At 59.1% G+C, this 115,343-nt stretch carries 96 protein-coding genes and 11 pseudogenes (1 of these 107 cut by a window edge); 67 read left to right on the top strand and 40 right to left on the bottom strand.

Going from position 1 to position 115,343, the window contains the following annotated elements; translation table 11 throughout:
• From ACSQ8V_RS36420 to ACSQ8V_RS36405, 4 genes are all read left to right on the top strand, one after another.
• Window positions 1-620, top strand: partial view of an ABC transporter permease gene (locus ACSQ8V_RS36420; protein ID WP_436209063.1) — the 3' portion only. Its footprint begins 475 nt before the window's first position; the window shows 620 of its 1,095 coding nt (coding positions 476-1,095); its start codon lies beyond the left edge, outside the window; it ends in the stop codon at window positions 618-620.
• Window positions 621-658: 38 nt separating this feature from the next.
• Complete coding sequence (locus ACSQ8V_RS36415) at window positions 659-1,765, top strand: ABC transporter substrate-binding protein (protein WP_436209062.1); 1,107 nt, start codon at window positions 659-661, stop codon at window positions 1,763-1,765.
• 136 nt (window positions 1,766-1,901) lie between these two features.
• Window positions 1,902-3,161, top strand: a complete 1,260-nt coding sequence (locus ACSQ8V_RS36410; protein ID WP_436209061.1) for an LVIVD repeat-containing protein — start codon at window positions 1,902-1,904, stop codon at window positions 3,159-3,161.
• 12 nt (window positions 3,162-3,173) lie between these two features.
• Window positions 3,174-3,389: a cupin domain-containing protein gene (locus ACSQ8V_RS36405; RefSeq protein ID WP_436209060.1), complete on the top strand. Its 216-nt coding sequence runs from the start codon at window positions 3,174-3,176 to the stop codon at window positions 3,387-3,389.
• 62 nt (window positions 3,390-3,451) lie between these two features.
• Here the strand turns inward: ACSQ8V_RS36405 and ACSQ8V_RS36400 are convergent, their stop codons facing one another.
• Complete coding sequence (locus ACSQ8V_RS36400; RefSeq protein WP_436209059.1) at window positions 3,452-4,243, bottom strand: phytanoyl-CoA dioxygenase family protein; 792 nt, start codon at window positions 4,241-4,243, stop codon at window positions 3,452-3,454.
• Between the two features lie 103 nt (window positions 4,244-4,346).
• Between ACSQ8V_RS36400 and ACSQ8V_RS36395 the strand changes: the two genes are divergently transcribed.
• Entirely contained in the window at window positions 4,347-5,234 is an 888-nt protein-coding gene (locus ACSQ8V_RS36395; protein WP_436209058.1) for a LysR substrate-binding domain-containing protein, read from the top strand.
• A 359-nt stretch (window positions 5,235-5,593) separates the two neighbouring features.
• A pseudogene (locus tag ACSQ8V_RS36390) lies at window positions 5,594-5,866 on the top strand (DDE-type integrase/transposase/recombinase); the annotation flags it as partial.
• A 146-nt stretch (window positions 5,867-6,012) separates the two neighbouring features.
• Here the strand turns inward: ACSQ8V_RS36390 and ACSQ8V_RS36385 are convergent.
• Window positions 6,013-6,240, bottom strand: a pseudogene (locus tag ACSQ8V_RS36385) (GntR family transcriptional regulator); the annotation flags it as partial.
• A 258-nt stretch (window positions 6,241-6,498) separates the two neighbouring features.
• Here ACSQ8V_RS36385 and ACSQ8V_RS36380 point away from each other — a divergent pair.
• The 8 genes and pseudogenes from ACSQ8V_RS36380 to ACSQ8V_RS36345 all read left to right on the top strand — a co-directional run bounded on the left by ACSQ8V_RS36380 (window position 6,499) and on the right by ACSQ8V_RS36345 (window position 19,412).
• Window positions 6,499-8,271: an IS5 family transposase gene (locus tag ACSQ8V_RS36380; protein WP_436209057.1), complete on the top strand. Its 1,773-nt coding sequence runs from the start codon at window positions 6,499-6,501 to the stop codon at window positions 8,269-8,271.
• A gap of 244 nt (window positions 8,272-8,515) precedes the next feature.
• Window positions 8,516-8,968: pseudogene (locus tag ACSQ8V_RS36375) on the top strand (ESPR-type extended signal peptide-containing protein); the annotation flags it as partial.
• A 33-nt stretch (window positions 8,969-9,001) separates the two neighbouring features.
• Window positions 9,002-15,796, top strand: a pseudogene (locus tag ACSQ8V_RS36370) (hypothetical protein); the annotation flags it as partial.
• A 67-nt stretch (window positions 15,797-15,863) separates the two neighbouring features.
• Complete coding sequence (locus ACSQ8V_RS36365; RefSeq protein ID WP_436209056.1) at window positions 15,864-16,598, top strand: OmpA family protein; 735 nt, start codon at window positions 15,864-15,866, stop codon at window positions 16,596-16,598.
• 89 nt (window positions 16,599-16,687) lie between these two features.
• A complete protein-coding gene (gene aqpZ, locus ACSQ8V_RS36360; protein WP_436209055.1) occupies window positions 16,688-17,470 on the top strand; it encodes an aquaporin Z in 783 nt (260 codons plus the stop codon).
• Window positions 17,471-17,568: 98 nt separating this feature from the next.
• Window positions 17,569-17,880: an H-NS histone family protein gene (locus tag ACSQ8V_RS36355; RefSeq protein WP_436209054.1), complete on the top strand. Its 312-nt coding sequence runs from the start codon at window positions 17,569-17,571 to the stop codon at window positions 17,878-17,880.
• 285 nt (window positions 17,881-18,165) lie between these two features.
• Entirely contained in the window at window positions 18,166-18,645 is a 480-nt protein-coding gene (locus ACSQ8V_RS36350; protein WP_436209053.1) for a DUF4019 domain-containing protein, read from the top strand.
• Window positions 18,646-18,767: 122 nt separating this feature from the next.
• Window positions 18,768-19,412 carry an IS6 family transposase gene (locus ACSQ8V_RS36345; protein WP_436209263.1) on the top strand — a complete coding sequence of 215 codons (645 nt, stop codon included), beginning with the start codon at window positions 18,768-18,770 and terminating at the stop codon, window positions 19,410-19,412.
• Window positions 19,413-19,503: 91 nt separating this feature from the next.
• Here ACSQ8V_RS36345 and ACSQ8V_RS36340 read toward each other — a convergent pair whose 3' ends face one another.
• The 6 genes from ACSQ8V_RS36340 to ACSQ8V_RS36315 all read right to left on the bottom strand — a co-directional run bounded on the left by ACSQ8V_RS36340 (window position 19,504) and on the right by ACSQ8V_RS36315 (window position 25,302).
• Complete coding sequence (locus ACSQ8V_RS36340; protein ID WP_436209052.1) at window positions 19,504-20,232, bottom strand: SDR family NAD(P)-dependent oxidoreductase; 729 nt, start codon at window positions 20,230-20,232, stop codon at window positions 19,504-19,506.
• A gap of 5 nt (window positions 20,233-20,237) precedes the next feature.
• Window positions 20,238-21,551, bottom strand: a complete 1,314-nt coding sequence (locus tag ACSQ8V_RS36335) for an MFS transporter (RefSeq protein WP_436209051.1) — start codon at window positions 21,549-21,551, stop codon at window positions 20,238-20,240.
• Between the two features lie 66 nt (window positions 21,552-21,617).
• Window positions 21,618-22,145: a 2,4'-dihydroxyacetophenone dioxygenase family protein gene (locus ACSQ8V_RS36330; protein ID WP_299711222.1), complete on the bottom strand. Its 528-nt coding sequence runs from the start codon at window positions 22,143-22,145 to the stop codon at window positions 21,618-21,620.
• 167 nt (window positions 22,146-22,312) lie between these two features.
• Window positions 22,313-23,254: a TauD/TfdA dioxygenase family protein gene (locus ACSQ8V_RS36325; RefSeq protein WP_436209050.1), complete on the bottom strand. Its 942-nt coding sequence runs from the start codon at window positions 23,252-23,254 to the stop codon at window positions 22,313-22,315.
• Between the two features lie 157 nt (window positions 23,255-23,411).
• On the bottom strand, window positions 23,412-24,122 hold the full coding sequence (locus ACSQ8V_RS36320; protein ID WP_436209049.1) for a GntR family transcriptional regulator: 711 nt from the start codon (window positions 24,120-24,122) through the stop codon (window positions 23,412-23,414).
• A gap of 250 nt (window positions 24,123-24,372) precedes the next feature.
• Window positions 24,373-25,302, bottom strand: a complete 930-nt coding sequence (locus ACSQ8V_RS36315; protein ID WP_436209048.1) for a LysR family transcriptional regulator — start codon at window positions 25,300-25,302, stop codon at window positions 24,373-24,375.
• A gap of 152 nt (window positions 25,303-25,454) precedes the next feature.
• On the opposite strand from ACSQ8V_RS36315, the gene ACSQ8V_RS36310 reads away from it, so the two are divergent.
• Window positions 25,455-26,594: an iron-containing alcohol dehydrogenase gene (locus ACSQ8V_RS36310; RefSeq protein WP_436209047.1), complete on the top strand. Its 1,140-nt coding sequence runs from the start codon at window positions 25,455-25,457 to the stop codon at window positions 26,592-26,594.
• 163 nt (window positions 26,595-26,757) lie between these two features.
• Here ACSQ8V_RS36310 and ACSQ8V_RS36305 read toward each other — a convergent pair whose 3' ends face one another.
• Entirely contained in the window at window positions 26,758-28,203 is a 1,446-nt protein-coding gene (locus ACSQ8V_RS36305; protein ID WP_436209046.1) for a PLP-dependent aminotransferase family protein, read from the bottom strand.
• A gap of 390 nt (window positions 28,204-28,593) precedes the next feature.
• Window positions 28,594-28,890, bottom strand: coding sequence for an EAL domain-containing protein (locus ACSQ8V_RS36300; protein ID WP_436209262.1), 297 nt, complete (start codon window positions 28,888-28,890; stop codon window positions 28,594-28,596).
• A 589-nt stretch (window positions 28,891-29,479) separates the two neighbouring features.
• Here ACSQ8V_RS36300 and ACSQ8V_RS36295 point away from each other — a divergent pair.
• Window positions 29,480-30,931, top strand: coding sequence for a PLP-dependent aminotransferase family protein (locus tag ACSQ8V_RS36295; protein ID WP_436209045.1), 1,452 nt, complete (start codon window positions 29,480-29,482; stop codon window positions 30,929-30,931).
• On the opposite strand, the gene ACSQ8V_RS36290 is transcribed toward ACSQ8V_RS36295, so the two are convergent.
• Window positions 30,928-31,194 (bottom strand): diguanylate cyclase domain-containing protein, encoded by a 267-nt coding sequence (locus tag ACSQ8V_RS36290; RefSeq protein WP_436209044.1) that lies wholly within the window; start codon window positions 31,192-31,194, stop codon window positions 30,928-30,930. The two genes, ACSQ8V_RS36295 and ACSQ8V_RS36290, sit on opposite strands and share 4 nt — an antisense overlap.
• A 742-nt stretch (window positions 31,195-31,936) precedes the next feature.
• Here ACSQ8V_RS36290 and ACSQ8V_RS36285 point away from each other — a divergent pair.
• The 10 genes and pseudogenes from ACSQ8V_RS36285 to ACSQ8V_RS36240 form a co-directional block, all read left to right on the top strand.
• Window positions 31,937-32,158 (top strand): annotated as a pseudogene (locus tag ACSQ8V_RS36285) (IS5/IS1182 family transposase); the annotation flags it as partial.
• Window positions 32,112-32,366 (top strand): TniB family NTP-binding protein, encoded by a 255-nt coding sequence (locus ACSQ8V_RS36280; RefSeq protein ID WP_436209043.1) that lies wholly within the window; start codon window positions 32,112-32,114, stop codon window positions 32,364-32,366. The pseudogene ACSQ8V_RS36285 and the gene ACSQ8V_RS36280, both read left to right, overlap by 47 nt.
• Before the next feature lie 387 nt (window positions 32,367-32,753).
• Window positions 32,754-33,071: a DUF4148 domain-containing protein gene (locus tag ACSQ8V_RS36275; RefSeq protein WP_436209042.1), complete on the top strand. Its 318-nt coding sequence runs from the start codon at window positions 32,754-32,756 to the stop codon at window positions 33,069-33,071.
• Between the two features lie 110 nt (window positions 33,072-33,181).
• Window positions 33,182-33,268: pseudogene (locus ACSQ8V_RS36270) on the top strand (NAD(P)-binding domain-containing protein); the annotation flags it as partial.
• A gap of 31 nt (window positions 33,269-33,299) precedes the next feature.
• Window positions 33,300-33,665, top strand: a complete 366-nt coding sequence (locus ACSQ8V_RS36265; RefSeq protein ID WP_436209272.1) for a hypothetical protein — start codon at window positions 33,300-33,302, stop codon at window positions 33,663-33,665.
• Window positions 33,666-33,788: 123 nt separating this feature from the next.
• Window positions 33,789-34,460 (top strand): alpha/beta hydrolase, encoded by a 672-nt coding sequence (locus ACSQ8V_RS36260; RefSeq protein WP_436209041.1) that lies wholly within the window; start codon window positions 33,789-33,791, stop codon window positions 34,458-34,460.
• An 18-nt stretch (window positions 34,461-34,478) separates the two neighbouring features.
• Window positions 34,479-34,883: a DoxX family protein gene (locus ACSQ8V_RS36255; protein ID WP_436209040.1), complete on the top strand. Its 405-nt coding sequence runs from the start codon at window positions 34,479-34,481 to the stop codon at window positions 34,881-34,883.
• 37 nt (window positions 34,884-34,920) lie between these two features.
• Window positions 34,921-35,070, top strand: a complete 150-nt coding sequence (locus ACSQ8V_RS36250; protein ID WP_436209271.1) for a hypothetical protein — start codon at window positions 34,921-34,923, stop codon at window positions 35,068-35,070.
• Complete coding sequence (locus ACSQ8V_RS36245; protein WP_436209261.1) at window positions 35,027-35,377, top strand: LLM class flavin-dependent oxidoreductase; 351 nt, start codon at window positions 35,027-35,029, stop codon at window positions 35,375-35,377. The genes ACSQ8V_RS36250 and ACSQ8V_RS36245 overlap by 44 nt, the downstream gene beginning before the upstream one ends.
• A gap of 1,022 nt (window positions 35,378-36,399) precedes the next feature.
• Window positions 36,400-37,017: an NIPSNAP family protein gene (locus ACSQ8V_RS36240; RefSeq protein ID WP_436209039.1), complete on the top strand. Its 618-nt coding sequence runs from the start codon at window positions 36,400-36,402 to the stop codon at window positions 37,015-37,017.
• 37 nt (window positions 37,018-37,054) lie between these two features.
• On the opposite strand, the gene ACSQ8V_RS36235 is transcribed toward ACSQ8V_RS36240, so the two are convergent.
• A complete protein-coding gene (locus ACSQ8V_RS36235; RefSeq protein WP_436209038.1) occupies window positions 37,055-37,855 on the bottom strand; it encodes an IclR family transcriptional regulator in 801 nt (266 codons plus the stop codon).
• Window positions 37,856-37,973: 118 nt separating this feature from the next.
• Here ACSQ8V_RS36235 and ACSQ8V_RS36230 point away from each other — a divergent pair, with 118 nt between their 5' ends.
• The 7 genes and pseudogenes from ACSQ8V_RS36230 (at window position 37,974) to ACSQ8V_RS36200 (ending at window position 43,766) form a co-directional block, all read left to right on the top strand.
• Entirely contained in the window at window positions 37,974-38,873 is a 900-nt protein-coding gene (locus ACSQ8V_RS36230) for an isocitrate lyase/PEP mutase family protein (protein ID WP_436209037.1), read from the top strand.
• Complete coding sequence (locus ACSQ8V_RS36225; protein ID WP_436209036.1) at window positions 38,874-40,124, top strand: aconitase family protein; 1,251 nt, start codon at window positions 38,874-38,876, stop codon at window positions 40,122-40,124.
• On the top strand, window positions 40,117-40,644 hold the full coding sequence (locus ACSQ8V_RS36220) for a hypothetical protein (protein WP_436209035.1): 528 nt from the start codon (window positions 40,117-40,119) through the stop codon (window positions 40,642-40,644). Before ACSQ8V_RS36225 ends, ACSQ8V_RS36220 begins: the two co-directional genes overlap by 8 nt.
• 30 nt (window positions 40,645-40,674) lie before the next feature.
• Window positions 40,675-40,887: pseudogene (locus ACSQ8V_RS36215) on the top strand (cyclase family protein); the annotation flags it as partial.
• 38 nt (window positions 40,888-40,925) lie between these two features.
• The gene (locus ACSQ8V_RS36210) at window positions 40,926-41,501 is read left to right on the top strand and encodes a nuclear transport factor 2 family protein (protein ID WP_436209034.1); all 576 of its coding nucleotides are present in this window, start codon (window positions 40,926-40,928) and stop codon (window positions 41,499-41,501) included.
• Window positions 41,502-41,770: 269 nt separating this feature from the next.
• Window positions 41,771-43,042: an MFS transporter gene (locus tag ACSQ8V_RS36205; protein ID WP_436209033.1), complete on the top strand. Its 1,272-nt coding sequence runs from the start codon at window positions 41,771-41,773 to the stop codon at window positions 43,040-43,042.
• Window positions 43,023-43,766: pseudogene (locus tag ACSQ8V_RS36200) on the top strand (SDR family oxidoreductase). Before ACSQ8V_RS36205 ends, ACSQ8V_RS36200 begins: the two are co-directional and overlap by 20 nt.
• On the opposite strand, the gene ACSQ8V_RS36195 reads toward ACSQ8V_RS36200, so the two are convergent.
• The gene (locus ACSQ8V_RS36195) at window positions 43,671-44,174 is read right to left on the bottom strand and encodes a dioxygenase family protein (RefSeq protein ID WP_436209032.1); all 504 of its coding nucleotides are present in this window, start codon (window positions 44,172-44,174) and stop codon (window positions 43,671-43,673) included. The pseudogene ACSQ8V_RS36200 and the gene ACSQ8V_RS36195 overlap by 96 nt on opposite strands.
• A 127-nt stretch (window positions 44,175-44,301) precedes the next feature.
• Window positions 44,302-44,937: an NADPH-dependent F420 reductase gene (locus tag ACSQ8V_RS36190; protein WP_436209031.1), complete on the bottom strand. Its 636-nt coding sequence runs from the start codon at window positions 44,935-44,937 to the stop codon at window positions 44,302-44,304.
• 115 nt (window positions 44,938-45,052) lie between these two features.
• On the opposite strand from ACSQ8V_RS36190, the gene ACSQ8V_RS36185 reads away from it, so the two are divergent.
• A complete protein-coding gene (locus ACSQ8V_RS36185; RefSeq protein WP_436209030.1) occupies window positions 45,053-45,952 on the top strand; it encodes a LysR substrate-binding domain-containing protein in 900 nt (299 codons plus the stop codon).
• 604 nt (window positions 45,953-46,556) lie between these two features.
• Here the strand turns inward: ACSQ8V_RS36185 and ACSQ8V_RS36180 are convergent.
• Window positions 46,557-47,747: an MFS transporter gene (locus ACSQ8V_RS36180; RefSeq protein ID WP_436209260.1), complete on the bottom strand. Its 1,191-nt coding sequence runs from the start codon at window positions 47,745-47,747 to the stop codon at window positions 46,557-46,559.
• Here ACSQ8V_RS36180 and ACSQ8V_RS36175 point away from each other — a divergent pair.
• The 3 genes from ACSQ8V_RS36175 to ACSQ8V_RS36165 all read left to right on the top strand — a co-directional run bounded on the left by ACSQ8V_RS36175 (window position 47,736) and on the right by ACSQ8V_RS36165 (window position 49,721).
• Window positions 47,736-48,725 (top strand): LysR family transcriptional regulator, encoded by a 990-nt coding sequence (locus ACSQ8V_RS36175; protein ID WP_436209259.1) that lies wholly within the window; start codon window positions 47,736-47,738, stop codon window positions 48,723-48,725. The two genes, ACSQ8V_RS36180 and ACSQ8V_RS36175, sit on opposite strands and share 12 nt — an antisense overlap.
• 142 nt (window positions 48,726-48,867) lie before the next feature.
• A complete protein-coding gene (locus ACSQ8V_RS36170; RefSeq protein ID WP_436209029.1) occupies window positions 48,868-49,455 on the top strand; it encodes an MFS transporter in 588 nt (195 codons plus the stop codon).
• Window positions 49,383-49,721: an NAD(P)-dependent oxidoreductase gene (locus tag ACSQ8V_RS36165; protein WP_436209028.1), complete on the top strand. Its 339-nt coding sequence runs from the start codon at window positions 49,383-49,385 to the stop codon at window positions 49,719-49,721. Before ACSQ8V_RS36170 ends, ACSQ8V_RS36165 begins: the two co-directional genes overlap by 73 nt.
• A gap of 129 nt (window positions 49,722-49,850) precedes the next feature.
• Here the strand turns inward: ACSQ8V_RS36165 and ACSQ8V_RS36160 are convergent, their stop codons facing one another.
• Window positions 49,851-50,255, bottom strand: a complete 405-nt coding sequence (locus ACSQ8V_RS36160) for a heme-binding protein (RefSeq protein WP_436209027.1) — start codon at window positions 50,253-50,255, stop codon at window positions 49,851-49,853.
• A 75-nt stretch (window positions 50,256-50,330) separates the two neighbouring features.
• On the bottom strand, window positions 50,331-51,269 hold the full coding sequence (locus ACSQ8V_RS36155; RefSeq protein WP_436209026.1) for an SMP-30/gluconolactonase/LRE family protein: 939 nt from the start codon (window positions 51,267-51,269) through the stop codon (window positions 50,331-50,333).
• 253 nt (window positions 51,270-51,522) lie between these two features.
• Between ACSQ8V_RS36155 and ACSQ8V_RS36150 the strand changes: the two genes are divergently transcribed.
• The 4 genes from ACSQ8V_RS36150 (at window position 51,523) to ACSQ8V_RS36135 (ending at window position 58,222) form a co-directional block, all read left to right on the top strand.
• A complete protein-coding gene (locus ACSQ8V_RS36150) occupies window positions 51,523-53,070 on the top strand; it encodes a UxaA family hydrolase (protein ID WP_436209025.1) in 1,548 nt (515 codons plus the stop codon).
• A 98-nt stretch (window positions 53,071-53,168) separates the two neighbouring features.
• On the top strand, window positions 53,169-54,476 hold the full coding sequence (locus tag ACSQ8V_RS36145; protein WP_436209024.1) for an MFS transporter: 1,308 nt from the start codon (window positions 53,169-53,171) through the stop codon (window positions 54,474-54,476).
• Window positions 54,477-54,550: 74 nt separating this feature from the next.
• Complete coding sequence (locus ACSQ8V_RS36140; protein ID WP_436209023.1) at window positions 54,551-55,843, top strand: MFS transporter; 1,293 nt, start codon at window positions 54,551-54,553, stop codon at window positions 55,841-55,843.
• Between the two features lie 1,212 nt (window positions 55,844-57,055).
• Window positions 57,056-58,222, top strand: a complete 1,167-nt coding sequence (locus ACSQ8V_RS36135; protein WP_436209022.1) for a mandelate racemase/muconate lactonizing enzyme family protein — start codon at window positions 57,056-57,058, stop codon at window positions 58,220-58,222.
• An 86-nt stretch (window positions 58,223-58,308) separates the two neighbouring features.
• On the opposite strand, the gene ACSQ8V_RS36130 is transcribed toward ACSQ8V_RS36135, so the two are convergent.
• Together ACSQ8V_RS36130 and ACSQ8V_RS36125 are read right to left on the bottom strand one after the other, a co-directional pair.
• A complete protein-coding gene (locus ACSQ8V_RS36130; RefSeq protein ID WP_436209021.1) occupies window positions 58,309-59,238 on the bottom strand; it encodes a dihydrodipicolinate synthase family protein in 930 nt (309 codons plus the stop codon).
• Between the two features lie 41 nt (window positions 59,239-59,279).
• Window positions 59,280-60,281: a 2-hydroxyacid dehydrogenase gene (locus ACSQ8V_RS36125; RefSeq protein WP_436209020.1), complete on the bottom strand. Its 1,002-nt coding sequence runs from the start codon at window positions 60,279-60,281 to the stop codon at window positions 59,280-59,282.
• Between the two features lie 159 nt (window positions 60,282-60,440).
• Between ACSQ8V_RS36125 and ACSQ8V_RS36120 the strand changes: the two genes are divergently transcribed.
• The 5 genes and pseudogenes from ACSQ8V_RS36120 to ACSQ8V_RS36100 form a co-directional block, all read left to right on the top strand.
• Window positions 60,441-62,180 (top strand): IlvD/Edd family dehydratase, encoded by a 1,740-nt coding sequence (locus ACSQ8V_RS36120; RefSeq protein WP_436209019.1) that lies wholly within the window; start codon window positions 60,441-60,443, stop codon window positions 62,178-62,180.
• A gap of 52 nt (window positions 62,181-62,232) precedes the next feature.
• Window positions 62,233-62,976, top strand: a complete 744-nt coding sequence (locus ACSQ8V_RS36115) for a GntR family transcriptional regulator (protein WP_436209018.1) — start codon at window positions 62,233-62,235, stop codon at window positions 62,974-62,976.
• A gap of 69 nt (window positions 62,977-63,045) precedes the next feature.
• Window positions 63,046-63,852 (top strand): NAD-dependent epimerase/dehydratase family protein, encoded by an 807-nt coding sequence (locus ACSQ8V_RS36110; protein WP_436209017.1) that lies wholly within the window; start codon window positions 63,046-63,048, stop codon window positions 63,850-63,852.
• 95 nt (window positions 63,853-63,947) lie between these two features.
• On the top strand, window positions 63,948-65,000 hold the full coding sequence (locus ACSQ8V_RS36105; protein WP_436209016.1) for a LacI family DNA-binding transcriptional regulator: 1,053 nt from the start codon (window positions 63,948-63,950) through the stop codon (window positions 64,998-65,000).
• A 52-nt stretch (window positions 65,001-65,052) separates the two neighbouring features.
• Window positions 65,053-65,296: pseudogene (locus ACSQ8V_RS36100) on the top strand (NADH-dependent alcohol dehydrogenase); the annotation flags it as partial.
• 275 nt (window positions 65,297-65,571) lie between these two features.
• Here the strand turns inward: ACSQ8V_RS36100 and ACSQ8V_RS36095 are convergent.
• Window positions 65,572-65,769, bottom strand: a complete 198-nt coding sequence (locus ACSQ8V_RS36095) for a hypothetical protein (RefSeq protein WP_213763577.1) — start codon at window positions 65,767-65,769, stop codon at window positions 65,572-65,574.
• A gap of 353 nt (window positions 65,770-66,122) precedes the next feature.
• On the bottom strand, window positions 66,123-66,443 hold the full coding sequence (locus tag ACSQ8V_RS36090; protein ID WP_213763576.1) for a hypothetical protein: 321 nt from the start codon (window positions 66,441-66,443) through the stop codon (window positions 66,123-66,125).
• 251 nt (window positions 66,444-66,694) lie between these two features.
• Here ACSQ8V_RS36090 and ACSQ8V_RS36085 point away from each other — a divergent pair, with 251 nt between their 5' ends.
• The 3 genes from ACSQ8V_RS36085 to ACSQ8V_RS36075 all read left to right on the top strand — a co-directional run bounded on the left by ACSQ8V_RS36085 (window position 66,695) and on the right by ACSQ8V_RS36075 (window position 69,579).
• On the top strand, window positions 66,695-67,117 hold the full coding sequence (locus ACSQ8V_RS36085) for a MarR family winged helix-turn-helix transcriptional regulator (protein WP_436209015.1): 423 nt from the start codon (window positions 66,695-66,697) through the stop codon (window positions 67,115-67,117).
• Between the two features lie 106 nt (window positions 67,118-67,223).
• Complete coding sequence (locus ACSQ8V_RS36080) at window positions 67,224-68,573, top strand: chloride channel protein (RefSeq protein ID WP_436209014.1); 1,350 nt, start codon at window positions 67,224-67,226, stop codon at window positions 68,571-68,573.
• Between the two features lie 73 nt (window positions 68,574-68,646).
• Window positions 68,647-69,579 carry a LysR substrate-binding domain-containing protein gene (locus tag ACSQ8V_RS36075; RefSeq protein WP_436209013.1) on the top strand — a complete coding sequence of 311 codons (933 nt, stop codon included), beginning with the start codon at window positions 68,647-68,649 and terminating at the stop codon, window positions 69,577-69,579.
• Window positions 69,580-69,627: 48 nt separating this feature from the next.
• On the opposite strand, the gene ACSQ8V_RS36070 is transcribed toward ACSQ8V_RS36075, so the two are convergent.
• Entirely contained in the window at window positions 69,628-70,299 is a 672-nt protein-coding gene (locus tag ACSQ8V_RS36070) for a peroxiredoxin-like family protein (RefSeq protein ID WP_213763572.1), read from the bottom strand.
• 398 nt (window positions 70,300-70,697) lie between these two features.
• Here ACSQ8V_RS36070 and ACSQ8V_RS36065 point away from each other — a divergent pair, with 398 nt between their 5' ends.
• The 3 genes from ACSQ8V_RS36065 to ACSQ8V_RS36055 all read left to right on the top strand — a co-directional run bounded on the left by ACSQ8V_RS36065 (window position 70,698) and on the right by ACSQ8V_RS36055 (window position 72,454).
• Window positions 70,698-71,465 (top strand): SDR family NAD(P)-dependent oxidoreductase, encoded by a 768-nt coding sequence (locus ACSQ8V_RS36065; protein WP_213763571.1) that lies wholly within the window; start codon window positions 70,698-70,700, stop codon window positions 71,463-71,465.
• 220 nt (window positions 71,466-71,685) lie between these two features.
• Window positions 71,686-71,973, top strand: coding sequence for a DUF1330 domain-containing protein (locus ACSQ8V_RS36060; RefSeq protein ID WP_436186406.1), 288 nt, complete (start codon window positions 71,686-71,688; stop codon window positions 71,971-71,973).
• Window positions 71,974-72,139: 166 nt separating this feature from the next.
• Window positions 72,140-72,454: an ArsR/SmtB family transcription factor gene (locus tag ACSQ8V_RS36055; RefSeq protein WP_436209012.1), complete on the top strand. Its 315-nt coding sequence runs from the start codon at window positions 72,140-72,142 to the stop codon at window positions 72,452-72,454.
• A 364-nt stretch (window positions 72,455-72,818) separates the two neighbouring features.
• Here the strand turns inward: ACSQ8V_RS36055 and ACSQ8V_RS36050 are convergent, their stop codons facing one another.
• Together ACSQ8V_RS36050 and ACSQ8V_RS36045 are read right to left on the bottom strand one after the other, a co-directional pair.
• Entirely contained in the window at window positions 72,819-74,222 is a 1,404-nt protein-coding gene (locus tag ACSQ8V_RS36050) for an ISNCY family transposase (RefSeq protein ID WP_436205574.1), read from the bottom strand.
• Window positions 74,223-74,754: 532 nt separating this feature from the next.
• Entirely contained in the window at window positions 74,755-75,369 is a 615-nt protein-coding gene (locus tag ACSQ8V_RS36045) for a TetR/AcrR family transcriptional regulator (RefSeq protein WP_213767814.1), read from the bottom strand.
• Between the two features lie 317 nt (window positions 75,370-75,686).
• Here ACSQ8V_RS36045 and ACSQ8V_RS36040 point away from each other — a divergent pair, with 317 nt between their 5' ends.
• The 6 genes from ACSQ8V_RS36040 (at window position 75,687) to ACSQ8V_RS36015 (ending at window position 84,905) form a co-directional block, all read left to right on the top strand.
• Window positions 75,687-76,550, top strand: coding sequence for an MBL fold metallo-hydrolase (locus ACSQ8V_RS36040; protein WP_436209011.1), 864 nt, complete (start codon window positions 75,687-75,689; stop codon window positions 76,548-76,550).
• Window positions 76,551-76,600: 50 nt separating this feature from the next.
• Window positions 76,601-77,128, top strand: a complete 528-nt coding sequence (locus ACSQ8V_RS36035; protein WP_436209010.1) for a hypothetical protein — start codon at window positions 76,601-76,603, stop codon at window positions 77,126-77,128.
• A 598-nt stretch (window positions 77,129-77,726) separates the two neighbouring features.
• Window positions 77,727-78,914 carry an efflux RND transporter periplasmic adaptor subunit gene (locus ACSQ8V_RS36030; protein WP_436209009.1) on the top strand — a complete coding sequence of 396 codons (1,188 nt, stop codon included), beginning with the start codon at window positions 77,727-77,729 and terminating at the stop codon, window positions 78,912-78,914.
• A 36-nt stretch (window positions 78,915-78,950) separates the two neighbouring features.
• On the top strand, window positions 78,951-82,145 hold the full coding sequence (locus ACSQ8V_RS36025; RefSeq protein WP_436209008.1) for an efflux RND transporter permease subunit: 3,195 nt from the start codon (window positions 78,951-78,953) through the stop codon (window positions 82,143-82,145).
• Window positions 82,146-82,153: 8 nt separating this feature from the next.
• Window positions 82,154-83,689 (top strand): efflux transporter outer membrane subunit, encoded by a 1,536-nt coding sequence (locus ACSQ8V_RS36020; RefSeq protein WP_436209007.1) that lies wholly within the window; start codon window positions 82,154-82,156, stop codon window positions 83,687-83,689.
• 301 nt (window positions 83,690-83,990) lie between these two features.
• The gene (locus ACSQ8V_RS36015; RefSeq protein WP_436209006.1) at window positions 83,991-84,905 is read left to right on the top strand and encodes a LysR family transcriptional regulator; all 915 of its coding nucleotides are present in this window, start codon (window positions 83,991-83,993) and stop codon (window positions 84,903-84,905) included.
• A 20-nt stretch (window positions 84,906-84,925) separates the two neighbouring features.
• On the opposite strand, the gene ACSQ8V_RS36010 is transcribed toward ACSQ8V_RS36015, so the two are convergent.
• Complete coding sequence (locus tag ACSQ8V_RS36010; protein ID WP_436209005.1) at window positions 84,926-85,855, bottom strand: haloalkane dehalogenase; 930 nt, start codon at window positions 85,853-85,855, stop codon at window positions 84,926-84,928.
• 658 nt (window positions 85,856-86,513) lie between these two features.
• The gene (locus ACSQ8V_RS36005; protein WP_436209004.1) at window positions 86,514-87,164 is read right to left on the bottom strand and encodes a peroxiredoxin-like family protein; all 651 of its coding nucleotides are present in this window, start codon (window positions 87,162-87,164) and stop codon (window positions 86,514-86,516) included.
• Window positions 87,165-87,272: 108 nt separating this feature from the next.
• Between ACSQ8V_RS36005 and ACSQ8V_RS36000 the strand changes: the two genes are divergently transcribed.
• Together ACSQ8V_RS36000 and ACSQ8V_RS35995 are read left to right on the top strand one after the other, a co-directional pair.
• Complete coding sequence (locus ACSQ8V_RS36000; RefSeq protein ID WP_436209003.1) at window positions 87,273-88,157, top strand: LysR family transcriptional regulator; 885 nt, start codon at window positions 87,273-87,275, stop codon at window positions 88,155-88,157.
• A 119-nt stretch (window positions 88,158-88,276) separates the two neighbouring features.
• Window positions 88,277-89,088, top strand: a protein-coding gene (locus tag ACSQ8V_RS35995; protein WP_436180705.1) for an IS5 family transposase whose coding sequence is annotated in 2 segments (ribosomal slippage) — window positions 88,277-88,625 and window positions 88,625-89,088 — 813 coding nt in all. Because the reading frame shifts where the segments join, the coding sequence is not laid out codon by codon here.
• Window positions 89,089-89,211: 123 nt separating this feature from the next.
• Here ACSQ8V_RS35995 and ACSQ8V_RS35990 read toward each other — a convergent pair.
• The 6 genes from ACSQ8V_RS35990 to ACSQ8V_RS35965 form a co-directional block, all read right to left on the bottom strand.
• Entirely contained in the window at window positions 89,212-90,420 is a 1,209-nt protein-coding gene (locus ACSQ8V_RS35990) for an MFS transporter (RefSeq protein WP_436209002.1), read from the bottom strand.
• A gap of 53 nt (window positions 90,421-90,473) precedes the next feature.
• Entirely contained in the window at window positions 90,474-91,694 is a 1,221-nt protein-coding gene (locus tag ACSQ8V_RS35985; RefSeq protein ID WP_436209001.1) for an MFS transporter, read from the bottom strand.
• A 237-nt stretch (window positions 91,695-91,931) separates the two neighbouring features.
• Window positions 91,932-92,921 (bottom strand): zinc-dependent alcohol dehydrogenase family protein, encoded by a 990-nt coding sequence (locus ACSQ8V_RS35980; RefSeq protein WP_213767803.1) that lies wholly within the window; start codon window positions 92,919-92,921, stop codon window positions 91,932-91,934.
• Window positions 92,922-92,962: 41 nt separating this feature from the next.
• Window positions 92,963-94,066 carry an alkene reductase gene (locus ACSQ8V_RS35975; RefSeq protein ID WP_436209000.1) on the bottom strand — a complete coding sequence of 368 codons (1,104 nt, stop codon included), beginning with the start codon at window positions 94,064-94,066 and terminating at the stop codon, window positions 92,963-92,965.
• Between the two features lie 439 nt (window positions 94,067-94,505).
• Window positions 94,506-94,919, bottom strand: coding sequence for a metal-sulfur cluster assembly factor (locus ACSQ8V_RS35970; RefSeq protein WP_436208999.1), 414 nt, complete (start codon window positions 94,917-94,919; stop codon window positions 94,506-94,508).
• On the bottom strand, window positions 94,916-95,998 hold the full coding sequence (locus tag ACSQ8V_RS35965) for an amidohydrolase family protein (protein WP_436208998.1): 1,083 nt from the start codon (window positions 95,996-95,998) through the stop codon (window positions 94,916-94,918). Before ACSQ8V_RS35965 ends, ACSQ8V_RS35970 begins: the two co-directional genes overlap by 4 nt.
• A 677-nt stretch (window positions 95,999-96,675) precedes the next feature.
• Between ACSQ8V_RS35965 and ACSQ8V_RS35960 the strand changes: the two genes are divergently transcribed.
• The 5 genes from ACSQ8V_RS35960 to ACSQ8V_RS35940 all read left to right on the top strand — a co-directional run bounded on the left by ACSQ8V_RS35960 (window position 96,676) and on the right by ACSQ8V_RS35940 (window position 104,353).
• Complete coding sequence (locus tag ACSQ8V_RS35960; RefSeq protein WP_436208997.1) at window positions 96,676-97,434, top strand: SDR family NAD(P)-dependent oxidoreductase; 759 nt, start codon at window positions 96,676-96,678, stop codon at window positions 97,432-97,434.
• A 663-nt stretch (window positions 97,435-98,097) separates the two neighbouring features.
• Window positions 98,098-99,105 carry a LysR family transcriptional regulator gene (locus ACSQ8V_RS35955; protein WP_436208996.1) on the top strand — a complete coding sequence of 336 codons (1,008 nt, stop codon included), beginning with the start codon at window positions 98,098-98,100 and terminating at the stop codon, window positions 99,103-99,105.
• Window positions 99,106-99,182: 77 nt separating this feature from the next.
• Window positions 99,183-100,004: an alpha/beta fold hydrolase gene (locus ACSQ8V_RS35950; protein WP_436208995.1), complete on the top strand. Its 822-nt coding sequence runs from the start codon at window positions 99,183-99,185 to the stop codon at window positions 100,002-100,004.
• 521 nt (window positions 100,005-100,525) lie between these two features.
• Window positions 100,526-103,309 (top strand): ATP-binding protein, encoded by a 2,784-nt coding sequence (locus ACSQ8V_RS35945; RefSeq protein ID WP_436208994.1) that lies wholly within the window; start codon window positions 100,526-100,528, stop codon window positions 103,307-103,309.
• Between the two features lie 231 nt (window positions 103,310-103,540).
• Window positions 103,541-104,353: a helix-turn-helix transcriptional regulator gene (locus ACSQ8V_RS35940; RefSeq protein ID WP_436208993.1), complete on the top strand. Its 813-nt coding sequence runs from the start codon at window positions 103,541-103,543 to the stop codon at window positions 104,351-104,353.
• On the opposite strand, the gene ACSQ8V_RS35935 is transcribed toward ACSQ8V_RS35940, so the two are convergent.
• The 5 genes from ACSQ8V_RS35935 to ACSQ8V_RS35915 all read right to left on the bottom strand — a co-directional run bounded on the left by ACSQ8V_RS35935 (window position 104,350) and on the right by ACSQ8V_RS35915 (window position 110,484).
• Window positions 104,350-105,480: a porin gene (locus tag ACSQ8V_RS35935; protein ID WP_436208992.1), complete on the bottom strand. Its 1,131-nt coding sequence runs from the start codon at window positions 105,478-105,480 to the stop codon at window positions 104,350-104,352. The genes ACSQ8V_RS35940 and ACSQ8V_RS35935 overlap by 4 nt on opposite strands.
• Window positions 105,481-105,564: 84 nt before the next feature.
• Window positions 105,565-106,050: a RidA family protein gene (locus ACSQ8V_RS35930; protein WP_436208991.1), complete on the bottom strand. Its 486-nt coding sequence runs from the start codon at window positions 106,048-106,050 to the stop codon at window positions 105,565-105,567.
• 5 nt (window positions 106,051-106,055) lie between these two features.
• Entirely contained in the window at window positions 106,056-107,135 is a 1,080-nt protein-coding gene (locus ACSQ8V_RS35925) for an aminotransferase class V-fold PLP-dependent enzyme (RefSeq protein WP_436208990.1), read from the bottom strand.
• Complete coding sequence (locus ACSQ8V_RS35920) at window positions 107,132-108,451, bottom strand: APC family permease (protein ID WP_436208989.1); 1,320 nt, start codon at window positions 108,449-108,451, stop codon at window positions 107,132-107,134. The genes ACSQ8V_RS35925 and ACSQ8V_RS35920 overlap by 4 nt, the downstream gene beginning before the upstream one ends.
• A gap of 1,043 nt (window positions 108,452-109,494) precedes the next feature.
• Entirely contained in the window at window positions 109,495-110,484 is a 990-nt protein-coding gene (locus ACSQ8V_RS35915; protein ID WP_436208988.1) for a zinc-dependent alcohol dehydrogenase family protein, read from the bottom strand.
• Window positions 110,485-111,470: 986 nt separating this feature from the next.
• Here ACSQ8V_RS35915 and ACSQ8V_RS35910 point away from each other — a divergent pair.
• Window positions 111,471-112,466 carry a zinc-dependent alcohol dehydrogenase family protein gene (locus ACSQ8V_RS35910; RefSeq protein ID WP_436209258.1) on the top strand — a complete coding sequence of 332 codons (996 nt, stop codon included), beginning with the start codon at window positions 111,471-111,473 and terminating at the stop codon, window positions 112,464-112,466.
• A gap of 67 nt (window positions 112,467-112,533) precedes the next feature.
• Here the strand turns inward: ACSQ8V_RS35910 and ACSQ8V_RS35905 are convergent.
• Together ACSQ8V_RS35905 and ACSQ8V_RS35900 are read right to left on the bottom strand one after the other, a co-directional pair.
• Window positions 112,534-112,809 (bottom strand): annotated as a pseudogene (locus ACSQ8V_RS35905) (peroxidase family protein); the annotation flags it as partial.
• 482 nt (window positions 112,810-113,291) lie between these two features.
• On the bottom strand, window positions 113,292-113,666 hold the full coding sequence (locus ACSQ8V_RS35900) for a winged helix-turn-helix transcriptional regulator (RefSeq protein ID WP_436208987.1): 375 nt from the start codon (window positions 113,664-113,666) through the stop codon (window positions 113,292-113,294).
• Window positions 113,667-113,777: 111 nt separating this feature from the next.
• Between ACSQ8V_RS35900 and ACSQ8V_RS35895 the strand changes: the two genes are divergently transcribed.
• Complete coding sequence (locus tag ACSQ8V_RS35895) at window positions 113,778-114,512, top strand: SDR family NAD(P)-dependent oxidoreductase (protein WP_436208986.1); 735 nt, start codon at window positions 113,778-113,780, stop codon at window positions 114,510-114,512.
• 120 nt (window positions 114,513-114,632) lie between these two features.
• On the opposite strand, the pseudogene ACSQ8V_RS35890 reads toward ACSQ8V_RS35895, so the two are convergent.
• Window positions 114,633-114,938 (bottom strand): annotated as a pseudogene (locus ACSQ8V_RS35890) (homocitrate synthase/isopropylmalate synthase family protein); the annotation flags it as partial.
• Window positions 114,939-115,343: the final 405 nt, after the last annotated feature.

The following is a 115,343-nucleotide window of genomic DNA, read 5'->3' as shown; positions in this document are numbered from 1 at the left end:
CCGGCGGACGTCAGGTCATTGGCACCCTGCCCGACGCCTTCACGTCCATTTTTACCACGTCATTGTTCGGACTGCCAATCGCTGCAACGTATGTGGTGGTGATCGCGATCGTGTTATGGATCGCGTCGGACTATCTGCCGATCGGCCGCTACCTCTACGCAATCGGCGCGAACCCGCGTGCTGCCGCACTCAACGGTATTCCGGCCCGTCGCTACGTGATTCTTGCTTTTGTCAGCTCGGGCGTGCTGACGGCCTTCGCGGGGATCGTGCTCGCGGCCAAGCTGCGCATTGGCCAGGCGAGCGTCGGGCTTGACTACTTGCTGCCCGCGCTGGTTGGCGCGTTCCTCGGCTCGACCACGATCAAGCCCGGGCGGGTCAATGTATGGGGCACGGTAGTCGGTGTGTCCATCCTGGCGGTCGGCATAGCGGGGATCCAGCAGCTTGGCGGCGACTTCTACATCGAACCGCTTTTTAACGGCGCGACGTTGCTGGTTGCAATCGGCATTGCCGGGTACACCCAGCGACGGCGCCGCAGCCCGCGCAAGTCCATTCAGACCCCTGTACCGGGCGAAACCGATGGATCGGCGCACACGCTGCCGGGTACTGGGCGCAGCGATTAACCGCACGTACCGCACTGATACAACTAACAGGAGACACCATGAAGCAGCGTCTTATGATGACCCTTTGTGCCGCGCTGGCCGCATCGTCTGCATTGAACGCACGCGCGGACGACACGTTCCTGGCCGAAGCGAAGGCCTACACGGCGCAGGCGACGAAGTCGGGTCAGGCGTGGAGCGGTCCGACGACCGGACCCACCGCACAGCATGGAAAGACAATCGTGTTCGTATCGGCGGATCAACGCGACAGCGGGCCACGCGGCGTAGCGGAAGGGGTCAAGGAAGCGGCAGGCGCGATCGGCTGGAACTTCCGCCTGATCGATGGCCAGGGTTCGATCTCGGGACGTTCGGCCGCGATGAACCAGGCCATTGCACTCAAGCCCGATGGCATCGTGCTCGGCAGCGTTGACGCGAGGGAGCAGGCTTCGCTGATCCACCAGGCCGTTGCGCGCGGTATCAAGGTGGTGGGCTGGCATTCACTGCCGAAGCCCGGGCCGGCTCCGCAAGATGGGTTCGTCACTAACCTCGCGACGGATCCGCTCGACGTGGCGAAGGCCTCAGTCATGTACGTGATCGCGCAGTCGAACGGCAAAGCGGGCGTGGTTATCTTCACGGACTCCACCTACGAGATCGCGACGGCCAAATCCAACGCAATGGCGGAACTGGTCAAGAAGTGCACCCGTTGCCAGTTGCTGAAGATAGAGGACACGCCGCTATCCGACACCGCGACGCGCATTCCTCAACTCACCTCCACCATGTTGCAGCGCTACGGCGCAAAGTGGACATGGGCGCTAGCCATCAACGACCTGCCGTTCGATTTCATGTCGCCCGCGCTGCAGCAAGCTGGCTACAAGGGTGCCGGGCCGCTGCTTGGGGTCTCGGCAGGCAACGGCAGCGAGTCGGCATTCCAGCGTATCCGCACCGGCGAATATCAGGCGGCGACCGTTGCCGAGCCGGTGTCGCTGCATGGCTGGCAGGCGGTGGACGAACTGAACCGCGCGTTTGCCGGTACGCCGGTGAGCGGCTACACGGCGCCGGTGCATTTGGTTACGGCAAGCGATATTGCCTATGACGGCGGGAAGATGAACCGCTATGACCCGGACAATCATTATCGCGATGTGTATCGACGCATTTGGGGTGTTAAATAACTGACGCCGTTATCTTGTTTTCGATGACTCCAATTACGTAATTTGGACTCCATATTACATAGAGTTTCCCGCTATCCGGTTCATGCACCGGCGCGGGGACCGAACACGGCGGAATTCCCGGACCCAGGTTCTGATCATGACTGACATTCAATTACACACTCCTGATTTTTCGCGAAATATGCGCTTGATTGGCCACAGCGACCAGGGAGGCCGTGCCGACGGTGTGCAACTGATGGTGCATCGCGGTTACGCCTACATTGGCCATATGTTCTCGAAGGGTTTTAGTGTCGTGGATGTGCGTGATCCGCGCCGTCCCGCCACGGTCGCTTACGTGCCGGCGCCACCGAACACATGGAACATTCACTTGCAGACCCATGACGATCTGCTGCTCGTCATCAACGCCAAGGACATGTTTGCGGCCGCGGAGTTTCAGGATGAACGTGCCTACTACGAGGGTGCACTCGGCAAGAAGGTCGGCACCGCGCAACGCTCGACCCGTGACCGAAACTGGCGTGCGGGCCTGGCTGTGTACGACATTTCGAAGGGGGATACGCCGCGTGAGATTGGCTTTATGCCGGTCGAAGGCGGGGGCATCCACCGCGTCTGGTACACGGGCGGACGCTGGGCGTACGCATCGGCGCTGCTTGACGGTTTTTCAGATTACATCTTCATCACGATCGATATGTCCGACCCGTGCCATCCGCGCGAAGCGGGGCGTTTCTGGCTACCCGGCATGCATGTTGTCGCCAATGAAACGCCATCATGGCCGGCGACGCGGCGTTACGGCTTGCATCATCCGATCGTTCACGGCGACACCGCTTACTGCGCATGGCGCGATGCCGGACTGGTCATGCTCGACGTCGCCGATCGCAGCGCGCCGAAGCTGATCACACACCGCAACTGGTCGCCGCCCTTCGGTGGCGGAACCCATAACTGCCTGCCCTTGCCCGACCGCGATCTGCTGGTCGTGCTCGACGAGGCGGTACTCGATCATCAGGAGGACGGCGAGAAATTCATCTGGCTTTTCGATGTCCGCGAGCCGTCCAATCCGGTCAGCATCTCGACCTTTCCATCGCCCAGCGAGATTGGGTACCGGCAGAAACAGGGGCACTTTGGCCCGCATAATTTGCATGAGAACCGGCCGGGAAGTTTTGTCAGTTCGCGGCTGATCTTTGCGACTTATCAGAACGCGGGAGTGCGGGTATTCGACATGAGCGATCCGTACCGGCCAGTCGAAGTCGGGGCGTTTGTACCGCCGCAGCCGGCACAATTGATGGATCACCGTCCAAATCGGCCTAACGTGATTCAGTCTTCCGATGTATTCGTCGATGCCGAAGCGCTGGTGTATTCGACCGACTACAACGGGGGGCTCTACATTCTTGAGTTTCAGGGTTAAGCCGATGAACATGTGCTCAACGCGGGCGATTCATTCGCCTTCCCGTCCAATCTGCCGCATGCCTATTACAACCCGGGGGACGTTGTCGCGAGGGTCATCTGGTTCAACCCCCCCCAACGTTTTGACGACCGTCGTCTTTTCCCGCGGACTGCGTCCCAACTTCGTGGCCGGACGGCTTTGTTCGGGAGGTTTGCAATTTGGCGAGCGCCATACCAGCCCGAACGGTAGATCACCGTTTACCTCACCGCTTTGACGTCGAACCCGCTTTCATGGTGGTGCACCGTGTGCGGCTAGTTCAGAATGTCGTCGCTACCCAATTGCAACGGCACGAAGTTAGTCGAACGCACGTAATCCGGACGCGGCTTCTCCACATCGGCGGGACGATTCGCGACAGGGTTGTACACGATATACGCCTGCCAGCGGTCGTCACCGGAAAGATTATGGCCCGACGAATGCACGATGTTGGCATCGAAGAACACGACCGTTCCCGGCGAGCCCATGATCGGCACCGCTTTTGGATGCGTCGATAGAACTTCGAGCATCTTCGGCTTCGGCACGACGTAAAAGCGGTATCCGGTCGCGTCATCGAATGCGGGTTGCAGCGAGCCGAGCTTGTGGCTTCCAGGAATGAAGTACAGGCAGCCGCCCATTTCCGTCGGTTCATCGAGCATGACGAGCGCGGTAGTCATCGTCGGATTCGGCACGCCGTCGAGGTGCCACGTTCCGAAGTCCTGATGCCATTGCCATACTGAACCATCGATGGCGGTTTTCAGGTTGCACTTGGTGTGATGAATGTAGAGCGCCGGATCGTTCAATAGCTGCTGCGCCGGCTCGAGCAGTCGCGGCGCGCGCGATAGCGCGTGAAACACCGGCGATGCCGTCGGACTCTGCGTTTCGTGCACCTTGTAGATCGTCTTCGCAATGCCACCGTTTTTTTCGCGCACCAGATGATCGGTATCGATTTGCTGGATGCGCTTCAGCTCGCGCTTCATTTCCTGCACTTCCTCGCTGGACAGCAAGGACGGCAGCGCGACGAAGCCATCGCGCGCATAAGCGGTCAGTTGGGCATCACTGAGTTTCACGATGCATATCTCCTTGTTGATTGTTTGAAGATCGATCGTAGTGCCATCCGGAAGCGATGTAAAAGATATAATAAGTTCGCTTTCAGTACCTTAAAGGTATGACATGGAGCTTCGTCATCTGCGTTATTTTCTGGCTGTCGCGCAAACCCTGAACTTCACCAAAGCGGCCGAGCGTCTGCACATGGCGCAGCCGCCGCTGAGCCGCCAGATTCGCGAACTCGAAGAAGAATTGGGTGTGGAGCTGTTCGACCGGCGCGGCAAGCGCGTGGGATTGTCGTCGGCGGGAATGGTGTTTGCGGATCGCGCCCAGCGCATTCTGGCATCGGCGGATGCTGCCGTGATCGACTCACAGCGCGCGGCGCGCGGCGAGATTGGGCGCCTGGCGGTCGGCTTCTTCGAACACATCGCGTACACGCTGTTGCCCGCGCTCATTCGCGAGTTCCAGCAGCGTTTCCCCGATGTATCCATCGAGTTGCGCTGGTTCACGGCCGCCGAGCAGGTCAACGCACTCGCGCGCGGCGAAGTCGATGTCGCGTTCGTGCGCGCCGTGCCGCCCGAGACGAACCTGGCATCCACAATGATCCTCCGCGAGCCGTTCGTCATTGCTATTGCAAAGGACAATCCGCTTGCAGCGAGACGCACCATTTCGATCGTCGATTGCGCGACCATGCGCGTCATCAACTATCGCAAGGATGTCGCGCCCGACTATCACGCCATTATCAATCAGCTGTGCGCGCTGGGCGGCTTCACGCCATCGCCGTTATTCGAAATGGGGCAGATCTACGCATCGCTCGGACTCGTGAGCTCGGGATTCGGCATTGCGCTGGTGCCCGCCTCGGTCCAGCGTGTGCACATGGATAACGTGGTGTATCGGCCGCTTCGCGAACGCCATGCAGTGAGCGAATTGCTGCTCGCGTGGACGAATCCATCGCCGCCTGCGGTGTTGAGCGCGTTCGTGGAACTCGCGCGCGAGATTGCCGGCCGTCCCTGAAATGCGACCGCCCTCAACCTGTCGCCATCAGATTTGAACAATGTGACGCCTCTTGAAGCCATGGAATATTTTATCCGTGGACGGCAATCACTTACTCTACGACCTCGTTGTTCGGTGCCTCCGCTACCGAATCACGGGTGCGCTCATCTACGGCCCATCCCGGATTGGCTAGACCCGCGCCATCGAGTATGTACGCCTCTTGTTCGCCCGGAACTATCCGAAGGTAACTACGTACCACGCGCTCGGAGCCAGCTAGAAGCGATCGTCGCAAGAGTCGCGTGGAGATACCCAACGTATCTGCGAGCCTTCGAACATCGACGAATGCGCGACTGGGAGGCACCCCTCATAGGGATCGACCCGTGAAGCACGTGATTGTCAAAGCGGCCGCTCGGCTAAACAACCGCGCAGAGAATAGCCATCAACCGACACGCGAACGCGAGCGTCGCATGCGCGGCTTTCGGGACCCGAAACGCACACAGAAATTCCTTTCTTGCTTCGGGCCCATTCGGCAACATTTCGCGCTCAAGCGCCACCTGCTGCGCGCTTCACTCTATCGCAAACAACTCGCAATCCGGTTTGCTGCATGGTGCGAATTCGCGGAACTCGTCCAAAATCCGCCGACTGTTTTCTGACTAATCATCGCACCGGCTGTCGTGTCGTCTCACTCTCGGCAAGTTGGCAAAGCCCTTCGAACACGAGCTCACGGATGTTGACGGATTTCGACGGTTCATTCGGCGTCGAGGGATGCTCCATGCAGGGGCGCGCCAGGAGCGGCCGCCGAGACGAAATAGCCCGAGCGTGGCCGCGCCACGATCAAGCCCTGGCTTTCGAGCAAGTAGTACGCGCGAAACACCGTGGATGGACTGACGCCATAAGCGTCGCACGCAGCGCGAACCGCGGGGATGCGCGTGCCCGGCGGCAGGTCGCCACGCCGTATCAGGTCGCCGATTTGCGAGGCCAGCCGCTCATAACGTTTCGTCTTCGGCTCCCATGCGAGACGAGCTATATCGCGACTTAATCGATAGGCATCTACCTGATGCCACCCGTTGTCAACGCTCGTCCCGGGCACTTTCTGAAAGACGTCTGATACGTCTTTTTTGCGCGGATCTGCCCCTGTCGCTGCGTGCCGTTCACTGGCAAAGTGCGCTTCAAGTGCGTTTCCGTTCAAACCACCGAATTTGCCCGGAGGAGTCGCCTGCGCTTATAGGCGCTGTCCGGCTTCGACCGTCCAGGACCCTGGTAACTTGCGAAAAATGAGAGATCGATGTCCTTGGGTCTTGTAGGGAAACATTCGAAGCGTCGCCCGGTCGAGCCGCGGCGTTTCGATTTCATTCGCTGGACGGTAATACTTCTGCTGGCCACCGCAAGGCTATCGCTCGCACAAGCGGACACCGGCGCGGGCTCTTACACCGACATTAATGCCGAACACAGCTATTCCGGCATCACTGGCCTGCTGCCGAAAACGTTCGGCGAACCCGCGCCGGCAGCCGAGACATCCGTCCGGTTTGGCGCGGCGTGCGCACTTCCGATCTCGCTTTCCCTGATTCCGGCATCGCTCGCCGGTCCTGACGCCAGTCCGATATTTCCCCTCAACCATGTCTGCGATTCGCTGCGCGACGCATTCGCCGAGGGCAGCGAAAACGCGGTAAGCAGCGTTAGCGAACCGCCGCTTGCAAGGCTTGACTGGAGTGCGCCGTCGCAGACCTTTCTCTTCACGCTAGAGCGTCGCCTCGAGTCTCCCGCCTTCGGACTGGCGCCCGGTAACAACAAGGGCTCCGTCACTCGCATAGAGGACCAGCCATTTGGACTCGCACAAGAAACGCTTACGGCTGATGACAGCGCTTGCTCACTGGGACCTTCGTGCAATACCAAACGTCTCTCGATGACCGGCCAGGACCAAACCCCGCCTGCTGGCCGGACCCCATTCGCCCCGCCCTCCACGACCAGATCGAACGCCTTGGCCCGTGCCTGGAGTGGTCTGCTTTGGCCGTTCCTGCTTGCGCTCGTTGCTGCCGTGGGATGGCTGCTGTGCAAACGCTGGCGCCGCTACGACCAAGCCCTGATACACGCAGCGCGAGCTGGACTCAGGCGTCGCGAGTTTCATCTCGAATATCAACCCGTGGTGAGCTTGAGACACGGCAGATGCGTGGGGGGCGAGGCGTTGCTGCGATGCCAACGTGGCGATATCACGATTTGGTTCACCGAAGAGGCGCTCGCCGCATGGCGCCCCGCCAAGACCGGAGCCCGTGGCAGACAGCAGGAATATTCCGATCTCGCGATAGAAACCGCCTTGTTCATCCGCCAGGTCTTTCATTTGCCGCTACGCCAGACCGAAGGTTTCATGAACTCGCTTAGCCGCATCATGAAGGCCATCATCAGCATTCCTGACTACAGCAGCATTTCCAAACGCAGCATTTCAATACCCATGCACGTCCTGAGCCAGGCGATGGACTCGGGTAGTCTCGTGATCGTTGATTCCACCGGACTCAAGGTCTACGGTAAAGATGAATGGCATCAGGAGAAGCATGATGTTCCGGCTCGCCGGACCTGGCGCAAACTCCATCTTGCGATCCACGAACACCTTCAAGTTCTTGTCTGCGAGCTCACCACGCCGGACGACGGTGACCCCTCGGCCGTGGCGGATCTGCTCACCCAAATTGTCACCCCGTTTGAGACCTTCATCGGTGAAGGCGCCTGCGATGTCGAGCCGGTTTCGCAAGCTGTTCTGAACCACCAACCCAACGCTCAAGTGGTCATTTACCCGCACAAGACGGCCGTGCTCTCAACTGCTGGCGATACGCAGCGAGACCACCATATTGAGGGCATGGCACAACAAAGGCGCCTCCCCTGGCAGCGCATCACGGGCTACAACCTGCGCAACTATGCCGAGCTTGCGATGCAACGCCACCAGCGCATTTTCGGCAACACCATGAAGGCGCGAGCACTGCCGCAGCAGAAAACCGAGGCATGGATCAGTGTGTCCGCACTCAACGGAATGACCAATCTCGGTCAAGCCAGAGGGATTTATTTACTTTGAGTAAGTAAATAAAAAAAGGAAAAAATTAAACGAACTGGGAAGTAATCCACTTTTATGACAGTCACCGTCTTGTAGGTACAGGTTTCAGGCCGTCTCGTTTATGCATCGGGAAGAAACGTTTCGCAGCGGCGACGCACGTTAGCGAGGTCCGCTTGCCGGTTCCTTCTCGTATGTAGTAGTGCAAATGGATTACGGAAGCGGTCCAGTATAAACACGCCTGTCGTATTGGTGTCCTGCAGTTGCAATGCTAGCAGTCACAGTTCGAACACACACACAACACATGTCAATGCCGAGGCGACTCATGAATAAAATCTATAGCACGGTTTGGAACAAGGCGTTGGGCCAACCGGTGGTGGCCTCGGAGTTGGCCACCAATAAAATGTCAACGACGCCCGCGATCGCTGTAGGAGTCACAGCGTTCTTTAACGCTATGCGGATCAAGCGACTGCCGCTGGTTGCCATGTTGGTCGCTGTCGGTTGCGTCTCGATATCGTCGACCGCATTCGCGGGAACCTGTGTCCAATTGGATGCAATTGGGACTAGCTCAGCTGCAGGGACCGGCGCCTCTTATGCGGCAACGTGCGGTTCCTTTTCTATCGCGATCGGGGCCGGTAGCGGCGCTAACGCAACCAACTTTGGGGTAGCGGTTGGCGACGCAGCTGTTTCAACCGGTACTAATTCAGTGGCGATTGGGCGGCAAACGACAGCCACCGGCGCGCAGAGTTCGGTTTTGGGTCAGGGTTCACAGGCAACCCAGACCAATGCGACGGCGATAGGCAGCGCCACGCGTGCGACCGGAGTGGGGGCATCGGCTTTTGGCTTTTCAGCGCAGGCGACCGGTGCAGGCTCTGTGGCGCTCGGTAGTTCGGATACGACAGCTGAGGGTGGTGCAAAATCGCCGGCTACGGCCGCTGCGCCGGCTGCCTCCGGGATTCGCGCCATTGCGGTTGGGGCCGGTTCGAATGCCTCGGGGAGTTCGTCGATCGCCGAGGGTGACGGTGCGGTGACAGGCGCCAACAACAACGCCATAGCGATTGGGACTACGGCAACGACAGGCAGCACCAATGCCATCGCGATCGGACTGGCTGCTCAGGCGGTTGGTGGAAACGCCGTTGCGCTGGGTCAGTCGTCGCAGGCGCAAACCGCCTCCTCGGTTGCAATCGGCGACGCAGCAGTGGCCACAGGCGGCAAAGCGGTCTCTATCGGCGCTGCCAATACCGCTAGCGGCAATGGTGCGGTCGCCATCGGCGATCCGAATTCGGCCACCGGGACGGGGGCAGTAGCAATGGGCGCCAACAACACGTCCAACGGCCAGGGCGCGCTTGCGCTCGGCAATGCCAACACGTCGACCGGCCAGGGCTCCGTGGCGCTGGGCAACGCGAGCAATGCGGGGGCGGCCGGTGCGGTGGCTTTGGGCGATACTGCAGTCGCCACTAACACCAATGATGTAGCACTGGGTTCGCACTCGACGACAGCGGCACCGCATGCCGGCGTGACCGCCCAGTTCGGCGGAACAGCGGCTGGTGTAGAGGCGGCTGCTTCGACCAATGGTGTGGTCTCCGTGGGCGCAGCTGGTACTGAACGGCAAATCCAGAATGTGGCAGCAGGCGTGATTTCCTCCACCAGCACCGATGCCATAAACGGCTCGCAGCTCAATACAGTGGTCACCGGTGTCAACAACCTCGGCACGTCGACGGCGAGCACATTAGGCGGTGGCGCCAACTATAGCCCGGCTACCGGCACTATCACTGGCTTTAGTCAACCGATCGACAGCGTCAGCACGACTGGGGCCGTGACTGGACCCACAGCGCAGACGACAGTTGCCGGTGCGTTGACGGCGCTCAATGCGAATGTTGATAACACGGCGAATATCGCGGTCAAGTACGACGAGGCTGGAGGCAACAAGATCACCTTGGGTGCGACCGGAGGAGCGGGTGCGGGGGCGCCGGTGACGATTACCAATCTCGCGCCGGCTGCATTGAACCCCACGAGCACGGATGCGGTAAACGGCTCGCAGTTGGACGCGACGAACACGAATGTGACGAATTTGGGCGATACCGTTTCGAACATTAACAACGGCGCCGGTATCAAGTACTTCCATACGAATTCGACGAGCGCAGACTCCAATGCTGTCGGAACCGACTCGACGGCCATCGGCCCGACAGCAACGGCAAACGTCAATGCATCGATTGCCCAGGGATCGGGTGCAGTGGCAGGCGTGTTGAGCAATCCGACCGACACACAGGATGTGGCAATTGGTCCACTTGCTCTCGCCACCAACGGGCAATCGTTAGCGGTTGGTGCGGGAGCCACCGCGACGGGCGCACAATCGGTTGCGCTGGGTGGTGCAGCCAGTGCCTTGGGCACTCAGGGCATCGCCATCGGCGAAACCGCGAGTGTCACGGCGGCCGGTACAGGCGGCGTCGCAATCGGCGACGGCGCGACCACGTCTGGTAATAGTGGTGTGAGCATCGGGGTCGTCAGTCAAAGCCTGGGAGCCAACTCTGTAGCGCTCGGCAATGGAGCCACGGCGAACAATGCCCGTGACGTCGCGCTTGGCGCGGGTAGCACGACCGCAACGGCGGTGGGTACTGCCAGCGTCACGGTCGGCGCAACCACGTTTTCGGGCTTCGCTGGCACCACGCCAACCAGCACGGTAAGCGTGGGCGTGCCCGGTACCGAGCGCACGGTTACCAACGTCGCAGCGGGTCGAATCAGTGCCACAAGTACCGATGCCGTCAATGGCAGCGAATTATTCGCTACCAACACGGTGGTCGATACGTTGAACACCGCTGCGAACGGCGGTGGCATCAAGTATTTCCACGCCAATTCGACGCTCGCGGATTCGACGCCAACCGGTCTGAATAGCGTGGCAATCGGGCCGGTGGCAAATGCGGTTGGGGTCAACAGCGTAGCCGAGGGTAACGGCGCAACTGCGAACAACGCCGATGACGTGGCGATCGGATCGAGCTCCTTGAGCTCCGCGACGACGGCAACAGCCGGGGCAACAATCGGTGGAACCAACTATGCTTTTGCGGGTGCCACGCCAGATGGGGCCTTCTCGGTGGGCTCGGTGGGTCACGAGCGACAGGTACAGAACGTCGCGGCTGGGCAGCTCGACGCTGCTAGCACGGATGCCGTGAATGGATCGCAGTTATTCGCGAGCAACCAGGCGATCGACAGCTTAGCGAGCACGGTGGCCGCCGACGCGACACACTACTACAGCGTTAATGACAGCGGCACGCAGGGCGGCAACTATAACAACGACGGTGCCACAGGTACGAATGCGCTTGCTGCAGGCGTAGGCGCCTCGGCTACGGGAGTGAGCAGCACAGCGGTGGGCAAAAATACCCAAGCGACCAGTCAAAGTTCAACTGCCGTGGGTGACGGTGCGGCCGCAACGGGTATAGGCAGTGCGTCATTGGGTAGTGCCGCGCTAGCTTCCGGCAATGGCTCAACGGCTCTCGGTGCCACCTCAACGGCATCTGGCATGTCAAGTACTGCTATAGGTATCAACACGCTCGCTGCTGGCGCTAATTCAGCGGCGTTCGGACAGGGTTCGGTGGCTAGCGGTTCGTTCGCTCTCGCCGCGATGAACAATGCGAACGCATATGGCAATAACGCCATTGCCATCGGTCTAAATAGTACGGCGGGTGCTGCTGGGTCGACAGGAGACCAAAACGATGTGGCCATTGGTAGTGGCGCTACGGCGACGGGGGGCAGCGCCGTTGCGTTGGGCTTTACCTCGACCGCCGGTGCCGCAGCAACAGTGGCGATCGGCAATGCGAACTCGGTGGCGGCGACGGCTGGCTTGGGTTCGACGGCGATCGGGTTTAACTCGATTGTGAACAGTGGCACGGGAGCCGTGGCGATAGGCAATCGGCAATTGGCGAGCGGTAATGGCGCGGTTGCGATCGGCGATCCGAACAGCGCGACCGGCACGGGCGCGGTGACAGTGGGCGCGAACAATACCGCGAACGGTCAGGGTGCGATAGCGCAAGGCAACAGCAACACGGCAACGGGTCAAGGCTCGGTTGCGCTCGGCAACACATCGTCGGCGACGGGCGCAGGGTCGCTCGCCTTCGGCGATGGCGCGGCGGCGAACAACGCGGGCGATGTAGCGCTGGGTAGCGGTTCGGTCACCACCGCTGCGGTAGGCACAGCCAGCGGCACGATCAACGGCACCACCTACGCTTACGCGGGCGCTAGCCCGACGAGCACGGTGAGTGTGGGCAGTGCAGGCAACGAGCGCACTGTGACCAACGTGGCCGCAGGTCAGGTGAGTTCCACCAGCACCGACGCGGTCAACGGCTCGCAGCTCTACGCGACCGATCAGGCGGTTGATAGTTTGGCAACGACGGTGACGGCCAACAAAACGCACTATTACAGCGTCGATGACGGCGGCACGCAGGGCGGCAACTACAACAACGATGGCGCGACAGGGCTTGATGCGTTGGCGGCCGGGGTGAATGCCACGGCGAGCGGCGCAAGCAGTTTTGCCGCCGGCAGCGGGGCAATAGCGCAGGCGGACAATTCAGTCGCACTTGGATCACAGGCGAACGTCTCGGTGGCCGGAGGAGTCGCTATCGGTTCCGGGTCAATCTCCGACCGCGCGGTCCTGTCGGGTGTCGGCTCCATCACCAACGGTACGTACTCGATTCCGTTCAACACCTCCGACGAAACCTTGTTGGGCGCGGTGTCCGTTGGTAGTGCCAGCGGGAACACGTATCGGCAACTGACCAATGTCGCCGATGGTACACAGCCGCAAGACGCAGTCACCGTCAGGCAGCTTGGGGGAGCACTGTCGTCGCTCGCCGCAACAGGCACGATGTACTTTCACGCAAACTCGACCGCGGCGGATTCGTTGGCGGTCGGTGCAGAGTCGATTGCTGTCGGACCGACGACGGTCGTCAACGGCGACAACGGTGTGGGGGTCGGCAATGGTGCGATCGTTGATTCAACGGCGCCGGGCGGAGTCGCCATTGGTGAACAAGCGAATTCCGCTCAGGCGGACGCGATCGCAATCGGTAGTGGTGCGGTGGCGAGTGGCGCGCAGTCGCTTGCACAAGGCGCAAACGCGAGCGCGACTAATGCTGGCGGCGTAGCTTTGGGTTCGGGCGCACAGAGTAGTGCCATTGATGCAGTGGCACTTGGCGCAGGGGCAACCTCAACCTTTACGAGCAGCGTCGCTCTCGGTGCTGGTTCGGTCACAACTGCCGCGATAGGTACGGCGAGTGAGACGATCAGCGGCACAACCTATGCATACGCCGGCGCCAGCCCGACTAGCACCGTAAGTGTGGGCAGTGCGGGCAATGAGCGCACGGTGACCAACGTGGCGGCAGGCCGCGTGAGCGCCGGCAGCACCGACGCCGTGAACGGTTCGCAGTTGTATGCGAGTGACCAGGCGATTGACAGCCTGTCCACCGCAGTGACCACCAACAAGACGCACTACTACAGCGTCAATGACGGCGGTACCCAAGGCGGCAACTACAACAACGACGGCGCCACTGGCGCCAACGCGCTCGCAGCCGGTGTGGCGGCCAGCGCTACCGGCGACAGCAGCACCGCCCTGGGCCAGGGTGCGGTGGCAAATAATGTCAATGACGTGGCTCTGGGTAGTGGTTCCATCACGAGCGCCGCGGTAGGCACAGCCAGCGGCACGATCAACGGCACCACCTACGCTTACGCGGGCGCTAGCCCGACGAGCACGGTGAGTGTGGGCAGTGCAGACAACGAGCGCACTGTGACCAACGTGGCCGCGGGTCAGGTAAGTTCCACCAGCACCGACGCGGTCAACGGCTCGCAGCTCTTCGCGACTGATCAGGCGGTCGATAGTTTGGCAACGACAGTGACGGCCAGCAAGACGCACTATTACAGCGTCAATGACGGCGGTACCCAAGGCGGCAACTACAACAACGACGGCGCGACGGGGCTTGATGCGTTGGCGGCCGGGGTGAATGCCATGGCGAGCGGCGCAAGCAGTTTTGCCGGCGGCAGCGGGGCAATAGCGCAGGCGGACAATTCAGTTGCGCTTGGATCGCAGGCGAATGTCTCGGTGCTCGGAGGAGTTGCTATTGGTTCTGGATCAGTGTCCGACCGTGCAATTCTCTCGGGCGTCGGTTCAATCGCGAACGGTACTCACGCGATTCCCTTCAACACTTCCGATGAAACCTTGTTGGGCGCAGTGTCCTTCGGCAGCGCAACGGGAAATGCGTATCGTCAGTTGACTAACGTCGCTGACGGCACGCAAGCGCAAGATGCGGTCACCATCCGGCAGCTTGCTGGTGCCTTGTCATCATTCGCTGTCACCGGTTCGATGTACTTTCACGCGAACTCGACCAAGGCAGATTCGTTGGCGGTGGGAACGGATTCGATCGCGGTCGGACCGACGACGGTTGTCAACGGCGATAACGGCGTGGGGGTCGGCAATGGTGCGATCGTTGATTCAACGGCGCCGGGCGGAGTCGCCATTGGTGAACAAGCGAATTCCGCTCAGGCGGACGCCGTCGCAATCGGTAGCGGTGCGGTGGCGAGCGGCGCGCAGTCGCTCGCACAAGGCGCAAACGCAAGTGCGGCGAATGCCGGCGGCGTAGCTCTGGGTTCGGGCGCACAGAGTAGCGCCATCGACGCAGTCGCAATTGGCGCAGGGGCAACCTCGACCTTTGCGAACAGTGTCGCCCTCGGTGCGGGTTCCGTCACCACCGTCGGAGCGTTGAGCAACTACATCGCTTACGGGCTCAGCACCCCCCAGTCTTCGGTAGGTGAGGTCAACGTAGGTAATCGTCAGATTACAGGCGTTGCCGCCGGGATGGCCGGTACCGATGCGGTCAATGTGAGTCAACTCAACGCAGTCACCACGCAGTTGACCACGCTGATAAATAATCAAAACGGGGGCAACGGTGGTTTCCCGTCCACCCCTGGGTCTTCAACCCCACCTGCATCCACTGGATCGAATTCGTCGGCGGGCGGACAAGGTGCGGTGGCTTCCGGCTCTAATAGCACGGCGGTGGGCAACAGCTCCACAGCCTCCGGTAACGGATCAACCGCAGTGGGTCAGGGAGCAACGTCCACTGGCGGCAACTCCGTTGCGATCGGTGCGGGTAGTAACGACGGTGGGCGAACGAATGTGGTTTCCGTAGGAACGGCTGACACGCCACGACAAGTCACTAACGTCGCACCGGGAACAGACGGCACAGACGCGGTCAACGTGAATCAACTGAACGCCAACCTGTCCCAGGCCAATGCCTACACAGATGCCCGCGTCAATCAATTGCAGCAAGGCATCAACTCTACAGCCCGCAACGCGTATTCAGGCATAGCGGCCGCGACCGCACTGACCATGATTCCCGAAGTGGACAAGGGGAAGACCCTATCACTGGGGATCGGCACGGCCAGCTTTCAGGGTTACCAGGCAGTTGCGATCGGGGGCACGGCACGCATAACGGAAAACATTAAGGTTAAAGCTGGCGTCGGAATGAGCTCGGCAGGCGATACCGTGGGCTTCGGCGCGGCAATGCAATGGTAGGCCGTTGCGAGTGAGGCACCGCACCCGTGCCTCACTTTCTCTTAGACATGCAACTACCTACTACCCTATGGAGCAAATGATGAACCGATTGACCCTCCCAGCCTCGCTGGTCGCAATTGCAGTTGTCGTCGCCGGGTGTTCGGCTGCCTCGGGCCCAACATTCAACGCCTACTCGATAGACACGGGTGATGGAGCCAGGACATACCGGGTCGAGTGTGGCGGGATATTCGAATCGGCGGCTACTTGTACGAAGATCGCTGAGCGCATCTGCGGAAAGAAATCAGTTCAGCCTATCCAAAAGATTGATCGTCTTCGCTCGGCCGATGACTCCACGACCGCCCCCCGGGCTTTGATCTTCAAATGTGAGGCTCCGACAGTGGAAGCTGCGCCGGTGTCGAATGTACAGGAGGCGCCAAGGATAGAGGAGTTCACACTGCAAACGGATGCGCTGTTTCCATTCGATAGATCAAGTCTCGATTCCATGTTACCGGCAGGAAAAGCGGAGCTCGACAAGGCAATCGAGCGGATCAACAGCTATAAGGAGGCAACCGAAATAACGATCATTGGGCACACAGATCGCATAGGCCCTGCGACTGTGAATCAGGCTTTGTCACTTGCCCGAGCCGATACCGTGCGGGCTTATCTCGTCGCCCACGGCGTGGATAGCAGTTACATTATTCACACGCAAGGCGTGGGATCCAGTCAACCGATATCGCATTGTCCGAATGGACCTTCCACAACGTTAATAGCTTGCCTGCAGCCAGATCGACGCGTGTCGGTTGTGGTGCATGGACCAAACTGACGCGTCGAATTAGCACAGCACGTCCGTTGATTCTCACGGTTTCGGCCCAGCAATAGGGAGTCGGTTACACACTCCTTGCCTGAGCTCACATGCACGCATTGCAACGAATCAGTTTTAAAAGGAGCAGAGAAATGCAAAAACGATTGGCGGCTGAATTCCTCGGGACGTTTTGGCTCGTACTAGGGGGATGTGGAAGCGCGGTGCTGGCGGCGGCATACCCGAAACTCGGAATTGGGTTTACCGGGGTCGCGTTGGCGTTTGGCCTGACGGTCTTGACTATGGCTTATGCGCTCGGCCATATCTCGGGCGCGCACTTCAATCCTGCCGTGACGATGGGCCTGTTCGTGGGCGGGCGATTTTCTGGGAGAGACGTCATTCCGTATATTGTTGTACAGGTCATTGGTGCGATTGCAGCGGGCGCGGTTCTGTATCTGATCGCAAGCGGACAGCAGGGGTTTGATGCTGCCAGCAGCGGATTCGCTTCGAACGGATATGGCGAACATTCACCGGGCGGTTTCTCGCTTGCAGCAGCAGCGCTGACCGAACTGATCCTCTCGGCGTTCTTCCTGATTGTGATCCACGGCGCGACCGACAAGCATGCGCCCGCGGCGTTTGCTCCGTTGACTATCGGGTTGTGCCTGACCTTGATTCACTTGATCAGCATCCCGGTCACGAACACGTCGGTGAATCCGGCACGCAGCGTTGGGGTAGCCCTTTTTCAGGGGGGCTGGGCTCTACAGCAGTTATGGCTTTTTTGGTTAGCTCCGTTTGCGGGGGGGATATTGGGCGGCCTAATTTATCGTTTTCTACTGCAGACCGCTCCTGCCACAGTTCCTTATGCCGCAACGTTCGAGGGCAGTCAGTCTCACTAACCGCAGCGACCGCTACGCGATTTGAACTGGTTCCGTAGCCCGGCGCAGACACGAAACATTGCCTGGTTCTGCATCTCGCCACACGGAGAGCTAATGAAATGGCCACTTATCTTGAATTGAAACAGAAAGCCCGCGAACTCGACGAGTTAATTCAACAGGCGCGCTGCAACGACTTTAATGCGGTCCTCGAAGAAGTCAGGTTACGGGTAGCGGAATTTGACTTTACACCCGCGGATGTTTTTGGCAACTTGGAAGACCGGCGCCGCAAGCGGTCTAACAAACGACCACGCTATCGCGATCCAGTGAGTGGGATGGAATGGAGCGGTTGGGGGCGGCAGCCGTTTTGGATCAAAGGAAAAGACCGGAAGCAGTTCGAGATACGGGACAAGTCGCAAAGTGACCAATCGTGACTGTTTTTTCGCCCACAGGATGATGGAAGTGACGCTGACGAAGCAGCGGTCCGGGTTGTTCAATCCAGATTCGTCTGGAATGGTAGGTGAATGAAAACGTTCAGTTAGTCTGAACTCGGCGCGTGCGTGCGCTGCAGATTTTCTGCCTTAGCCGATTGAGTCACTTGACCGCTAGACCGCTACATCAAGTTCGCTGTGAAGTGCTGCGCAATTTTTTGCTAGATCGTCGAGCATGCGTATGCGGATGGACTGATAGGGATGTAACACAAACAAAAGGAGAAGCCCTTGAAACGACTGTTTACTCAACTTGCCACTGCAACGACGCTAGCGGTGGTGGCAACACTTCCGACCGTCGCCGCAGCGACGCAACCTGGAACCTCCGCTGACGAACTGCTGCATGACGCGAACGACGCGTTGCAGCAGATTGATGCAGCTCACTACGAGGCCGTGTGGGACAGTGCGGCCCCGTTCCTCAAGGCGAAAATCGACAAGGCCCAATTCGTGGTCGATATTCAGAAGACCCGTCAGTCGCTGGGAATGATCAAGACGCGGGACTGGTCGTCGGTCACGCGTCTTCAGCACGCTGGCGCTGGAAGCATTCCGGACGGGTTGTACGCCAACGTGGACTTTTCAACGGCTCTCTCGGACGGACGGGTTATTTTTGAACTACTGAGCTTCCAATTGGAAAGCGACGGGCGCTGGCGTTTTACCGGTTATGTTCCGCGGCAATCGCAGGGCACGGCCGCAGCGGTTTTGTCGCATTAGCGATGCTGCAGTAAAGTTGGCTCTGTCGCGCTAAGCCGATCATGTAAAATTCGCAACCGAAATTGAGGCGACCACGATGGCCATGACGTGGTAGGACGCCGCGCACGACGTTACCGCCGGGGATCGCGAAAGTGCTGAAGCGACTGCACTATCCGCTGGATGTGATCTTGCTGTGTGTGCGGTGGTACGTGGCCTACTCGCTAAGCCTTCGCAATCTCGAAGAGATGATGGCTGAGCGCGGCTTTGAGGTTGACCATTCGAGCGTGCATCGCTGGGTCATCAAGCTCGTAACGTTATTCGAGAAAGCCTTTCGCAAGCACAAACGTCCGGTGGGTGAGAGCTGGAGGATGGATGAAACCTGCGTCAAGGTGCGCGGCCAGTGGAAGTACTTGTATCGTGCAGTGGATAAGGCCGGTAATACGGTCGATTTCCTGTTGCGGGCGCATCGCGACAAGGCTGCTGCGCGCTGCTACTTTGAAAAGACCATCGATCGCAACGGCGCGCCTGAGACCGTGACCATGGATAAAAGCGGGGCCAATCTCGCCGCCCTCCAGGCCATCAACGCCGAGCGGGAAATGCTCATCAGGGTCCGACAGATCAAGTACCTGAATAACATCGTCGAGCGGGATCACCGGGCAATCAAACGCCGAACCAGGCCCATGATGGGCGTCAAGGATTTCCAGTGTGCCCGCATTATCCTCTCAGGTATTGAGACAATGCACATGATCATAAAAGGCCAGATGGCGGACGACGGTGCATCCGCGTAGGAAACCATTCCTCTCCTTGTTCACGGCTCGTATCACGGCTCAGGTACGGGCCGCATACGTTACGCAGCCAAGGGCGGTGACGACCAGAACACTATGCCACCAGATACCCACCATCGACCGGGACGATCGCGCCTGTCATGAAGGCCGCCGCCGGCGAACACAAGAAAGCAACGACTTGCGCGACATCGTCAGGCTGGCCCCAGCGTTTCATTGGCGTGCGATCGAGGATAGCTTGCGAACGATGGTCGTCGGCCTGTAGGGCTTGCGTCAAGGGCGTCGCGATCCAGCCGGGAGCCACTGCATTCACGCGGATGCCGTCGGCCGCGTAGGCGATCGCAAGCGACTTCGTCAATTGCACAATGCCGCCCTTGCTCGCGCTGTACGCCGGTACAAGTCCACCGCCGAAAAAACTGAGCATCGATGCCGTGTTTACGATCGTCCCACCGTTCGCCTTGAGTCGTTCGCGAGCCGCGGCGCACACGCGCATCGTGCCGCTAAGGTTCACGGCGATCACGCGCTCGAATACATCGATTTCGAGCTCGTCCCCGCGTCGGATCATTCCTGCGCAATTGATGAGCATATCGATCGAGCCTGCGCGCTCGACGAGGGCCGCGACGCTCGCATCGTCGCTGACGTCCAGTTCGACGGCATCGATGCCTGGTCCGAGCGCCTCGCGCTGGGAATCGGTTGGAGCAATCCCGCCCACGACCACGCGGGCACCAAGGCGAGCAAAGCGCTGCGCGATGCCTGCACCGATGCCCTGGGTCCCGCCCGTCACGACGGCGGTCTTGCCTTTGAAAAGATCAGTTTGAAAGGTCATGTTGGTTAGGAAGAAAAATCTGAAACAGCGGCAGGGGAGACAGCAGTTTCACTGTCCTCTATCTTCGTTCTAACGATGAACATATAAACCAGCGCGGCAGCAAATGCGACCGCTGCGCTGATCAGGAACGCGTTGACGAAGGAGTGGGTCCGGTCCACGACGATGCCGGTGACAAACGGTGCAAACGATCCGCCGAAATAGCCGCCGAAATTCTGGATGCTGGCAAGCGACGCCACCATGTGACGGGGCGCCGCGACCGTCGCGAGCGCCCAGCACGCGCCGCTCGCCAGATTGACGAAGTACATCGCGGCGCAGAGGTACACCATCGCGAGCGTCAGGTTGGGCGTGAACGCAGCCGGCACGGTGAAGAGCGCCGCGCCGACGAGGCCAACGCAGATCGGCCACTTGCGGCTTCTCATGGGCGCCATGCCGCGTGCCATCAGACCGTCGGCCACGAAGCCGCTCGACAGCATGCCGAGCGTGCCGAACAGATAAGGGATCGAAACGAGCCACCCGGTGCTGGCGATGGAAAGGTGACGCTCGTGTTCGAGATACGCGGGCAGCCAGGTGAGATAGAGCCACACCATGTAGATCACGCCCATGTTGCCGAAGATCATGCCCCACGTGGTCGACTTGCTGAAAAGGCCGCGCCACTCGCGCATCGTCATGCGGCGTTCGACGCGCTGTTCTGGTTCGCCGTCAGTCAGATAGGCGATCTCGTCGCGCTCGAGCGGGACCTTGCGGCGGTCGCGATAGACGAGATACCAGCCGATCGATACGGCAATACCGAGCACACCCATGACGATGAACATCGTGCGCCAGCCGAAGACCAGCAGGAGCGCGGTGAGCACGGGTGGAGCAAGAGCGGGGCCGATGGTCGACGACGTGATGAAGATGCCCGTTGGCCGGCCACGCTCGTGCACGCCGAACCACTCGCTGACGACTTTGGCGCCAGCGGGAAAATTTGGCGCTTCGCCAAGCCCGAGCGCCACGCGCGCGACGAGGAATTGCGGCAGACTAGACACTAGGCCGCCACAAAGCTGCGCGCTCGACCAGACGAACATGCCAAGGCCGAGCATCACGCGCGCGCCGAAGCGATCGAGCAACATGCCGATGGGCAATTGCGAGAACGCATAGGCGAACGAGAATGCTGACAGCAGCAGGCCCATCTGCGACGCCGACAGTCCCAGCTCCTGGCTCACGGAATGGTTGGCTATCGAGAGGGTGCTTCTATCGAGGTAATTGACGATGCCGGCAAGCGTCAGGAACGCGATGGCAACGACCTGAATGTGCTTTAGGCGCGGGGATTTCAGAAGCATGGTGTCTCCTCCGATGCTTTTCGTAACTTTGAGGACGTCTGTTGTTATCGACGGGAAGGGCGAGAGTTACCGGATGAACTGGTCGACGAAGTCTTCACCGAGTCCGACCGATGCAAAGTGTTTGCGACACATGTCGACCTTGGTGAAAACGTCTTCGTAGCCGGTGTAATTCCCGTACGGGTCGCAATAGAACATCACGCCATTGACCTGGAAATAGGTGATCATTTCTTCCACGTCTTCAGGCACATAAAGCGTATGGGTTTCACCGGGAGGCTCGAATACATAGCTGCCCTCGGTCGCTTCCCAATCGTGTTCGAGATAACGCCAACGGCCCTTGAGGACCATGCCATGCACGGCTTGCGGATGCCGGTGACGGCTGAGCACGCCCGATTTGCGCACGCGCAGGAGGTTCATCCAATATCCCGTCGAAACATTCAGACAAAGCGGACGGAACCAGACGTTCTCGGCTTGCGGAACCCAGAGGCGTTCGTCGGTAGGAATCGCCGATTCAACGACGATCTCCTTTGCCGCTTCCTTGGGGAACGGCAATTGATACGGCGTCATTGCATCCGCCGAAGGTTTGGCTACAGCCATGCGTTGCCTCTTGGTTACTGTTACTAATAGGAAATGTCGATCGCGGCCCGTACGGGGGGAGCCGGTTTTAACGGATCGAAGGAAAATCAAAGCGACGCCCGATATCTCACCGCGACGCGGCTCCACCGCGACCCTCAGCGCATCGCGCCGGAGCCGCGTCGCGGCTGTTACTTCGCTGCCCGCTTGTTGCCAATCACGGCCCGTGAATAGGGTCCGAGAACAGGACCATCGCCTGCGACCGTAGTCCGGCGAAACACCCGGCGATACTTGCTCATATCGTAGGCTTCCGCTTTATGCAGCATCGTCCGGTTGTCCCAGACGACGAGATCGCCCTTTTCCCACTCATGGAAGTACGTGAACTCCGGCTGCGAGATGTGCTCGAGGAGTTTCCTGTGAAGTGCCTGACCTTGCTCGAGCGGCAAGCCGCTGACTTCATTTCCCGCATTTGCAGTGAAATACAACGAACGCTCGTTGCCGCGGTCCGGATGCACGCGCACCAGCGGCTGGCTGACCGGGGGTACGCTTTCCTTCTCATGCTTTGAAACTGGCGGCAGTTCGGGGAACAACCGGCGGCCGAATTCGTAAGTGTGAACCATGTGCAGCGGCTCGATTTCGTCCTTGAGCGAGTCGGGCAGGGCGGCGTACGCCTTGATCATGTTCGAGAAACCGGTGCGTCCGCCCGGTGCGCCTTTGGGCATGACCTCGATTCCGTAGAGCAACGAGACGAATGCCGGGACATATCGATAGGAACTGTCGGTATGCCAGCGTGCATTGACTTTCTGGAAGATCACGCGGAAATCCGTTTCGGGCAGGCTCTGTCCGTCAGCAGAGACGTTCGCCACGTGATACACCGTGGCAGCAGCCACCGTCTTGTCTTCTTCCGGGAAATCTTCGAGCGGACCCCATTGTTTCGAGAACTCGATCTGCTGCGCCTCGCTCAACGCCTGTTTGCGAAAGCACAGCACACCGTATCGCCCAATTGCTTTTTTCAATTCGTCGATGGTCTCGGCGTTCAACCGTTGCGTGAGATCCAGCCCCGTTACCTCGGCGCCGAGGGCGTCGCCCAATGGTGAAATTACATAGTCCGTGACTGCTGTCGTTTGCTCCATCGTTTTCTCCAAAAGTGCCTCGTTTGTAGTGGCATGTCACTGGCATGCCACGAATGGAGGCGATAATAAAACGTCGTTAGGAGTGAGGGCAACGGGGAGTTAACCCTTAGCGATGCAGCATGACGATGGGAATCAGGAGGTATCGGAGACGATTGGATTAGCCGCGGCTATGGTGGTGCGGCAGCGTGGCGTGCGCGAATTCGACCAGATAATCGATCAGTTGATTTGACGCCGCGCCTGCAAGCGCTGGATCGCCCGAAGCAATTGATTCGACGAGATGGCAGTGAATCGGACCAATTTCGGCCAGAGCCGTATGTTCGTCGTGGTGATAGAACCAGAAACGGCGCGACACCGTGTGCAGCATGGAGGCTAGCGCCGCCGCCGTACCATTTCTCGCCGCTTTCGAGAGCAGCTGGTTCAGCTCGGCGTCGAGCCGCAAGAACTCGCGCACGTCGTTGTTGGCGACTGCTTTTTGGGTGAGCGCGAGGTTATCGATGAACGACGTGCGTTCCGACACGCTCGAGCGCTTCGCGGCGGCAGCGCTCAGCAGGCGGTCCAGTTCACGCCGGGTTTCGAGCACTTCGAACTGGCGGCGGACATCAATGGTCGTCACGACGACGCCGCGCCGCGGAATGATCTCCACGAGATATTCCCGCGCCAGCCGCTGCAGGGCTTCGCGGATTGGCGTGGTGCCAATGCCGAGTTGGCGGCTGAGTATCGATTCGGAAACGAGCGAGCCGGGTGCCAGGTCCAGCGTAACGATCATTTCCTCCAGCCGCCGATACGCCTCCTGATTAAGCGTGGTGCCCACTCGCTGCACCGGTTCGGCGGCAGAGGCGGCTTCATTCGTGTCCGTGAGGTGCTGCACAGCCCAAGTCTCCCAATGGCAAGCGGTAATCTGGTTTGGTGTTTCGCGAGATGCTTGCGTTAACCCATAGCTTACCTGAGCAGGAATTTAGACAGGCGTTGGCCCGGGTGTGCGGCGACGGCAAGCGCCGTCGTGCAGGTACGCGTCAGGGCATGCATGCGATGCGCGTCATCACGGCGGCGGAGGTCTCTTCTTGAACCGCTGCCGAAAGCAAACCCGGATTGGATGATCCGCTAAAACAGTGACGGTGCTATCTCGCTCCGGCGTCGACTATCGCTTTCATCAACATGCCCGCTCCAGGCGACAAAGGGGCGTCGCGCCGTGTCACTAGTTCATAGGGTTCGCTAAGTGACGACAACTGCAGCGGCAGGGCGCAGGCAATACCGGGCCCGATACAAAAGTCCGCGACGTCCGTCGATACCAGCGCGACGAAAGAGACATTTTTTTGCAGCAGAGAGACAGTTGCGAACGCCGAAGTCGTCTCTAGCAGATGGGTGGGGAATCGAAGTCCAGCGTCGTGGAACTCCCGTTCGAGCAGCAGCCGCATCGGCATGTTCGCCCGATAGACGACCCACCGGTAATCAGCGAGATCCTTGAGCGCGACGCGGCGTTTGCGCGCCAGCGGATGCGATGCGTTGGCAATGACCGCAAGGGTTTCTTCACGTACAAACACACTTTCGTAGAGGTAAGGCGTTTGGCTCACGCTCGTGCGGCAAATGGCGAGGTCAAGGCGGCCTGCGTCAATCAAGCTGAGCAAGGTAGCGCTCGTATCCTCGACGATTTCAACCGACATTTCGGGTTGCTCCGCGCTCACCGAAGTAAGCGCGTCCGTGAGAAGCGGAACTGCGCCCATGATCACGCCCACCGATACGCGCCCTCCATAACCTCGCATGATGCCGACGATCTCCTCGCGCAGATGGGCGAGGTCGGTGTGGATCAGTCGCGCGTAGCGGATCACGCAATGGCCGACTGCGTTGGGTTCCAATCCGCGATTGGTGCGCACGAAGAGCCGCGCGCCGAAGGTGGTTTCGATCTCGTGCAGGGCTTTGCTGGCGCCCGGTTGCGTCAACGCCAACTGTTTCGCCGCGCCAAGCAGAGACCCGTGTTCCCCGAGCGCGATCAAAAGACGCAACTGCTTTACGTGCAGACGGGAAATAATCGAGTCGAGCGAGGGGGTCATCGGACTTGAGTAAAAGTTATAGTGCTATCAAATGTTGTCAATATCGCGACGGCGCGTTGATCCATATACTGCGAAATCCCCATTGTTTATCGGGTCCGGCAAGCGAATGCCGAGCAACAGCATAGCTCCCCTATAACTCTTCCTCAACTGTCATGTCCCTTATCAACTATATAACCCAGATTCAGTTTGAATATGGCGCGGTTCGGCTGCTGGCCGGTGAGTGCGAGCGCCTCGGCATACGCCGGCCCTTGATCGTGACGGATGCAGGCATCCGGGAAGCGGGCATTGTGGACACCGTGCTGGCGGCGCTCGCCAGCACAATAGATTTGCCGGTGTTCGATCGCACCCCGCCGAACCCCAACGAGGGCGTCGTGCGGGACGCCGTTGCGATGTACCGGGCGCATGGATGCGACGGTGTGATCGCGGTGGGCGGCGGCTCGTCGATCGATCTGGCGAAGGGTGTGGCCGTTTGCGCCACGCATGACGGTCCGCTGCAAAGCTTCGCGGTGATAGAAGGAGGCGCTGCGCGCATCACGGAGGCGACGGCGCCTGTTATTGCTATCCCGACCACTGCGGGAACCGGCAGCGAAGTAGGTCGCGGGGCGATCCTGATTCTCGACGACGGCCGCAAGGTCGGGGTGATTTCGCCTTACGTCGTGCCAAGGGTCGCGATCTGCGATCCAGAGCTCACGCTCGGCCTGCCGCCGATGCTCACGGCCGCCACCGGCATGGATGCCATCGCGCATTGTCTCGAAACATTCATGGCGCCCGCGTTTAATCCGCCCGCCGACGGCATCGCGCTGGACGGTCTGTGGCGTGCGTGGCGCCACATCGAACGCGCGACTCGCCAGCCCACCGACCGCGCCGCGCGTCTGAACATGATGAGCGCGTCGATGCAGGGCGCGCTCGCCTTCCAGAAAGGTCTCGGCTGCGTACACAGCCTGAGCCATTCTCTCGGAGGCATCAATCCGCGCCTTCACCACGGCACGCTCAACGCGATCTTCTTGCCAGCCGTCATTGCCTTTAATCGCGCGGCGCCTTCGATGCAGGACGAAACCAAGCTCGAACGCATTGCACAGGCGATGGGCCTTGCATCGGCTGACGAGGTCGGTCCGGCGATCCGTGCGATGACAGCAACGCTTGGACTTCCGCTCGGTCTCGCGGAACTCGGCGTGACGCGCGAGATGTTCGCACGCATTGTCGCGGGTGCCCTGAAGGACCATAGCCATAAGACCAATCCACGCGAAGCGTCAAGTGACGACTACCTCACGATGCTCGAAACATCGATGTAACACCGCTATTGCAGGCTTCGTTCGCGCGCACTCTTAAATGGCGCGTGCACAGTGAAAATCCTTGAACCCTGGCATCGGCCGGGTGATTCGTTTGATGGCCCGATGCATGGCGCGTGTCGTCCGATACGGCCGCCGCCTACAGAAGGGTTCGATCCTTACCGTTCTAACGGTTGGTCTGCTGGAAGGCGGCTCGCTGTCCGGACGATGAGTCGGAGCGGCAGGCCAATGCTCCCAGCGTGCGCATGGCGGTCTCGATTGCGGGCGTCCACGGATGCCCATAGTTGAGCCGGATGTAGCGCCGAAGGTCTCCCGTCGCTGAAAAAATGGGTCCGGGCGCGATCGCAATACCGTGCGCCGCGGCGGCTTCGAACAGATGGACTGAGTCGACATGCGGAGGCAATTCAACCCACAAAAAATAGCCTCCATCCGGTCTCACGAGCGACGTGCCCCGCGGGAAATAGTCGCGTATGGCTCGCAGCATCTGAGCCTGAAGACACACGAGATCCACTCGCAGCTTGCGCAAGAAACGGTCATAGCCACCGTGTTCGAGATAGTCGGCGATCGCAAGTTGCGCCGGCACGGACGCCGAAAGCGTGGTTGTCCATTTTGCGCGCGCGATGCGTGGTGCGAAGCGGCCCGCCGCGACCCAGCCGATCCGATATCTAGGAGCGAGACTTTTGGAGAACGAGCCGCAGTGCAACACAAGATTGTTGCGGTCAAACCGTTTCGCAGGACGCGTGGGTGTCGACCCAAAATGCAGTTCGCTATACGCGTCGTCCTCGATCAACGGCACCTCATGGTGGGCGAGCAATTCGATCAGAGCCTGCTTTTTGTCATCCGACAAAGTCACCCCGGTAGGATGCTGATTCGATGTCATGAACCAGCAGGCGCGGATGGGATATCGCTCAAGCGCGTCAGCCAGTGCATGGAGGTCGAGCCCTTCGTGCGAGTCCACAGGTATCTCCACGACCTTCAGGTGAAGGCGCTCGATCGCGCTAAGCGCAGCGTAAAAGGTCGGGCATTCTATTGCCACGATATCGCCGGGGCTGGTGAGTGTTTGTAGGCTTAGCGTCAATGCATCGAGTGCGCCGCTCGTGATGATAATTTCGTCGATCGGAACCACCATGCCCGCAGTCAGATAGCGCCGTGCGATCTGGTGGCGCAGGCATTCTTCACCCATCGGCATGGGTACGGTATTTTCGCCGCGATCCATGCTCCGGGCCGCCCTGTTCAGTGAGCGAGCCAACCGGCCCAATGGAAAGAGTTCCGGGTTCGGCCAAGGGGAGGCTAGGGCAGCATTGTCGCAATCTTGCAGCGCCTGCATGAAGCGATGCGTCAGGCTGGAGGTTTGCGTGGCTGCGCTGTGCGCGAGGGTGGGCGCTGGGCGGAGGTCTGCTGGCTGCTGGCAATTGACGAAATAGCCTGAGCGGGGCCGCGCCACGATCAGGCCGCGTCGCTCCAGTGCGTAATACGCCTGGAATACCGTTGACGGACTGATGCCGTATGAACGGCTTGCCTGACGCACGGATGGCAGCCGCATGCGTGGCTTCAGTACTCCGCTTTCTATCAGTCCTTCGATCTGACATGCCAGTTTTTGATAGCGCTTCATGCCAGAAGCGGTCCTTGTATTTCTTGCCGACCTTTCATGCTGCGCCTTCGTGAGTAATGCTATTTGCCCGCTTGCCACCGTCGCGTGAACGACGGGTGTGCCGTACGTCGCAGGCGCGGTACGCCGTGACAGCAGCCGACCCGCTTGTCGACGTCTGATTGAGATCCCCCCTCGAACGCCCGGGGTTGACCATTCGCGAAAAAAATCCAGACATTGCCCGTGCGTGCGGAAGTTTAGAAGGATCAGTTGAGTTAAGAATCGGCGGATCAGATTGCTGATGCCGAGCGCCGGGCTCTTTCAGCAAGGTCCTCGGCCCGGGAATGGCGTGGTTGAATCCCGCCACGACAACGCGATAATCCTAACGCCGGGGTCACGCGCTGAGCGCTCGCCCTATGAGTATTTCCTGATGCGCCACGCGAGGATTGTGGCGCCACCCCCGCTAGCGAGAAATGCCGCGAGACGGCCGATGCTGAGCGCTCGGCCATAAAAGAATCCCTGACCGAATTCAGCATGCGTCGTGCGCACGGCGGCGTGCTGCACTGCCGTTTCCACTCCCTCCACCACGACCACCGCATCAAGACGGTGCGCCATGCTGATAATCGATTCGAAGTGACGCGATCGCTCGTAGGGGGCGAGCTCGAAGATGTCCCGGTCTATCTTGATCATTCTCGAAGTTCGATTGTGAATGCCAGCGAAGTTCAGTGAAAGACGGACCGATTCCCGAGAGTGCGAACTGAACGCCTAGTGCGCACGCCGCGCCAAACCGGACGGATGTCTCGGCTGCCGGCGCGGGTTCGCCGAACGTTTTCGGCAGCAGGCCAGTGATGCCGGAATAGCTGTGTTCGGCATTAATGTCGGTGTAAGAGCCCGCGCCGGTGTCCGCTTGTGCGAGCGATAGCCTTGCGGTGGCCAGCAGAGGTATTACTGTCCAGCGAATGAAATCGAAACGCCGCGGCTCGACCGGGCGACGCTTCGAATGTTTCCCTACAAGACCCAAGGACATCGATCTCTCATTTTTCGCAAGTTACCAGGGTCCTGGACGGTCGAAGCCGGACAGCGCCTATAAGCGCAGGCGACTCCTCCGGGCAAATTCGGTGGTTTGAACGGAAACGCACTTTGCCAGTGAACGGCGCACGGCGACAGAGGCAGATCCGTGCAAAAAAAACGTATCAGACGTCTTTCAGAAAGCGCCCGCGACGAGCGTTGACAACGGGTGGCATCAGGTAGAGCCTGTCGATTAAGTCGCGGTATAGCTCGTCTCGCATGGGAGCCGAAGATGAAACGTTATGAGCGGCTGGCCTCGCAAATCGGCGACCTGATACAGCGCGGCGACCTGCCGCCGGGCACGCGCATCCCCGCGGTTCGCGCTGCGTGCGACGCTTATGGTGTCAGTCCATCCACGGTGTTTCGCGCGTATTACTTGCTCGAAAGCCAGGGCTTGATCGTGGCGCGGCCACGCTCGGGCTATTTCGTCTCGGCGGCCGCTCCTGGCGCGCCCCTGCATGGAGCAGCCTCGACGCCGAATGAACCGTCGAAATCCGTCAACATCAGTGAGCTCGTGTTCGAAGTACTCCACTCGATCAAGGACACGCATACCGTGGCACTCGGCTCGGCATTCATGAGTCCCGCGGTCTTTCCGATGCAACGTCTTGGAAGGTCGTGCGCATCGGTCAATCGTTCGACTGATCTCGCAAAAATGGTGGCCGCACTGCCGCCTGGCGATGACGCATTGCGTCGTCAGATAGCGCTGCGCTACCTGATGGCCGGGATGGTGGTTCATGTCGATGAAATCATTATTACGAGCGGCGCACTCGATGCGTTGACGCTGAGCCTTCAAGTTCTCACTCGCGCGGGCGATGAAATCGCGATCGAAAAGCCCACATTTTATGCAGCGCTCCAGGCGATCCAGCGGCTTCAACTGAAGGTTGTGGAGATTCCTGTTCACCCTGTGGAAGGTCACGACATGGAGGCGCTCGCGCAGGCGCTCGACCGGCGTCCGATCCGCGCTTGCTGGTTCATGACCTCGTTTCAGAACCCGACAGGCGCGACGCTCTCCGACACGAAAAAGCAGACGTTGGTCGAATTGCTCTCGAAGTACGAAGTACCGCTTATCGAAGACGACGTGTACAGTGAGCTGCGTTTTGGATCGGCTCCGATACGCCCGGCGAAATTTTTCGATCGGCAGGGACTCGTGCTGCATTGTGGTTCGTTCGCGAAGAGCCTCGCACCCGGTTACCGAATCGGCTGGGCGGCGGCGGGACGATTCGCGGAACAGCTCGAGCGCGCGAAGTGGATGACGACGCTATCGGCCAGCGTCCCGGCGCAACGCGCGATAGCCGACTACCTCGAGCATGCCGGCTACGACCGGTTCCTGCGCAAGCTTCGCCGCGAGCTGGCGGCTCAGCAGGCGGCCATGCTGGGCGCCATTGACCGATATTTTCCCGCGCAAAGCACTGCGACGCGGCCAGACGGCGGTTACTTCACGTGGGTAGAGCTGCCGCGCCACGTCGATTCGCTACGCCTGTTCGAAGCTTCGCTCGAGCGGGGGATCAGCTTCGCGCCCGGGCCGATGTTTTCAGCCAGCGGTGAATTTCGCCACCACATCCGGCTGAACTACGGGTATCCGTGGTCCCCGGAAATAGAGCGCGCGATGGCAACCCTTGGTGCGCTCGCTCAGGACGAATCGCTCGTTTCGGCGAATCTGGCGGGACCCATGCGGCAGTTCTAGTGGGCAGACGCTGCGGCTTGCGGCGCCGTGTCAGGCATGGAAATCTCATGCATGACGAAACGTCCCTTACCTGCCTGCCTGGCGCGATACATCGCGTCGTCCGCGGCCCTCAACAGGACTTCGCTCGACAGCGTCGCGGTCGGTCCGGGCACCAAGACGCCAATGCTGGCTGACAACTGGATGACGGTTCCGTCAATTCGCATCGGATAAGGATGAAACAGGTCGAGTTGATCGCCCGGTCGTGGGCTCGTCGCGCGTCGCATCAGCACCTCCGGTAAGGAGCAAAGGATGGTGCTCGGCTTGTACCATATTCGCTTGCGCGGCAAGCGACGTATCAGCCAGCAAGCGCTTCAGATCGCGCAGCGCCTCACAGGTGACGACGGGAGAAATTACGGAAGCAACGTGAGAACAGGCGACCGGGTCGAACATCCACAACGGCACCTCCGATACACGTGCCGTCTCGAGTGGATCGAGTGCGCAGCGCAGGACGATCTCGCCATTCTTCTCCACCGTGTTGAAGATCCGCACCGTACGTCCGTACCATGGGTGCCAGCGATAGAGAACTTCCCGCGACTCGGTAATATGGGTGTTGTGTTGACGGCTTGTACAACTCGCATCGCCGTCACAGTAGCATCGGCTATTGTTGGCCGGTCAACTTCGAGTGCGCCTATGCTAAACAAAACCGAACGTCATCGGCCTGCGAGTTGCCCACCGCCGGCCGGCCGTGGACAACTCGCACCCCCACGTCAAACGGAGGAAACTCACCTATGCAAAATTCAACTGCTTAACCGTCCACTGAAGCGGGTCACCCCCAAGGCGATGCTTACAGCTCCGGTTGCTAACCCCACAATGGCGGTGGCGATATTTGATTCGGTCGACATCAGTGCGCCTCGACTGGTTGGGGAAGCAACGAAACGGCGAACCGACTCAGGGCAATGTGACTAAGCCGACCGATGAGCTACTTCGAACGTTATAGATCGGAGTCGATAAAGAAGACAGAACAGGATGAAGCAGCAGAGGCCGGTAATGGCAGCCAATCAAGGTGCGGGTTTCGAGACACGCCGCAAACGGACGCGGCGCGATGCGTTGCTCGGCACGACGAACGTAATTACGCCGTGGGCTGAGTTGTGCGCAGTGGTCGAGCCGCATCACCCGAAGCGCGGCAACGACCGCCTGCCGATTGATCTCGAGCGGATGCTGCGCATCCACTTCATCCAGCACTGGTTCAGGAAGAGGCACTGTACGACAGCGCCAGATCCATCATCTGCTCGCCGGAACCTATCGGGAGCAGCGCGCATCTTTGACTCTGCCTAAATACCTTGCCAACGATTTGCAGATCAGCATGGTCCTAGTCGGTACGCGCGACGCGGTCCTCACTCTGCAGACCGGTGCACAGATGCTGAGCCGCTACACGCCGTTCGAAATCCCCCGCTGACGCGAGAGCGACGGTTTGCGGTGCCTGCTAGCAGCATTCGAACGGGTGCTACCACTACGAAAGCCTTCGGATCTGGCTCCCCGCGAGGTCGTGCAGTTTGTCCTTGCTGCTAGCGGCGGACGCCCTGGCGCTTCTCAAGAGAGAATCGACATGGCGATTAACCGCGGCCTTTGACATTCTCAGCGCATCAACAGCGCCACTCGACAACGGCAGTGAACACGCTCATTTCAAGAGTTCGATCCATTCTATTGTCTCGATAAACGGAACTATATCTCCACATGATAGCGGTTTATCCGTGTTGAACGAGTCAATAGAATGTACTCACTGGCTACGGCTACGAACAAAAAGGTTCGAAGCCGAATAGCTCAAAATTCAGAGGTCGTCATCATGAAATCGCTCATTCAAGCCGTTGTTGTAGCTGCTGTGCTCACCGCTCCGGTAGCCTCGTTCGCCCAGTCAAATGAGCTCGTGAGCCGCACGCAAGTGCGCGCCGAGTTGGTCCAGCTCGAAAAGGCCGGCTATAACCCACACGCCAGAGATCTGTACTACCCGGCCGACATCCAGGCTGCTGAGGCTCGCGTCGCTGCAAAAAGCGGGACGTTAGGACTGGAAAATTCCAGCTTCGGCGGGGTAAGCAGCGGTTCATCGGAATCTGCTGCGCCAGCAGCGAATGACGCAGCTAAGTCGACTTATTCTCATCATTAAGCAGTGGGATTGGTAAGCCGCCGGCAACCGCCCGATCCCCGAACACCGCTGCTCGGGTCAAGAAAGTGGCCACTTTCAAATCAACTTTTTAGCTTATAGAGGTTATCGATATGAACGTCACTGTCATTGGCACCGGCAACATGGGGTCTGCGTTCGTTAGGCAACTCGCCAACGCAGGCCACGCAGTTCGTGTTGCCGGCCGCGGGATCTCTCCAAGGCACAGGCTGCTTGCCGCTGGGCATCCCGGTGTTGCTGCCGTTACCACTTGCCGAAGCGGTGGGGAACAACGAGGTCATCGTTCTAGCAACAGGTTATGGCGATGCCGTGGCTGCCCTGAACGGTCTGGGCGACCTCACCGGCAAGGTAGTCATCGACATCACCAATTCGCTGAATGCCAACTATTCCGGACTGGTCGTTGGCCACGACATGTCGGCAGCGGAGGAAATCTCTGCGGCAGTGCCGGGAGTACAGCTGATCAAAGCGTTCAACACGCTCTTTGCTCAGGTGCTCACCGACGCTCCGGTCTTTGCCAACGAACAGACTGCACCGGTATTCTTCGCCTCGGTTGCAAACCCGTCGACCCAGGCCCCCTGAGAAACGCTCGCTACCTCGAGCCCCTTGCTGGCCCGAATATTTATTTGGATACGGGGCAGGTCACAGCACGGCCATCGCACCTGCCTGGATCACAAAGTAAGGGCAAACGGAGAAACGCGAATCATGAATATCTTGCATGAAGACGCCGCTTCCGGCCTCTCGTTCCGTCTGCGCGAGGCAGTTGGCCAGCGCGCCGCACGTCTCTTCCTGCTACACGGAGTCGGCGGCAATGAAACTAACCTGATGACGCTTGCAGACACAATCAACCAGCGGGTGGAACTGGTGTTCGTGCGCGGTCCACTCGTGCTTGGCTCCGAGCAATACGCCTGGTTTCATGTGCGCTTTGGAGCGCAGGGACCTATCATCAATGCGGCTCAGGCAGACGAAAGTCGCCAGCGCCTTCGGAGGTTGGTCCGGTCCATGGCAACCGCCGAAACGAGCGCGCCGGTGCCTACCCTAATGGCCGGATTTAGTCAGGGCGGGATCCTCAGTGCGAGTGTCGCCTTGTCCTCGCCTGAGGACGTGCGGCGCTTTGCCATCCTTAGCGGTCGCATTCTTCCGGAGCTCCAGCCGCATCTAGCACCGGTCGATGAGCTGGTTCGAACCTCGGCATTTATCGCGCATGGCCGGTACGACGACAAGCTACCAGTAACGTTCGCAGAACATGCTGGCGCGTGGTTGACCCGGCTCGGCGTCCCTCATGAAATGCACCTGTACCCCGTCAGTCACACCCTGACAGCCGACATCGTCGGTGACTTCTCACGCTGGGTCAGCCAGCAAACCAATCTCGTCTAACCAGAACTGGAGTTCATCATGATCGACAATCGCACCGCTCCTTACGCGGCTTTCCTCCTGCGCCTCGCGCTGGGCCTTATGTTCGTTGCACACGGACTGACCAAGCTGTTCGTCTTCACGCCTGCAGGCACTGCGAAATTCTTCGAATCGGTAGGCTTCGCAGGCTGGTTCGCCTGGCCAATCATTGTGTTTGAAATTGTCGGCGGCGTCCTCCTGCTGACCGGCGTCTATGCGCGCGCCGTCGCGGCAGTCGCCGCGATCGAACTGTTCGCTGCGTCAACCGTGCACTTTGGCAACGGCTGGTCCTTTACTAACCCGAATGGTGGCTGGGAGTATCCAGTTTTCCTCTCGATCGCGGCGGCAACGCTGGCATTGCTTGGCGATGGTGTCTTTGCTGGGAAGCCAACTATTCTCAAGGCCTGAGCTCGACGGTTCACTACGACGCCACAGGAACTACGCAATGGAATTCGGCATTTGCACGTTTGGCGATCTTGCGCCCGGAGAAACCCGCACCGAGCACGTACATGAACGCCTCGACGAGGTCGTCGCTGCGGCGCGAATCGCCGATGAAGCGGGGACCGACGTGTTTGGTGTGGTCAGGGAGGCATAGGCCGCCTCTGCACAATGCCCGGATCACGCCGCGACCATTGCAGGGTCGCGTTCCAATCTGGGTCGCTGCGGGGGGAACGTCAATGAGCGCGATTCGCGCCGGCCGCGCTGGCTTGCCGTTGAACCTATCGAACTTTGGCGGACTGCCTGAGCGGTTCGTACTGTTCGTCAACCTTTATCGGGAAACGGGGAGTGCAGCCGGGCATTTCCCAGAGCAATTGAAAGTGGCTATCTCCGGGCATTTCCATGTTCAGCGCGACGGCCGACATGCGCGGGAGGAATTCTTCCCTACTATCGGCGCTACATAGCAAACAATCTTCCCCGCGGGCACGCAGAGTTGTCGTGGGGCAACTACAAAGCGGTATCTTCGCCGCGCGGTGCGCTGTTCGTCGGAAGCGTGCAGGAGATTTTCGATAAGATCTTGATGGAACACGAGCTGTTTGGGCATCAGCGCTATATGGCGCAGGTGGACATTAGTGGCCTTCCATTTGCAATGGTTAGAGAAGTTAGAGAACCGATTGAACGACTTGCATCCGACGTGATTCCCGCAGTTCGACGAGCTTTCGCCTAGTCGGCGCCTGGCTGTCGACACGATGCCATTCTTGCTTGTCTGCGAATCTACCACCGGCCGTAGGCCGGTCCATCGATGGTGAATTTGCCATGTACAAAAAGCGGGTTTCGGTTGAAATCCCGTTTCTCCTGACCGACTGAACGACAGGGCCCGGCGATCCCTATTGGGTCGATCTAACGCGGGTCGATCTAACGCGCGAGGAAGCTCAGGCGCTGTGTGTCGGACGTTGCAGTCGCAATTGGAGGGAGGCACGGCTGACCGATCAAAGCATTACAGCGGGTGGCCGAGCTCGACCCGCCCAGTCATCCAAGTTGGATACCGGCGACCGCTTCCGACGTGCAGGAGAGGCTCACACGTCTGCGTCGGGCAGTCGGCCAATCGCCGCAGCGGCCAGTCTTCGCCTGACGCCGGTCTGTATTTGACAACTCCCTCCAACTGCGCGGCATCTCGCGCTTCTGGAACACTAACCCAAAATGGAAATTTAAAACTATCCATGAATTGTTCGTTAGGTGGACATAGTACGTTGCATCTGTCTATCGGCTGGTTAAATAATACATAAGTGATTGCTGCTTCTGCCAACATTGCGACTACCTGATCTCAGCATTGTATTTGCGCCGCAAGGTCGATCGACTGCTAACTGCATGACCACTCCGGGGAAGGCACCGGCTCAGGACAGCCGGCGATCGAACGCGCTACAGTACGGCCGGGGAATCGCTCAGGCCTTAACGACCTCCTAATCCACAACTTAGATGTTATCTTATGATCTTCGAATTACGTACATATGTCTTCCGCTCTGGAACGCTTGACGAAGCCGTGGAGCGCTTCGACCGCCACCTGCCGTTTCGCCTCCAGTTCTCGACCATGGCAGGCATGTGGATCGCGCGCTCCGGCAACCTTGAGCGCCTGATTCACATCTGGCCTTATGAAACTCTGCAGGAACGTATGGACATTCGAGGCGCGGCGGAAGCGACGGGGCAGTGGCCGTTGCCAATCCGTGACATCCTTGTTGAATCGCACTCAATGATTATTGTTCCTGCACCTTTCTCACCCGCGTTCGAGCCCCGTGAACTGGGCGGGTGCTACGAACTGTGTATCGACAAGTACCTGCCGGGCGCCATGGCCGATCTTCATGCAGGCTGGGCCGGGCAGATACCCGGACGCAATGCGCTCGCGCCGCTGGTAGCCTGCGGACGCACTGAGATCGGGCCGCTGAATCATTGGGTGCATCTTTGGGCGTATCGCGACGCTGTCCATCGCGAAGACGTGCAGCAGCACTTGAAAGAGACCGGCACGTGGCCGCCCGTGGCAGCAGCGGAGAAGCTCGTCACCCGCGAAAGCACACTTCTGAGTCCGGTGAAGTTCTCGCCATTGCGTTGAAGACAGGAATTGAAAGCGACGGCCTTTTTGGCCCCTTTCAAAACCCCGCCGCCGCCACTTCGCGGCGCATGAGCTCCGCTACTTCCTTTTGCCGCGACAACGGCAGGCGTGCGTGCGGCGCCGTCACGCTGATAGCCGTCAGAGGATGCGAATCGCCCGGCCGAATACAGATGCCGACCGCCAGCACACCCTTCAGCATGTAGTTGCCGACCACCGAATAGCCACGCGTGCGGCAGTTCTCGATCAGCTTCCGGATAGTCGACGCGTGGAGATGCCCGTACTCGACATAAGCGTCCGCGTTTTGCTGCAAGGTCTGGTTCACCTGCTGGCTCGTCATCAGCGATAACAGCGCAACTCCGGCCGCGCCCACGCCAAGGGGCGCACGGCCACCAATATCTAGCGAGAGAATCTGAAGTGGATGAGTCCCTATCTCACGATGCAAGCACACTAGTTCCGGTCCGTCCCGCTGCACCAGGAACACCGCATTGCCGATCTCTGCGGCCACGCGCTTCATGACTGGACGCATCCGCCGGACGAAGTCGCTCGAGTCATCTGCAAGCCCATCAGCGGGCGCGGCAATGGAATAACGCTTGCCGTCGTCCGTACGAACTGCATAGGCCTCGCTTTCAAGAATGGCCAGCACGCGATACGCGCTCGGCCGCGGAATGCCCAGCGTCGCCGCGATTTCCGCCGGGCTGAGCGGCGTGCCCGCGCTGCGGCGCAGCAAGGTGAGGATATGCAGACCCCGGCGTAATGCGCCCGGACCGACTTCGCCGTGTCCGTCTCGCGCTCCATCTTCAGCTTGCGTCACCATGGATACCTCCCCCAGATTGTCCATTAAACGGACATCCTAGATTGCGATCGATCGGGACACAAGCCACACTTTCGACACGAGACACGCCTTGCATGTGCCACCTCCCGGCGCACTGCGTGGCACTTTTTAGAGTGAGAACAATATGCCGCAAATCTCAATGGGCGCGCGTCTGCGGGCGCTGATCCAGAGCTCCGCGCCGGTCATCGCACCGGGTTGCTATGACGGAATCACGGCGCGATTCGTCGAACAGGCGGGCTTCTCCGCTGCATATATGTCCGGCCTGTGCGTTGCTGCTGCGCGCGGCTTGCCGGACGTCGGCGTGCTCGGCATCGACGTGATGGTGGACCACGCGCGGGTCATCGCAAGAAGCATCGACATCCCCCTGATAGTCGATGCCGATAGCGGCTACGGAGGGGCTTACAACGTCTACGAAGCCGTGCGCGAGTTCGAACGCTCAGGCGCTGCGGCGCTCCATCTCGAAGACCAGCCGTTTCCAAAGCGCTGCGCGGCGATGTCGGGCAAGAAGCTGATCGGCACTGACGAGATGATCGCGCGCATCCGCGTCGCACTCGATGCCAGGACCGATCCCGAATTCATGATCATCGCGCGAACCGACGCCTTCGCGGTGGAGGGTCTCGATGCGGCGATCGCAAGGGCGAGCGCCTATGAAAAGGCCGGCGCCGATGCCACGATCATCATGTCGGTCGCAGCCGAGGCGGACATGAAGCGGATTACGGCCGCGCTCGAAAAGCCGACGATCGTAATGATGGTCGAAGGGCTGCGTCCCCTGGTTCCCGCCGCCCGCCTGCGTGACATTGGCTACCCGCTCGTGGTGTACCCCGTCTCTCTGCTACAGGCTCAGGTGCACGCACAAAAGACCATGTTGCAGGCGCTAAGCGAGGAAGGCACCACTCAGGCGAGCCTCGGCAAGACCGCGACGCTGGACCAGATCGCCGAGTACCTCGACCTGCCCAAATCCACCCGTATCGATGACCAGTTCGCGCGCTACCAGGCCGAAGCCGCAGAGCGGCAGGAGCATTAAATGAGCATGCCCCCCATGACACTCGTCGAGAAAGTGCTCGCACGAGCGGCCGGTTTGCCAGCGGTCAGCGCGGGCGAGGTGATCTGGGCCGAGCCCGATATCGTGACGACACACGACCTGAATTACGAACGCCATCGCAAGATGCTGCAGGGCCTCGGTTATGCGAATATCGCGCGGCCCGAGACGGTCTTCGCGACGATCGACCATACGACCCACTCCGCAAGCGACGGGCATCTTGGCGCCCACCAGTTCATGCGTGAGGACACGCGGGCGCAGAACGTCAGGTGGTTCCTCGATATCGGCCGCCAGGGCATCAGCCATAACGCGCCACTAGACCTCGGTATCGTCAAGCCGGGCATGCTGCTGGTCGCGGCCGACACTCGTGCGCCCGCCCTTGGCTGCACCGGCGCTATCGCTGTTGCGCTTGGCTTGAGCGTGACCACCGCGCTCGCGACCGGCAAGGTCTGGCTGCGCGTGCCGGAAACGCTCCTTGTCACGCTAGACGGTATGCCAAGGCCGGGGGTCATGAGCCGAGACATTGGGCAATGGATTGCTGCACGAATCGGCGCGGAAAAAGGTGACTATCGATGCATCGAGTTTACCGGCCCCTATGTAGAGGACCTTGACGAAGACGGGCGCCATACATTGTGCAATGCAATGGTCGATATCGGAGTGAAGGCCGCCGTCTGCACTGTTACTGACGCAAGCGGCGTGCGCTGGGCAAGTGATCCCGGAGCGGTGTTCCTCGAAGCACTGAGGTTCGATGTGTCTGCCTTCGACATGCTGGTATGCCTTCCGCCTGATCCCCAGAACGTCGCCCCCTTGAGCGAGCATCTCGGCCGGCCGATCACATCCGCGTTCGTCGGCTCGTGCATCGGCGGCAAGATGGAAGACCTGCGCGCGGCCGCGCGGGTGCTCGACGGACGCCGCGTTGCGCCCGGCGTGCGCCTGACCGTCATCGCGGCCACCCAGGCGATCTTCCAGAAGGCGCTTGAGGAAGGGCTCATCGGCACAATGTCAGCTGCTGGCGCCGACGTTAGCGCGGGCATCTGCGGCCCTTGCTACGGCACCTATGCGCCGGTCGGCGAGACGGATATCGCCATCGGCACGGCGACCCGCAATGACCATGGGCGGCTAGGACACGCCCGAGCCCCGGTTTACCTGGCGAACGCGGCAGTGGTCGCGGCATCGGCGGTACGCGGCTGCATTGCTTCGCCCCTGGAACTCGTCGAGGAGGCGATCCATGACTGACGACTACGCGAACCTCGTCCGGCGAGGACGCGCCTGGGTGTTCGGCGACGACGTGCTGAACGACGGCGAAATCATGGATATGGAAATGACCCGTCAGGTCGTCTATGACCCGGTGCGGCTCGCACCACTGGCCATGGCAGGCCTCGATCGGGATTTCGCGAGCACTGCCAAACCGGGCGACTTCATTGTCGCCGGGCGCAACTTCGGCAAAGGGCCCATGCATATCCAGGGCGCCATCGCGCTGAAGGCACTCGACGTATCAGTGGTCTGCGAATCGATGGCACGCTCGTTCTTCCGGCTCGGCGTATCGGTCGGATTGCGCGCCATGCCGTTTGCGAGCGGCATCGGCGGGTTCGTGACGAATGGAGACGAGATTGAAGTCGATTTTGTGAGCGGGCAGGTGATCAACCATACACAGGGCAAGACCCAGTCGTTCAGCCCCATGCCGCTCGGCGTGCAGGAGATTGTGATCGCGGGCGGCGAACAGGCGTGGCTGAAGAACCAGGCGGCGGCGAGCTGAGTCCTTCGCTGCTTAGACCATGGAGATGGTCCGGCAATGGCGCGCGTCGGCAGACGGCCCCTGCTGCCGTTGCATCACCACTGCCTTTTCAAACTCGGGCTGCCGCTCGCAGAGCTCTGGTATCTGAAGGAACTCGCGCAATGGCTAGAGGCGAACAGCCGGCACGCGTTCCTGCTGACCGCTCCGCCGCTGCGGCTTCCGCACGCCATCGGTTCGCCTGTAACGCCGATTGCAACAGTCTGAGCGATGCCGGCCATCCCTTATTCTTGGAGACCCCTTTCATGACGACAATAGATCAATACAGTCCCGAGCGTATGGCGGATCGCATGCGGATCCAGGACCTGATGTACCGATGGTGCCGCGCGGTTGATCGCCTCGATTACGAGGGCATCCTCGCGGTGTTCCATGCGGACGCGACCGATTCGCACGGCAGCTACTGTGGCGGCATCGAGGGTCTGATCGAATGGATTCGTACACGTCATCGCACGATTCCATTCTCCATGCATCAGGTCAGCAACATGCTCATCGAATTCGGTTCGTCAGATGTCGCTGTGTCAGAGGCTTATTTGCGTACGATCCAGCGTTATCCCGTCGAGGCATCCGCCGCGCTGGCGCAGTTGGTGAGCACAGCGCCCAGCGGCGCGAGTGATCTCTGGACCTGCTCGCGCTACGTCGACCGTTTCGAGCGGCGCAACGGCGAGTGGCGGATTGCCAAGCGGATCCTGGTGCAGGATTGGAAAGTACTCACACCGGTCCTGCCGCAGTTATCTCTCAACGTGCCCGGCTCGGTGCTTGGCCGCCGAGATCAGGAAGACCCGGTTTATGCAGCGCGGCGTGAAGCCGGCATTGTCGAATGACCAGCAACGCGTGAGGCGTCGCCGCAATTGATAGATCCGTCCGATTAATGGACAAATTGCGTTGAAGTGCGCTTCCAAGAATTCGATAATTCTGGGCGAGCGTCGTGCTCCTGAAGTGAAGCCGCAGCCGACGCAGCATTTACAAAGACGCGCCATAAGAGGTCGCATCGACCAGAACCGGACTTTCCTGGGGCCGCTTTTTTTCAATGAAGCCACCGGCAACCGCGATCCCGGGCCTGTTCGCATACAGAAAACTCAAGGAGGCCCTGATGTTCACTTCGCGACTCTCGCAAACTTCTTCCGACCCGACTCTTCCGAGCGTGGCGGCCTCGTCCGAGGCTCTCCCAGCAGCCGACATGGGCTACCGGTGGGTTGTTATGTGCGGGATCTTCTGCGCCTCGATGATCAGCGTTGTCGACCGGATCGCATGGGGCAACGTGTCCACGTTCTATGCGCAGACGATGGGCGTGTCGGTCACTGCGCTCGGGAGTTTTTTCAGTGCGTTTTATGTGGGCTATCTGATCACTAATGCGCTGTCCGGCTTCGCCTCGGACATGTTCGGCGGCCGACGGATGATTACGCTCGCGCTGCTCCTGCTGGGCCTCTCAACCTTCGCGTTCGGGCTGACCACCTCGGTCACTGTCGGCCTTATTATCCAGTGTGCGATGGGGCTAGTCGCCGGCATGGATTTCAGCGCCTGCGTGCGCCTGCTGTCCGACGTATTTCCGCCCGAGAAGAAATCGACTGCTATGGGCATCTTCCTCGCGTCGATTCCGGTCGGCGTGATGTTGCCCAACCTGTTCATTCCGACACTGCTGAAGACCTATGGCTGGCAGGGCGTCTACCATACGCTCGGCGTCGCGACGGTGGCGATGGGTGTCATCGTCTATTGCATACTCGGCAGGAAATCAGATGTCTATGCGAAGCGCGTGGGTTCGTCGCCCCATTCGCTCAGGGATCTGCTGGGCAACCGGGGTTTCCGGATTGCAGCAATCGCCGGATTCGGCCAGCAATGGGGGATCTGGGGATTCGCCTTCTGGGCCAACGCGTTGCTGATCAAGGGACACCACATTGATCCGGTGAGGGCGGGCTTCATCGTCGCGCTGTTCGGCGGCGTCGGGATCGTTGCGAAACCAGTTGCCGGCTGGCTCGCGGATCACATCCGATTTTCTAAGCCGGTGTTCGGCGCAGTCATGTGCCTGCTGTTCGGAGTGAGCCTGATCGTGTTCGCGAGACTCAGCACGGTGGCCGCTTTCACGGTATTTTCGGCTCTTGTCGGGCTGTTTGCGGCCGGTGCCGGCGTGGTGGTCGCCACGCTCGCGATCGAAACCGCAGGACCGAAGCTTTCCGGTTCGGCATCGGGTCTCGCTAACGCTCTCTGGATTCTCGGCAACGTGATGGTGCCGCTCGTGGTCGGGGCCGTGTTTCAGTACCTCCACTCGTTTCAGCTAGCAGTACTTGCGATCGCAGCCGGCCCGATTTTCAGCACAGTTTGTTTCATCCATCTTGCACGGCTTGGCCTTGTACAAACCCGGAGATAAGCACACATGGTTCAGGAACGCGTTCTCGGAACGCGTTCTCATAACAGGTGGCGCATCCGGTATTGGCGCTGCCTGCGCAGAACAGTGTATTGCCGATGGCTACGAGGCTGTCGTGATCGGCCGGATTGGTGACGGGTTGATCGCCGACCTGATGGATGTCGGGCAAACGGCCGCCGCGCTCGATAAGGCGCTCGCCGGAGGCCCGATTACGCGGCTTGTCAACAACGTAGGTATTGTGTGCCCTGCCACTGCGGCTCAGCAGACGCTCGCGGAACTCGAAGCCGCGTGGTCGCTCAATGTCCGTTGCGCGATGCAATGTATGCAGGCGCTGCTGCCGGGGATGCGCGACGCGGGGGTTCGGGCGCATTGTTAACATGTCGTCGCGCGGCACTGGGCAAGGAATTGCGAAGCGCATATTCAGCCACGAAGGCCGCGCTACTTGGCATGACCCGTGTGTGGGCGCTCGAACTTGGCCAAGACGGTATCACCGTCAACGCGATTGGCCCGGTCCGATCCGCACTGAACTCTTTGATCGTGCCAATCCCCCGACAGCTCGCGTACAGCTACCATCATCGACGCCGTACCGGTTAAGTGCGTCGGTACGCCGGAGGACGTCGCTCAGGCCGTGTCATTTTTTCTGGGTGCGCGCAATAGCTTCGTCACGGGTCAAGTGCTCTACAGCATCACTGCGGAACTCATAGAGGTTGTGCGTGATACTCCCTGAGCCGACGATCAGTACACCTTGCTCACGTAGGGGCGCGAGAGCGCTGCCAAGTGCCAGGGCTCCCTTTGGGTCAAGGGGAAAGAGGAGCGACGCCTGGAAAACGGGCACCTGAGCATCGGGAAAGAGATGGCGCATCGGTACCCATGCACCGTGGTCCAGCCCGCGATTCGAATCAAGCTTGGTGTTAAAGCCGGCGTCACGCAACAGGAGCGCCGCGCGTGTTGCGAGTGCCGGATGGCCATCAACCGGGTAGCGCAGTTCATATAAAGCGGCCGGGAATCCCCCGAAATCATGAATGGTCTCAGGATGCTGCGTCACTGCTACCCGGACATCTCCTTGCGTTATCCAGTGAGGCGAGATCACCAGGACGGCTTGGACCAACGACAATCGGCGGCCCACGTCGGTCATGCGGTCCCGCAAGCCCAGGCTCGGTAGCGAAGGTCGGGGCACCATGTGAGATGAATGGTATGGGAAGCGTGGCTGGCACAATGGAATGGCTCTCAGCGGCTGCGACGCATGTCGCAGCACGGATAGATTAGTTTGCCTTCGCGATCCAGGTGGGTGCAATGCCGGTGCCCTGGCCCGCGCCGTATCCAAAGTAGATGTTCAGGCCTGCCAGCGGCTCCAGATAGCGAGCGTTTTTCAAGGCGCCTGCATCGACGGGCCTGAATCCAAGGCTTTCGATAAGAGCCTTGGCGGTTTGCTTCGCACGCTCGCTGTCTCCGGCGAAGAACACCGGTGCGGTCTGTCCATTCGCGAAAACCGGACCGTCGGCCAGTACCTGTGCGAAGAGGGTATTGAACGCCTTGACCAGTTCGACACCGGGCACTGCCTTGGCAATTTCCTCTGCGGCCGACGTGTCGTGTCCGACGACGAGTTCTGAGTAGTCGGCGTTAAGTGGATTGGTTATGTCGATGACAATCTTGCCGGTCAGATCACCTAGACTGCGCAGGGCAGCGACCGCATCGCTATACGCTGTTGCAAGAATGACGACCTCGTTGTTGCCAAGAGCCTCGGTAGCGGGAACGGCGGTCGCGCTGGGATGCCAAGCTGCAAGCCCTTGCGCCTTGGCGAGATCTCGACCGGTGATACGGATCGTGTGCCCTGCCTTGGTAAGTTGCTTGACGAACGCCGATCCCATGTTGCCGGTGCCAATGATGGTGATGTTCATACGGACGACCTTGATAGTTGAAAAATTGTTTCGAGAGTCATCAGTCTATTGATTCACAGATCGCAGATAAATAACTATCATTGAGTCATATAGTTCCAGTTATAGAGACAATAGAATGGATCGTGCACTTGAAATGAGCGTTTTCACGGCGGTTGTCGACGCTGGCAGTTTTGTAGGCGCGAGCGAGACGTTGAGAATGTCGAAGGCCGCAGTGTCGCGCCATGTCGATTCCCTCGAACAGCGTCTGAGCGTTCGTTTATTACAGCGCACCACTCGCCGGCTTTCCCTTACGGAAGAGGGGAGACTTTTCTATCAGCGCTCGAAGGAGGTCTTGTCGGCGTTGGATGACGCCGAATCGGAGGTAACTTCGCGCACGCGCGAGCCGAGCGGGTTGATTCGGGTTAATGTGCCGCTGTCATTCGGCATTACTCACCTTGCGCCGTTGTGGAGTGCTTTTATGGAGGCGAATCCACAGATCGATCTGGACATTACACTTAATGACCGGGTGGTCGATCTGGTGGACGAGGGATATGACCTAGCGGTGCGTATCAGCGTGATGCCGAATTCCATGCTGATCAGTCGCAAGCTGGTTTCGACACGCATGACGTTGTGCGCCTCCCCGGTCTACCTCGAGCAATACGGCACGCCAACGCACCCGCGAGAATTAGTGAAGCACCGTGTGCTCGCCTATACGGACTGGTCGGGCCGCGACGAATGGCATTTTGATGGCCCGGAAGGGACGGTCATTGCACGCACCAAGGCGCGGGTATATTCGAACAATGGCGACACCTGTCGCGCGATCGCGTCGCAGCACGGCGGGATCATATTGCAGCCCAGTTTCATGCTCGACGAAGATCTGCGCCGAGGGCGCCTGATCGAACTTATGCCTGAGTATCGCGCGATCGAGCTTGGCGTGTATGCGGTGTACGCGACACGCAAACAGTTGCCACTCAAAGTACGGCGACTCATCGATTTTCTGGTGGACGCCTTCCGTGATGTTTCGTGGGGAAGTTGATGAACGGGATGTGAAGGAGGGGAATGCACGAGTTTGCGCAAACGAAAAGATGCGATTGCCGTCGATTTCCGTTCGGGATGAATCGGCGACGCTTAAGTGAATGGTCGACATTACGAGTGCGGAGAGAAACCACGGACAGCGCGTTTTCAGATCGATCGGTTCGACGATTTTCCCGTTCCGCAAGACCCAGTTCCAATTCCTGAGCTCCGGCCCGTTCGCGGTGCAGTCCACGGCGTTGCGAATGCCGAACGGCGCCAACACCTTCTCATAGAAATCGATTGATCGGTTCAGGTCGCCGTTCGCTTGGACGACGACAATGCTGTTGTCCGGACATCCTGCTTGACGCCTTCCAACCGACACAGAAACATGATCCAGCATTGCGGGGTACCGGCCTCGTTCAAGCGCCACCGGTGCGCGTTAGCTTGTGGCGGCCAACAACATCCGATGTTGTCATTTCTAGTTTCATCGCGTTGAAGAGATTTGGGCGCTAAACCGATCCATTGCAGCGCCTGGGCATTTGCCCCAGCGACTACTGTAACCGTACGCGCCCACTTTGACCGGTGCGAATACGCAGGCAGATGGCGTAGATTTAGATTGGCCCTGTCTATCTTTTGGTCCATATCAGAACAACGGCACCCGAGGCGAGCAGCATGGCGCCAAGCACCGCCAGGCCGCCGTACATGCTGCCGGTCATACTGCTGGACCAGCCGACGATCACCGGGCTCAAAAAGCCGCCGATCGAACCCGAACTGCTGATGAATGCGATTCCTCCTACCATGGATGCGGTGGACAATTGCGTTGGCGGTATAGTCCAGAACACGCCGATCGCTGCCCATGCGCCTGCTGCCGCGACCGCCAGCAAGACTATGGTTATCGCCACGCTGCTTTCCCCAAGGCTAAGGGAGGCGAGGCTTATCCCTGCTGCGGCTACCGGTACGGCAAAGTGCCAGCGTCGTTCCATGAAGTGGTCCGAGCTGCGTCCGAGCACATACATGGCGACAGCGGAAACCACGAACGGTGCCGACGCCAACAGCCCGATCTGTCCCATGCCAACGCCGAGCTTGCGCAGCATGGTCGGTGCCCACAAGGCGACAGCCTGGGTGCCAGCCAGCGTTGCCATATAGGCGAGGCTGAGAATATAGATATTCCTGTCGCGGAACATGTCCGAGAGCCGGGATCGCCTCGGTACCGCGGCGGTGCCGCGCTCCGCGGCGACCGCGTCGATCACAAAACGCTTTTGCGGCTCTGTCAGCCATTTCGCGTGGTCGGGCCGGTCGTCGATGAGTACGAGATACAGAAGGCCCAACACGATAGCGGGGAGGCCTTCGTAGATAAACAGGATCTGCCAGCCGCGCAGGCCATGCAGACCGTCCAGACTCATCAGCCAACCTGATAGCGGGCTCCCAACTATTCCCGCGATCGACGCACCCATCGTAAATGTAGTCGTGATTCGCCCTCGGCGATGGGCAGGAAACCAGTAGCTGAGATACAGGATGATGCCGGGGAAAAAGCCGGCCTCCGCCGCACCCAATAGGAACCGCATTACGTAATACTCGGTTGGCGAGGAGATGAACGCCATGCCGACCGATATGGAACCCCAGAGAATCATGATCCGGGTCATGGTCGCGCGTGCGCCGATGCGCTCGAGCAAGAAGTTGCTCGGCACCTCGAACAGCAAGTACCCTGCGAAGAAAAGCCCCGCGCCCAGTCCATAGACCGCGTCGCTGAATGACAAGTCCTGAAGGAACTGCAGCTTGGCAAAACCGACGTTCACCCGGTCGATATAGGCAATGATGTATCCGGCGAGAATGAGCGGCAGGATGCGCCGGCTGATCCTTCCCTCAGGCGGCTCGAGCTGTTGATGCAGGTAGCGGACTTCGACAGCTTTTCAAAAGCGGCGACAGTGCTGGGCATCGCGCAACCTGCGCTCGGCAGGCAGATCCAGAAGCTGGAGGAAGAGTGCGGCGTCCGGCTGTTTTATCGGCACGGACGGGGTGTCTCGCTGACGCCCGAGGGAGAAGCGCTGCTTGAACGTGCACGGCCGCTCATGCGGCAGCTTGCGTCCATTCCTGCCGATCTGCAGTCCGAGCGCGACTCTCCGCGCGGGCTGGTGACTGTGGGCCTCACGCCGACCGTGTGCAACCTGTTCGGGCTGAAGCTCGTCAAGGCAACTCGCGAAAGGTACCCGCAACTGCGGGTCAACGTGGTGTCCGGCTACAGCGGGTATGTGCACGAATGGCTGGTCGATGGACGCCTCGACATGGCGATCCTCCACGATGCGCGCCGTTCGTCGACGGTCGCCGTCGACCCGCTCGCCGCAGCCGAATTGTTCTTCATCATGCCGAGCGTGGACCCCGCGTTCGACCTGCCATCTGAGCCGGCGCTTGCGGCTATCAGCAACGTGCCGCTCGTCCTTCCGACCCGCAACCACGGCCTTCGACGCACCCTTGAGTACGCCGCAAGCGACGCCGGCGTGTCCCTGAATGTGGCCTACGAGGTGGACACGCTCGAATTGCTCAAGCAGATCGTGGTTTCCGGACTGGCCTGCACGGTGCTGGCGAAACCGGCCGTGCTCGATGAACTGGCGGCCGGCACCCTCGTCGCGCTCCCGGTGGCGGCGCCGCGACTGCAGACGAAGCTGATGCTGGCAACCGCCGTGCGCCGGCCGATCACGCGCGGCATCCGGCTGGTCGAGCAGGAAATCAAGACGCTGGTAGCTGAACTCGTCGCGGAAAAACCTAACAGGTTCGGACTTTTGCCGATTCCGGCCTGAACGCGCCCGGCGCCCATGCAACAATCACACGCCGGCGGCGAGTCATGCTGTTTCGGCACATCTGCTATACCGCCTGAGCCATTGCTGTTTGTCGGGAGCGATCCAAAGATACGCCCATTACAACAAGCAAGGAGACAGCGGTATGGCAACCGTTACAGCGCCCCGCGCGACGCTATCGGCGGAAGAGCGCAAGGTCATATTGGGGTCCTCGCTGGGGACCGTTTTTGAATGGTATGACTTCTTTATCTACGGCAGCGTCGCCGCCGTTATCGCCAAGCGGTTCTTCTCTGGCGTCAGTCCCAGTTACGGTTTTATCTTCGCGTTGCTGGGCTTTGCGGCGGGCTTCATCGTGCGGCCGCTGGGCGCCGTGATCTTCGGGCGGCTCGGCGATCTCGTCGGGCGCAAGCACACGTTCTTGCTGACGATCGCGGTGATGGGGACGGCTACGTTCCTGACCGGCGTGCTGCCCACCTACGAAACTGTGGGCGTGCTTGCGCCGGTCATGCTGATTGTCCTGCGCATGGTGCAAGGCCTCGCGATCGGCGGCGAATACGGGGGCGCCGCGACCTACGTCGCTGAACATGCGCCAAAGGAACGGCACTTGCCGACGGCCATGAACCGGCACACTCGCGGCAAACGCTGTTCGAGCAATCGGACGTGCTGTCAGTCAACCTGCGGCAAAACGCTTCAACGCTCTCGGTCGTCACTTTTGAAGATCTGTCCCGCATGAAGCCTTCCAGCTTGTTCGTCAATACGAGCCGGGCGGGCGTGGTTGCACCGGGCGCGCTTTTAAATGCGCTCAAGCTAGGGCGCCCGGGGATGGCCGCACTCGATGTGTATGACGAGGAGCCGTTGTCACACGACGATCCGCTCCTGGGCATGGAGAACTGCGTGTGTTCGCCTCACATCGGCTACGTCGAGAAGCACAGCTACGAGGTCCTGTTCGGCTCCGCGTTCGCGAACCTTATTGCTCATTTGAAGCAGGAGCGTGGTTAAGCCTTACTACACGGCACTGTCACGTTGAATCGTTTGATGGCGCAAAAGCGCAGCTCGGCGGCAACCTCCAATCTGTTTCGCTTGATCATTTGACTCATCATGCGCTCCAACAAAATCAAGTATTGATAGTCAGCCGTTGAGACTGTTTGCGGCCGCCTTGGCCACTTGTGAATCCTGATCCGGCTTTACGCCTGATACGCCGACCGCGCCCACAACCTGTCCGTCGACCACGATGGGCACGCCGCCTTCCAGCGTCGTGACGAGTGGTGCGCTCAGAAATGCGGTTCGGCCGCCGTTGATCATGTCTTCGTATTGCTTCGTTTCACGTCGGCCGAGCGCTGCGGTGCGGGCTTTCTCGGTCGCGATGTAAGCACCAATCGGGGCGCACCCATCGAGGCGAAGCAGGGCGAGCGGATGGCCGCCGTCATCGACCACGGCGATCGCGACGTTCCATAGATTTTTCCCGGCTTCCGCGCGTGCTGCTTCGAGGATTTGCGTCGCTTCGATAACGGTCAATACGGCTTTGCTTTGCATATCTGCAGTTCTCAAGTCAAAAGTGTTTTAGCCGGCGCATGCCGGCGTTAGAGATAGGGTTTATCGCGCCACGGATCATCCGCCCGACGCGCCCTGCGTATTCACGTGCACCGCATAAATGGATTGCGACGACGCCATGAACAACCGGTTACGTGCGCGTCCGCCAAAGCATAGATTCGCGCAGCGCTCTGGCAGCGCGATCCGGCCGATGATCTTTCCTTGCGGTGAGATCACCATGACCCCATCGAGTTCATCATTGCCCATGCCCCAACCGCACCACAGATTACCGTCGATGTCCGCACGCATTCCGTCAATTGTCCCGGCGCCTGCATCATAGAAAACCCGGCCTTGACCGATCCTGCGACCGTCCGAATCCATTTCATAAACATGGATCATCCGGTTCGGTACGCCGCGCGACTCGATGATGTACAGCAGTTTCTCGTCGGGTGAAAAGCACAAACCATTCGGCCCTTTCAACTCGCGCGTCACGACAGACGCTTGCCCGGTCACGCCATCTATCCGATACACCGAGTGCGGCAATTCCTGTTCGGCCTTGAGCCCCTCGTAATGTCCCTGAATGCCCATTGGCGGATCAGTGAACCAGATCGAACCGTCCGATTTCACCACGAGGTCGTTCGGTGAATTAAGTGGTTTGCCGTCGAAGGAATCAAGGAGGACGGTAATGCTGCCGTCGTACTCGGTGCGCGTGACACGGCGGCCATGCTCGCACGTGACGAGTCGTCCTTGCCGATCGCGCGTATTGCCATTGGCGTAGTTGGAGGGCTTGCGAAACACGCTGACCACGCCCGTTTCCTCTTCCCATTTCAGCATCTGGTTGTTCGGGATATCGCTCCAGAGAAGATAGCGGCCGTCGCCGAACCACACCGGGCCTTCGGTCCAACGGTAACCGGTAGCCAGCCGCTCGACGGCTGAAAACGCCACCCGGTATTTGTCGAAGGAAGGGGCCAGGGAAATCACGCGAGGGTCGGGGTATCGGTCAGCCTGTTGCCACATTTCACTCTCCTGTCGTGCGTTCCGCCTCTCCGTCAAGCCGGCGGCGAAGCGGTAGTATAAATCAAATGAGTAAGCGCTTTCTCTTGAAATTACGACTGGATTCTCATAATATGCTTGTATTCTATGAATTTTCGTCGGTAGTGCGGCAGTAAAAATGAGTCGAAATGGTTTTTTGAGAAAGCGATTACTTTTGATTCGCCCCCTTGTTGCGCATTCCCGACAGCCGGTCGAAATTTTTTAAGGTCAATGCCTGATGATCGAGATGTCCAGCAAGAACGTAACCGGGCCGGTTATCCGGCTGCACTGCGCCGATAACGTGGTGATTGCACGCATCGACGTCGCCATCGGCACCCCGGTACCGTCAGAAGATTTTGTTTGCCGCAGCCAGGTAACCGCGGGATACAAGATCGCGGCAAGACAAATTCGCAAAGGCGAGCCGATTCGTAAGTACAACGTGGTAATTGGCTTCGCTGCGACGGATATCGCGCCGGGCACGATGGTGCATAGTCATAACGTAGAGTTCCGCGAGTTTGATCGGGATTACGCATTTGGTGCGGATTACCGGCCGGTCGAGATGGTGCCCGAGGCCGAGCGTGCCACCTTCCAGGGAATCGTGCGGGATAACGGTGAAGTCGCCACGCGCAATTACATCGGCGTGTTGTCGACGGTCAATTGTTCGGCCACGGTCGTGCACAAGATCGCGGAGTGGTTCACGCCCGAGCGGCTGGCGGACTATCCCAACGTAGACGGCGTGGTCGCGTTCAGTCACTCGATCGGTTGTGGCATGGAGATGAGCGGCGAGCCGATGGCGCTGTTGCGCAGGACCATGGCCGGTTACGCCCGCCATCCCAATCTCGCCGCGGCGCTGATCGTCGGGCTGGGCTGTGAGCGCAATCAACTGGCTGGACTAATGGATCAGGAAGACCTGAAGGCAGATTCCCGGCTGCACACTTTCATCATGCAGGAGAGCGGGGGCACCCGTCGGACCATCGAGGCAGGCGTGGCTGCGGTACAGGCGCTGCTCCCCGAGGCCAATCGTGTGAAGCGTACGACAGTGTCCGCGAGTCACCTCAAAATTGGCCTGCAATGCGGCGGTTCCGACGGCTTCTCGTCTATCACCGCCAATCCTTCGCTCGGCGCCGCAATGGATCTGCTGGTACGTCATGGCGGCACGGCGATCCTCTCTGAAACCCCCGAAATCTACGGCGTTGAACATACGCTGACCCGGCGTGCCGTCAGTCGCGAAGTCGGCGAAAAACTGGTCGAGCGGATCCGCTGGTGGAAGGACGAGTATTCGGTCGGTCGAGACGTCCAGATCAACGGGCAGGTCAGCCCTGGCAACCAGGTGGGGGGACTGGCAAACATCTTCGAGAAGTCGATTGGATCATCGATGAAAGGTGGGACCGGCCCGCTGATGGAGGTATATCGATACGCGGAGCCGGTGAAGAAACACGGTCTCGTGTTCATGGATACACCCGGTTTCGATCCGGTCTCGGCGACGGGCCAGATTGCCGGCGGCGCGAACCTGATCGCCTTCACCACGGGCCGCGGTTCAATGTTCGGCGCGAAGCCCGTGCCATCGCTCAAGCTCGCCACCAACACGCCGATGTACAACCGCCTCACTGAAGACATGGATCTGAACTGCGGCGGCATTCTTGACGGCGTCGCGTCGATCGAAAGTACAGGCCGGGAAATCTTCGACGCACTCCTGGCAGCCGCGTCGGGCGAGCGGACAAAGAGCGAAGTGCTAGGGCTGGGCGACCACGAATTCGTACCGTGGCAGATCGGCATCATGAGTTGAGCACGTGCGCTTCAGCGTATGAGCCGGGCGAACAGCCATTTACACAATAAGTAAGCTGCCGCCCGGCAACCGGTCAAACAGAATAGCGGAGACAACCCTTGAGTACTCAAACCTCGACCGTACGAATACCTGACAGCGCGGCAAGCAACTCGATCTACACGCGGGTGACCTGGCGCTTCATGCCCTTGCTGTTTGTTTGCTATGTCGTGGCCTATCTGGACCGGGTCAATGTGGGCTTTGCCAAGCTTCAGATGCTCAGCGACCTGCATTTCAGCGAGGCGATGTATGGTTTCGGCGCCGGGATCTTTTTCATCGGCTATTTCTTCTTTGAGGTGCCGAGCAACTTGCTGCTGCATCGGCTCGGCGCGCGTCGATGGATTGCCAGGATCATGCTCACGTGGGCCGTTCTCTCGGCGGCGACCGCATGGGTCAGCACGCCCACGATGTTCTACGTATTGCGCTTCTTTCTCGGCGTGGCCGAAGCGGGTTTCTTTCCGGGGCTCGTGCTGTATCTCACCTATTGGTATCCAGCACACCGGCGCGGCAAGATGGTTGCTTTCCTGATGGCGGGCAACCCCGTGGCGGGCATTGTCGGCGGGCCCATATCAGGCTTCATCATGCAGCGTCTCGCGGGTAATTCGGGGCTTGCGGGCTGGCAGTGGCTGTTCATTCTGGAGGCCATTCCCGCGCTGTTTCTTGCGATCATCATTTTCTGGTTCCTCGATGACCGGGTGAAGGACGCCAAGTGGCTGCCGCTCCATGAGCGCGAATTCATCGCGTCGGAAATTGAAGCGGAAGCGCGCACCAAGAGCCACGGTTCTGTACGCGGAGTGTTCACGTCGCTCAAGGTCTGGCTCATGTGCGCGATCCTGTTCGGTATTGTGATGGGCTCGTATGCCGTGGGTTTCTGGCAACCGACCATCATCAAGGGTTCAGGCATCACCGACGCCTTTACCATTGGCCTGCTCACCGTCGTGCCTTATCTCGTAGCCTTGATTTCGATGGTCCTGGTTGGCCGCCATGCGGACCGCACACGCGAACGCCGCTGGCACGTTGTCGTGCCGCAATGCGTAGCGGCTGCGGGTTTCGTGATCTGCGCCTACGCGGGCAACAACACCTATATTGCGTTGTTGGGTCTGACGCTCGCCGCCTCGGGCGTGATTACCGCCTTGCCGATGTTTTGGGCCTTGCCGACGTCGTTTCTCGGTGGTGCGGGTGCAGCAGCAGGCATCGCATTGATCAATTCCACCGGCAATCTGGCCGGCTTTGTCAGCCCGGCGCTGGTCGGATGGCTGAAGACCGTCACGCATTCACTCGATTCCAGCCTGTTCCTGATTGCGGGGTCGCTGCTCGTGTCCGCCTGTCTTATCCTGACGCAGCTTCCCGCCAGGCTAGTGAACAAGTAGTCAGTCCATGTCACTCGTCAGAAGTGCCAGTTCATAAATTTTGGAATCCTTATTTACTACGATGTGGAGACAACATGAAGACTGGCAGGTATCGCTACGTGGTCGCCTTGCTGCTATTTATCGCGGGCGCGATCAACTACATGGATCGGGCTGCGCTTGGCGTAGTCGCGCCCATCATCAACAAGGAGCTGAGTCTTTCTCCCTCGCAACTTGGGGTTGTGTTCAGCAGCTTTTTCTTCGGCTATTCCATCTTCGCGTTTGTAGGCGGTCAACTGGCCGACAAGTACGGACCTCGCCGGGTTTTCTCCTGGGCGATGGGGAGCTGGTCGATCCTCTGCGGGCTCACCGCGGCCGTGACCGGATTCGGCACGCTGCTGATTGCGCGCGCGTTGTTCGGCTTCGGCGAAGGGCCGATGAACTCGACGACCAACCGGACCATCACCAACTGGTTCCCCCGCCACGAAACAGCGACCATGGTTGGCTTTACGTTTTCGGGCCAGACGGTAGGCAGTGCGATCGCAGGCCCGGTGGTCGGACTGATCGCCATTGCTTATGGCTGGCGCACATCGTTTGTGATCATCGCGGCGCTCGGGCTGGTGTGGATCGTCGCGTGGCGCATTTTCGCGACCGACCGGCCCGCTGAGAACGCCCGGGTCAGCGATGCCGAACGCGAGCTGGTCGAAGCGAGCCGCAGCGCGGCGCATCCGGCGGAAGGCGGCGACGAAACCACGCCGCTGCGCAGCTACCTGTTTCGTCCGAGCACACTCGCGCTCGGAGTCGGTCTGTTCGCGGTGAACTACACGTTATTCGTATTCATTTCGTGGATGCCGAGCTATTTCACTAACGCGCTGCATCTGGACATGGCGCACATGAGTGTCCTGAGCGCGGTGCCGTGGGCGTGCGGCGGGATCGGATATTTCGGCGGTGGCCTGCTTGCCGACGCTTACTTCAAGCGTGTGAACAACAAGCTGCTGGCACGCAAGGTCTCGGCTACGGTGCCGCTCGCACTGTCGGGTCTTGCGTTGCTGGGAGTCAGCATGGTTGATTCCGTCACGCCCGCAGTGATACTCGTCGCGTGCGCCGTGATGTTCCTGACGGCTTCGTCGCAGGCGTGCTGGGCTGTGATGCATGAGCTTGTGCCCGGCAGGCATCTGGGTGGCGTGAGCGGCTTTGTTCACCTGATGAGCAACATTTCGGGGATCGTCGGGCCCACCATGATGGGAATCGCTGTCCAGTACTTCGGTGGTTACAGCAGCGGCTTTGTACTCGGTGCAGTGATCGATCTGATCGGTGTGCTGGCCATGCTGCTGGTGATTGGCCGGCGGGCCGCAGATAAGGCGGCCGAAGGGCAGTCCACTACCGCATAGCCGTTTTCGTTCGCACTCGGGGTTCGCTTTTCGGGTTTGCGAGTGGGGCTTGGGCGGTGCGGATGGTGGTTGGGGTTCGTGCTGGGTTGGTTGGTTCTGGATTAGTGGCCGGGTTTGGTGCCGGGTTGCTAGGTTTTGGGGTTAGCGATGCTGGGTCAGTGCCGGGTTGCTGCTTTCGGCCTTAGTGGTCTGCGTGCGTTAGATGTTTTCTTTATCACTATTAGCCACTGCGCGTGGCGGCGCGTCATTTCTTTGTCCAAAGCGACAAAGAAACGAAGCAAAGAAAACGCTTTTAACCGCACTAGCCTAAGTGTCCACAGCGTGCAGTTTTCATTCATAGGTGCCCCAAAAGCACGGTGCTCGCCAGAGCGAAGGGTGTTTGAAACCCTCCTTCTCGCGAATCCTGACACGAACACGCTTCGCCCCGTACGCTCTCGGGCGAGCACGATTGCCAAGGAAACTTGCACGGCCCTCCGTGTACGTGTGGCTTCATTTTTTTGTGGGTTAGCTGAGGAGTCTGCGCTGCTGACTTCGTAGGTCACGGTCTCAGGCGTGTTTGCGACATCTTTTTTTGTAGGTTGCCTGCATAGTCAGCATGGCTGTCTTCGTAGTAGCGGCACCACGCGTATTTACTGTTTTCAGTTTGCTTCAGTTTGCTTCAGTTTGGGACGGTTGGTCTGGTGTGCGGGTCTATTTCGTTGGTCAGGGCCTCACGCATTTCAGCGGCTTTGTTTCTTGGTGGGTTGGCTGTGTGGTTCGAAGTGCGTACAAATTCGGTGGGTGGTTTACGCGGATAGCGCGGGGTGTACCGTGGGCAGATTCAATCACTGGCGGCGAAGCGTGTGGGTATCCGTGTTCGGAGAAAGAGGGGTTCACACATCCGTGGCTCTGGCGAGCACCGTGCTTTTGGGGCACCTATGAATGAAAACTGCACGCTGTGGACACTTAGGGTAGCGTGGTTTAAAAGCGTTTTCTTTGCTTCGTTTCTTTGTCGCTTTGGACAAAGAAATGACGCGCTGCCACGCGCAGTGGCTAATAGTGATAAAGAGATTAGCCAACCTAAGTACATCACGAACCGTGAAAGCAACAACCCGGCATTGACTCCGACCGCTAACTTAAGCAACACCAACCCAGCGTCGACCAACGCCCAAGCCCAACCTGCAAACCCAAAATCAAACCCCAAGTGCGAACGAAACCAATTGAGCTATTGCCATGAATCAAGCCATCTTTGAACCTCATCAAGCCGACTATCAGACAGCGTCGCGGATCGTTTCGGTGGAGGCGCGTACCATCCGCGTGCCGCTCGACCGCCACACTGCATTTTCGACGCGGCTCGTTACGGCCCGCAACTACACGGTCGTGCGCGTTACCACGGCCGACGGCCGGCACGGCATCGGATTTTGCTATAGCGGCAGCCGTGCGGGCATGCTGGTCACCTACGCCGTGCGCGAGCTGTTTGCGCCCCTGTTGCATGGACGATCCGCCCTCGATGTCGAAGGCCTGTGGCGCGCAATGTACGACGAGTCGTTGCTGCAAGGCCGCGCGGGATCGGTCATGCGGGCGCTCTCCATCATTGACATTGCGATGTGGGACAGGAACGCGCGAGCCGCTGGCTTGCCGTTGAGCCGCTATCTCGGCGGGACGTCGAGCGCAACCGTGCCGGCGTATGCCAGCGGTGGCTATTACGTCGAGGGCAAGACCCCGGAGCATCTCGGCGAGGAGATGGCGAGCTACGTGGCGCTGGGATTTCGCGCAGTGAAGATGAAAGTAGGACGACTTAATCTGCGGGGTGAAGAAGCCCGGATCAAGGCGGCAAGGGAGGCGATTGGTGACGACATACTGCTGATGCTCGATGCCAACAACGCCTGGTCCGATGTTCCAACCGCGCTGGAATACATGCGCCGGTACGAGCCGTTCAACCCTTACTGGATAGAAGAGCCGTTCAGTCCGGACGACATCGAGAGCCATGCGCAACTGAGCCGGCGCACACCGGTGACGGTTGCAACCGGCGAGATTGAAGCGGGACGCTGGCGTCATCAGGAGTTGCTCGATAAACGCGCGGCGATGATCCTTCAATCGGATGCGGCGGTGTGTGGCGGGATCAGCGAATGGCGGCGGATTGCGGCCTCGGCGGCGGCCGTGGGTGTGACCATGTGCCCGCACTGGTTTCACGATCTGCACGTGCACCTGGTGGCATCGACGTCCAATGCGCGCTATGTCGAATTTTTCCCTGATGACCAGGTGCTGAATTTTCGCCGACTGGTGGATACGCAACTGGAGTTCGCGGACGGCAGGCTGACGGTGCCAACGCGTCCCGGCCTGGGCTTCGATTTCGACGAGGCAGCACTCAACGAATACGCGCTGGACGACTGGGCTTGAGAGGAGATGTAAGAAATAAGTAAGCAAAACTAAACGTTTCACCGCCGGTTGTGCACGCCGCCGGCGGTTTTTTACTTTATGCCGCTTTATGCTGTTACTTCGATCCCGGGCATCGAGAAGCCGATCTTGTGCAGTGCCGAAGCGAGCGCGTCGCATTGCGCTTCTGTCAGATCAACGAGGGGCGGGCGTACGACACCCCACTCGGGATCATTCGAATAAACGCCGATCGCGGCTTTAAGCGCAGGGATCATTGGAAACTTGGCGAACACCGCACGCGTGGCGTCGAGTGCTGTCTGGCGCGCATCGGCGTCATCCGACTGCCAGTGACTATACAGCTCCACAATAGCCGCGGGATTGACATTGCCGGTTGCCGTGATACAGCCGGCGCCGCCCGAGCGCATTGTGGCCAGCAGGAAGGTCTCGCTGCCGGCGAACACATCGAAGCCAAGCGGTTGGAAGCGCTCAAGCATCGCCTGAGTGTTGCTCCAGTCACCTGAGCTGTCCTTCACGCCGGCGATGACGCCCGGGAACTCCTTCAACAGCCGTTCGATCAACCCAAGGCTTAGCGGCACCTGGGACACTGGCGGAATGTGATACAGGTAGATGCGCAGTGCATCCGAACCCACCCGTTCGACGATCTGCGCATAACTGCGAAACAGGCCTTCGTCGGTGACGCCCTTGTAGTAGAACGGCGGCAGCATCAGGACATGGTTGACGCCCAGCGAGAGCGCATGGCGCGTCAGTTCCACTGTGTCCGTGAGTGCCGAACATCCCGTGCCCGGCATCAGGCGATCGATAGGAATCTGCGCGCCAACCAGCGTTTCGAGCAGTTTCTTTTTCTCGTTGACCCCGAGCGAATTCGCTTCCGAATTCGTACCGAACACGGCGAGTCCCACATCCTGTTCGATAAGCCATCGGCAGTGGCGAACATAGCGGTCGTAAGCAGGGAGAAGGTCTTTTGTGAACGGCGTGACCACGGGCGAATAGACGCCGCGGGGTCGGTTGGCAGAAGTCATCACGTGTTCCTTTTCATTGAAGCGAGGGTGTTTCGCGCTATTCAGCCAGCGAGACGTCGGGACGACGAGCGAGCTTCGAGCGCTTCGGGATTTACACAGGTCGAGGAGAGATTGCCGTCGAGTGCGCCGATGAGATTGCGCGCGGCACGCATGGCCATGTTCTCGCGCGTCTGCTGCGTAGCGGATCCAATGTGCGGCACAGCAACCACGTTAGGCAATTGCAGCAGTGGCGAGTCAGGCGACAAGGGCTCGCGCTCGAACACATCGAGACCGGCGCCGAGAATGCGGCGTTCACGCAAATGCTCGATGAGGGCAGCTTCGTCGACGACCTGTCCGCGCGAACAGTTGATGAGAATGGCCGACGGCTTCATCGCGCCAAGCTCGGCGCTCCCGATAAGACCCTCGGTGGCGTAAGAAAGCGGGACGAGCAGGCAAATAAAATCGGCGCTCGCCAGCAGCTCCGGGAGCGGCCGCCATTGCGCGCGATAACGCTGCTCCGCGTCATGATTGCGAGAGCGATTGGAATAGATCACGTCCATGCCGAAGCCGAGGGCAGCGCGCTTGGCGACCGCACTGCCAATCCGCCCCAGTCCGACGATCCCAAGCGTTTTGTGATGCACATCGACACCAAACTGCGCCTCGCCGACAGAACGTATCCACTGGCCGCGCCGGGTCCAGTCGGCTAGCTCGGAGATGCGGCGCGCGGTGGCGAGGATCAGACTGAAGACGAGATCGGCGGTAGTTTCCGTGACTTCGTCCGGCGTATTGGTGAGGAGGATGCCGCGGCGCGAGAGTTCGGGGACGTCGAAGGCGTCAAAGCCGGCCGAGATGGTGGAGGCAGCCTCAAGCAAGGGCGCTGCATTGAGGAGATCCGGGGTTATCTTGAGATTGTTGCCAATGATCCCGTGAGCCGAGGCGAGCGCGCGCCGGAATGGCGCAAGGTCGCCGCCGGAAGAAATGTCGACCTCATCGACGCAACAGCGCTCGCGAAGAAGACCGGACACGGCAGGAGGCAACTGACGATAGGCCACGACATGCTTCATGAAGACCTCGGGGACGAATGCGGTGTAAAGAGAGTCGAAAGGAAAGTCGAAAGGCGGCAGATAACAGTCAAAAAAGAACCGCTTGCGAAAGCACTATAGATATCGTTAAGATTGCCGTCAAGATTATCAATAATTTCATCGACGATTTTGGGGCGGCACATGAGCGAGAAGAAAACGGGCTTGCGGCAGGGCCTGACGAACTACGGTGATGAGGGTTTCTCGCTGTTCCTGCGCAAGGCATTCATCAAGGGCGCGGGGTATACGGACGACGCGCTGTCGCGCCCGATCGTGGCAATTGCAAACACGGGCAGTGCCTACAACCCCTGTCACGGCAACGCGCCGCAACTGATTGAAGCGGTCAAGCGCGGCGTGATGCTGGCGGGCGGCCTGCCGGTCGAATTTCCGACGATCTCGATCGCTGAAAGTTTTTCGCATCCGACCAGCATGTATTTGCGCAACCTGATGTCGATGGATACGGAGGAGATGATCCGGGCCCAGCCCATGGATGCGGTGGTGCTGATCGGCGGGTGCGACAAAACCGTCCCGGCCCAACTGATGGGCGCGGCCGCGGCGGGCGTTCCCGCCATTCAACTGGTGACCGGCGCGATGCTCACGGGTTCGCATCGGGGCGAGCGGGTCGGGGCATGCACGGACTGCCGTCGCTTCTGGGCGAGTTTTCGTGGCGATCAGATTGATGAGGCCGAGATCGAAGCCGTCAACAATCAGCTCGTTGCAACGGTCGGGACCTGCTCGGTGATGGGCACGGCAAGCACGATGGCCTGCATTGCAGAAGCCTTGGGGATCATGCTGCCAGGCGGCGCGTCGGCGCCTGCCGTGACGGCCGACCGGATTCGCATCGCCGAGCGCACCGGCGCGCAGGCCGTGGCGATGATCGGGAAAAACTTGAGTCCCGCAGCCATCCTGACACCGAAAGCGATCGAAAACGCGTTGCGGGTGCTGCTCGCGATTGGCGGTTCGACCAACGGCATCATTCACCTCACGGCGATTGCCGGCCGGCTCGGCATTCGTATCGACCTTGCACGGCTTGATCAAATGGCGCGCGAAACGCCGGTGCTGGTCGATTTGAAGCCGTCGGGACAGCACTACATGGAGGACTTGCATCGCGCCGGCGGTTTGACTACGGTCATGCGCGAGATGAAAGACCTTCTGCATCTCGACGCGCTCACCGTGACTGGCCGCACGCTCGGCGAGGAGCTGGACGCTGCGCCTGCGAGCTTTCCGCAAGACGTGGTGCGCCCGTTTGATCGCCCGATTTTTCCGCAAGGCGGAATTGCCGTGCTGCGCGGCAACCTCGCGCCGGGCGGCGCGATCATCAAGCAGTCTGCGGCAAGCGCCACGCTGATGGAGCACGAAGGCCGGGCCGTCGTATTCGAGGACGCTGAGGATTTGGCTCGTCGTATCGACGATCCGGAACTGGATGTGGAGGCGCACGACATACTCGTGCTCAAGCGGATCGGTCCGGTGGGTGCACCGGGGATGCCGGAGGCGGGTTACATTCCGATCCCGCGCAAGCTCGGTCGCCTGGGTGTCAAGGACATGGTGCGCATTTCGGATGGCCGCATGAGCGGCACGGCGTCCGGTACGGTGGTCCTGCACGTGACACCGGAAGCGGCCATTGGCGGTCCGCTCGCAATCGTACAAACGGGCGACCGGATTCGCCTGAGCGTCGCAAAACGGTCAATCGAACTCGCGCTCGGTGACGAGGAAATTGCGGCGCGTCTCGCCGCATTACCCGCGCGCCAGGTCGATCCCGACGAGCGGGGATATCGCAAGCTCTTCCTGACCACGATTACTCAGGCCGACGAGGGCTGTGACTTCGATTTTCTCCAGGCGTCCCGAATGACCGCGACCGTTCCCGGCGACGGAAACAAGGCTTGACGGCCACATTTTCGTATAGGCTCGCGGCTTAGATCATTTTGCGGATCCTTTTATGAGCAACGCTGCCAAATCCAGACTCTCCAATGCACCCGCCGCGAAGGCGGTCGAGCGCGATCGCAATATCGACGAAACGATGCGTAGCGTCTCCGATGAACTCGAGGAGCAAATCGTCCTCGGCGTTCTGCATCCGCGCGAACGGCTTGTGGAAGACGATTTGTGCGAGCGCTTCAACCTGAAGCGCCACGTCGCGAGGCAGGTGCTGGCGGAAGTGGAGCGGCGCGGGCTGGTGGAACGCCGCAAGAACGTCGGCGCGGTGGTCAAGTCGTACACCCCACGCGAGGTCATCGAGCTGTACGCACTGCGCGAACTGCTCGAAGCAGACGCGGCGAGGCGTATCGTTTTTCCGGTGAGTAGCGAAGCGCTCGACGCTTTGGATGCCATTCAGGCAGAGCACGACGAAGCGGCCGACGCCGGCGATTTGCGGCGCGTGTTCCGCGCGAACATGGCGTTTCATCACGCGTTCTTTGCGCTCTCGGAAAGCCAGGTCCTGACGGAAGCGATTCGTGAGTATGAACGCCGCACGCATGCCATCCGCTCGGTATCGATCGTATTTCCGCAGTACCTGGAGAAGGCGCGCGCCGAGCATCACCAGATGATCGAGGCGCTGAGGACCGCAGACCGGGAATCGCTGATCAAGTTATGTCGGGAGCACCTGGTGCCATCGCGCGATGCGTATCTTGAAGCGCATCACCGCCGCTCGATCGGCTATGCCACGCAGAAAAGCACGGCGGAATAAGGGTACGCGAATGAGCCCCCGGTAAGCCCACGAATAATCCCATTTACCCGATTCACAGGGAGACTATCAATGACTCGAGTACTGATCACCGGTGCGGCCGGCCACATTGGCCGCGTGCTTCGTGCCGGGTTCCAGGGCCACTACGCGTTGCGCCTGGCCGACATCGCGCCGCAGGCCGAAGCGCAGGACGGTGAGGAAATCGTGACCGCGGACATCACGAAGCTGGAGGATCTTCTTCCAGTCATGGAAGGGGTCGACGTGGTCGTCCATCTTGCCGGTATACCCGACGAGGATCGCTGGGAACGCATCCGCGATATGAACATTGAAGGCTGCTACAACGTGTTCGAAGCGGCGCGGCAAGCGGGCGTCAAGCGCGTGGTGTTCGCGAGTTCGAACCATGCAGTGGGTTTTCATCGACGCGACCGCATGATCGACAACGCAGTCGAGCCGCGCCCGGACAGCCGCTACGGCATCTCGAAGGTGTTCGGCGAAGCGCTCGGCCGGATGTACGCCGATAAACACGGCATGTCGGTCGCGTGCATCCGCATCGGGTCGTTTCGCCCCGACGACCAGCCAACCGCGCCGCGGCACCTCTTTACCTGGATCAGTCATCGCGACATGGTGCAGGTGGCGCGCCGATGTATTGACCATCCGGAGTTTCACTTCGCGGTCGTCTATGGCGTGTCCAATAACGCGCGCAATCACTGGGATAACGCCAACGTGCGCTATCTCGGGTTCGTGCCCGAAGACGATGCCGAATTGCACGCGGCCGAGATCGCTGCAACAGGCGCGGCCGAAGACGCGCGCGAAGCGCTGTTTCACGGCGGCTTCGGCTGCCTGGTCGAATTCGACGGCGAGCCGCTTCGAATCGATTGAATATGACGGTCCATCGTCGGGAGGCGCGCCTCGCGTTGTAGTATGCGGTCGTGAATGTCATCATTCATGACCCTACGACGAGAAACAGGTTGACGTTGAATACCGAACTAAAGAAGAGGGCACCGCGCCGCAAGTCCAACGCGGTGTCGGTCATGGACGTCGCGCGCGCCGCTGGAGTGTCGACGGCGACCGTTTCGCGTGTTCTGAACGGCAATGCCACGGTTGCTTTGGCCCTGCAGGACCGGGTACGCGAGATCGCGCAAAACCTCGGCTACACGCCCCATGCGGCGGCGCGCGCGCTCGCGTCGCAACGCTCGAAGACCATCGGCGCGGTCATTCCTTCGCTTGAAAACCAGAATTTTGCGCTCGGCGTGTTCGCGCTGCAAAAGCGTCTTGGCGAAGCGGGCTATACGCTGCTTCTGGCGTGCTCGTACTACGACCAGGAGGACGAACTCAAGCAGGTCCGCGCGCTAATTGCCGATGGCATCGCCGGGCTGATGCTAGTGGGCCGCAGCCATTCCCCCCCGCTCTACGAATTGCTCGAGAAGGAGCGGATTCCGCTGGTGAACGGCTGGACCGTCGATCAACATCATCCGTATGTAGGCTTCGATAACGTCGCGGTCGGGCGGCGTATTGCGGAGTATCTGCTCGATCTTGGGCATGTGCATTTCGGCATGATCACGCAGATGACCCAGCACAGTGATCGCGCGGCCGACCGCATCACGGGCGTGCGCGCCGCTTTGCGAGCGCGCGGGCTTGAGTTGCGTCACGAGCACCTGATCGAAATGCCGCACAAAATCATAGAAGGCCAAATGGCGATGCGCGCGCTGATGCAAGGTCCGGTCCGGCCGACCGCCGTTATTTGCGGCACGGACCTGCTTGCCGTGGGCGCACTGGCCGAAGCGCGCGAAGCTGGCATCGACGTTCCGGGCGAGTTGTCGATTGCCGGGATCAATGACATCGAGTTTTCCAGCTTTACTACGCCACCCCTCACCACGATGCGTCTGGCCGCAGACGAAATCGGCGCACGCAGTGCCGAGTACCTGCTCGCGCACATAGAAGGGCGGCCAGTCAGTTCCCAGAACATCGTGCCGACCGACCTGATCGTGCGCGGCACGACGGGCCGGCCGCCGCCGGCCAAGGGCTAAGCCGAAGCCGAAGCCGAAGCCGCGTTTGACTCGTGTTTAACTCGCGTCTATCTTCTCGGTGCTCGATCCCACCACGACGAATTCGTTGCCGCCACCGCAGATAGCCAACGGCGTGGTGGACGCGTTCGTACATATTTGGAGCAATACCTGACATATCCGGTCGGCGCAACCGTGCAGCACCGTTTCGCGGAAGGACTCCCGATCGCCCTGACAGATGTGAGCTCGCAAGCGCTCGCCTAGCCGGAGAACTACGCGGTTCTGGATTGATCGGCGCCGGCGTACCTCAGGACTGGGCGAGGTTTGGAGTGGTCAAGTTATTTCGGACGGGCTGCTAGGTTCTTCCACTGCCGGTTTCGCCTCGTAGGCGGTGGACGACAGATAGCCCAAAGTCGAATGCAAACTGGCTGGATATCAAGGCAGTGACGATCGCTGAGATAACGCGCGTCACTGGGTCAGGTTCCGATCCTCGAACGTGATCAACGGGGCGGTTCTCGTTGCGACCGGACGGGCGATCAGCAGTACAAGGATAGGTGTTTCGCCGGTGTCTGGATGACATGAAGGGGCGCAGAACCTAACCGACTTCGATTCTCCTCATCTGTTCACGAGCCAGAGTCGCTATTTCACGAAGCGTCAGATTGTCAACGTTGGTGCCTGGATCGAAGCGAATCTGAACGCTGACCGATTCTCCGGCTTCATTCTGCAGCACAGCAAACACGATATTCGGATGAGCATTGCGATTGACGTTCACACTAACTAGCAACAGGTGCATGGTCTTCATCCTTGAGTATCGGTTACGCGAGAATTGATTTTGTTCGGTCTTGCGCTGCAGTCCTGACCATCAGTTGCGGATGGATCAACGAGAAAGTCGAAAATTCGGCTCTCAGTGATACTTTTGGCAAGACAGCATATTCATCCGGCCACCGGCCGAGAGAGTTCCACCCCGGAGCGTGCGCCGTCCTTATGCTCATGCACGCTGTTGATGAAGTGATCGGGTTGAATTCCGACCGTGCCACCATCGTTGAAGACCCCTCGTCGCGCACCGCCGGGGCCAGCAATTACCAAAAATTCAACAGCGCATCCTTTAAACGTCGCCTTGCGCCGTGGCGTGCAGGTCGCTGCGGGCTACCGCGACCGGCTGCCCCAATGAATGCCGAAACCACTACCCTGTAGCCGGTGGTGCTCCCGCAAGTTCTGATGGTCGTAGCGCAGTAGCGCGGAGAAATATGAAGGACCGTGAATTATCGGGACCAGGCGATACTCACCGGAATTCGGACCCTCATCTTCGACGTGACGCACGTTGAGCGTTGAATACTCAAGGTTGAGTTCATGGGCACCGATCTCCAACATCGCAATATGTAGGACCCGTGGAGTGCTCGCGACGGCTGGAATCGACACCAGCGCCGCCGACACGACGAGTAGGAAGCCGGCGCAGCAGAAATTCATTTACCGCTCCCTAACGCGGATACGTCATAGCAACCGGCACCTGAAAACAAAGCGATACGTCGACATTGGTCTCCTCCGCGTCGAACGTCTTAGAATCCTCTGCAAAGGCGGCGAACACGGCTACATCACGCGGCCGGAGAATTCGCTGCCTGTTCCACGCACGAACCGAAACCCGGACGCGCAACTTAGGAGCAGTTTAGGCACAAGATGACATATTTTCAATCCGCATTTCCCCAATCTCTGGAGACTGAATGAGCTCCCGCAAAGGCACATCCGCCACGGCGCCAGGTAAGCATGATCTAGAGGCGATGTCCGAGTTCCGCTATCAGCTGCGACAGTTTCTGCGGTTCTCGGAGGAGATCACCCACGCAGAAGGTGTAACTCCGTTGCAATATCAGTTGCTCCTGCATGTCAGAGGGTTTCCCGGCCGGCAATGGGCCAGTGTCGGTGAACTCGCGGAACGGCTGCAGGCTGCGCCGAATGGTACAGCCGCACTCGTCTCACGTTGTGAAGCCGCAGGTCTGGTGGTTCGCGTACCGGACGGCCTGGACCGCCGGCAGGTCCAGGTGCATCTCACGACGAAGGGCGAGCGCTGTCTGTTGAAACTGGCGGCGCTACACAAGTCGGAGATCGAGTCTTTCGGCTGGGTATTTGGACCTGCGCGCAGGAAGTGATGGTCCTCCCGCTTTTATTACACTTCGCCATGAAGACTGAGCCGTCTATCGCGAGATATGGCACAGTGTGCCTTATCGTTTATACTCGTGCCTTTGCGGCGGCGTCATGCGCATACCGGGATTTATCGATAAACGTGCGGTGCAGCGTGGCAGACGGTTGTGGCTGCATTACGGCGTGTTCTGGCTGGGCGCCATCGCGACCGGGCTCGTCGCCGTTCTGTACGCGAAGCTGATCGACGTCGGATACGACACTTTTCTGCGATATGCAACGCGGTACTGGTGGTTGCCGCTTCCCGTCAGCCCGGCGATCGGCGCACTCGGCGTCTGGTTGACCCGACGCTTTTTCCCTGGATCAGAAGGCAGCGGAATCCCTCAGGTCATCGCGACGCTTCATGACAGCGGCGCTCTTGCGCCACGCCTTCTGAGCATAAGAATCCTGGTCGGCAAGATCGTGGTGTCGTTCCTTTCGATATTGGGGGGATTTACGATCGGCCGGGAGGGTCCGACGATCCACGTGGGTGCGGCACTCATGTTCAACCTGCGGCGCTTTTATCCTCAGCGGTTCCGGGCCCTCCGGGGCACGGCGCTTGAGCACCGGCTGGCGCTCGCTGGTGCCGCAGCGGGCCTGTCGGCAGCGTTTAACGCACCGCTCGCCGGTGTCGTCTTTGCGATCGAGGAGTTGACCCGAAGCTTCGAGCAGCGCACAAGTGGCGTGCTGATTACCGCCATCATCTTCGCCGGTATTGTTTCACTGGGATTGCAGGGCAACTACACGTATTTCGGAACGATCGATATAGGGAACCACTTCCCAGACCTGCTCGCAGTAGCCGTCGTACTGATCGGTGCTGTGTCCGGCGTCGCGGGCGGCGTATTCTGCTGGCTACTACTGAATACCGGGCGCTGGATCCCGTCGCGGGTCAACACCTGGCGCGACCGTCATCCGGTGGCGTTTGGTGCCGTGTGCGGCCTGATCATCGCCGTGATCGGTGTGACCTCCGGCGGACATACGTTCGGCAGTGGCTATGCCGAAGCGCGGGCAATGCTGGAAGGACGAGCTCAACTAAGCGCTGCCTACCCGGTACTCAAGATGGCCTCAATGGTCGGGTCGTATCTGCCGGGCGCACCTGGTGGACTCTTTGCGCCCTCGCTGGCGATCGGTGCCGGTATTGGAAATGCGCTGCACCTGGTGTTCGGCCAGATGCAACTGCCGATGCTGATCGCGCTCGGAATGGTCGGTTATCTGGCTGCAGTGACGCAAAGCCCGATCACCGCGTTCGTGATCGTGATCGAGATGATCAACGGCCATGCACTCGTCATATCACTCATGGCTACAGCGCTGATAGCCAGTCAGGTATCGAAGCTCTTTGCCCCGGCACTTTACGAGACGTTGGCGAAGCGATATGTCAGCGTGAATCCCGCCGTGCTCGTCGAAGGGTCGGCAGGAGATAAAACATAGAGCAATCGGTCGCATGGGAGACGGTTCGTATACCCTGCTATTTGATTATGAACAGTTTGCAGGAGAGTAACGCATGGACCGCATGACCGCGATGGAGACGTTCGTAACCGTGGTGGACGCAGGTTCATTTTCTGCTGCCGCTCGCCGGCTAAAGTTGGGCCAGCCGGCGGTCTCGAAGTCGATCGCGCAACTGGAAGAGCATCTCGGCGCGCGGCTTTTGCTTCGCTCAACGAGAGGCCTGGCGCCGACGGATGCGGGCCAGCGATTCTACGAGCACGCCCGCCGTGCAATCGATGAGGCGGATCAGGCCGAACAGGCAGCACGCGAATCGTCGGACGGGCTCTCGGGCCGCTTGCGCATCGGTGCTGCGGTTACCTTCGCGCGGCTGCACATTTTGCCGGCCCTTAAGTCCTTTCTCGACCAGCATCCGAAACTGAGTATCGACATCGTTCTGGACGACCGTTCCATCGATCTGCTTGAACAGGGCGTCGACGTGGCGCTCCGCATGGGTACGCTCGACGACTCGACGATGACCGCACGACGCATCCTGCGGGGACGGCGGCTGGTGGTCGGGACACCGCGCTATTTCGCGGACGCCGGCGTTCCGAAGACACCGGCAGACCTGAGCCGGCACCAGGCGATCGTGTACTCCCTGCGAGGTGGTGGCGAGTCGTGGTCGTTTAGCTGCAACGATGGCACGGAGGTCGCCGTGGCCGTGTCGGGCCGGGTAAGCGTGAGCGCTGCCGAGGGCATGCGCACGGCGGTGCTGGGGCACATGGGCCTCGCTGTCGCGTCAGAATGGATGTTCTCCCCCGAGCTCGCCGACGGCACCGTGCAAGCCGTTCTCACCGAATGGACGCTGCCAGCCATCGATGTCTGGGCAGTCTTTCCGTCCGGTCGCATGGCTACGACGAAAGCGCGCGCCTTCGTCGCTTTCGTCGAGCACCTGTTTGATGGGCACGGTGGCAGTACTGAAGCCGACCCGAAATCCACTCTTGCCGATTGACGCGTGGGTCTCCGAAAACAGCAAAATCGAGGGCGGCAAGTTCTCCGCTTACACCTTCGCAGTCGCCTTCTCGAGCACGGCGAACATGTCGCTTGGATCGGCGCGGCGCGTGTAGTCTGGATGAACCTCCGAGTACAGCACGATACCGTCGCGGCCAATGACGTAGCGCGCTGGCATAGGCAAAGTCCAGCTGGGATCGTCGTTGAACACCGGGAGGTCGTTTCTCAGGCGCCTGTACAAATCGACGAGGTAGCCAGGCAGCGAGAAGCGCACGCCGAACGCTGCGCTCGTCTCGCCGTTGACATCGCTCAGCACCGGGAAGCTCAACCCGTTCTCGCGCACTGACTTGCGGCTATTGACCGGCGTCTGCGGCGAGATGGCGACCACGTTCGCACCATGGGCGCGAATCTGCGACAGCACTTCGTTGATCGCCTGAAGTTCAATGTTGCAGTACGGACACCATACGCCACGATAGAAGGTCACGACGAGCGGCCCCTGCGCAAGCAGGTCGGTCGACGAGACGTCGTTGTCGTTCTGGTCCTTCAATTTGAACAGCGGGGCGCGGTCGCCAGCTTTGATGGCGCGGGCTGCCTGACCGCTCGCGATCAGTTCAGCAGTCGCACGCTCCATGATCGGGTGGATTTCTGCCGGTGCGTAATAGGGCGGTTTGCCGGCCTTGAAGTCGGCTTTGAAAGCGTCGAGTTTGTCTTGCAGTGTCATCGCGAATCTCCTTGAGTGATTGAGGCCGATAGGGCGTTTAATCCGCATTGAGCGTGAGCGTAGCTGCTCACGATCCCCGCAGGTTGAAACTCCCAGAGCATCAGCAGAAGGCATCCCCCGTCGATAACAGTTATTCCGTGCAGGCATGTTCCGCATAAGCGCATTTGTGCCCTCGTGCCCTTGCGAAGCGATGACTCGCGTCTGGGCATCCCGGTTCAGTAAAGTGGACTCCACCAGGAATAGGACCTATTCCTGGCCGACTACTACCGTGCATTCCGACACGAGCGGACGATACGCATCAACCAATGCATGAACACATTGGCGCACATGCAACAGTCGGCTTGTCCCCGCACTTGGGCATGTGAGCAGACCCTTCAAATTTCACTATCGAGGTAATCATGACTCAAGCTCTGAAAGGCAAACTTGCACTTGTGACCGGCTCTTCTCGTGGAATCGGCGCGGCCATCGCAACCCGTCTCGCGCGGGAGGGCGCATCCGTTATCGTCCATTACGCGTCGAGTCCGGAGCGTGCAGAGAACGTAGTTAATGCGATCCGCGATGCAGGCGGCGAGGCCGAAGCGGTCGGCGCCAATCTGGCGAAGCCCGAGGGTGTCGCGGCGCTGACCGATTCGTTGAACGGCGTCTTTGGCGGAAAATTTGAAGGCCGGCTCGACATCCTCGTCAACAACGCGGGCACCGTCGAATACGGACCGTTCCTTGAGTCGTCTGAGACATCGTATGACACGCACTTCAATCTGAACGTGCGGGCGCCGATTGAACTGGCGAAGGACGCGGCAAAGCGCATGATCAAGACGGGCTGGGGACGCATCATCAATGTGGGCTCTGCTTTCGGCGAAGCAGCGCCGCTGCCTGGCGTAACGCTTTACATCGCGTCGAAGTTTGCCATTCGGGGCTTCACACGCGGACTTTCGCGCGAGCTTGGCCAGTATGGCGTGACCGTCAATGCAGTTCAGCCCGGCCCAATCGACACTGAACTCGCTCCCCAGCCTGGGACGGAAGCTCACGCAACGATGACGAAACTCGCCAGTGTGGGTCGCTTCGGTAAGCCCGAAGAAATCGCAGCGGCGGTAGCGTACCTGGCGAGCCCCGAAGCAAGCTACACCACCGGTGAAAGTCTGACGGTCGACGGTGGGTGGATTGCCTGAGGAAGCCGAAGAGGGTTTCGCTCGCACGCTGCCAGGCGCTGATTCGCTGGCGGAAGAGCGTGCGGGACTGAAGCGCGTGCGGATGCAAAATCAACCGCACAGCGCGCCGAGTGCAATCGTCGGAAACTGCGTCCTCAATTCGCACGCGATCGGTATGCGGTCGACTGAGCGGTGCAATCAGCGCGTTTGATCCTGCGCCTACTCTTTGGGAGCAGCAAGCGTGGTCACGTATATCGTTTTCGTGCGAGAAAGCACACAGGACCAGATCGAACTCGACGCTTACCAGGCCAAGGCCGGCGAATCTTTTGCCGGTCACCCGATCAAGGTTCTTGCGGCTTACGGACCGCAGCAGCCGCTCGAAGGACCTGCGCCCGAGGGTGTGGTCATCGTGGAGTTCCCGGACACCCGTTCTGCCCGTGCCTGGTATGACAGCCTGGAGTATCACGCGATAGCGCAGCACCGATTCAAGGGCGCGACCTATAGGACCGTACTGGTCGAGGGAGTGTAGGACCGCCGACGTGCGAAATGCTCGGGCGATCGAGGTCCACTGATGTACATCTCCGGGGCATTTCGCGTGTTATCCCACAGCCAATTCCCCGTCAGTCTGTAGCGGGGATGACTTTGCCGCCGTGCGTGTCAAACCAGAGCAAACGACTTTCGACGATTGATGAACCATGGAAATGGATGAAGACACCAGAATGCTTGCTTTGAGCGCTATAGCGCACCGGTCGCGATTGGCTGTCTTCCGGATACTCGTTACGGCGGGGCCGCGCGGGTTGCCCGCTGGCGAGATTTCTGCGCGGTTAGGAATCGTTTCATCCAGCCTGTCTTTCCACCTCAAGGACATGTTGCGAGCGAACCTTGTATCCGGGCGCCGGGAGGGGACCTTCATCTATTATTCGGCGGCCCTCGATACCATTTATGGGGTCATCGACTTGTTGACCGAAACTTGCCTCGCGGGCCCCGCAAGGATTCCTCCCGCTCAGTAAAGAAGATACCTATAGTGCTCAACTGCTCCGGCGCCGTCAGGAACCTGACTCGCTCGGCACGTCCCGTAGCATGGGACAGCTACGGACGCCGGATATGGACGTTCTGTTTATGAGCCTCTCGCATCATGTTAAGGATTGGGACTGCCCGTTATGAAAGCGCGTGACGGATGATGGATGTAGTTGCTGTCTGCTACAACAGTCGATGTCGATGCTATGAAATGTCGAGGCCAGATTCAGATGTCGATGTCAAATTTTTGTTGATGTCGAGGCCAGATTCAGATGTCGGGGGGCGGGCTAATTAGAAATGTCGGGTTTTGGGTTGGTTTGAGGTTGGTTTCAGCCTTCTAAATCTCTCTTGAAAGGGTCATTTCCCCACCGCGGCTACCCGCCTTTCGGCCGTTCTCAAGATGATGCCGTTCAGGTCCGCTTGCGTGAGCGCGCGCTGCTTGCGCGTGTTGTTGGCCCGCATCTTCGGCTTCGCCGGCTCGCCCTGATTAGTCCTCGACGGCGAACCCGAGATGCGCCGGTTGTCCCGCTCCAGCTGCACCTGCCGCGCCACCTCCAGCACGTGTCCCAGCCGCTTGTTATCCACCACCACCCCTTGGTCAATATCGGACAAGCGATCGTACTGGCGATAGGTCAGGGCGGCACCATTGGCCCGGATCTCGATGCGCCCATCGGGGTATTCGACCACGTCCAGGTAGTGGTGAATCAGGCCGCGGTTGGCCGGCGTATCGTCCAGCAAATACATCACCCGGTCATACTGGACGGTCAACGTCGCCGACACGCAGCGCGAGACCCGACAGGTCAGAATCAGATCAAGATTCTCATCCGCCCTGAGCGGCCGGTGCGCGTTGTACGCACTCCTCGGTGCCTTGCCAAAGCGGCCATTGAAGTCGGCAATGAAGTGGGGCGCATAAGCGTTCGCCGCTTCCTTCGTGTCGATCTTGCGCAGTCGCAACTCCTTCACCAAGCGGTCCTGCAAGGTCAGGTTGGCGCGCTCCACGCGCCCCTTGGCCTGGCTGCTGTTGGCACATAACGTATCCACGTTCAACTCGTACAAGGCCCGTCCGTATTGGGTTACACCCTTGCCGGGCGTGCTCGCCGGGTGGTTGCAGTGGAACACGCTCGCGCGGTCGCTGTAGAGTGCGACCGGTTTGCCATACGCTTCGATGTACTGGCGCGTCGCTTCGAAATAACTGAAGGTCGACTCGGTCGCGGTGAAGTGCAGCGTCATCAGCCGACTGGTCGCGTCGTCAATAAACACCAGCAGCGTGCAGGCCGGCGCGCGTTCCTCAAACCACCGATGATCGCTGCCATCGATCTGGATCAGTTCGCCCAGGCACGAACGCCGGTTCCTCGGCTGGTGGATCTTGGGCGGGCGCTGCTTGCGCGGAATCCACAGGCCCGCGTCAGTCATCAGGTGCCGCACGGTTTCCTTTGAAAGCGTCAGACCGTGAGATTCACGCAGCTTCTCGCAGGCCAGTGTCGGGCCGAAATCGGCGTAGCGGTCTCGGATCAAAATTAGCGCCCGGTAAGCCGTGGCTTCATCGAGCTTTCGATTACCAGGACGTCCTCGGGCAGCCGATCCAACGCCGCCCGGCCCGGTCTGTTTATACCGAAGCACCAGCCGCTCGATCTGACGCACCGTCAGGTGCAAACGCTCGGCGGCCAGGCCCGGTTTGAGCATCCGGTCCATCACAGCTTGAATCACTTTGAGTCGGTCGAGTTCGCGCATGTTCAACGTCACCAGGTCGGTTGGCTGCATGGCGAGCTCCCATCGTTGGATCGGAAGCTCCCAGCATCGCACCAGCACCAAAACACGACATTCCTATCTTGCTCAAACACGACATTAGGATATTGCTGCTACAGTTGAATTGTTGATAATTATCATTATGTCAAATTTGTCGGGCAGCCTGACTAAACCATCGTCAATCGCAATTTATGCTTGAGTCAGTGGCGATCGCTTTAAGGCGATGCGAGCGACTCTTGCCGACCCGATGCTGTTAAAACGTCAACGACAGCCAACGTCGTGAGATTTTCAGGGATCCTCTTCAACGGCAGAATCACATTAAGCTATAACTGTTTTATGGAATTCTCGTAGAGTTTCCGTCCGCCGCCGCTACCGCCAGTGGCCATTGATATATGCGTGAGTTACCGCGCCCTAACCCCGTTCGCATGCCTGTTGCCTTCCGGCAGATCCATCGCGTTAAGCCTGAACGGAAAATGGTTGGCATTTTCGCCCGGCGAATCACGATGGCGTGGTCGGAGTTTGGCCAAATCCTTTTTTTCTCGCCCTCTTAGGTGAGAAGCTTGCCGAAGACGACCTGCTTGAACTCGATCAACGGAGCCTCACTCTTTTCTGCACGCATACGCAATAACGCGCCTTCCCAGCTATTCAGCACGAACCGCCCTAGCATGGCTGCGGGAAGCAGGTCGCCGACTGCACCTTGCTCCTGCGCTTCAGCAATGCAGATCTCGAAGAAATGGCCCCAGCTCGCAAAATGCCCGGCCAGACGCTCCCGCATAAGCACGCTATGGTCAGCCACCTCTGCGCTGAGATTTCCCAACAGACATCCCTTTGCGAAGCCGACTGCCTTAAACACCTTGATCCGGTCGTCAAAATAGGCTTCCAACCGGACCAACGGTGCGACATCGGCATTGCCGAAGATGTCGCGTAGTTTGCCTTCGTTGCGATCGAAGTAGGCGTCCATCACCTCTGCCCCGAACGCCTCCTTGCTGGCGAAGTGATTGTAGAACGACCCTTTGGGCACATTCACGCTCTCGACGATGCTCTGAATACCCGTCGCAGCGTAGCCCTCAGCGTGAATAATCCGCAACCCCGCCTGAACGAGATTGTTGCGGGTATCGGGCTTGGGCTTCGGCCCACGTTTGGCGGCAAGCTGAGATTTCACTTCGCATATCCTTGACTAATTCAAGACGACCGGTCAGAATTAATTTACCGCAGCTTAATGCTGCCTGTCAAGGAATCTGCCCCGCTCGCGAGGAAACGATCGTGATTTTAAGGCTCGATGTAAGCGTGCCCGCAGAAGGTGGAATCAAACCAGGCGCCTGGCTATTCCGTCCCGAGCGCGCGCTGGAGCCCAAACGGCTCGTTTTGATACCGGGCGGCCATTTCGACCCTTATCTCAACGAGTTTCCGCGAGCATCTGCTCGATCCCGATGAGAGCCGTTCGTGACCCCTACATCACAAACAGTAAAGGAATCTACGATGAGTGCCACCAATGCTACTAGCAATATTCAATGGGACTTACTCACGATTAAGCGCCCTGGCCTCCGTCGCGATCTGCCGGCCGGGAAGGAAGATCTGATGTGGGTGGCGAATTCGTCGACACTCATTTATGGAGAACGTGACGCCGTCCTGGTCGACACCTTTCTCACGTCAGAGCAATCACAGACTCTGCTGGACTGGGTGGTCGCGAGTGGTAAGAATCTCACTACCATCTACATTACGCACGGGCACGGCGACCATTTTTTTGGCCTCGCCGCTCTTCTGGAGCAATTCCCGAAGGCAAGAGCGGTTGCTACGCCCGAAGTGGTCGCGGCCATGCACGAGAACCTTTCGCCGGCCTGGATCGATGATTTCTGGCGCCGGCTTTTCCCCGGCGAGATACCGGACCGCCTGCTGGTCGCCGAGCCGCTGGAAAACAATGACCTAGAGTTGGAGGGGCACAAACTCGTCGTGTTGAATGCCGGGCGAACTGATACAGCTCACTCCACATGCTTGCACGTCCCGTCCATCGGATTGATCGTCGGCGGGGATGCTGTTTACAACGGCATTCATCCCTATCTTGGCGAGACCGATACCCAGAGCCGGCTCGAATGGATTTCCACGCTCGACAAGCTTGAGGCCCTGAAACCCCGCGCGGTAATCGCTGGGCACAAAGTGCCGGGGAACGCCGATGATCCCCGCATCATCGGCGAAACGCGGCAATACCTTCGCGATTTCGATCGCCTGGACGCGTCAACGAAAACCGCGCTGCAACTCTACAACGCAATGCTCGAACTCTACCCCGATCACGTCAATCCGGGTTCGCTCTGGGGCGCGGCGAACACGGTCAAGAAGCAATCTTAGGGCTTCTTCCCATCACGAATTAAGATATTTTTTACAAAGGATTCCTGATCATGTACAAAACACTCTTTGCCGCAGCCACCGCTCTGACCTTTTCTGCCGGATCTCTCGCGGCTACTCCTGCCGCCTACAAAGAGCCACTGAATGCTCAGACCCTGAACACAATCAAATCAGAGTTCGGCGGCCTCATGGAATTAGCCAACCGGCACGATTTCAAGGCTCTGCATGAGATGTTCTGGCAATCCCCCTCGGCCCTTCTCGTTGCCAAAAGCGCAATCCCCGCTGAGGGTAACTGGGCAGGCGTCTGGGGCAACGAGGCAATCGATCAGAAGCTGCACGACATCGGCAGCTCTGGCCCGGTCGTGCTTCAGCCGGATTACTCGAAGCTCAAGGTCGTCGGCCTGACGCGAGACATAGCGCAATCCTACGCCCCGGTGAATATCACGGTTTCGTATGCGGGGCAGGACGGAACGCCCAAGCCGTTTCTGATGATCATCAACTGGATAAAAATCAGGAAGGACTGGAAGGTCGCTTCTGAGATCATCCTGCCCGTACCTCCGGCGCCCGTAGCGAAGAGTTAGGCCCCCAGATGCTTACGGCAAGTGTATCCGAACGATCTTTGCAAGCGTGATGCTCGTCACGCTTCCCATACACGCAGAGAACGGAACACTCAATTCGACGAATCTATGCCGCTCAAAGAAAAGGGCACTCTGGTGCGAATTCCGCGCGCGAGAATAGTGGCGTAATCACCGTTACATCATCGTGCTAAAAGGAGCCTTCCAAACTGCGAACGCAGTGGTGGATAAGCTATTTTGGCGATCGATTGAGCCCCTCATGTCAAGCGGCCAAGTCAGGCCTGCTCACGCGAAAGTCGGGCGTGCAGCGGTGGTCCTGATCGACATAGTGCAGGGAAACATTAGACAAATTGTCGACCGCGTCCCGCCAGTCGGCGCGCGCCGCAGTTCTTGTCAGGTCGCATCAGGTCGTATCAGGTTCGCCCAAGGACGCGCGTTTGACGGACCAATACTCTGTTCCTGACGAAACTGCTATTGACCTCAGGTGTCGCGTGAGCGCAGGCCACGACGTCGTTTTTCTGCTCGAAGAGACGGGATAGTTGTTGCCACGAGTACACCAGATCAGAGACGCCTTCCCCGTAAGAGAAACTACTCGAGGTTTCGAATGAACACTCGGCCAAAATTTATACGAATCGGAGTCCTTATTCTGGTCGTAGCGGGCGGCCTCTGTCTATTGGCTACGGGTCATTTGAAAGGAGCGGGTCCAGCGGTGGCCGCGGAGGCTGCGGTCGCGGCCGCCGCGCACGTTGAAGTCGATGTTGCGACGGTGGTGGCAAAGACCATCACCGACTATCAAGACTATTCAGGACGCCTTGCGGCAATAGACAAGGTCGAGATACGACCTCTCGTTTCCGGCACCATCATCGCTGTGCACTTCCGCGACGGTGACCTCGTTAAAAAGGGCGATCCGCTCTTTACGATCGATCCCCGCCCCTACCTGGCAGCGGTCGATCAGGCCGGCGCGCAACTGGCTGCTGCGCAGGCGCATGAAGGATACACGTCGACGGACGCGGCCCGTGCTGTCCGCCTGCTTGCCGACAATGCAATTGCCAAACGCGACTACGACCTCGCGCAGAACGCCTCGCGCGAAGCCATTGCTAACGTAAAGGCCGCTCAAGCGGCCCTTGAAACTGCTCGGATCAATCTCGCCTACGCGCATATCACTGCACCGGTTACCGGCCGGGTGTCACGCGCGGAACTGACTGTCGGCAATGTCGTGTCGACCGGCGCGAATGCGCCTCTGTTGACGACACTCGTGTCTGTCTCGCCGATTTACGCAGAGTTCGACGCTGACGAACAGACCTATCTGCGTTATCTCGGACGCGACTCGAAGGAGACCGTGCCCGTTCTGCTGGGACTAGCAAACGAAACCGGCTTTTCCCGCACAGGGGTGATCTATTCGGTCGACAACCGGCTGGACACGACATCCGGCACGATCCGCGTGCGCGCACGCTTCAATAATGAAGACGGCACACTCGTTCCGGGACTCTATGCGCGCGTTCAGGTCGGCGGCGGCGTACCGCATGCCGCGGTGCTGATCGATGACGCCGCGGTTAGCACGGATCAGGACAAGAAGTTCGTCATGGTCCTCGATGCCAACGACCGCGTTCACTACCGGGAAGTTGTGCTTGGCGATCAGCACGACGGTCTGCGCGTGATACGTAAAGGACTCGTTGCGGGCGACCGGATTGTCGTCAGCGGGTTGCAGCGCATTCATCCCGAAGACGTTGTCAGAGCAAAGATGGTGCCGATGAACGGCCCCGGAACCACGACACAATCGTCGCCGGCGTAAGCCGTTTCGCAAGCAGACGCGTTTCTGGCGGATTCCATGAACCTGTCCAAGTTTTTCATCGATCGCCCGATCTTCGCCGGCGTATTGTCGATGCTGATTCTCCTCGGTGGTGTGATTTCGATATTCAAGTTGCCGATATCCGAGTATCCGGAAGTCGTGCCTCCCTCCGTCGTGGTTCGCGCACAGTATCCGGGCGCCAACCCCAAAGTGATTGCGGCGACGGTGGCTGCTCCGCTCGAAGAGCAGATCAACGGGGTCGAAAATATGCTTTACATGCAGTCGCAGGCGAACAGCGACGGCAATCTGACGCTCACGATCACGTTCAAGCTGGGAACCGATGTGAACCTGGCCCAGCAGCTAGTGGAGAATCGCGTCTCGCAGGCGCTGCCGCGGCTGCCTGAAGACGTGCAGCGGCTTGGCGTGACAACGATCAAATCGTCGCCGACCCTGACGATGGTGGTCCACCTCGTGTCGCCGAACGGTCGTTATGACATGAAGTACCTGCGCAATTATTCTGTCATCAACGTCAAGGACCGGCTCGAACGGGTGCCGGGCGTAGGCGAAGTCGTCCTGAAAGGGTCCGGTGACTACTCGATGCGCATCTGGCTCGATCCTCAAAAGGTCGCCCAGCACAATATGACGGCGACCGACGTTGTCGAGGCAATCCGGGAACAGAACGTACAGGTTTCCGCGGGATTGGTCGGATCTTCTCCGACCTTACCCGACGTTCCACTTCAGCTCAGCGTGAATGCTCAGGGTCGCCTGCAAACGGTCGAGGAATTCGAAGACATCGTCCTTAAAGCATCGCCCGACGGCGGTGTGACACATCTGCGCGATGTGGCCCGCGTCGAACTGGACGCCGCCGAGTATGCCGAGCGCTCATTGCTCGACAACAAGCAGGCTGTTGCGATGTGGATCTTTCAGCAGCCCGGCGCAAATTCCCTGCAGATTTCGGAGGCCGTGCGCAAGACCATGAGCGAGCTGCGGCCCGACTTTCCGCCGGGCCTCGAAGACCATATCATCTACGACCCGACACAGTTCGTACGGGCCAGTATTCACGCCGTCATCCATACCCTTCTTGAAGCCATTGCGCTCGTCGTTCTCGTCGTCATCATTTTTCTCCAGACGTGGCGCGCGTCCGTCATTCCGCTTGTAGCGGTGCCTGTTTCCATTGTCGGTACCTTTACGCTCCTACTTGCGTTCGGTTTTTCCATCAACGCGCTTTCGCTCTTCGGGATGGTCCTCGCGATCGGCATTGTGGTCGACGACGCCATTGTCGTGGTCGAAAACGTCGAACGGAATATCGCAAGCGGGCTATCCGCCAAAGAAGCTACTTATGAAGCGATGCGAGAGGTGAGCGGCCCTATTGTTGCGATTGCGTTGACGCTGGCGGCCGTGTTCGTGCCGCTTGCCTTTATGAGCGGACTGACCGGTCAGTTCTACAAACAGTTCGCGGTCACCATCGCGATCTCGACGATTATCTCGGCGTTCAACTCGCTGACGCTGTCACCGGCCTTGGCAGCCCTTTTGCTGAAAGGACATAACGAACCCAAAGACTGGCTGACGCGCGCAATGGACCGCGCATTTGGCGGCTTCTTCAAGCGTTTCAATGCGGTTTTTCAAAGGGGATCCGTGGCTTACAGTTCGGGCGTGAAAAAAGTGCTGAAACGTAAGGCACTGATGATGGGCATCTACGTTGTGCTGCTTTGCTGCGCTGTCGCGATGATACGGGTCGTTCCCGGCGGATTCGTGCCGGCGCAGGACAAAGAGTATCTGATCACATTTGCGCAACTGCCAAACGGCGCTTCGCTCGACCGGACCGAACAAGTGATTCGCAAGATGGCCGAGATCGGGCTCGCCACGCCGGGTGTTGAAGCAGCCGTGCAGCATCCGGGACTGTCCGTGAACGGATTCACCAACTCCTCCAGCGCGGGAATCATGTTTCTGACCTTGAAACCCTTCGAGGAACGAACGAGTAAAGCGCTGTCCGCACACGAGATTGCCGGCCAGCTCATCAGGAAATATAGCGCGATCAAAGGGGCTTACATCGGCGTGTTCCCTCCCCCACCTGTATTGGGACTCGGCACGCTGGGCGGCTTCAAGATGGAACTCGAGGATCGGGGTGCATTGGGCTATGCGGCACTCGACGCGGCAACGCAGGAGTTCATCAAAGTCGCCTCGACAACCCCCGAACTGGGACCGACGTTTTCCAGCTACCAGATCAACGTTCCCCAACTGAACGTCGCGCTTGACCGGGTCAAAGCAAAGCAGTTAGGAGTGGCGGTGACGGACGTGTTCCAGACTATGCAGATTTATCTCGGCTCTTTATACGTCAATGACTTCAACCGTTTCGGGCGTGTGTATCAGGTCCGCGTCCAAGCAGACGCGCCGTTCCGCGCTCACACCGCAGACATCGGTCTGCTGAAAACCAGAAACGCGAATGGTGAAATGGTTCCGCTATCGTCGCTGGTGACAGTGACGCCGACGTATGGTCCCGACATGGTGGTGCGGTACAACGGTTACACCTCGGCCGATATCAACGGCGGCCCGGCGCCCGGCTATTCGACCGACGAGGCGCAGGCAGCCGCTGAACGCATTGCGGCGCAAGTTCTGCCGCGCGGCATCAAGTTCGAATGGACCGACATGACTTATCAGCAGATTCTTGCTGGCAACTCGGCGGTGCTGGTATTCCCGATTAGCGTCCTGCTGGTGTTTCTGGTGCTGTCCGCGTTGTACGAAAGTCTGGCTCTGCCGCTCGCGGTGATCATGATCGTACCGATGAGCATCCTCTGTGCGCTCATTGGCGTCTGGCTAACGAACGGAGACAACAACATCTTCACGCAGATCGGCCTGATGGTGCTGGTCGGGTTGTCGGCCAAGAACGCTATTCTCATCGTCGAATTCGCGCGCGAACTTGAACTTCAGGGCTTTACCGTCGTGTGCGCGGCGATCGAAGCAAGTCGCTTGCGCTTGAGGCCGATCCTCATGACGTCGTTCGCCTTCATCATGGGTGTGGTGCCTCTCATCACATCGTTCGGCGCAGGCTCCGAAATGCGACACGCGATGGGCGTGGCGGTCTTCTTCGGCATGCTTGGCGTCACGCTATTCGGCCTGCTGCTGACGCCGGTGTTTTATGTGCTGCTGCGCATGCTTGCCGGTGGACACAACCTGATCGACAAGCACGGGCATGTGCCCCAGATGCGCGGAGTCGACGCAACAGCCGATCTGTGAGGGTTTCCATGCGTCGACTTCTTGCTGTCCGGCTGGAAGCCACCAGGCGATTGCTGGCGGCCCTGCCTATTTTGACTGTAGCCGCCGGCTGCTCGCTGGCGCCGACCTACCAGCGCCCCGATCTGAACGTGCCAACGGCCTTCAAAGAAGCAACCGCTGCGTCGCCCACTGATAATGGCACGCGGGGGGCGGAGATGATGCCCGCCGAAACCGGCTCATGGAAAGTCGCGCAGCCGGCCGAGGAAGCGCCGCGGGGTGAATGGTGGAAAATCTTCAACGATCCGGCGCTCGACGATCTCGAGCAGCAGGCGGGCGACGCGAATCAGGATCTTAAGGGCGCTTCGGCGCGGGTGGAACAAGCGCGCGCGCTCAATCAGACGGTGCGCTCACAGCGCTTTCCGACCGTTGGCGCAGGCTTCGGACCGACTCTAGAGCGGCAGTCCCCGGCTTCTCTCTTCTTCCCGGACGACCAGGAAGTCCCCCGTCAAACCCTCTGGCGCGCGCAGGCGACGGCGTCCTACGAGGTGGATCTGTTTGGACGGGTATCGGATTCCGTGCAGGCGTCAAATGCGAACACGGCGCAAAGCGAAGCACTGTTGCGCTCGGTACGGCTCGCGTTGCAAGCTGACGTCGCACAAAACTACTTTAATCTGCGCGAGCTGGATGCCGAGATCTCCGTTTACCGGGACACAGTCCGGCTTCGGGAGCAGACGCTCGACCTCGTGCAACTCCGGTATCAGGAGGGCGATATCAGCGAACTGGACGTGGCTCGCTCGCGATCTGAACTTTCTACGGCTCGTTCCGACGAAATGACCGTCGAGCGGTTGCGTGTGGCGTCCGAGCATAGCCTTGCCGTACTACTGGGCAAAGCACCGTCCGCGTTTTCAATGCAGCCTAGCCCACTTACGCCGGTCACGATCGAAGTGCCGCCGGGACTTCCGTCTTCGTTGCTTGAGCGCAGGCCGGATGTCGCCGCCGCCGAATATGCGATGCAAGCGGCGAACGCCCGAATCGGCGTTGCTAAGTCCGCGTATTTTCCCTCTCTGCTTTTAACGGGTACGGCAGGATTCGAATCTGCCACGATCGGAGACCTCTTCAACTGGTCGACCCGCGTTTTTCTGCTAGGGCCGCTAGCTGGCACGGCGCTGGCGATTCCGATCTTTGACGGAGGACGCCGCAAAGGTAACCTGGCAAATGCGCGCGCGGTCTACGAAGAGGACGTGGCCACTTATCGCCAGCAGGTACTAGTGGCATTCCGGGAAGTCGAGGATAGCCTCGCGGACCTGCGCATCCTTAAGGCCCAGACTCAAACCCAGTCAGAGGCAGTCCGGTCCTCGACCCGCGCAGCACAACTCTCACAAACTCAGTATGCCGAGGGCGCGGTCAATTATCTGGACGTCATCGATTCACAACGAACCGTCTTACAATCGCAACTCGCACAAGTTCAATTGTCCGGTACCCAGGTGGTGTCCACCGTTCATCTAATTCGCGCATTGGGAGGCGGATGGGGCAATTCCGTCACACCTGCTACCGGACCGCAATAGGGACCGGAATAGGCGGTCCAGTCGACTGGCCGCGCAACGTCTGCATTTCGCGGAGCGAGTCATTTTAGTGGGCGTTTATCGCCGCAACGAAGCTCCGCCACCCTTTCTGAGAGAACTGCAGCTAACTGCAGTTCTCCCACACCGGCCACTCGTCGATGCTCTCCCACTCCAATTGGTTGGTTATGTCGCGTCGCGTTGACAAAGCCGTTCTGGCCGCTCCGCTGCTAATGCGACCAACACGTATAATCAAGGACCAGTGACCGCACCCGTGCGATTTCCAGGTTCGTAGACCGGAGGGTAAATGGATCGACTGCAAGCAATGGAGGTTTTCATACGTGTCGTCGATACGAATAGCTTCACGAAAGCTGCCGACACGCTGAACCTGCCGCGCGCCTCGGTCACCAATATCATTCAAAATCTGGAATCCTACCTGAAGGTTCGCTTGCTCCAGCGGACTACCCGGCGCCTGAGTCTCACCGCCGACGGAACTGCCTACTACGAGCGATGCGTCAAGGTTCTCGCGGAAATTGAGGAGATTGAAGGGTCCTTCTCCACGACCGCGATGACCCCGCGGGGGAAATTGCGAGTCGACACGTCGGGCCCGATTGGGAAGATGATTCTTGTACCCGCGCTCGACGACTTTCACGCCAAGTACCCGAATGTTCAACTCACCATCGGCCTGAGCGATCGCCGTGTAGATATGATCGAGGAGGGGGTCGACTGCACCATTCGCGTTGGCGCGCTACTCGACTCGAACATGGTGGCAAGACACCTGAATGACTTTCACTTCCTGACTGCTGCCACTCCAGGCTATTTAAAAAGATTCGGTGTGCCGATCAGTCTGGAGGACCTGGATAAACACGTCGCCGTGAAATATATCTCGGCGCGTACCTCACGCCCGATGGAACTGCACTTTGTGGTGGAAGGTGAAGAGGTTGAGGTCAAGATACCCGGTGCATTCACCGTAAACGACGCTGAGGCTCACCTTGCTGTAGGTCTCAAGGGATTTGGACTATTTCAAATTGCCCGGATGCTGGCGCTGCCTTATTTGCGCACTGGGGAACTCGTTGAGGTGCTCCCGCAGTGGAAACCCGCAACTATGGAAACTTCGCTTGTCTACCCTCAAAACCGGCATCAATCTCCGGCAATGCGTGCGTTCATCAACTGGACGCTTGAGCTTTGTGCTGCGCACCCATTGCTTGCCGGTCCGGCCTGAGCGGCGGCATGCCATCAGTGTCAAGCGATCGCAACTCTTGATATCCAGCATGCAATTGCTTCGCCTATCGCGTCGGGTGAATTCTCTTGCAGGTAGTGTCCGCCATACACCTTGACCTCTTCCTGATTTTTCCACGTCCTACAGAAATCCCTCATTTGACCGATGAGCATTGCCCCGGGCTCGGCGTTGATAAACAGCTTAGGGATAGAGGATTCCTTCATCCAGTCTGCGTACTGAGCGACGATGCTGGCTATTGCTTGTGGCCTGCCGTCAATGGGAAGCTCACGGTTAAAGGTCAGAATTGGCAGGCGGTCGTCGCCTTCCGTCAGGAACGGTCGACGATAAACCGCCATCTCCTGATCGGAAAGTGACCGCAACATTGCCGCCGGAAGCACCTTCTCCACGAGCATGTTGTCGCGCAGGATAAGTGCCTCTCCCTCGAACGAACGCAAGCGCTCGAGCGGAGCGCGGATGGACACAGCGACTTCGTCCCACCGCAATTCACGAACGATCGTTTCCATGTAGGCAATTCCTCGCGTTGCACCTGGATGTCTCCTGGCCCAATCCATTGCCAGCACGCCACCCCAATCCTGCCCCACCATAATCAGATCGTTCGCTATGCCGAGTTCATCGAGAAATCCATCAAGAAAGCGGCGATGCTGCGAAAACGTATACCTGCGCGGGTCGGCGTCGACCAGCTTTTCCGAATCGCCCATACCTATCAGATCGGGTGCGATGCAACGGGCTTGCGTTGAAACGTGTGGAATAACATTCCTCCAGATATACGAGGAGGTCGGATTGCCATGGAGAAAGAGAATCGGCGTACCTTCACCTTCATCAACATATGCCATCCGCTTGCCCAGAACGTTCCGGTAGAGCTTCCGGTTTTCAGTATCCGAAATCATCACTTCACCCGTAGTCAATCGTTTGTCACGATACTTTTCGAACAAGGCAGGATCGGTTCAATCTTTAACGCGAGCCTCGTTGCACTACCCGCCCGATTACCCAAAGAGTTGATCCGGATCAGTCGTCGTCGTTGCGTCCTCACGTGCGAGGTGCGCAAAGTAAAACGCTAACCGATAGACGCTGCCAAAGCGTGTTGGTCGCCCATAAACATGGGTTGCATGATGAGACTGCAACACGAGAGACAGTATGGTTAGTGCGAAACATGGACTACGAACGTGCACGCAGCCCCTTCGCTGCACCGGATCCGACGGTCGTTTTCGCTACGCCACCTACATCGTCCGTACTGCTGCGCGCGGCGCCGCGTTCCGCAGCAACCGTAAGCGCGCTTTGGCCTCGTTGTGACGCAGGCGCACCCAAATCTGGATGATAAAACGGCGCAGGGCCATAGCCACTTGCAAATGCAGGCAACGCGGCAGACGCCGCGGCTAAAACCAGTACTTTAAAAAGGGAGCTCGTCTTCATGATATCCACCGTAAGTTTCGACTGTTAAAAGGTAGAGCGCGTATAGCTTTGCGCTATCTGCCGCCTTGAAACCATTCTATGCACCTGTGCCCTCCGGATAATTTGCCATTTCAAGACTGCAATATTCGAGGAGGCCCAACAATCCAGGTACGATCGACACAAAGGGTGCGCGCGACAACGTCAATGCGAGATCGCAAAGCTACGACGACGCACTGCATATCTGGTCTGTAGCGCTTTCAACGCTGTGACGATCGACCCACAACCGCAGTGGTTCCGGTAGTCCAAATCGATAAATGCAAGGACGACGACACCGTCACGATCGAGCAGATAGGTGGCAGGCAGCGGAACCAGCCAATCGCGAGTCTTCCTTGCCGATGGGGGCGTGTAACCCAACTGCTCGTATCGAGGCCTAAGGCTGGCCGGTAGTTCGAATGCGAGCCCATATGCGCGCGCAACCTTCATGTCGACATCCCGCAATTCGGGCATCTGAAAGACGGCATTGCGCGAGGCGATCTTGCAGGGCGGTGCGATGGCAACGACGCTCGCACCCAACGCGACAACCTCCTGATATCCGGACGCAAGTTCGATCGCGTTTTCTTCCCCAAAAGAACACCACGCCCCCCTTTGAAACTGCAGCAAGACTGGGCCGGCGCGAAGCAGGTCTTCAAGAGCAACCGGCTGCCCGCTGGCGTCGGAAAGAGTGAACAGTGGCGCCCGCGCGCCGGCGCGCAATGCTCGCGACGCCGCTTTCGCCGAGGCGGCAATAGTCAACTCGGCGTCCCGATCAGCCGGGAAAATGGCAGTGCCTTGCTGGATCCGCGGTGTTGGCATGAAAACCTCTAAAGGCGAGCAATACCCTCGTTCACCAAAATGTAACCATTTCCGTATGCGTGCAGAAGGTGCAGAATCGGATAACACTTATTCCAGAGGAGAATCCAGATGGACCGATTGGCAGCAATCGAGATCTTTATCCGTGTTGTAGACACCGGCTCGTTTTCTGCCGCTGCCCGCCACTATGACCTCGGTCAACCGGCTGTATCGAAAGCGATTGCGCAGCTCGAAGAGTGGCTAGGAGTCAAGCTGCTCTTGCGATCGACCCGGGCACTCACGCCAACGGAGGCGGGCACCAGCTTTTACCAGCGCGCACGGCGCGCAATCGAAGAGACCGACGAGGCCGTGCTGGCCGCGCGCGGCGCGGCCTCGGGCCTGTCCGGCAAGCTGCGTGTGTCGGCTGCGGTCTGCTTCGCGCGACTGCATATCGTGCCTCAGCTGTCAGAGTTTCTTGAGCAGCACCCGAACCTCGATCTTGAAATGGTCCTGGACGATCGAAACATCGATCTCGTCGACGAAGGCATCGACTTGGCGTTGCGCATGGGGGAATTGGCGGACTCCAACATGACCGCACGCAGAATCGGTGAGGCGCGTCGCCGTGTCATCGGCACGCCGGAATACTTCGAGCGATACGGATTCCCAAAGGCTCCGGCCGATCTCCTCGGACACCGGGCGGTTATCTATACACGAGACGGTGGCGGCGAGGACTGGACGTTCCGCAAGGAAACGGCCGAGGTGTCGGTAAAGCTACAAGGCCGAGTGAAAATCTCCGCGACCGAGGGTGTACGCGCTGCGGTGATCGCGGGCATGGGCATCACGATCGCGTCCGAGTGGGCCTTCACGCCAGAGTTGAAATCGGGCGTCGTGATCTCGGTGATGGACGATTGGATCCTGCCGACGATAAGCCTGTCGGCGGTTTACCCGACCGGACGCCTGGCCAGTACGAAGGCGAGGCAATTTGCGTCTTTCGCGGAAGCTTGTCTCGCTGATTAGCTTCGGAGGAATAGCTCTCGTGCGAAAACATTAAGAGACTGTTGCGAAATTACAAAAAGGGGCTGTTAACTTTTTGGCTCTGGTGTTAACTTCTGTCTTGTTTTCCCTGACAGGAAGCCATGGCTAAGGAACTTATAGACGACCAATTATGGGCACTCATCGAACCGTTGCTGCCCAAAGCTGCGCCGCGCAATCGCCGGTATGCAGGACGCAAGCCAATACCTGATCGCGCCGTGCTCACAGGCATCGTGTTCGTGCTGCGCGCAGGCCTCGCGTGGAATTTGCTGCCGCAGGAAATGGGCTGCGGGTCGGGCTCCACTTGCTGGAGGCGCCTGGACCAGTGGCATAAAGCGGGCGTATGGCAACGCATGCACGAAACGATGCTGGCGGAACTGCGCCGTCGGGGCCAACTCGATATGGCCAGAGTACTGGTCGACAGCTCCTCCATTCGCGCGTTGTACGCGGGAAAAAAACAGGCCCAAACCCCACGGACCGGCGCAAACTCGGCAGCAAACACCATATCATCGTCGATGCGCAAGGCATCCCGCTCGGCGTCATCCTGACGGGCGCAAACCGCCATGACGTCACTCAGCTTGACCCACTGGTCGAAGCCATTCCGCCAATTCGAGGCAAGCCAGGACGGCCCTTGCGTAAGCCCAAAATTGTTCAGGGCGACCGAGGCTATAGCTCTGAGCCACATCGGCGACGCTTTCGCAAACGCGGCATCACTCCTGAACTCGCGAAACTGCGCTCACCCCATGGCAGTGGTCTAGGCAAAACACGTTGGCCTGTCGAGCGTACGATCGCTTGGCTGCACTCCTATCGCCGCCTGAAGATGCGCTACGAGAAATATGCGCACATACACGAAGCCTTCCTCACGCTCGCGTGCGCTTTAACTTGCTGGACCCGGCTAAAAAATATGCAAACTTAATTCTGCAACAGTCTCTAAATCTTATTCTAGGTACCGGTATGAATTTCGCGTCATTCAGGTCTCGCCTACAATCGGCACCCCACCCCACTCGCCGAACCGAATGACTAAGGCTGGATCTCGGGGCTAAAGGACACATGTCGACGCGGTCCGCACGGCCGCCTTGCCCGGTCGCCGGGTCCGTCCGTCCAGCCGTCCGCTGAGGGTCGTGAGCGCCAAAGCGGCGAGGACGACAAGTGCCGCGATCCACGGCGTGTGCATGAGACCAAGGTGGGTCACGATTTGCCCTCCAGCCGAGGATCCTCCGGCTACGCCGAGGTTAAACGCCGCGATATTCATACCGGACGCAACCCCGACGGAATGGGGCGCAAACCGCTCCGCCTGCTTCACGACATAGACCTGCAACGCCGGGACATTGCCGAATGCGACGGCGCCCCACGCGAGCACGGTAAGCAGAACGAGCGCCTTGCTGGAAGCAGTAACCTGCAGAAGGAGCAGCACGACCGCGAGCACACCGAATATTACTTTGAGGGCAGGTATGGGTCCATGCGTATCAGCGAACTTGCCTCCCCAAAAATTCCCGACAGCTACTGATACGCCATAGACGAGTAACACCACGCCAACGACTGTTGGAGTGAATCCCGATATCTGCTCGAGAATAGGTGCGACATAGGTAAAGGCGATGAGTGAGCCGCCATAGCCCACTGCGGTCATCGCAAAGACAAGCAGCAAGCGCGGCTGCGCAAAAAGCTCAGCCTGTCTGCGGATCGATGCAGGCACCGTGTGGGCAATGTTCTTCGGAACGAAGACGAGCGCACCCGTCATTGCAATGAGCCCGAAAGCGGCGACGACCAGAAACGTGGCGCGCCAGCCAAAGTGTTGACCCACAATCGTGCCGAGAGGAACACCTGTTACAAAAGCCACCGTCAACCCACTGAACATCGTGGCGATTGCGCTCGCGGATTTCTCTTTGGGCACGAGGCTAGTCGCGATAACCGAGCCTACTGAGAAGAACACCCCGTGGGCGAGCCCGCTCAAAACGCGAGCCACGATTAATGTGCCATACCCCGGCGCTCTCCATGCAAGAAGGTTGGCGGCGGTAAAAAGCGCCATCAATGCGACCAGCAGTACCTTGCGCGGAACTCGCCCTGTAAGGGCCGTGAGAACTGGCGCACCCACCGCTACGCCGAGCGCATAAAAGCTCACCAGAAGCCCTGCGGACGGCAGGTTGACGTTCAGGTTCGAAGCGATTGTGGGTATCAGGCCCACGATCACGAATTCAGTAGTACCAATTGCGAATGCGCCTATGGTTAGCGCGAGAAGAGCCAACGGCATGATCTAACTCCTGACTGACGAAATGTTCTCTGCTCCGTACAGCGGCTTGGCACCTAGACGGAAAAGCGGCTACCGGGTTTAAAGGCGTGTGCGCACGATCGCCACGCCACAACCAGCCCCGTCAGGGCCAACGCGAGCAGCACCCATGCCATCACGCTGACCCCGGCTGTATCGAGGAGGATGCCGCCGATCAGCCCCCCGCCTGCGATCGCTCCGTTCCACACGGTCACGATCATCGATTGAGCTGTGTCGGCCCCGTCACCCGCCGCGTCGGCAGACGCCGTTTGCAACAACGTTGCAGCACCGCCGAACGTGAGGCCCCACAGCGCGACCGCAAGGTAAATGACACCCGCCACTGTTCCATCTACGCCGAGGCTCGCCGACGCTAACGCAAAGACGCCGAGACTAAGCAAAACGAGAGCTCGGAGCCACCTGTCAATCAAGGCGCCGGTGAGCCAGATACCAAGCAATGCAGACACCCCAAAGTCCAGTAGCACGAAGTCAACATGGTTCGTCAGGTTGGCTGGCACAAGAAATGGGGCGATGTAGGTATAGAGCATATTGTGGGCGAGCATCCAGGCGAGAATCACGAATAAGACCGGCCGCACGCCCGGCATGAGAAAGACGTCTTTAATGCCGCGTTGTTTGTCCTTTGCCTGCCCGGAAAGATCCGGTGCTTTCCACAACACCCATATCACGAGCACGACTGTCAGCGCCGACATGAACCCAAACGCAGCGCGCCAACCGACGAGGTCACCGAGCCACGTGCCTGCAGGCACCCCAAGCGCAAGCGCGATGGGAGTGCCGACCAGTGCGACGGCCATCGCTCGGCCCTGAAGATGCGCAGCGACCATCTGGCGGGCATATCCGGGAATCAAACCCCAGGTCAGTCCGGCGGCAACGCCTGCCATGAATCGGGCGGCCAGTGTCACCGGATACGATGCAGAAAGCGCTGTTACGGTGTTGAAAACAAAAAACCCCGCAATTGCCAACAGCAGCACTCGACGGCGCGGCCAGCCGCGCGTGGCCGCGGTCAACGGGATCGCGGCGGCGACGGACCCGAGCGCATAGAGGGTCACCAGTTGCCCCGTCCAACTTTCCGGCACGCCCAGCCCATGACTTATTTCAGGAAGCAAGCCAGCCGGCAGCGTTTCGGTGAGAATCGCAATGAACCCTGTCATAGCGAGCGCAAGAAGCCCCGCTAACGGCAAGCGGTTCGATAGGGATTGCGCCGTTTGCCTTCCCTGCCGATCAACGGACAATTTCGTGGACATGACGTGTGACTCTCAATAGGACCGGCAAGTCTCGTGCGACAACGCACGATATATCCGATCAGTACTACAAAATACGTGGACGATTAGTGGAAACAAGAACTAAAGCCCCGTGCGCCGCGGAGCGCTTTTACTCCGGTCGGAATATATCGAGACCGCGGCGCCCGTTGCGAAGTAGATGCATCGCCGGGAGCGGGCGAGAAACACCTCATACCCCGGCTCGTGGCGCCGCGTTGCCGCTTAAACCGTTACTACGATCTTGCCAAACTGGCCGTTGGTCTCAAGATACCGGTGGACCTCGACCATCTCATCGAACTTGAAGCTACGATCGATTATTGGCTTGAGCGCGCCGCTCTCAAGGCCCTTGAGGATGAATTCCACTCCAGCCTTGCGCCGTGTTTCGTTACCGGTCGTCAGCCAGACATTGTGCGCCTTGATGGTTGGCATCTTGGCGATCATTGCCAGTACCGGAATGGGTGTGTCGCCCTCGGCAAGCGCGCCGTAGATGTAGACCGTACCCTGAAAGGCCAGCGCGGAAATCAGTTTAGGGAAGTTAGGGCCGCCAACCGGATCGAAAGCGACGCGAGCGCCTTTGCCGTCGGTGATGCGCAAGACCTCAGCAACCATATCGACTTCGTCGGTGGCAATCACATGCGTAGCACCGGCTTCAAGCAACTGCTTGCGCTTGGCTGACGTTCGTGTCAGCGCGATGGAAGCCGCGCCGGCGTAGTTGGCGATCTGGATCGCGGCGAGCCCGACGCTGCTGGAGGCGGCGGGTACGATGACGAAGTCACCCTTGCCTACCTTGGCGTCCTCGATGAGCGCGCCGTAGGCCGTCAGGAACATCATCCAGACCGACGCGGCTTCGGCAAACGACAGCGATTTCGGATGCTTCACCACGGCGTAGTCCGGCATGGTAATGACCTCGCCATACGTGAAGTACTGGTTAAAGGAGAACGAGGGGATCACGTCCACCTCGTCGCCCACCGCGATGCCAGTTACGTTCGCGCCGATCGCATCAACCACGCCCGCAGCCTCATACCCCAGACCCGCCGGAAACTTGACGGGCTCGATATAGTCATCGAGGCGCCACATCGACTCGGCACGGTTGATACCAATTGCCTTTACGTTAATGCGGACCTCGTTCGGGCCGGGAGCCGGCACCTGCGTCTCGATGAACTCGAGGACTTCCGGGCCACCAGCTTTTGCGAACTTGATAGTACGTGACATGTAAGCCTCCTGAACTGGGTGAATAAGAAAACGACGTTGACTTAAGCCGTCGCGGCAGCTTCGTAAGTGGGGAAATCCGTATAGTGCTTCTCATCGCCGCCCCAAAACCCGGCGCGCACATAGGGAGTGAGCGGCAGCTTGTGCTTGACGCGGTAAGGCAGGTCGGGGTTCGAGGTGAAGTGACGTCCGAAGGCCACAAGGTCTGCGTCACCGGAAGCAACGATGGCTTCCGCGCTGGCGCCGTCGAATCCGCCAGCGGCGATAATCGGACCAGTGAAATGCGGACGCAGATACTTCACCGCGACCGGCGCATGGCCTTCGTGCAGCGTCTCGTCGCCCTTGATGCGGGGTTCGATCACGTGCAGATAAGCGATCTTGTAGTCGTTGAGTACCTTTGCCACGTAGCTGAATGTGGCTTCGGGATTGCTGTCGGAAATACCACCCCATTCACCGGACGGGGAAATCCGAACGCCGACCCGGTCGGCGCCCCACACCGAAATCAGCGCCTCGACGGCCTCACGCAGGAACCGCACGCGGTTTTCGATCGGGCCGCCGTAGGCATCCGTACGCTTGTTGGTGCCGTCCTGGATGAACTGGTCGACGAGGTAACCATTGGCGCCGTGCAGTTCGACGCCGTCGAAACCGGCGTCGAGCGCTCGTTGAGCAGCGACACGAAACTCTTCGATGATGCCGGGGATCTCTTCGATGTCGAGCGCACGGTGCGGCGACGCCGGCACGAAACCATCCTTCGTCAGCGCAACACCTTCGAATGGCACCACCGACGGTGCGACTGGATCGACGCCCCCCGTCATTTCAACGTGGCTTTGACGCCCGCCGTGAATCAACTGCATGAAAACGCGGCCGCCTTTCGCGTGAACGGCATTGGCAATGGCTTTCCATCCTTCGACCTGTCCGTCGTGATAGAAGCTCGCCGCACCCAGGTAGGACCGGGCAACGATCGAGATGCTGACACCTTCGATGATTTCGAGGCCGCCCTCCGAAGCCCGCTGGCCGTAGAAGTCGGCCATCATCGGACTCGGGATGTCGCCAGGCTGAATCGTACGCAGGCGCGTCATCGGCGCCAGAACAACCCGATGGGAGAGCGTATAAGCGCCTACCTTCTTCGGCGTGAACAAGTGAGCCATGATCTTTCCTATGGTAGCTAGTGAGGACTGGGACGTTCGACGAGGTGCCGATTCGTTGTGGTGGACTTTAGCCATTCCGCTGGAGGTCGAGAAGGCCCGAAATCGGATATGAGTCATTCCAAACGGGGATGAGTGATAGCGTCCGGTGTGAAACATCGGAAAATCTGGATCCGGGAAGGCGTGCTGAATACTTCGTAACCCCATTCCGCCGAACAGACACGCCCCGTGCTACAGGAGCCTGCTCAAGTGGCGTGAACTTAATGTACAGCGCCGCTTTGGGTCGGTCCTTGGTACAAGCTGATGCGACCTGGAGTGCCTCTCCGGAAAACTCTTTCAAGCTCATGCTTGTTTCCAGGTTAATTCAATAGCGGCAGTGGCAGCGATATTGATGAAAGTCATCGTTGCGTGGCCATGCGATCAGCCGAGTCGCGACAGAAACTCAAGCTGATTTCTCGACCTTCAGTATTCCTGCAGGATTGAGCACCTGATAGCGCGCAGAATCCCTTTCCCCTGCCCTGCGCCGGACCAACTCCCGTTGCTCCGCAAGCTTTCGTTGAGCAACGGAAGTCATATTGTCGGGTTGCCAGTTCCCGCCATGGTCGAACGTGCACTTGACGCCCACGACACCGGGAACGTCGCCAAGCACGCGCTCGATCTCCATCTCGAAGTAAGGTAGCGCGTGGCACAGCGGCGAAGTCATACGAAGTGCGACCGTCACCACCCCCGACAGGACTTCGACACGCTCGATCATCCCCATTTCAACAATCGACAAGGGGACTCTGGTGGCGGCGCTGCATGGGTCAATGACGCCATGCAGCCGAGAAATCACGCCCTCTTGGGAAATGGCTGTCATGCTGCGAGCCCCTTTGCAAGAGTCGTTTCATACGGTTTCGCTTTGCCCTTGGACCGAGCGATGGAAAACTCGTCACCCTCCATGTTTCGGGCCAGGACTTTTGCATCGAGCCCATGCATCCGCAGATAGTTGAGCCCGAGAATCTTTCTCTTGATCTCCTCAGTAATCTCCGGCAAACCTTCCCGCTCCCGCATCTCGTCTGAAAACTTAAATCGCTCCCAAAACCACTGTAGCGGCGGTTCTCCGTGAATAACACTGGCACCCGACGCCCACATGATCCGTTCGAGAGCCCCATCTCCGGCGTGGGTAATAAGGCCTGCAATGACTCGTTCGAACGCGCCCGGTTTTGCCACCGCAAGGTTTGCTGTAGTCTCAAGGTTGACCCAGACGTTCGGGAATCGTGCAAGTTGAAATGCCGTCTCCTCGATGAACGCGAAGCCACCGTGGACGACCTCAAACTGCAAATCTGGAAATGCGTCAGCGGCCGCATCTATGTCGTCCATCCGATAGTGATCCATGGGGACGGGCCCGAGAGGCAAGGCCTTATGGATGGCGACGGCCTTAAGCCCAAGGTCGAGGGCGCGCTGGAAAACCGGGAACGCGATTTCCGGGTCATCCATGTGCCATCCGATAACACCATCCGCCTTATAGCTGTTCGGATAAAGCTTGAGCCCAACCGGTTTCAGCTCTTCAACTTGTTGCTCGAGCGAGTCGAGCGCCTGCTCCGGAAATACGGGGTCTACGCCAGCGTAGACCTGAAAGCGGCCCGGCCACCTCTCACGGGCTTCACGAGCTTTCGCAATGCTGCAACCACCATCCTTGAATGCGTTGATTGGGGTCACGTGATGGCATGCGAAGTCGTAATCGCTTTCGACAAACAGCATGTTTGCCGTTTCCTCGAGTGTCCAGTCTCGCGTGTAATGCTCATACGGGATCCGATATCCAGATGGAGACAGTCCGTGATGGGCGCCATAAAAGGCGTCCACGACGGCCTTCGAATATCGACCGGCGGCATGGTTCTCCGCAGAGAGGTTGTAGCTGTGGGCCGATGCATCGACAACGAATACGTCCCTGATCATGATCTCTTACCTCGTTATCAGCCATCGCTGGAAAAGCCTCGCGTGGATCGCCTCGCTTTAATCTCACGATCGCAAGTAACCGGCTTCGGGTGCTCATTGTGTCGAGGTCGAAGCCGCCTTAAACCGTCGGTTCAACGCCCGGTTCTCACCCCGGGCGCTAAGGGTGAATCCTGACCAAAGTGATGTCCATTTCCTGGTTGAAGGCTGCGGCCACGTCGCGACTGGGCACCGGCCCGTTGGTCGGGAATTTATCCATTGGCTATACCTTCGAGAAGACTCAAAACCGGATATCCGTCATTCCAAACTGGGATGAATGATCTGCCTGATGCGATACAGGGGCCCAAGTCGCCACTTCGAGGGCAGCGACTTCAATGTACAAGCCGGGAAAGGCGTTGTCCTTTGGCAGATCTGATGCGACCTGATACGTTCTGATGAGGCCTGCCAGTCTTTGCTGCGTAGCATTGCCTGTGTCGAGACGCCAAAAAGGACGCGTTGGGGCTGATTTCAATCCTTAAGATCAGTCAATCTCCATGCAACGGACGCCATGCTTCGAAGGTATGGCTTTAGGCCTATAAAGCATTAGCCAGGAAAGTTGTGCGCTGCTAGTGTCGGTCCCGCGCGGTTCGGGCCGGCTCCGTTCTGCCCCGGCGCGCACCTAACCTTTCAGGAGCGCCGTGATGGAAATGTTCAATCTTTCGGGACGTGTCGCGGTAGTCACGGGCGCGAGCAAGGGCATGGGTTTCGCGATTGCGCAGGCCCTCGGTGCCGCCGGTGCCTCGGTGATAATTTCGGCACGTACCTCGGCTGCAGCAGCAGAAGCTGCAGCGTTATTGCAGTCGGAGGGGATCGAAGTACGAGGATTAACTCTTGACGTCTGCCACACTCAAAGCGTGGCCGAGTTTTCGGTGCAAGCGCTGGCAGCATTCGGACGCGTTGATGTACTGGTTCTCAATGCAGCCGCCAACACGCCAAACGGTGCGCTGTTGTCCCAGGACCCCGAAGACTTGGGCAAAGTCGTGCGGGACAACGTACAGGCGAATCTGGCCATCGTGAATGCCCTCGTGCCGCCAATGGTCAAGCGTAAGCAGGGTTCGTTGATCTTCATGTCGAGCCGCGCAGCAAAACGGGGTTCGCTGAACCTGGGCCTTTACGCAATGGCGAAAGCCGCCATCGATCAATACGTCCGTAACCTCGCGCTCGAACTCGGCCCGTCCAATATCAACGTCAACTCGATCAACCCCGGCCCGGTCCGAACGGACTTCTCAAGAGTTCTCTGGGAAGATCCGAATCGTGAGGCGGCTATCGTCGCAATGACGCCGATGCGACGCATCGCCGAACCCTCCGATGTAGCGGGACTCGCATTGCTGCTCGCATCGCCCGCCGGACACTTCATTCACGGGCAGAATATCAGCGTGGACGGGGGCATGACCGCTTGACCTGTGCATTGGAGCACCGTCCTTGTACGGCATCCAACCAATCGTGAAGCCAACCTTCACAGCAGCCAACCGGCACTTAATGCGTGCCCGGCGGTACGTCTTCCTGCTCCCATCCCCACAGGTCGAAGCACCCGGCTTCGATCATGCGCCGGAATCAGCACCCGGCTTCGCTCTCGTCAAAAGGAAAATTTGACGAGAGCATTATCTCTGGTGACGCCAATCCTTGAGCCAGCGGCGAAAATAGGAAGAAACTTTCGGGCCGATGCCTTGGATATTGCGGCCGCCTGTTCGCCAGGTGTGAACAGCTTGTCGGATGGGGAAATCCACGGCACCACGAAGATGCGACGCCATGGTATGCCCCCATAGCCCAGGCCTGTACCGGCGGCCCACTCGGGAGTCCTGAATTGCTACGTTGCAGAGGCTCTGGCAGGCGTACGTGGAGCAATTTGTGTCGCCGGACCATTTGTCTGTAGCGCAAACCTACAAAAGCCACCGCAGGTCGCCTCAGTTTCTATCAGGTCTGGAACAGGACCGCAACGCCGCGAAGAGGTAGTCTGACATTGGCAGCTCGATCTGACTTCCGGCGAGGCAAGCCTGAGCAACCGGCGCCGTCCTGGTACCCAGCGCAGCGGGATTCCAATGCAATAGCCGAGGAGAGGGAAAATGGACCGACTCCATGCCATGAAGGTTTTCACAAGAGTCGTGGAGACGAACAGCTTCACGCGTGCCGCCGATGCCCTGGAGCTACCGCGCGCGTCCGTCTCCGTGACCATCCAGCGACTCGAAAACCATTTGAACGTTCGGTTACTGCAACGCACCACTCGTCGAGTCGCCCTCACGCCGCATGGTGCCGGATACTATCAGCGTTGCCTCCGAATATTGGCCGACGTCGAAGAAACCGAAGGATCCTTTAAAGACATTAGCCTCGCAGCGAGCGGCCGGCTTCGCGTCGATATACCCGGTGCCCTGGGGCACGTCATGGTCTTGCCTAAAATCCGCGAGTTTTACGCGTGCTATCCCGACATCGAGTTGATGCTCGGTTTCGGCGAGAGGAACGTCGATCTGATCCAGGAAGGGGTCGACTGCGCCATCCGTGTTGGCACCTTAAAAGATTCGGATCTCGTTGCGAAACGCGTCGGTCTATATCAGGTGATAACAGTCGCAAGTCCCGCATATCTTGAGCTCTACGGCACGCCGACGACAATCGAGAAGCTCGACCACCACATTGCGACAAATCGCTTTTCGAGCCGTACCGGCAAGATCGCGAGCCTGACGTTCTCCGTCGGAGGCGAGCCGGTTGAAGTACGGATGAAAGGACATCTGGCAGTCAACGACGCAGAGGCCCATTTGAAGAGCGCTCTCGACGGCGTCGGCATCATCCAGCTTGGGCGCTTTACGGCAGACCCCTATTTGCAATCTGGCGGACTGATCGAGATTCTGCCCAGGTCGAAGCCCTTTCCGGTGCCAATTTTCGCCGTCTATCCACAGAGCCGCCATATATCATTTGCCGTTCGGGCGTTCATTGACTGGGTTACGAAAATTTTCAGCGAAAACGCTCTGCGATCCGATACGGAAAAGAGCGAGACGCAACGGCCATCAGTTCAAGCCGACCATGCGGCTTCCAAGCCGCTCCACCTCAAGACGGCAAATGCGGCAGAGGAAACTGTCTGATGTTTTAACGTCACGCAAAACCCAGTACCCCAACCTTTTCTGCGACGCTCCCAAGCGCTCCTCATCGATCGGGCAACATGAGTCATCTAACAATGAAAGACGGCACCCAACTCTTTTACAAGGACTGGGGCAACGGGCCGCCGATCGTGCTCTCTCACTGCTGGCCGCTTGACGCCGACGCCTGGGATGCGCAAATGCTGTTTCTGCTGCATAAAGGCTATCGTGTCATCGCGCATGATCGTCGCGGACACGGCCGCTCAAGCCAACCGTGGAACGGCCACGAGATGGATACGTATGCAGACGATCTCGCGACGCTCATTGGCGCGCTGGACCTCAGCGAGGCCACACTGATCGGCCACTCGGCGGGAGGCGGCGAAGTCACGCGCTATGTGGGCCGGCACGGCACCGAGCGGGTGTCCAAGGTGATCCTCATCAGCGCAGTGCCGCCTCTCATGCTGAAGACGCCAACCAACCCCGGTGGTCTCCCAATTGAGGTATTCAACGATCTCCGGCAGAAGACCGCGACGCAGAGGACGCAGCTCTTCAGGGATCTCGCCATGCCGTTCTATGGCTATAACCGCCCGGGTGCGCGGCCGGTGCAGGGCGTTATCGATTCCTTCTGGGCGGCTGGCATGATGGGCTCGATCCAGGCCGAGTATGAGTGCATCAAGGCCTTCTCCGAAACCGACTTCACCGATGACCTGAACAAGTTCAACGTGCCGACCCTTTTCATCCACGGCAGCGACGATCAAGTCGTGCCTATCGGCAACTCCACCCTGCTCGCTGCACAGCTCACACGCAACTCAACCGTCAAGATCTATCCCGGCGCGCCTCACGGGCTGTGCTCGACCCTCCCGCATGAGGTCAACGCCGACATCTTTGCATTCCTCGCGGACTGAATGCCTCCAGAACGCCAGCGACTTGTGTTCAGGGCTTCGAGCTGCAACAGGACACCGCTACCGCAGCGGTTCCCCACTTTCGACCGTAGTACGGCACACGCTGGAGTTGCCGGAAAGGCACGACCGCACGCAGATCAGAAACCGCATCCTGCCTGCGTCAAACCTTCTGCGCGCGTCGAATTGATCGTGCAGGGAGCGCCCGCATGGCGCGGCTGGATAAGACGAATGCACCGCTCGTTATGCCATAACAATCTGCGAGATTACGGGCGCGGATTCCGGCATTCACGAGAAAACGCATGTTGCTGCACGCCGTGCCGACCTGAGATACGGCAGGTTTCCCTCACAACGCGGCTGCACCGTTCATATTCATCGTTTATCGTTTCATCGGCTGTGCGATACTTGAACGCCACTCTCCGACTGTTTCCCTTCACTCCCACAAAGGGTCTGAGATGGATTCGCGAACGCTGCAATTCGACGATTTTTCGTTCGGCACCACGGTCGTTGTGCCTCGCCGGCGCGAATTGCTGCACAACGGTGTCAAGGTCGAAATTGGTGACCGCACATTCGACCTTCTCCTTGTTCTGCTCGAGGCCCGCGGCTCAGTCTTGAGCAAAGATCAGATTATTACGCTGGTTTGGCGAGACCGCATCGTCGAAGAGAACACGCTTGAAGGGCAGATTTCGGTGCTCCGGCGAGTGCTGGGCGATGACCGTGCCGCGATACACACAGTCACAGGAAGGGGTTACCAGTTCATTGGTGAACTCGCCGCGAAAGGGCCAACTGCAACCGGTGCGCCCGTCGCAGTAACGCCGCCCCCGGCGCTCTCCGGTGTTCGGCTTCCAGCGAATATTTCGCCGATCATCGGTCGAGAAAAGGCTTTGCGCGAAGTTGGCGAAGTGGCGCTGCGACATCGACTGATCACGCTCGTCGGTTCGGGGGGCGTTGGAAAAACCCGCCTTGCGGTTGAGACCGCACGTCAACTTATGCCGCACTTCGCCGACGGTGTGTACCTGGCGGAACTCGCTGCAACGTCATCGGCAGACTATCTGCCAACAACCCTTGCCGTGGCCCTGGGTTTTCCCCCCGGCGACGGCACGCCGTCTCTCGACAGGCTTGCAACGAGTCTCCATACGCGACATCTACTGCTCTTGCTCGACAATTGTGAGCATCTGATCCAGAGCGCCGCGCAAATGGCCGAAACGCTACTCCACATCGCTCCCCGCGCAACGATTCTCGCGACGAGCCGCGAGCCGCTACGCATTCCCGGCGAGTACGTCTATCGAGTGCCATCGCTCGAAGTCCCCCTTGACGACACTGCCGCGGATGCACGTGAATTCGGCGCCGTCCGGCTGTTTGAGGAGCGCGCCGGCGCGGATATCCACTTATGTAGCGACAGAGAATCTGCTTTGCCGCTGGAAGTGCGCATCTGCCGCCAGCTTGACGGAATTCCGCTAGCGATTGAACTCGCCGCGGCCTGTGTGCCAACGGTGGGCCTGCGGGGCGTTGCGGACCGTCTTGACGATCGCTTTCAACTCCTCACGCTTGGTGCCCGCACCGCGCTACCAAGACAGCAGACGTTGAGGGCTACCCTGGACTGGAGTTATAGCCTGCTGCCCGAGATTCAACGCACCGTGCTAGACCGGCTCAGCCTGTTCGCGGGCCCATTCTCGATGGAAGCTGCTCAGGCGGTGGCGAGCAGCGACGAGATATCGGCTAGCTCAATCGTTAGCGCGCTCATCGAACTGGTCAACAAATCACTTGTCTCCACCGTGCCCGACGCTGGAAGTGTTCGTTACAGGCTGCTCGAAACGACACGCGCCTACGCGCATGACAAGTTGCGCGCCGACGGCACCTTGAACGAATGGTCGAGCCGCCACGCACGCCACCTTCTTGGAATTTTCCAGCGCGCCGAAGAGCAGGCAGCAGAACAGATCGATATCGACTGGAGCGCCGCCTACGCACCGCATCTTGCAGACCTTCGAGCCGCAATCAAATGGGGCTTTTCGGCTGGAGGAGATCCGAAAATCGCGGCTGACCTAACAATCGCAAGCATCCCCCTTTCGATGCACCTCGCTCTACTGGAGGAATGTCTTGCGCGTGTCGACAGGGCTCTCGAATGGCTTGCTCAAAACGGTGCCCCGATTGGTGAGCGGGAGATGAAGCTATATTCGGCACGCGGTATGTGTCTACTGTGCCACGCCGTAGGCCCGGAAACGAGCACGGCATTCAGCACCGCACTGGATATTGCCACGCGCACCGGCAACGTGCCGTATCAGTTGCTCGGCATGTGGGGATGCTGGATGTGCTTATACCTTAACGGACAATACGCGAAAGCGCACCCGCTCTCAGAACGCTTTAGCGCCGTGGCAATGTCATCCGTGCGGACCTGCGACAGGTTGGCCGCGTACCGGTTGACAGGCATGTCGCATCTGTTCCTGGGCGAGCTCGGCGAGGCGCTCGCCAACCTCGTGCGCGCAACCAGCTCGCGCACTCAACTTCCCCGAGCACAGCGCATACGCTTCCTCTATGACGAAAGAATGCTGTCGCACGCCTCGCTCGCGCATACACACTGGTTTATGGGGCGCATCGACCAGGCCAGGCTTGCGGCGCAACAATCGCTCGACGATGCGCGTGAGCTTGATCATCCCGTCTCGCTCTGCTACGCGCTGAGCGAAGCGGTCTGCACCCTCGCGGTCCTGACCGGAGACGAGGCGACTCTCGCGCAAGCGGTCGTGGCGATGACGATCGAAACACAGCGTCACGGGATATCTACCTGGAAAGCTCGTGCGCAGATGTGGCAGGGGTTCCTCGAACTGCTTGCAGGATCCACTTCCGCTTATAGTCAGACGATCTACCCGGCGATGGTTGGCATCGGCTCGAAGCGCTTCTATGTTTCCCTGACGCCGTTTCTGTCAGCAACGGCCCAATTGCTCGCCAAACATGGCAAGCTCGCACAAGCTGTGGATCTGATCAACCCAGCTGTTGAACGCGCAATGGAGACCGGCGACGAATGTTCGCTGCCAGAACTTCTGCGGGTGAACGCCGAACTGCTGCTGGCAACGCGAGGGCCGTCTGCTGAATCGGCCGCTGAAGCGATGCTCAGCGATGCACTTGCACAAGCACGGAGTCACCAGTTCCTCTCGTGGGAACTACGTTGCGCGACAAGCCTCGCTGCGCTCAAGCGGCGCCAAGGCCAAGCGCGGGAGGCGCGCGAGCTCATCGTACCTGTGTACCAGCGCTTCCTGGAGGGCCGGGATAGCAGCGATCTTAAGGCTGCGCGGGCATTGATAGACACTATCAACTGAGCCTCTCTCAATCGGGATCTTCCGTTACCCCAACAGCGGAAGTGAACTAATCGCATTTTCCTCGATTCGAGTTTTCTTCCGCGGTGCCTGGCCTTCGAAAAAGCCGCTAAACTAGTCAGCGGATTGGTATGGACTTAATCCGCGTCCAGCAAATCTCCTGCGATAGTCGCGTTGCACGTGCCGGTCGGCATGCGCACCTTGCCGGAAAGCCCAGCTTAGCGAGAACGATTCTTGAAACAAAAACTGACTGATCTCATGATGTCGGAGAAGACGATCACTACCGGGGACGAAGAGCAGAAGCTCCTGGAGATTCTGGCCTCTGTGCTTGATGGCTTGAGTTCAGTCATCAGCGCCAATACCGAGTTGATCCTTCATGACATGCGAAATCCGGCGCACTCAACGTTCGCGATCGTCAACGGCCACGTGACGGGGCGGCAAGTCGGAGATCCGATTATCGCTGCACCGGTGGACGATAAAGGCTTCGACCTCCTGCTGAACACCCGGCCGCCGTCGAAAGGCATCACCACCTCGGTGGGGCGCTACCGGTCTCGTACCAAAGATGGCAGAGAATTGTTATCGATGACCGTACTGCTACGCAATAAGAAAGGCGCGCCCTTCGCGTCCGTTTGCGCGAATACCGACCTGACCGACTACCAGCTCCTTCACGCCAGCCTGGGAAGACTACTTGCCCGGCAAACCGAACCGGAACCGAAAGAGCCGGGGCATCGTCCAACTATCGACGAACTGATCGAAGATATCGTGAGCGGGGCCATTCAGCGCGCTGGCGTGCCGGTTGCATTGATGGACAAAAGCGAAAAATTGAAGGTAGTGTCAGAACTCACGAAGCGCGGTGTCTTCATGATCAAGGGCGCTGTCGAGCGAGTCGCACAATCGCTGTCGGTCACCCGTTTTACGGTCTATAACTACCTCGAAGAGCTCGGCCAACCACGTGGCGACAGCCTGGATGCAGCCGCAGCGCCGGTCCGATCCAAACGGCCGGCGGTGAAACGACCGACGAAAAACCGCGGGGTCACGTCCTCCTAGAAATGCGTCCTCATCCCGATCCCGACACCCGTCCTTGTACTGCGACCCGCGAACGTAAGGACAGGATTGTTGGGGTCGGTGACGGACGCTCCACTCAGGATGTTCCGGTCAACCTCCACATAGACATCCGTGCGCTTGCTGAGCAGATAATCGACGTCCAGAAATCCCGTCCTGATCTTGCCGCCGTTGTCAGCGGTGACGTGGCTGACGTTGTCGAGAAACAGCCCCAACGAAGCAATGATATCGGGCCGCACCTTATAGCCGAAACCCGCCGAGAAGTAAGAATCCGTCCGGCGTGCGGTCTGCGTGTTGGCACCGGCGACCGTGTTCGCATTGCCTAACAGGCTCGTGTTCGCTAATGGCGAACCGGTCGTCGACGACGGCGCAAAGCCTGCGTCGCGCTTTGCATTGACGTACAACAGATACAGCGTTGCCGGTCCGACCGCGTAATTGCCACCTGCGCCAAAAATTACCAGCTTGTGGTCGGCTGCGTCTCGGGACTCTTGCGCAACACCGCCCACTTCCACCCCGTTGCGGTTGTAGCTCAGCGCTGCGGCATTCGTACTGCCGACAGTCGTACTTCCTGGCTGGCCGCCCATACCGCGCTGCAGTTCCAATGTGAAGGGGCCGCGAGAGATCGAATAATCGATTGTGTTGTCGTAGCGAACACCGACGATCCGCGGAAGGTATGCGTTCTCAAGATAGTTACCAATTCCCAACGGATCGAAATCGCTGAGCAAGCCGAACGGAATGCCGTAGATGCGTCCGGCGAGCAGCCGTCCATATGTCGGATTGCTCAGGCCCACCCAGGCTTGCCGCCCGAACAATTGGCCCTGCTGGTCGAAGGTTCCGTTGTTGAGCAGAAATCCGCTTTCAAGGTCGAACACCGCTTTCGTGCCTCCCCCCAGATCTTCGGCACCTCTGAATCCCCAGCGGCTGCCCTGTATGCCGCCTTCCGTCAGTGCGTACTGGCCGGCCGGCCCATTTGCGCCTTTGTTGTTGGTGGTATACCGCAGGCTGGTGTCGATCACCCCATAGAGGGTGACGCTCGATTGCGCACGCACTGTGGTGGACACCGCGAGTGTCGCCATTGCCATCGTACAGGTGAGACGCTTCAATATTTTCATCTGCATTCCTATATTTATAGCGTGGATCTTCAGAGTTAAACGAACGTGTTTTTAGTTCCAGCCCGAGCTGATCAATCGACGGCGTTAATCAGCGGCGCCTGGTTTCAGTGCTGCGATCAACTCGATCTCGACCGGTATATTGAACGGAAGAACATGCACGCCCAATGCGCATCGGGTATGCAGGCCGTCCTGACCGAACAGATCGATCAGGAGGTCGGAGGCGCCATCGACCACCCTATGCTGGTAGTAGAAATCGGGCGCACTGCTCACCCACCCGGTCAGCTTTACGATGCGCATTACGCGCTCAAGACCGATCTCAGCATCGAGCGCCGCCAGCGCATTCAGCGCGGAAAGCCTCGCGGCCTGGTACCCCTGCTTCTCGGTAAGCGCTTCGCCGATGCGTCCCGTATAAACAGGCTTCGCACCAATGAGCGGCCCTTGTCCCGAGACAAAAATAAGGTTCGAAGCCTCGACCACAGTCACGTACGACGCGGCGGGTTTGGGTGCATCGGGTAAATCCAGTTGCAATTCTTTCAGACGTTGAAAAATAGTCATATTCTTGGTGTTCATCCAGGCTAAGCCGAAAGGACAGACAAGGCGTCTAGCAAGCGGTCGACATCTTCATCCGTGTTGTAGAAATGCGGCGAACACCGGAGCAGGCCGGAACGCTCTTCCACGTCGATGCCTCGTTTCGCCAGAGCGTCGCGCAATGAGCGGGCGTCGTCGGCGACGAGACTGACAATGCCGGCACGCGCGTCCTGAGGCGCTGCGACGGCGTAGCCGAGGCGCACGGCTCCCGCCGCGAGTCGTGCCGCGTTGCGCGCCACGGCCGAATGGATGTCGCGCCAGCCATAGGCCTGAAGATGTTCCAGCGTGGCGTCCAGTGCGTAGATACCGGGATAGTTGACATGCCCATAGTTGAGACTTCGTTCGGGTGGGAGATTCGGATAGCCGACATAGGCGGGTCGCATCTGATCGAATGCCCGCTGACTGACCGCGAGAATCGATAGACCGAATCCGGATAGCAACCACTTGAAAACGGCTCCGCAATAGATGTCGACGAATTCCAGCGATACGGGAATGGCGCCCATCGCCTGAATGCCGTCCACGACAAGCAGCACGCCATGGTCGCGGCACTTCCTGCCGAGTTGCTGAAGATCGATTGCCGTGCCTGTTACCCAGTGCACATGGGACACCGCGATCACGCGTGTTTTTCCGGTGATCGCGTTGCAGAGTGCGGCCGTGCGTGTGCTCTCGCCACGGGCCTCGACCACGACTATCTTCGCCCCTGCGGTTTGTGCCCCTTGCCACGCATGCAATACCGATGGGAACTCATCAGCCAGGGCCACTATTTCGTCACCGGCGATCCACTTGATGCTGTGCGCTACGAGGTTCAGTGCTTCAGTAGTATTGCTTAAGAAATTGATGTGTCCGCCGAAACCCCCGAGCAATGCGCGCACGTTTCGTTCGGCCGATTCCAGACGACTGCGCCATTCGTGGCACCCGTTGATGCCACGCGATTTTTCGATGTCGTAGAACTGCGCCGCTGCAGCGCCCTGCCCTGCCCAGGAAAGGCCGGCCGCCGCCGTATTCAGATAGCAGCGCTCGGCGAGATAGGGGAAATCCAGCTTGAGCGCTTCTGTATTGATGGTCATACCCTGCGCTCCGTCATTGCAATAGACCGCCTGCGTGCGCTCAGCCAATAAGCCGTGCCGACGACCGCCCACACGGCCAGGATTGCATACGGTCGCCAGTCGGTCGTAATGCCGACGGCAATGATCGCAAGCGCGAGGGCCATACCGGTATAACCCCAACCCATGACAGCGCGTTTGCTGAGCCGGAACTTCGCTTCCTCATGCAGTGTGGGATGGTGCTTCGCGAGCCGTACCGCCGACCAGCAGTTGCTGAAGTACTTGAGCATTGTCGGGATGTTGACCGCCAGGAACAGGAACACCAGATTAGTACCGAGCAGCAATCCAGCAACGCTGCATACGAAGACGACAGTCGTGGCTACATGAGGGGTTTGCCACTTCGGGTGCACCTTGGCGAGCGCCGGAGGCAGTACCCCGTCGCGTCCCATTGCGAAAAGGAAGCGGGTAAATGTCATAAAAATGGCGTTGATGCTGGTCGAGATAGAGGCGACCGCCGCGAAGATGATCAACGGCTTGTTGAATGCGCCGAGGAAATGACTTCCCGCGTCAATCAACGGTGCGTCGCTGCCGGCGAGCGCCGGTGCGCCGAGCACGCCGAGTGTTACCGACGACACGGCAAGGTACACGATCCCGCTCAGCCCGACGGCCCATGCGATACCTTTACCAATCGCAGTCTTGCCGTTCTGAATCTCCTCACCCACCTCTGTCGCGCTTTCGATGCCCATATACAGCGAGATCAGCAGCGGCAGCGCAGCAACAACGCCACCCCATCCAAAACCGAGTATCGGTCGAAAGTGCATGGCCTGCACGGTTTCGAAACCCGCGACGACAAACACGCAGAAGGCAATCAGCTTGAGCACAACCAGGACGCGCTCGACCCGCGCCGCGAGCTGCACCCCGAACAGGTTTGCGAGGTAGAAGACAAACATGATCGCCAGCATCGTGGGCTTTTCGGGTACGACGACTGATTTGGATACGTACTTGACCATCACCAGCGCCAACACCACGATTGCACCCGTGTTGCCGAGAATACGCAGCCACGCGACCATGAATCCAACGTACGGATGCACGAACTTCGCAGGCCAGTCATACGACGCGCCCGAGCGCGGAATGATCGAACCCATGTACGCATAGATAACCGCAAAGACGACCATTGGAATCGCCGCGATAAGCAGTGCGACCGGCATGCCCGAGCCCGCCACTTTGGCGGCGGGCGCCATGATCGAAAATATCGACACCCCGACCGCAGATCCCACGCCGATTGCAACCACGTCGATGATGTTTATTCCTTTTCTCAGGTGCGAACGACTCTCCGCCATATGACCTCCATGCCGTGTTTGTTGTTTTTGAAAAGACCGCTGTTCTCACTTGGCTGCCGCCAAGGCGAGTAGGTCGTACTCGTGCCGACATCGAATAATTCAACATCAATTTTATGATGTCAACATTTTGTTGATTGGCTTTTCAAGACCTGGCGACGGCCTCTGGCGCACACCCGATAGCGCAACTCTCCCCGGTAATGAGGATAATTGTCGTGCACTATTTTCGATTTATTATTCTTACGCAGGCGTCGCAACAACCGTTTCCAATTTCGCTGGCGAACAGACTGTCGGGATGAAATGGGATCGAGACTCGGTTCCCGAAGGGGAAGAATCATTCATGTCGTTCGCGCAAAGCCATGGCAGCGGAATAGTGAATGATGGATTTGCACATGCGAGCGACTTTGAATAGGCTTCAGAGGGCCAATGACCCTCGACATTTTTTTGCGCACAAGGCTTGCAATTGATAGCTCGACAATCAACCCTCTGCGAGATTCGAAGCGCATTTGCGCAACGACGGCTTACGGCTGATCTTCGGCCGTAAGCCGCGACATCCGGAGCATCCCGGTCGCTTACGGGCCGCGGCACCTTCGAACATCTCGCACTCTGGACCCTAGCCAAGCCAAGCAGCATGGAAATGCATCTCGTCAGCCGGATCGATCAGATGGTGCGCGTCGCAGGCCGCGGGTTCGCTTTCAAGGCGAGCTAACGGATGCAGGCTGAGGACTCGAACAAGTACAGCGTCCGACGGTTCACTTCCCTCGCGAACTCATCTGGCCGGATGATCGATCAGCCTGGGTCGGTTTAGCGCCGGTTCGGTGTATTCAGTCTCGTCCGGAATATGAATGCACCGGTCAGCACGCAAGGCGGTCGAACAATTGGCGCACCGGGTTTCGCTAACGACTCGATCTCGACGTTCCCATCACCACCTTATATAGGTACCCTTAGTTATAACGCGGTGTCTTTTCGGGCAGACCGTTACCCGCATTTTCTCCGGGGTTGTCGGGTACGTGGACCGCGAACTCAAGTACGGTCCACGACACCCGTTACACAGTAACTACAATCTTCCCGAACTGGTTATTGGCTTCCAGATAACGATGTGCATCGACTATTTCGTCGAAGGTGAACGTCCTGTCGATCACTGGTGTCAGGGCACCCGACGTGAGGCCCGCCTTGATGAACTCGACGGCAGCCTTTTGACGCACAGGGTCACCGGTGGTACTCCAGATCGTATAGCCGATAATGGTCGGAAGTTTGATCAGCAGATCGAGATAGGAAATTTGTGCAGGTTCTTCACTTAGCGCACCATACGCAAGCAGAATCCCACCGGTCTTCATGGCTTTGATAAGCTTGCCGAAACTCGGCCCACCTACCGGATCGAATACAACACGTGCCCCAACACCGTCGGTAATTCGCAGTACTTCCGCGACCAGGTCCTGCTCGTCAGTGACGATGACCTCCGCCGCGCCCGCCTCGAGCAATTGCTGGCGTTTAGCCTTGGTCCGGGTCAAGGCGATCGGTGTTGCACCAACCATGTTAACAAGCTGGATCGAGGCCAATCCGACGCTGCTAGATGCAGCAGGGATCAGCACGAAATCGCCCGGTTGAAGTTTGGCCGCCTCGATAAAGGCGCCGTACACCGTGATAAACATCATCCAGATCGACGCCGCCTGCTCAAACGACAGACTCGGCAGATGTTTCACAACGGCCGACACGGGCGCGACGACCAGCTCGCCGTACATGCCGTACTGATTTTGCGAGAATGCCGGAACGGTATTGACAGCATCGCCCACGGCAAAACCTGTCACACCCGGACCGACAGCATCCACAAAGCCGGCTGCCTCATACCCGATCCGGGCGGGAAGTTTGACCTCCTCAATATATTCGCCGGTGCGCCACATTGATTCAGCTCGGTTCAGGCCAAGCGCCTTAACACGGATACGTAGTTCACCTGGTCCCGGCAAAGGTACGTCAATGTCTTTGAATTCGAGAACGTCGGGACCACCGTAGGTTGAGAACTGGACAATACGTGACATGTTGATTCCTTCAGATGTTAATAAGAAGCCGAATTGTTTTTCCACATCGGATTGAAAACTCAAAAGCTCGCTCGGCACCTGTGCGCCGGATGCACTCGGATGCGCTCTTTAGGTAGCCGTAACTCGTAGGTGAAATTCTGACCCACGGCCGTCGCAATGATTTCTCGTGGCCGATTGGAGTCTTGCCCCACCGCGAACCTGTTGAAGAATCCTAGCGATCCGAAGGGAGAAGATAATCAGCGAATTCATGACAGCAGTCTTCGAGGTGGACCAACAATCCCCAGTGCGCGGTATGTTTGCAGAATCCGATTTCGGCGCGGACTGCAAGCACGAACCCCGTCAACCGCACGACTGCAGGTCGGCACTCATCGCACAGCAGTGAAATCACGGGCTAGATCAGCCGGCACAGTGCCAAATGTGGATGAAAAGCGATCCCCATCGGCACGGTGCAATCGCGGATGGCAACGAGGCGAGCGAATCCGGCGTCCTGCCTAGGACGCAACCCTATGACGCAACCCGCTTCACGGGTACCGGATAAAGCGACTTCAGGCTATCCCCTCGTGCCGTCCCTGTCCTTGTGAATACCTGATGTGAACTGAGGCAACCTGAGATGATCTTTATATAGGTACATTGCCAAGGCGAATGGGCTAGGGTATTGCAACGACACCCGAGTCGCTCGCATTGATCCCGTTTTGGAATGACTCATATCCTGTCAGGCGCCTTCCCAGAGCGAACGGAGTTGGATAGATTCGCCCGAAGGCTTGGCATTCGGTTGAACGTCCCAGCGCTGGTTGATCACTGAAGGAAAGATGATGCGCGAACTTGACGATGTGATCAGCACCGCCGTGGAACGGCAGGATGTTCCCTTTGCTGTCGCGATGGCCCCGGCGTTAAAGCAAAAACCGGTTTGACCACAGATCGCACGTTGGATTGATGACAGTGTCGATAACTCATTCTGCTTGTTAACATTTATTGAAGGACCAAAAATGTCACGCATCATTCAATTTGCCACCACCGGCGGTCCAGAAGTTCTCGAATTCAAAGACATCGAGGTGCCCTTGCCAGGGCCCGGTGAAGTGCGCATTCGCGTAAAGGCGCTTGGACTGAACCGCGCTGAATCAATGTGGCGCGCTGGCGGATATATGGAGGAGGTCAAGCTTCCCGGTCGGCTTGGCTATGAGGCGGCTGGATTGGTCGACGCTATCGGCCCGGACGTCACACGTTTTGCTGTGGGCGATGCAGTGAACACTGTTCCCGCATTTTCTCAAAACCAATACGGCATGTATGGCGAGTTGGTGCTCGCGCCGGTATCGGCGGTTGTGAAACATCCGCCGAGCCTATCGTTTGAAGAGGCAGCGTCGATCTGGATGATGTTTATCACCGTGTACGGTGCCCTTATCGAGGCAGCGGACCTTCGGGCAGGTGACGTCGTGCTGATCACCGCAGCGTCTAGCAGCGTAGGACTGGCCGCGATCCAGCTTGCGAACATGGTAGGCGCAATACCTATCGCTTTGACCCGGACCGCGGCTAAGCGTCAGCAGTTGCTCGACGCCGGCGCCGCGGCGGTCGTCGTGACCGACGAGCAGGATCTGATCGCGGAGGTGATGCGAATCACTGACGGTGCCGGCGCACGTGTCGTGTTCGACGCAGTAGGCGGACCGATTTTCGGCAAGCTCCTGAAAGCCATGAAGACCAGCGGAATCCTGCTTGTACACGGTGCGCTAAGCGAAGAACCCGCGCAAATCCCCTATCTCGATCTGTTGATCAAACTACCGACTATCATTGGCTTTGAGATAAAAACCTGGAATACGATGGGTGACCCGGTACGTCAAAAGGCAGCCGTTGAGTTCATTACGGCTGGCCTTGCATCGAGTGCTCTGAAACCGATGATAGCCAAGACGTTCACCCTCGACGAAATAGTCAATGCACACCGTTACCTCGAAGCCAACAATCAGTTCGGGAAGATTGTAGTCACTGTGTAATTGCCCCAGTGGGGATCGCAAGGCAGTTCACGATCCACAGAGATACGTAAGGTGCAGTCAGCGTCAACTTCACCGCCTGCTCGATGCCGGCGCTGCCGGCCAGGACAATCAGGCCGGCGAGGGAAACTTTCTTGCCGTCCGACTGTGCGCGGTTGAACTCGCCCTGGATACCTTCGAGGGCCTTCAGCACCTTCACCACTTGCTCAGGCTGGTTGACCGCCCAGTCTTTCTGCGGGGCGAGGCGAATGCGCGCGCCGTTGGCCCCGCCACGTTTGTCCGAGCCACGGAACGTAGAGGCCGACGCCCAGGCAGTCGACACCAGCTCAGAGACAGACAGTCCAGAGTAAGCGCGAATATGTCAGGTTTCACTGTCAACGAATGCGTGCTCCCGACCCTGAGCAGCCGCTGGGGGTGGTGAAGCATTAATGGCGGCTTCCAGGACCGTTTCGGACATCGGCCCCGCTATTCGCTGCACCTCGTAGCCGGTGGTGCGTGCATATCGTTCGTGCGACGTGACAGGGGGCGCTTGCCGTCTTGCTCATTCCTTGCTCTCAGGAAACATATATCCGCCGTTGCGGACCAGCGCCTTCACCTCTTCGCTTACCTCCATGGGGCTTCGACTTAATCGAGCAACGAACTCCTTGCTGCGCCGCACGTACGACTTCGAATCGTGCTTCGCACTCCAAAGGACTATGTTAAGCACGAGGGGAATAAGGTCCAGGTCAAGGGAGCAGAGACCGTCCGACTTCAGATCGGAAGAATTCGACCTGCCGCCCTCCCACGAACGCGGAGGGTCGCCCGACTCGGCGGTTCTTCAGCATCCTGCTAAAGCAAACTGTCGCGCTCGGCGAGAATGCTCACCATTTCTGCCATGTTCTCGGTTCCCCAGGTGCACAGCGGGACAATCTTGTCGGCCAGACTGCGGCCGAGCGGGGTCAGCGCGTAGTCCACGCGCGGCGGCACCTCTTTGTAGTCGGTCCGCGCCAGCACGCGATCGGCCTCCAGTTCCTTCAATTGCTGGATCAGCACCTTGGCGCTGACGCCATGGACGTTGCGCTTGAGCTCGCCGTAGCGCTTCGGGCCGTCGAGCAGGAAGTACAGGATCAGCGGCTTCCACTTGCCCGAGATGATGCTGAGCGTGGCGGCGAGCCCGTAAGAGTAGCGGCCACCGCAGTTTCGATTTTGAGTACAGTCAGTCATTTTTCATGGTTACCAAAAGGTGCATACTTGTCCTTAGGTTATCAGAACTGCATACTGCCCTCAAGCAAGCAGTTCCCTGCTTCCGTACTACTCCAAGGAAGGATGCACGACATGACCAGACTGAATGGAAAGACCGCTGTGATCACCGGTGGCGCTACCGGCATCGGCCGCGCCGCAGCAAAGCGCTTCATCGAGGAGGGTGCCTTTGTCTTCATCTTCGGCCGCCGGCAGGAATCGCTCGACGCCGCTGTGGCCGACCTCGGGCCCAATGCCCGCGCGGTGAAGGGCTCGGTCTCGGACGAGGCCGACCTCGACCGACTCTACGCAGCGGTGAAGGCCGAGCGCGGAACCCTCGACATCGTCTTCGCGAATGCCGGCGCGGGAAGCCAGCTTCCGCTCGGCAAGATCACCGCCGAGCACATTGACGAAACTTTCGACACCAATGTGAAGGGTACGATCTTCACGGTCCAGAAGGCGCTGCCGTTGATGGGCGAAGGCGGTTCGATCATCCTGACCGGATCGAGCGCCGGCACCACGGGCGCCCCGGGAATGAGCGCCTACAGCGCGAGCAAGGCGGCAGTGCGCAACCTCGCGCGGACCTGGGCGGAGGACCTGAAGGGCACCGGCATCCGCGTAAACGTGCTGTCGCCCGGGGCGACGGCGACCGAACTCGCGAAGGAAGCGCTCAGTGAGGAGGGCCAGAAGATCTACGCCGCGATGACTCCGCTCCAGCGCATGGCCGATCCGGCGGAGATCGGGGCCGTGGCCGCCTTTCTCGCGTCGTCGGACAGCAGCTTCATGACCGCCAGCGAGGTCGCCGTTGACGGCGGTCTGGCGCAACTCTGACGCGCTACGCCCGGGCCGGGCGCTCCATTCGATATTCGGAGCCCTTAGGGCGTGGTAAACCTAAGGACAACATATGAGCTGTGCAATTATCGGCTTCGGCAAGATCGGCCAGGCTCTTGCTTAAGGGACAGTCGACATCAACATTCGGAGGTCGTGGTCACTGATCTCCGGTTGTTGGTCGGCGAGCGCCTTGAAGCGGATGAACGCCAGATCCAGTTCCGCTTCCTGTTCGGGCAGAATGGCCAGCGCCTGCAAGCGCTGCCTGAACGCATTACGGCCTGACAATTTTCCGAGCACCAGCCTGCTGGCTTCCCACCCCACCTCTTCGGCGCGCATGATCTCATAGGTTTCGCGCGCCTTCAGCATGCCGTCCTGGTGAATGCCCGACGCATGCGCAAAAGCGTTCTCGCCCACCACCGCCTTGCTGTGCATACAGCCACAGTAGTTCGGCTATTGAAGGGTCGTCTTCAACGATCAGGATTGCAGACATTTACTGCTCGGGTATCGGCGCGAGGGAGATAGGTTGATGGGGCAATGGACCAAGTCTGCCTAAGTTCTCATTCGCGACTGAGGCGTGATCATAACCGGCTGCCTCACCCGTGTCTGAGAACTTCAGCGGTTTATCCAAACATCGATTTGTCACATTCTTCTGGTAACGAATTTCGCCAGTCCAAGGGGCGGCTCATCGTGAAACATCTACACGCACTAATCATTTCGAAAGCAAACGTTCAGGTTTCTGACCCCAAGATTTCATTTGGCGATGTTCCAATTCGGCCAGATTTAAAAGTAGTAAGAGAACGAAATAGTAAAAGTAAGGGAACGAGAAACTAG

Origin of the sequence: Caballeronia sp. LjRoot31 (genome assembly GCF_964253885.1) — a bacterium.
Lineage (GTDB): Bacteria > Pseudomonadota > Gammaproteobacteria > Burkholderiales > Burkholderiaceae > Caballeronia.
The sequence above is the reverse complement of the archived record's forward strand: the minus strand, read 5'-3'. Positions and strand labels throughout refer to the sequence as shown.

Excerpts from the sequence above, each read along its gene's own strand:
- ACSQ8V_RS36410 (WP_436209061.1), top strand. The coding sequence starts at position 1,902 with ATGACTGACATTCAATTACACACTCCTGATTTTTCGCGAAATATGCGC.
- ACSQ8V_RS36015 (WP_436209006.1), top strand. The coding sequence starts at position 83,991 with ATGGATCGACTGCAAGCAATGGAGGTTTTCATACGTGTCGTCGATACG.
- ACSQ8V_RS36230 (WP_436209037.1), top strand. The coding sequence starts at position 37,974 with ATGCCGCAAATCTCAATGGGCGCGCGTCTGCGGGCGCTGATCCAGAGC.
- ACSQ8V_RS36210 (WP_436209034.1), top strand. The coding sequence starts at position 40,926 with ATGACGACAATAGATCAATACAGTCCCGAGCGTATGGCGGATCGCATG.
- ACSQ8V_RS36035 (WP_436209010.1), top strand. The coding sequence starts at position 76,601 with ATGTACAAAACACTCTTTGCCGCAGCCACCGCTCTGACCTTTTCTGCC.
- ACSQ8V_RS36170 (WP_436209029.1), top strand. The coding sequence starts at position 48,868 with ATGGCAACCGTTACAGCGCCCCGCGCGACGCTATCGGCGGAAGAGCGC.
- ACSQ8V_RS36365 (WP_436209056.1), top strand. The coding sequence starts at position 15,864 with ATGGAGCAAATGATGAACCGATTGACCCTCCCAGCCTCGCTGGTCGCA.
- ACSQ8V_RS35910 (WP_436209258.1), top strand. The coding sequence starts at position 111,471 with ATGTCACGCATCATTCAATTTGCCACCACCGGCGGTCCAGAAGTTCTC.
- ACSQ8V_RS36140 (WP_436209023.1), top strand. The coding sequence starts at position 54,551 with ATGAAGACTGGCAGGTATCGCTACGTGGTCGCCTTGCTGCTATTTATC.
- ACSQ8V_RS35970 (WP_436208999.1), bottom strand. The coding sequence starts at position 94,919 with ATGACAGCCATTTCCCAAGAGGGCGTGATTTCTCGGCTGCATGGCGTC.
- aqpZ (WP_436209055.1), top strand. The coding sequence starts at position 16,688 with ATGCACGCATTGCAACGAATCAGTTTTAAAAGGAGCAGAGAAATGCAA.
- ACSQ8V_RS35985 (WP_436209001.1), bottom strand. The coding sequence starts at position 91,694 with ATGTCCACGAAATTGTCCGTTGATCGGCAGGGAAGGCAAACGGCGCAA.
- ACSQ8V_RS36120 (WP_436209019.1), top strand. The coding sequence starts at position 60,441 with ATGAGCGAGAAGAAAACGGGCTTGCGGCAGGGCCTGACGAACTACGGT.
- ACSQ8V_RS36305 (WP_436209046.1), bottom strand. The coding sequence starts at position 28,203 with ATGAAGCGCTATCAAAAACTGGCATGTCAGATCGAAGGACTGATAGAA.
- ACSQ8V_RS36315 (WP_436209048.1), bottom strand. The coding sequence starts at position 25,302 with ATGACCCCCTCGCTCGACTCGATTATTTCCCGTCTGCACGTAAAGCAG.
- ACSQ8V_RS36080 (WP_436209014.1), top strand. The coding sequence starts at position 67,224 with ATGCGCATACCGGGATTTATCGATAAACGTGCGGTGCAGCGTGGCAGA.
- ACSQ8V_RS36310 (WP_436209047.1), top strand. The coding sequence starts at position 25,455 with ATGTCCCTTATCAACTATATAACCCAGATTCAGTTTGAATATGGCGCG.
- ACSQ8V_RS35975 (WP_436209000.1), bottom strand. The coding sequence starts at position 94,066 with ATGGCTCACTTGTTCACGCCGAAGAAGGTAGGCGCTTATACGCTCTCC.
- ACSQ8V_RS36090 (WP_213763576.1), bottom strand. The coding sequence starts at position 66,443 with ATGAATTTCTGCTGCGCCGGCTTCCTACTCGTCGTGTCGGCGGCGCTG.
- ACSQ8V_RS36240 (WP_436209039.1), top strand. The coding sequence starts at position 36,400 with ATGATCTTCGAATTACGTACATATGTCTTCCGCTCTGGAACGCTTGAC.
- ACSQ8V_RS36135 (WP_436209022.1), top strand. The coding sequence starts at position 57,056 with ATGAATCAAGCCATCTTTGAACCTCATCAAGCCGACTATCAGACAGCG.
- ACSQ8V_RS36125 (WP_436209020.1), bottom strand. The coding sequence starts at position 60,281 with ATGAAGCATGTCGTGGCCTATCGTCAGTTGCCTCCTGCCGTGTCCGGT.
- ACSQ8V_RS36095 (WP_213763577.1), bottom strand. The coding sequence starts at position 65,769 with ATGCACCTGTTGCTAGTTAGTGTGAACGTCAATCGCAATGCTCATCCG.
- ACSQ8V_RS35895 (WP_436208986.1), top strand. The coding sequence starts at position 113,778 with ATGACCAGACTGAATGGAAAGACCGCTGTGATCACCGGTGGCGCTACC.
- ACSQ8V_RS36075 (WP_436209013.1), top strand. The coding sequence starts at position 68,647 with ATGGACCGCATGACCGCGATGGAGACGTTCGTAACCGTGGTGGACGCA.
- ACSQ8V_RS36130 (WP_436209021.1), bottom strand. The coding sequence starts at position 59,238 with ATGACTTCTGCCAACCGACCCCGCGGCGTCTATTCGCCCGTGGTCACG.
- ACSQ8V_RS36225 (WP_436209036.1), top strand. The coding sequence starts at position 38,874 with ATGAGCATGCCCCCCATGACACTCGTCGAGAAAGTGCTCGCACGAGCG.
- ACSQ8V_RS36250 (WP_436209271.1), top strand. The coding sequence starts at position 34,921 with ATGGAATTCGGCATTTGCACGTTTGGCGATCTTGCGCCCGGAGAAACC.
- ACSQ8V_RS36415 (WP_436209062.1), top strand. The coding sequence starts at position 659 with ATGAAGCAGCGTCTTATGATGACCCTTTGTGCCGCGCTGGCCGCATCG.
- ACSQ8V_RS35955 (WP_436208996.1), top strand. The coding sequence starts at position 98,098 with ATGGACCGACTCCATGCCATGAAGGTTTTCACAAGAGTCGTGGAGACG.
- ACSQ8V_RS36065 (WP_213763571.1), top strand. The coding sequence starts at position 70,698 with ATGACTCAAGCTCTGAAAGGCAAACTTGCACTTGTGACCGGCTCTTCT.
- ACSQ8V_RS35980 (WP_213767803.1), bottom strand. The coding sequence starts at position 92,921 with ATGTCACGTACTATCAAGTTCGCAAAAGCTGGTGGCCCGGAAGTCCTC.
- ACSQ8V_RS36055 (WP_436209012.1), top strand. The coding sequence starts at position 72,140 with ATGGAAATGGATGAAGACACCAGAATGCTTGCTTTGAGCGCTATAGCG.
- ACSQ8V_RS36275 (WP_436209042.1), top strand. The coding sequence starts at position 32,754 with ATGAAATCGCTCATTCAAGCCGTTGTTGTAGCTGCTGTGCTCACCGCT.
- ACSQ8V_RS36355 (WP_436209054.1), top strand. The coding sequence starts at position 17,569 with ATGGCCACTTATCTTGAATTGAAACAGAAAGCCCGCGAACTCGACGAG.
- ACSQ8V_RS36205 (WP_436209033.1), top strand. The coding sequence starts at position 41,771 with ATGTTCACTTCGCGACTCTCGCAAACTTCTTCCGACCCGACTCTTCCG.
- ACSQ8V_RS36160 (WP_436209027.1), bottom strand. The coding sequence starts at position 50,255 with ATGCAAAGCAAAGCCGTATTGACCGTTATCGAAGCGACGCAAATCCTC.
- ACSQ8V_RS36115 (WP_436209018.1), top strand. The coding sequence starts at position 62,233 with ATGAGCAACGCTGCCAAATCCAGACTCTCCAATGCACCCGCCGCGAAG.
- ACSQ8V_RS36335 (WP_436209051.1), bottom strand. The coding sequence starts at position 21,551 with ATGCTTCTGAAATCCCCGCGCCTAAAGCACATTCAGGTCGTTGCCATC.
- ACSQ8V_RS35935 (WP_436208992.1), bottom strand. The coding sequence starts at position 105,480 with ATGAAAATATTGAAGCGTCTCACCTGTACGATGGCAATGGCGACACTC.
- ACSQ8V_RS36245 (WP_436209261.1), top strand. The coding sequence starts at position 35,027 with ATGAAGCGGGGACCGACGTGTTTGGTGTGGTCAGGGAGGCATAGGCCG.
- ACSQ8V_RS36025 (WP_436209008.1), top strand. The coding sequence starts at position 78,951 with ATGAACCTGTCCAAGTTTTTCATCGATCGCCCGATCTTCGCCGGCGTA.
- ACSQ8V_RS36290 (WP_436209044.1), bottom strand. The coding sequence starts at position 31,194 with ATGCGACGCGCGACGAGCCCACGACCGGGCGATCAACTCGACCTGTTT.
- ACSQ8V_RS35930 (WP_436208991.1), bottom strand. The coding sequence starts at position 106,050 with ATGAACACCAAGAATATGACTATTTTTCAACGTCTGAAAGAATTGCAA.
- ACSQ8V_RS35925 (WP_436208990.1), bottom strand. The coding sequence starts at position 107,135 with ATGACCATCAATACAGAAGCGCTCAAGCTGGATTTCCCCTATCTCGCC.
- ACSQ8V_RS36005 (WP_436209004.1), bottom strand. The coding sequence starts at position 87,164 with ATGCCAACACCGCGGATCCAGCAAGGCACTGCCATTTTCCCGGCTGAT.
- ACSQ8V_RS35990 (WP_436209002.1), bottom strand. The coding sequence starts at position 90,420 with ATGCCGTTGGCTCTTCTCGCGCTAACCATAGGCGCATTCGCAATTGGT.
- ACSQ8V_RS36085 (WP_436209015.1), top strand. The coding sequence starts at position 66,695 with ATGAGCTCCCGCAAAGGCACATCCGCCACGGCGCCAGGTAAGCATGAT.
- ACSQ8V_RS36040 (WP_436209011.1), top strand. The coding sequence starts at position 75,687 with ATGAGTGCCACCAATGCTACTAGCAATATTCAATGGGACTTACTCACG.
- ACSQ8V_RS36195 (WP_436209032.1), bottom strand. The coding sequence starts at position 44,174 with ATGACCGACGTGGGCCGCCGATTGTCGTTGGTCCAAGCCGTCCTGGTG.
- ACSQ8V_RS36020 (WP_436209007.1), top strand. The coding sequence starts at position 82,154 with ATGCGTCGACTTCTTGCTGTCCGGCTGGAAGCCACCAGGCGATTGCTG.
- ACSQ8V_RS36380 (WP_436209057.1), top strand. The coding sequence starts at position 6,499 with ATGTCCTTGGGTCTTGTAGGGAAACATTCGAAGCGTCGCCCGGTCGAG.
- ACSQ8V_RS36000 (WP_436209003.1), top strand. The coding sequence starts at position 87,273 with ATGGACCGATTGGCAGCAATCGAGATCTTTATCCGTGTTGTAGACACC.
- ACSQ8V_RS35920 (WP_436208989.1), bottom strand. The coding sequence starts at position 108,451 with ATGGCGGAGAGTCGTTCGCACCTGAGAAAAGGAATAAACATCATCGAC.
- ACSQ8V_RS36155 (WP_436209026.1), bottom strand. The coding sequence starts at position 51,269 with ATGTGGCAACAGGCTGACCGATACCCCGACCCTCGCGTGATTTCCCTG.
- ACSQ8V_RS36340 (WP_436209052.1), bottom strand. The coding sequence starts at position 20,232 with ATGACCTTTCAAACTGATCTTTTCAAAGGCAAGACCGCCGTCGTGACG.
- ACSQ8V_RS35965 (WP_436208998.1), bottom strand. The coding sequence starts at position 95,998 with ATGATCAGGGACGTATTCGTTGTCGATGCATCGGCCCACAGCTACAAC.
- ACSQ8V_RS36395 (WP_436209058.1), top strand. The coding sequence starts at position 4,347 with ATGGAGCTTCGTCATCTGCGTTATTTTCTGGCTGTCGCGCAAACCCTG.
- ACSQ8V_RS36110 (WP_436209017.1), top strand. The coding sequence starts at position 63,046 with ATGACTCGAGTACTGATCACCGGTGCGGCCGGCCACATTGGCCGCGTG.
- ACSQ8V_RS35900 (WP_436208987.1), bottom strand. The coding sequence starts at position 113,666 with ATGACTGACTGTACTCAAAATCGAAACTGCGGTGGCCGCTACTCTTAC.
- ACSQ8V_RS36150 (WP_436209025.1), top strand. The coding sequence starts at position 51,523 with ATGATCGAGATGTCCAGCAAGAACGTAACCGGGCCGGTTATCCGGCTG.
- ACSQ8V_RS36030 (WP_436209009.1), top strand. The coding sequence starts at position 77,727 with ATGAACACTCGGCCAAAATTTATACGAATCGGAGTCCTTATTCTGGTC.
- ACSQ8V_RS36220 (WP_436209035.1), top strand. The coding sequence starts at position 40,117 with ATGACTGACGACTACGCGAACCTCGTCCGGCGAGGACGCGCCTGGGTG.
- ACSQ8V_RS36330 (WP_299711222.1), bottom strand. The coding sequence starts at position 22,145 with ATGGCTGTAGCCAAACCTTCGGCGGATGCAATGACGCCGTATCAATTG.
- ACSQ8V_RS36255 (WP_436209040.1), top strand. The coding sequence starts at position 34,479 with ATGATCGACAATCGCACCGCTCCTTACGCGGCTTTCCTCCTGCGCCTC.
- ACSQ8V_RS35915 (WP_436208988.1), bottom strand. The coding sequence starts at position 110,484 with ATGTCACGTATTGTCCAGTTCTCAACCTACGGTGGTCCCGACGTTCTC.
- ACSQ8V_RS36325 (WP_436209050.1), bottom strand. The coding sequence starts at position 23,254 with ATGGAGCAAACGACAGCAGTCACGGACTATGTAATTTCACCATTGGGC.
- ACSQ8V_RS36185 (WP_436209030.1), top strand. The coding sequence starts at position 45,053 with ATGGATCGTGCACTTGAAATGAGCGTTTTCACGGCGGTTGTCGACGCT.
- ACSQ8V_RS36260 (WP_436209041.1), top strand. The coding sequence starts at position 33,789 with ATGAATATCTTGCATGAAGACGCCGCTTCCGGCCTCTCGTTCCGTCTG.
- ACSQ8V_RS36295 (WP_436209045.1), top strand. The coding sequence starts at position 29,480 with ATGAAACGTTATGAGCGGCTGGCCTCGCAAATCGGCGACCTGATACAG.
- ACSQ8V_RS36235 (WP_436209038.1), bottom strand. The coding sequence starts at position 37,855 with ATGGACAATCTGGGGGAGGTATCCATGGTGACGCAAGCTGAAGATGGA.
- ACSQ8V_RS35950 (WP_436208995.1), top strand. The coding sequence starts at position 99,183 with ATGAGTCATCTAACAATGAAAGACGGCACCCAACTCTTTTACAAGGAC.
- ACSQ8V_RS35960 (WP_436208997.1), top strand. The coding sequence starts at position 96,676 with ATGGAAATGTTCAATCTTTCGGGACGTGTCGCGGTAGTCACGGGCGCG.
- ACSQ8V_RS36050 (WP_436205574.1), bottom strand. The coding sequence starts at position 74,222 with ATGCAGCCAACCGACCTGGTGACGTTGAACATGCGCGAACTCGACCGA.
- ACSQ8V_RS36190 (WP_436209031.1), bottom strand. The coding sequence starts at position 44,937 with ATGAACATCACCATCATTGGCACCGGCAACATGGGATCGGCGTTCGTC.
- ACSQ8V_RS36070 (WP_213763572.1), bottom strand. The coding sequence starts at position 70,299 with ATGACACTGCAAGACAAACTCGACGCTTTCAAAGCCGACTTCAAGGCC.